The following is a 108,716-nucleotide window of genomic DNA, read 5'->3' as shown; positions in this document are numbered from 1 at the left end:
AAAGCTCTGGACTACTTTAGGCTGCCACCTACTTCGCAGGAGCGGAAGGCTCTGCCGCCTGCTGTAGTTTCCTTTTCCCCTGCCCTTGCCCCTGACCTCGCGGTCCCTGGCCGGGCTTCCGGCCGCCGTAGAACCACGGCTCCTCTTTCTCCGGCACCTTCAGTTCCGTGCGCAGGCGGGTCAGCTCCACTTTCAAGTCCTCCGTGATCTTCGTGTAGTCCGGGTTCCCGTAGAAGCTCTTCAACTCCTGGGGATCCGCCTTGCGGTCAAAGAGCTCCCAGTAGTCCACATCCGGGGCGTAGAAATGCACGAGTTTGTACTGGTCCGTCACGACACCGTAGTGCGGTCGCACCCGGTGCGGCACAGGAAACTCGTAGTAGTGGTAGTAGAAGCTCTTCCGCCAATCGCTGGGTGTCTCCCCCTTGAGCAGCGGCACCAGGCTCTTGCCTTGCATGTCTGCGGGAACGGGCACCCCGGCGGCTTCCAGGAAAGTCTCGGCGAAGTCCAGGTTGGACACGATGTTCTGATTCTCCACACCGGACTTGGCCACTCCTGGCCAGCGCACCATGAGAGGTGCCCGGAGGGATTCTTCAAAGATCCAGCGCTTGTCAAACCAGCCATGCTCACCCAGGTAGAAGCCCTGGTCGGCGGAATAGACGACGATCGTGTTCTCCGCGAGCCCTTCGTCATCCAGATACTTCAGCAGCTTGGCCACGCCTTCGTCCACGGCTTTTACACAGCCCAGATAGTCGTGCATGTAGCGCTGGTAACGCCAGCGGACGAGATCTTTGCCCGTGGGTTTTGACTTCTCGAACTCCGCATTCCGGGGGCCGTAGTAGGCGTCCCACTGGGCCTTCTGTTCCGGGTTGAGGGTCGCGGGGGTGGCGAACTTCGCGTCGCGCTGGGTGAAGGTTTTCTCCAGGGTCATGTCCTGGTCGCGCTCCGCCACACCGCGATTTTCATAGTCATCGAACAAGGTCTCAGGCTCTGGATACTTGCGGTCTCCATCATGGCCCAGATGGCGCAGTGCCGGCTCCCACTCGCGATGCGGTGCCTTGTGCTGGCACATCATGAGGAAGGGCTTGTTCTTGTCCCGATTCTTCAGCCAGTCGAGCGTGAGGTCCGTGATGATGTCCGTCACATAGCCTTCGTGCTTCACGGGCTTGCCGTTGTCATTCATGGGCGGGTTGTAGTAGATGCCCTGGCCTGGCAGGATCTGCCAGTAGTCGAATCCCGTGGGGTCCGACATGAGGTGCCACTTGCCCACAATGGCCGTCTGATACCCGGCCCCCTGAAGCAGCTTTGGGAAGGTCTGCTGACTGCCGTCAAAGACGGAGTTGCTGTTGTTGAGGAACCCGTTGAGGTGATTGTACTTGCCGGTCAGCACCACCGCCCGGCTCGGGCCACAGATGGAGTTGGGCACCACACAGCGCTGGAAGAGCATGCCTTCCTTGGCGATGCGATCCAAGCCCGGGGTCTCGATCAGCTTGCGGCTGTCCTTGTAGGCGCTGATGGCCTGATAGGCATGGTCGTCTGAGAAGATGAAAAGGATGTTGGGCTGCTTGGTGGCGGCAGCGGCCGGAGAGGCCGTCACCAGCGCACCGAGCACCAGCAACCCCAAGATCGGGAGGAACTTTCGTGCGGTCATGAGGGCATGGTAACGAACTTGACCGCCAAAGCTATCTACGAAAACTCGTACTCAGACTCCTTCTGGGCCTGCCGCGAGCTTCCCCGTAGCCGGTTCCGCAGGGTTAGCCTGGCCTTTCAGCAGGTCCCTGATTTCCATGAGCAGTTTGATGTCCTCCGGCATCGGTGGTGGCACCGCGCTGGTCTCCGCCTTTTTCATGGTGGCATCCCGGAGCTTGTTCATGGGTTTCACGAAGATGAAAAAGAGAATCGCCGCCGTGATGAGGAATCCCATCAGGGCGGAGAGAACCAGCCCGACATTGAGCACCCAGATCTGCAATCCGATCTGAGGCGTGCCGCCAAAGGCACCCAGCAACGGATTGATGATGCCTTCAGTGAACTTCTTTACCACCTCACCAAAGGCGGTGCCGATCAACACGCCCACGGCGAGATCGATCACGTTGCCCTTCATGACGAAGGCCTTGAATTCTTCCAGTAGAGCTTTCATGGCAGGAACGGGATGATGTGGGGACCTTGTGCCCCCATTTCATTTTCCTGCGGGTTCGGGCTCAGCGGTTAAGCTGGCCGTACAATTCTCAGCTCCACGCCGCCATCCATGGTGAGAAGTGCGGGATTTGTCTCCAGCCGGCGGGCCCTCATTTTCTCGAGCAATCGTTTGTCGAGATGAACCCGGAGATGCTCAAAGCCCTCATGAAACACCGGGGTGCAGTGTTCCCGGTCCAGATTGGCAAACGGCAGTTGGGCAGGCGCGAACCAGCCCAGGCGGCCCACATTGTCGTCCACCAGTTCAGAGACTGTCTTGCCCACCAGGTGAGCGATGCCGACATAGCAGCCTAACTCGATCGCTCGTGCCGAGGCACAACGCCCGATCCGGTCCACGCCCATGAGGCTTTCCGTAGCACTGGGCACGAGGATCGCATCCACCCCCTTCCCACGGAGGGCGGCGGAGAGTTCCGGGATCTCAATATCCAAACAGATGACGACGGCGAACGTGATGCCCTGCAGCGTGAAAAGCCGGACCTCCCTGCCGCCGGTGAACCCCGTCTCCCAAGGCGTGAGGAAGATCTTGTCCTGATAGGTCGGCGTCCCTTCACAGAGGATGGGAGCCCGGTTGCGCATGGACCCGTCTTCGGCAATCCACGGCGCGGTGCCAAACACGACCGCCTTTCCGGGAGCGGACAGGAGCAACTGAAGCTCAGGCCAAAGCGTCTCCCAAAAGAGCGCCGCCACCCCGGCTAGCTTGTCCTGATCCGGCACAAACCTCTCCAGGGACATCAAGGAGTATTCTGGGAACAGCACGACGTCCGCCCCGTTGGCCCAACTAGCTTGGACCATCTCCACCATGTGCTGCACACAGCCCTTCGGCGAGCTGACGACTGCTCCCACATCCCAAGTCCGGAGGTCGATGTTCATGAGAGATCTTTGAGCCAAAAAGTGAGCGTCTTGGGAGACTCGGATTCTTCGCCGATCTCCTTCCACACAAAGGTGGCCTGCAGTTCAGGGTGCTTCTGATAGCCCTGCGACACCCAGAAGTCGTCCAAAACACGGTAGCCAGGAGGGCGCAAAGGATGATCAGCCATGCGATCCACTGCGCAGAAGGCGGACCATCTGCACCCCAGTTTTCTGGCGTGGGCTTCGCGTCGCTTGAAGAACTCCTTCCCGAGACCCTGACCGCGTAGTTGCGGGAGCAGAATGCTCTCGCCGAAATAGCAGACGGAATTCACCTCATAGCCCGCCGAGAGAAACGGAGCCTGAAACTCAGGTCCCTCGTCTCTAAGCGGAAGACAAGTCGTCGCTCCCACGACCTGCTTTGCATCGTCCAGCACCAGCACCACCAAGCTGTCCGGGGTGTTGACATAGGTCATCAAGTACTCCCGCTCGTACTCCAGCGTGCCATCGTACAAGTAAGGATACTCGTGAAACACGCTGATGCGGAGTTCCCCCAAGCCATCCAGCCAGGGTTCCACCTCAGTGCCGTGAAGATCGAGAAGAGTGAAAGCGCCATCCATGTGTCTCCCGTTTGAAACGACAATCGTGCCAGACGTCAAGCAAGGATGGCTCGGATTCAGATGAAGCGATGATCAGGGCTTGCTCGGATCCCACCAGGCATCGAGCTTCTTGGAAAGCGCCTCTACCACCGCCGCTTTCGCCGACGCCAAGTTGTTCTGTTCGCCAGGGTCAGCCTCGATCAAGTACAGTTCCGGCTTCTCTGTGGGCTCGTTGCGGGAATCCGGCATGATCAGCTTGTAGCCCCCATCAATGATCCAACGCCATCGGAGGCTTGCTGACGGCTTCTCAAGATTCGCAGAGTTGTGAGTGAAGATCTCCCCTGTGATCGATTTCCTCGCCGCGAGGGCATCGTGGTCGAGCAGGTTCAAGCCGCTCATCTCTGCCGGCGGCGTCATGCCCACCGCCTTGAGCACCGTCGGAGCGATGTCCACCGAGCTCGCCAGTGCCGTCTCTTTGCCCGGCTGCACCTTGCGCGGCCACCGCACCATGATCGGCGTGCGCAACCCACCGTCATACTGGCTCTGTTTGGAGCGCGGGGCATACTTGGGTGCATCTGGATTCTGGATCCAGCCATTGTCTGCCACATAGATGACGATGGTGTTTTCTGCGAGCCCCTTGTCCTTCAGGAAGCCCATGAGCTCACCACAAGTTTCATCAAACCACTCTACCATGGCCCAGTAGCGGGCCACATGAATAGAAGGCGTCTTGTCCTTGTACTTGGCCAGCAGACGATCCGGTGGTGTATGGGGATCGTGAGGCAGGAGCGGGGCGTACCATGCCAGGAAGGGTTTCTTGTCCGCCACGGCTTGGTTAACGAAGTCGTAGATGGGCTGGAGGCCCTCGCGTCCGATCTTGAGCCCGTCATCACCATGGCGATCCCCGCGGGTCATGCCGTGGGTGAATCCTCCACGGGCAAAGCTCCCCTGCCACCATTTGCCGGTTTGAAAACTCACATACCCCTTTTGTTGCAGCAGGCGCGGCAGTGTGGCGAGCTGGTCCATGTGCTGGTTGAAGCGCTCCCTGCCAGCCACAAAGGCGGGATCCTTGATTCCCGCCCGCTTCTTGCCATCCACTAGGGGCGGATCGTTGCTGGTAATGAAATTCTGATGCGGGTACTGGCCAGAGATGATGGTGGCCAGGCTCGGGCAGCACAAGCTGGAGGGCACATACCCCCGCGTGAAGACCCGGCTCTCTGCTGCCAACTGGTCCAGATGCGGAGTCTGGATCACTTGATGCCCCATGAACCCGTAGTCGCCCCAGTGATGGTCGTCGGACACTATCAAGACCACATTCGGCGGGACCGGGGCAGCACTGGCAGAGGACTGGCCGTGAGCCATGCCTGCCCCCATGGGCAGACAGACTGACAAGAGTGTGAGAAAACGTGCAACGGTCATGGGCGAACTAAACGCCCACAACCGATGAAAATGTCAAAAAACGCCAGGCCTTTGTATCGGCACCGGGCGTCCGCCATCAACCTTGCTTCTTGGCCTTCTCCTTGGTTTTCTGGCTGGTCTGGCGACGCTTGTCCACGAGGGCGGTCTTGCGTTTGCGGAGCTGCCGGGCCAGCACGCTGGAAGCCTTGTCCAGTGCGGCGTAGAGATCAGCGTCAGCCACGTCGGCATGGATGTCCGGACCTGCCACGGCGAGGTGGGCTTTTACGCGGAAGCGCTCTTTGGGCTTCGTCGTTTCATCATGAATGAGCACCACATGGGTGCCGATGATGTCGCCGAGATTCTCAATGGCCTCGATCTTCTCCGCTGTGTACTGGTGAATGGCGGCCGTGAGCTTCAGATTGCGCGGGCTGATGTGGATTTGCATGGTAGATGAGGAAGTGGGGTTGCTGAATCGTGATCCGTCAGGATCTGACGAAAAGGCGCAGTTGCGCATTTTGCGTCACGGCCATCGTAGCAGGATGTCGCAGCTTCCGCTCACCAGTAATTGCGAAAAACTCGCTCTGGATGGCGTCGAGCTCGGCAATGACCTGAAAGCCGTAACGCTTCACCGCCGAATCCACGGCCACCGAGGGCAGTGGGAAGAACCCCTGAGCCTCCAGCGCGAACACTTGCATGAAAGCCGGGTCGTCGAACTCAGCGATGATCTTGGGCTGCAGGACGCGTTCCTCGAACCATTTGTCCACTTGTCGCCGCATGGCGGAGTGCTCTGTAGGCAGCAGGGCCGGTGCCCCATGGAGCGATTTGGGAAACCCCTGCCGGAGCTTGGAGGCGATCTTGGCCGGGGCACACAAAGTAATTCCGCAGGAGCCAAGAGAGTGATTGTGCGCCTTGATCTTTGCGCTACTGGGCGCGGGCTCATCTGCGAGGATGATATCCAGCTTGTGCGCTGCGAGACGCTGAAGCAGGTCCCCCAGATTCCCCTCATGGCAGACGATGCGTGACGGCTCCGGCAGGAAGAAGACTGGTTTCAGAATCTCGCTGGCGGCCGATTTGGGCACCGTATCGGTCAGCCCCACATGAAACGGGGCCAGCTTGGCGTCGCGATGCTGCACGGCCCCCAGCAGGTCCCGCCCCAGGGAGAAGATCTCCTCCGCGTAGTCAAACACCACCTTGCCCGTGTCCGTCAGCACCTGTCCCCTGCCGCTTTTGCGGAAGAGAGCAGCCCCCAGAGACTCTTCAAGCTGATGGATTTGCGCGCTGATCGACGGTTGGGAGACGCCCAACTCTTCGGCAGCCTTGCGCAGGCTGCCCTCGCGGGCCGTATACCAGAAGTAACGCAAGTGGTGATAGTTGAGCCAGTCCATGAAGTCTGCGGGATGGGACGATCGTTAGCTTTAAGCTAACTATCATATAGAAACTAAGTATCAAACAAAGTTTCATCTTCGTGCTCTAATCCTGCATGCCCACCTTCCCCCAAGGTGAAGCATGCAACCCCCAAAACCAAAACCCCACCTAAAAAAAGACCCCACTCTTTCCCCCAATTCAACCCGATACCCCATAGAAACTCCTGATTATGTTACCTGCCATTCTACTCTTTGTCGGCACTCTGCTGCTGTCCCTGTGGGCGCAGTGGCGGGTGAAAAGCGTCTACAACCGCTACCTTCAGGTGCCCGCCCGTTCCGGTGTCACCGGAGCTCAGGCGGCTGCTCAGATCTTGCGTGAGTCCGGCATCCACGATGTGGAAATCGTGCCCCACGACGAGATGCTAGGCGACCACTATGATCCCACCAACAAGCGTCTGGTGCTTTCCAACGCGAACTACTACGGCAACTCGTTGTCTTCACTGGGCGTCGCCGCCCATGAAGCGGGTCACGCCATCCAGCACAAGGTGGCCTACGCTCCCCTGCACTGGCGCATGGCCGCGGTGGGCGTGACGAACTTTGCCAGCCAGATCGTGATGTGGCTGCCGCTGATCGGTATCTTCACTGGTATCATGAGCGCCTACACGGGTGCCATGATCATGGGCCTCGCCTGGGGTGTGATCATGCTCTTCAACCTGGTCACTCTACCCGTGGAATTTGACGCCTCCCGTCGTGCCAAGCTGGTGCTCGCAGACATGGGCATGGTGGAAGGTTCTGACGAAGGCAAGGGCGTGAGCCGCGTGCTCAGAGCCGCTGCCTGGACCTATGTGGCCGCCTTCATCACCTCTCTGGCCTACTTGCTCTGGCACATCGCTCCGCTGCTCTTTGGCCGGAACAACGACGAATAACTTCATTCACATCCAACCTAACAAACCCGCTCTAGCGTCTCCTCCCTAATACTCATGACTCCCATTTGGTGGTTCATCTTTTCAGCATTCGTTCTGGGCATGCTTGCCCTGGATCTCGGCGTCTTCCACCGGAAGGCGCACGTGGTCAAGGTCAAGGAAGCCTTAACCTGGACCGCCATCTGGGTGGCCCTTGCATTGCTCTTTAGTCTGGGCATTGCGACGGGCTTCGTAGGGGCCTACCCGGAGGGGCTGCAACAGCAGGCCTCGCTGGAGTTCCTCTCCGGCTATGTGCTTGAGAAGTCGCTAAGCGTGGACAACGTCTTCGTCTTTGCCCTTCTCTTCGCGTACTTCAAGGTTCCCCAGCTCTACCAGCACCGCGTGCTGTTCTGGGGCATCCTGGGTGCCTTGGTCATGCGGGCCGTGTTCATCTTTGCAGGCGTGGCTTTGATCGAACGCTTCCATTGGATCCTCTACATCTTCGGCGTGATCCTGATCGTGAGCGGCGTGAAAATGTGGATGTCCAAGGACGTGGAGATCGATCCCGCGACCAACCCCGTACTGCGCCTGACCCGACGTCTGTTGCCGGTGAGTGAAACCACCCATGGCCAGGACTTCTTTGTCCGCCAGGGCGGCAAACTCCTGGTGACCCCCCTCTTCGTCGTGTTGATCTTCGTGGAATGGAGTGACCTGGTCTTTGCCGTGGATTCCATCCCAGCGGTTCTAGCGGTCTCTCGTGATCCGTTCATTGTCTTTACCTCGAACGTGTTCGCCATTCTCGGCTTGCGCTCCCTGTACTTCGCACTCTCTGGTGTGATGGACCGGTTCCACATGCTGCACTACGGCCTCTCAGCCATCCTCGCCTTCGTGGGTGTGAAGATGCTTATCGTGGACTTCTACAAGGTGCCGATCGGCATCTCCCTGGCAGTCATCACCGTCATCCTCGCGGTCTCGGTAGTCACCTCCTTCTACATTCCTGCCAAGAAGTCCGAAACAGAGCCGGTCGCGGATGGCGAAGGCCCCGCATAAGGCCAGACGAAAATCAGTTCCCCCCAGAACACAACACAACACACACCACAGAAAAGGCCGCCCGGTTCCGGGCGGCCTTTTCCTTTTGGTTGACATGCCAATGCCCGAATTACGGTAGCGGCTCGTCGTCAGGACCGGTGACCGAAAGCTTGATAAACTTCCGGTCGGAGGCACTGATGGGTTCCGCATCCTGCACCACGACCGTCTGCATACCGTCTGTTCCCGGCGGGAAGATATCGATGATCAAACCGTCCATGCTCCAGCTGGACAGGTTTTCACTGATCAATGGCTGGTAGAGCAGGCTTCCCACCAGATAGCGTTGCTTGAACACCAGGGTGAGATGTTCATCGACCACTTCCGCATGTGGGACATTGGCGGCATCATTGGCGCCATGGGTCAGGCCCAAGGCATACTCGATGAGATTCGGCACGCCATCGCCATCGGCATCAGCAGACTGCCCTTTCAGCCCCGAAGGGACCTCCGGCCCGAACGTGGCCAGCATCCATTCATCATAGCTGATTCCTGGTGCGAACTCCGTCACGGTGAGGACGCTGTTGAGAGAGGGGCCGGACTCGCCCCCGGTCCGCACAGAACGCACTCGATAGAGGTACTGCTTGTTTCCTTGCAGCCCGGTGATCGGAAGCGAGATCGCATACGGATCTTCCACATAGATGCCACTGCTTCTGTTGGGCAGACCGTCTGCTGAATAGAAGGTTCCAGGAAGGAATTTGTCTTCAGGATCGCAAATTTCGACAATGAAGCCCGCCAGATCCTGGTGCCCCGTTACCGCTGCCGACCAGTTGGCGGTGAAGCTCTCGTGGGTGATGTCCGTTGCCACCTGGGTGGCAGGAGCATCGGGTGCCGTCGTATTCACGATGGCCTCGAAACGGTCAGCCCGCAGGCTCCCAGTCCCGGCTTTCTCGCCACCGAGAACGAACGCAGAGAACACGGTGCTGTCAGTCGCGAAGGCGGGATTGACGAATGCGGTCGGAGGGATCTCGGCGGTTGAACCAACGAACTCGGTGCCGTCTGCCCCGTAGTCGTCGACCATGGCAGTGAGGTAGTAGGCCCCAGTGCCGGATCGCACCGCGTAAAGGCGGACATTGAACCAGTTGCCGGCCGAGGCCACGCCGTGCAGTTCTATCTTGCCGCCCTTGAGTTCAGAACCCCCATCGTAGGCGAACAACTCGATCTCCAGCTTGCGATCCTTGTCCGACTCCGAGGTGTCGTGCTCCACCTTGAACTTCACGCCCAGTGAAGGATTGGCCTTGTGCATGGTCTCCTTGGGCTTGGCGCTGTACACCGTCGAGCTGTTCATGAACCCGAGCCGCAACTCGCCCTTGTCCTTGCTGCCAGCCGGAGCATTCAGCACCTCGGCAAAGTTCACCATCATGCTGGTGTAGAAGTACGAAGCCTGCTGGGCGTTGTAAGCCGTAGGTCGGACCACCACGACATCGCGATCCGTTCCCGTCGTCCCACCTGAGAACAACAGACCGCCTGTACCTGGTGTCCCCACCCCACCCGTGGCCTCGTAGGTCAGATTCAGGTTGGCCTGGGTTACGATCAACTCCTCAAGCTCCGTTGCTGAAGGGAACTCCAGCATCGCGGGCGGATTCACCACCTTGACCACCAAGTTGCGGGTGACGGAGGAATTCGTCGCCTGACCGTCGCTCACGGTGACGGCAATGTTGACCGTACCGATTTGCCCGGGCGCTGGTGTGAAGCTCAGCACACCACTCGTCGTGCTGCCCTCCAGATAGGCAAACGACACGCTCTCCTGAGGGATGACGGTTGTGTTTCCGGATACCGCCGTCACCGTCACAGGCTGACCGTCTTCGCCACCATCGGTGATGCCAGTCAAGGTGACAAACTGCTGCCCGGCATTCATCGCCAGGGGTGGAGGCGTGACTATCTCATCCAGAGTAGGCACCGCATTCTGACCAGCCGCCAGTGTCGTGACACTCACTACGGGTGATGAGGCGGGGCTGCTTCCGTTGATGTTCGTGCCAATGATCTGATAGCGGTAGGTGGTGCCGGGAAGCAGGCCTGTCAGGGCCTGTTTGAGCGTCGTACCGCTGCCGATGACGATGCCCGTTGCCTGCCCTGTGGCCCCATTCGCACCGATGAAATTACCAGCGGTGAAGGGCGTGGCGACGCCTTGCACCACTTCCAGCAGATACCCAGTGGGAAACACTGCCACACCAGGCTGCCAGCGGGCGGTGAACTTGTTGGATGTGACCAGACTTGCCGCAAGAGCTGTCGGAGCATCAGGAGCAAGGTTGCTCAAAACCACCCGATGGTCATCCAGATACAGGTGAGTCAGTTGCTTTTCAATTTTGCCAGCATAGGCCGCGTAGACGATGGGTGACGCCGCCAGGGTGGGAGCGGAGAAGGTGAACATCTCAGACTGAAGGAGAGGAGCTGCCGGCACATCCGTGCCGAACTCACCGAGATCCTCGATCTTGTAGGAGGCACCAAACATCCCTCCGCCCATCGGGATGACCTTGAAGGTCACCTTCAGCCAGTTGTTGATGGCATCAGTGTTGGCCAGCCCTTGTTTGCCAGCCTTCATCTCATCTCCATTCAAGAACATCTCGGTCTCGATCACCCGCAGCTTGCCCGAATCACTGGGCTTGTGCTCCGCCTTGATGTTGACGCTGATCGCCTTGTTGGTCTTGTGCAGGAACTCATGGAGCTTCGAGCTGTTATAGGCGAGCGTGGGCGTGAATCCAACGCGAAACTCCGATTTGCCTTCCCCCGTGGTGAAGTCATCCAGCTCGCGCATGTTGACGAGCATCGAAGTCTCCAGCGAGGTGATGCCCGCCAGAGGGTAGGACTGGGCGCGCCAGCCCACAAAACCGGCGTCACTAGCACTCGTGGAAGAGGAGGTCACCACGAGACCGCCGCCAGGGGGATCACCCGCACCAGCCGCCGGGCCACGTGAGAAGGAAAGCGTGGGTGCGGTCAACGTGTTGAGCAGAGGAATGTCCGTCTCACTTTCAAAGGACAGATTCTCGGGCGGGTTGCTCACGGTCACGGAGAAGGCGCGTGTCACCGTGTTGTCCTGGGACTGGCCGTCATTCACTGTGACAGAGATGGTGGCGGTGCCCTCTTGCCCGCCTGGGGACAGGGTGATCGTCCCGGTGGCGGCCGGATTGGTGTAGGAAACTACTGGATGGGCAATCACCGCGGGATTGCTGGATGATGCGGTGACCGTGACCGATTGTCCGGACTCCGCCCCTGGAGAGATGCCGGACAGAGCAATGACCTGCGCGGGGGTGACGCTGGAAATAGGACCAAAGTCGGCCAGTTCATTGAGTGTCGGCGGGCTGTTGGCCCCCATGGCGAGGGTAGTCACCGTGATCAAGTTCGACGGTGCACTACTCCCGGCGGTGTTCGTACCCCTTACCCGGTAAACATAGCTCGTCCCCGGCTGCAGGCCGCTGATCACTTGAGTGGACTGAGTCGGCCCCACGCTGATCCCAGCCGATTGCCCTGTGGCACCATTGGCGGCAATAAACTTGTTGGCTGCAAAGTTGTCCACTTGGGTGGAAATCTCCAAGACGTAGGCAGTGGGAGGCAAACCGGCTCCATTGGCCCAAGAAGCCGTGAAGCTCGTGGGAGCAATCACTGTGGGTTCCACCGCCACCGGAATGGCGGGAGGATTGGGCGTGGAGAGCTCAGTGGCCAAACTGTCCGCATAGATGGTGGAAATGGCCTTGTCTGTTGAAATCACGAGAGCGGCATACGCATTCTGAGCGCTGTCGAAGTTGGGGTTGGCCGCGCTTGTGATGCCAGACGTGTGCAGAGTCACGGGTGTATCCAGACCCGTCGTGCCCAGTCCTTCCAGCGTGTACCACGTGTTGAACGTGTCCACCCCGCTGCGGCTCGCGTAGATGGTGACACGGAGCCATTGATTCAGCGCAAAGGATGGCGCGTTCCAGCTTTGCTTGCCGAGATCCACCTTGGATCCGCTGGCATTGTTGTACATGCCGATTTCCACCTTGGTGTTCTTCTTCTCGACCTTGAGCATGGCACCGATGGAGTAGTTGACGCTCTCCGTCAGGTACTTCTCCCAGCTGCTCACTGCCGTGTTGGAGACCGCGTAGCCGAAGCTCACCTCCACCTTGTTCTCAGTTCCAGACGCCGCCAGAACATCCCCTGCATTCACCAACACTGACATCTGCCACTGGCCAGTGGTCGAGGCCGAGGTGGAGACTTGTTTGGAGGCCACTGAGGTGGTCTTGGAAGCAGAGGCCGGGACGAATCGCAATCCCCCGCCCGCGGGAGAACCCACACCGAAGCCCCCCCATTGCAGCGGATTGCCGGAACTGCCTGCCAGTGAAAATGCGGCCAGATCCGTGGAAGCATCGAAGTTCACCGTCTCCGCATGAACCAGCGGGGCTAGACAGGTCATCACAGCCAGGGCGGCCGTCAGAAGTGGCTTGCAATAGCGACGCAGTCGCAGTGATTGAAGGAGTCGGGAGTGCATGGTCGGGAGTCGAAAGAGCAGGTGTCGGATGAGTGGCTGCTAGCGATCAGCCACGTCAGCCGCGAGGATGCGGAAGGTTGGTGCAGAAGCGGTGTTGGCAGGTGCCTGTTTGGCGATGACCACCCTGGCCCACCGTTGGGCCAGCACCACGTCATCGGGATCATTGAATCCCGGTCCGGAGCGGGCCACACCGGTGCGAGCCTGGCCATTGTCACGGATGGTCTGCACGACAATGTAGGCCGTGAAAGCATTGGCCGTCACGCCAGCTTGATTCGTCATCAGGGCCATCGGGGCATTGTAGTAAATGCCACTGCGGTTCCAACCTCCGGGGAAACCGGCGCCGTCCAGCTTGGCGGCTTCCTTCTTGAGATCTTCATTTTCACTGCCCTGGTCGGTTGGATCCGGGAGCGGTGCCGCGCTGATGGCGGGATTCAGTCCGGTCTTGAACCGGGACCACTCGCTCTCCTGATTCTCCTGATGGAAGTCGATCGCCAGGTCGCTGATGAAGTGCCGTACCGGGAACAAGCTGAACCGCGTAACAAAGTGGGACGGTACATAGTGAGAGATGCCCGCCTTGAAGGCGTCGAGGTTCTGGTCTGCGGCGAAGCGACCCTTCAGATAGCCTGCGTTGTCGTTCTTGTCGTCCTTGCGGCCATCCGCACCAAAGGCCAACAACCGCCCCTGCGCAGGGAAGTCAGAATTAAAGTCCAGCCACACATTGCCAGAATCCGCCCCACTCCCCTTGCCCGGCTCCCAGGTCATGTACCCGGGCCCGAAGTAAAAGGCGGCGCTGTTCCCCACCCCCCAGAGCAGGGATTCTCCAGAACGTGCCGGAGAGATGTCTCCACCTATGACCCCCATCCACATGTCCCAGGGGCGTGAGAAGGAGGGATACGGCCGGAGGTGTCGATCTAGGACATAACCTGGATTCTTCTCCACGATGTGCTTGGCCTCCTTGCCGCGGAAGGCTTCGGATCCAGTCACCCGTCGTGCGAAGCCCGTAGCGTTGGGCAACCACACGGCCCGCACCGCGAGGTTCGAGGGGTCCACCTCCTTCTTGAGCTCCGTGAGTGTCAGCCCCCCCTCACGCAGCCCCATGTACTCGTCATGGGCGATGCTCGTGTTGACATTCCAGGCATGCCGGGCGGACTGGGCCTGACCAGATCCGGCCATCCACTGGTTCTGCGTAAGCGCACTTCCGGAAGCATCCGTAAAGCGCACTGCGCCAAACAGATCCATGAGCATCCGCATGGGCGGCCCATTTTGCGGGCTGTTGAGCTGGTACGGAGTGCGCCCCTCGTCGGGTCCCACCATGATGGGGGTCTGGACAAATCCAGAGTGACAGAAGCCGATCTCCCCAACGGACACAAACGGGCGTCCAGCAGGAGCCGAGCACACAAAACTGCGAGCTCCCTTCGTGCCATCGGGTAGCTTGACGAAGTCCCCTACATCCGGCGGAGCCGGTGCTGTCTCCAGATCCCGGTTTTCCAGCCCGGCCGTCTTCAACTTGAAGGCATCCTTGAATTCATCATCAAACTTCATCACCCCCTGAGGCGCCGGCCCCTCCACCGTAGGTGCTTGGTAGATGGCCGTCAGTGAGTCGGGAGCCACGGTCGTGGCTGGCGAGGGAATGCCAGATCCGGCTACTTTGGCGTGGGTGAGGAATTCACCACCGACAGGTCCCGTCAGCAAGGCTGCCTTCCATTGCGGCACCTCCCAGGTGCTGGAGCGAACCGTCAACCGGTCACCCGAGGCGCGACGGACTTTCCCACTCAGGGTCTGTGTCGCATCCGGGGCAAAGGTCCAGGAGGATGCGGAAATGCTCTTCACTTCCTCGTTCAAACTCGGATTATCCGTGGTAGTCACCCCGACACTGCCAGCTTGCTGATGAACGCGGAATCGCCGCCAGGTGTGCCCCAGCGCCCCATAGAAGTGCCCCAGCCCATAGGCACCTGACATAGTTTCATCCCCCGTCCGATGTCCGATCACCGGATCTAGGCTCACCACTCTCTCCAGCGCCGCGGTACGGGGAGACAGACGCATCCATTCAGACACGCGATTGTGCAGGGTGGGATTTGCAGATTCAGTGACCCCATAGGATGCCTCCGGCCAGTCGGTGACATACAGGCTGTCAGAGATCAGACCTGCCACCGTGTCCTTGCAAAACCAGCCCACCGGGCGGTTGCCATCCAAGAAGCCCGCCAGGGACCAGTTGTCGGCCGGTTTGCCGGCATTTTGTCCGGGCTGTGCCATCCGCCACCATTCCCGGGCCCGCTTGCCACCGGGATGCCTGACAGGCACCTGATGCCACACGCTGCCGTCTTTGTTCTTGATCTTCCACCCTTTGATCTGCAGTGGGGCCGCGTACGCACCCGTGAGGTTGTTGAACACCTCAGCTGGCAAAACCCCGAGCCTGACAAACAGGGTGTTTCCCTGGACATGCGCGGACTTGGTGTCCTTGTTCGGTTCAGGAGTCAACGTGTACTGCCCGTTGATCGGGATCACGATCGGGCTGGCGGCCGTTCCCTGCAGAGCCACCGGTGCCACGCCGGAAGCAGGCAGCTTGGCCGTGTACTTGGTCACGCTCCAGTGCAGAGTCCCCCAGCCAACCTCCAACTCGAGGGTTCCCTCGAACGGCTTGGTCTCAAAGGGGTTGGGATTCACGAGGCCGATGGCCAGATCCACGATGACATGGGTCGCAAAGTACTGGAGTCGCTTTCCACCATAGTTGTAGGTGAAGGCTCCATTGGTCTTTTTCAGAATCTTGGCCGGGTCATTCCGGTCGGCTTCTGGCAGCAGGTACAGAGCGCTGCGTGCCCGGGTGGTCACCTCCGCGACATAGGGCATGGATTTGGCGCCGACGATGCCATTCACCGTGTCGATCAACGGAGGCACGGTGTCCGGTTGGGCAAACTCTGCCATGTTGACCAGCATCTGCTGGACGGCAGCGCTTCCGTTGGCAGCGGTGTTGGCATTGCCATCCCCGGCGAAGCGGTTAAAGGAATCTACAAACGTCCGAGACACCCCCTGGTTCGGCCAAGCTGCCGGGTAGTAAGCTTTGTAGTAGGCGGCATCATTCAGCCTCGACCAGAGGGCGTGGCTGCGAATCGCTGCCGTGGACACCATGGCAGACCGGTTCGAAGTGGCCGCCATCTGGAAATCCGTAAGGTTCAGTTTCGGCAGGCCCAAGGGGTCCACCTCCTCCTCATGGCCGAACAAGGTCAGGGAAGATGCCGCAGTCTGGTGAAGCAACTGCTCTTTTGCCTTGGTCTCAGAACTGCCTTTCCCGAAGCGTGTCCAACTGCCCAGGGTCCAGGAGAACATCGGCTTGCTGGTACGATCATTCGCCCAGGCGTTACGGTAGTCTTTCATTGCCGAGGCGACGGTCAGACCCTGTTGGTCTTTGGGCCATGGAGCCTCGAAGTAGTCCCAGTCCACCATACGGGCATCTGCCATGGGGGGCGGGTTGCCATCGCGCCAGCCCAGCCAGGCTTCTCTCTCTTCACTGGCGGCACCTGCCGCGTAACCGCCTACTTAGGCATTTCCGCGGGATGCCTGTTCTTGCACATCCTTTTTCTCATCGTCTCCGGCCGAAGCAGGAAGGTTCTTTTCGAGTTCCTCACGCAGCAGGCGCGCCGAGTTGGACTGCCCTTGGCTGAACCAGGACTCGCCGCCTTCACCACCATCCGTTTCCCCCGCGAGCCGCAGATACTGGGGTTGCTCCCTCCAGTTGCGCAATGGCTGGTCGGCGCGGAGCTTCGTATTCTCCACATCCACCCAATAAGCGTAGCGCCCGATCATGGGATTGGCGCTGGAGGGCGGCTGCGAAGGATCCTTCAGGACAGGAATCCACTGGACCCAGACGGGGCGTTCCCCTGCGGATTGACCTGTGCTAAGGCGGAAGTCCGCATCTGAACCGCTGCCAGCATACGCACCATCACGACGCTCGCGCACCAGCACCTCTGCCCCCTGGGGCACGCCAGACAACAATGTCACTCCCGGCGTGAAGGGATTGTTTGGCGTATTGATGTTGAATGAGACGGCGGGATTGTACGCCGAATTCTCCTTGTCCGCGCTCCCATTGGTGAGGCGAAGATGCTTGAGCCTGGGAGCGAACTCGGCCCAGGAGAACAGTGGAATCCAACGCGGATTGGCAGGTGCTCCGTCAAACGTGGCCGAGAACGGCTGGGAAAAGAAAGCTGGCTGAGCCTTCGATCCCTCAAACACTGCGGCTCCCGTGAGGCTGCCGCGGTTCAGTTTTTCATCGTACCGGCGGACTTCGATCAATCCTGGTGTGGCCGCGACATGCCCTTTTCGAGCGCTCCCTACTCCAGCCTCCACATTGAAAGCCTCGTGGAGCTTGGCGAGGATTTCCTGCTGGGCGGAATCCATCAGTTCTTCGGAAACCAAGTCGTGCTGCCCCCGAGTCGCCGACTTTGAGGCATTCCTGCTGACCGAAAGGAACGTGACGCACAACATCGCGAGGCACCCGCACAAGAGCAGGCTCCACAACAGTGCAGCACCCCGGGACTGACGGATGCGGCGACGGACTATCGACTTGTCGTTCATGATCTTCAGCGGGGACCAACTGGCAGGTTGAGCGAATAGAGGCGCCCTTGCTCATGCGCCGCCTGCACTTCATCGCGGTTGCCTTCCTCCCAGACCCCGGTCAGCCGGGCCTGCAAACTCAGCAGTGTGGGCAGGTTGACTGCGGTCCATCCCGGTTGGCCTTTCTGTGAGACGTCGCTCGATGCCCGAAACTCCGGCTCCCAGGCCATTACTCCTGTGACAACCGGAACCCCAGGGATCGGAGTGGATCCCTCAAGATACTCCTGACGGCTCAACACCGCCTGGCCACGGTCCCACTCGTAGCTGACCACTCGCCAGGCCGACTGGGTAACAGGGGCACCCGCTTCCCGCCGCTTTACGGGAAGGCGCAAACTCATCTTCCACCCATTGGCCGTGGACGAAGCGGAGAGCACAGCCAGATCATCCAGCACCGGGAGTGCGGCAAAGTCCCCCGCCATCAACTGGTGCAACCGGGCCAGCTTCTCAGTGGCAGTCATCTTGCCCGAAGCGGTCCCCACCGTCTCGACCGAGCGGGAGGCGATATCAGCCACCAGGACGCAGATGATAGTGGTGAGTACCACGGACACCATCATCTCCACCAGGGTGAACCCAAGATTGGCACGAGATCCCACCTTCATGGAGTCGGGGCCTTCCTGGTTCGTTGAATCACACATTCCCCCAGCCGGGTGTTGCTCCCAGGCACGGTGAAGACGAGGCGGACCGTTTCAAGGAAATCACTTTGGAACCCGGGGGATTCGCCCCCCTGCATGGCCACCGTGACAAAGGCTGGCCCTCTAGCCGCAGCACCGACGATGGGATTGCCATTCTGATCAAAGTCGCAGGAGGCAGTCCAAGCTCCGCCTTTCAGTCCTTCCGCCGGCCAATCGCCGCCCTTCAACATCTGGCGGATGGTGGTTCTCATGGCCCCCAACTCGCGTTTGCCGGCAGCCAACCGGGCGTCATCCATGCCCACAGCCAGCACTCCCAGCAAAGGCAGCATGGCGATGGCGAGCAATCCCAAGGCACAGGTCACCTCAGAGAGACTGAAGCCACCAGAGCCACGACGGCGGAGTACCGTTTTCATTCGATCCAGACCTCCCCGTTCGCCTCGTTGATCTTGACGACATATACCGGTGGCTTGCCCTCCGGGGCAGAAAATCGAAACTCAAGGATCCCGGTGCTCTCGCCTGCCAGCCTCCCCTCGGGGGTAAAATCCAGCGCCGGGAGTTCCTGCCCTCCATCCTGCACATCAGGATCACTCCACTGGGAAATCTTCCCCGTACCCCAGAGGTCTCTGGATGACACCTGCCCCAAGCCAGCGACGAGCACGGTCTCATTCGCACGGGCTGCCTCGTTCACGAGCCGGGCCCTTTTTACACTTGGCGTGCGGGCGAATGACCGGGGGTACTCCACATACACGCTGTCTCCTGCTGCATCGGCACTGTAGCCATCAGTCCAGAAGCTGGAAGGCTGCCACAGGTGCGCCTCCTGGGCTTTGGCGAAGCCGAGCCCCGCGTAGGAATCCACCACATTTCCAGAGACACTTATTTCCTAAGACCAGTGCGACCACTGCTCATACCCGTCCAGCCCCTGCCACGCCCCCAGCAAGCTGCGCGTGATTGGCACTCTCGAGGTGGGGACAAACTCCCGCAGACCACTGTCAGATTCAATCTCCAGCGTCGGCTGAAGGAGCACGCTGCCGGACAGATCATGTGCTGGCACCTTAAAGATGAACAGCCCGTAGCCCGCAGTGACACTCGTTGACCCGCCCCGCGACGCTTCTTCCGGGGTGACAAACGCGAGTCTCACCAGGGCGTTCTCCCGCAATGCCGCAGAACGCGCCTCGCGAACCGACGCAACAAACTCGATGGCCGCAGGATGAACCCGGTTGCGCACCGCCAATCCGTTCAGTGCCTGCGCCAGCCCTCCTGCCAGGATAGACAGAATCGCCACCACGACCAACAGCTCCACCAAGGTGAACGCGCGCACCCGTCGGAAACGGGTGGGGTCACAGACCTGGGATTGTGGAGTTGGTGCGAGCAGGTCCATGCCAGTCAGACGCCTTCCGCCACTTTGTGAGCAGCCACCCCCGCACTCCCTACGGACGGCGCTTCTGCCGTGGAGGAGCCTTTGGCTGCTGGGGAGGCGGTACGTGAGCAAAGCTTGACCAGCAACTGAGCGGCCCATGCCGCGGCGTTGCTGGCTGAAGTCGTTATTTCCTTGGCACCAGCTTTGACCAAGGCCGTCTGGAGTTCCTTGCAGACATGAGTATCTGCCGGAGGCTGAAGGGAGAACTCCAGCCGCTTGAGCGACGCGGGCCGCAATGACTCAAGGTTCTTGGAAAGCAGCCCTGCTTGCTCATCGGACAGCGGTGTCTCCGTGCCCGCCACCACCAGCCACTTCTCCTGACTGAGGTTCAAATCGGCAAACTTGGAGACAGGGCAGAGAAACGCTCTGAGGCCTTTCGCTTGCGCTTTGGTGACAAACCCCTGCGCGGCCCCTTTCTCGTCCAAGTCCAGCACGGTCACCGACGAACCGGCGGCGGACGGATCTTCCGCCGCACTGCGGGATGCCTGTTTGACGGTCTTCTTGTGCATCAGCCATCCGGAGACCACCAGGAAGGCAAGGAAGAACCCTTGGGAGTCGATCCAAATCCACTTCAGATTGGCTGGCAGAAACTCACCATAGTGAATCCGCTTGAGAGTCTTGCCGACATCACCATCCCACTTGTGGGCAATGAAGGGGCACGACAGCGCAATCAATCCAAGCGTCACCGCCGCCATCATGCCCAGATTGGCATGCCATCTCCGGTTCTTGACCTTCCAGGACTCAGCCATCGGCGCGCCCTTCCTCCTCGACTTTTCCGGCCTGGCCCTCGCCGCGAACCTTTTCCTTGTCCCGACCGTGTTCTCGTTCTTTGCCCTTTTCGTTCTTCTTTTCCTCAGCCGCCCGCTGCAAGACTTCTGCGGGGAGTGCATTGGCTGGCAACTCTGCAAGCACCGTGGTCCATTTGCCTTCAGAACCACGCTTGAAGACGCCAGCCTTGCTTGTGACAAAGACTTCCCCGCTGGCGTTGACCGTCACACTGTGAGCCTCCTGTCCATAGGAAGCTTCCCATTTGCCATCGGAGGCATTTCTCTTGTACACGCCCTTCTTGCTGGCCGCCCACACGGATCCATCCACCCCAAGCGCCAGATCCTTGACATCGCCACCACCGAATCCTTCATCAAGACTCCAAGTACCGTTTTTTCCCAAGAAGATGCCCCCTTTGGTCCCCACGATCGCGGTGCCATCCGCCGTCTCCACAAAGGCTTTCAGTTCGCGGTACTTTTCAGGCTCCATTTTCTCGTACCGCTCTTTTTCTTCCTTTGCCCCCTGAACAACCTTGTTCACGGTCACCTGCTCACCGGCTGCGGCCAGCTTGGTCGCCGACGAGATGAACGGCCAAGCGGCGACAATCCCAAAACCTGCCGCCAGCAGCAGGCCGCTTTTGGGTGACCACCACGAGGGCTTTTTCTGACCAGAAGTTGGAATGGTATTGCGATTCATGAGCAACAATTAAGCAGTTGCGACTCAATCTCGCTTTGATTAGCTTTCAACAGCTAATATGCAAAAGTTTAACTTGCCAACTCCGTGCCATTTTCCACTGGCACATCCAAAATTGCATTAATCCCGGATACTCATTTGGCGTAGAAAAAAATGAGGCGCGGGCTGGAACAGCCCGCGCCTCTTGATGGATCAACGAATAGAGGGACTTACCCCGTTCAGCATCAGTCTTTTGCAGGCACCACCTGCCATTTCGAATCAAAGAACCCTGCATCCACCACTTGGCCTGGTTTTTCCGCATCGGGTGGAGTCGTGACGTCGATCACCGCCCAGTCTGGAAGCTTCGGGTTCTGCAGGGAATTTGTACGATCGTGGGCCTCACGGAAGGTCAGGCCAGAATTGATTACCACCATGCCATGACCAGGCGCTGCGGGCACCTCAGGATGAATCAACGCAGGCACGTGAGTGGCGAAGCTGAAGCGCTTACCGCCGACGGAGACGTCACCCCCCTTCCATTTCACGGGCAGACTGTCGAGACGCTGGGCGATGCATGCGTTGGAGACATCGTCACCCCAAAGGATCAGATTCTCATGAGTCGCGAGGCTGTTTCCCACATCAGAAGCTTTGGCAACAAGTGGATCACCGCGCATGAGTTCCTTCCAACGGCGGATGAAGTGCTCACTCTCCGCCTTCACCCAGGCGTCCACCTGGGGGCTTCGCCCGGGTTTGTCAGGCAACACGATGACGAAACGATTCAGAAAGGCATCCTCAATGGAAGTGCCCCCACTCTTCAACATGGCACGATTGGCCGGGCTCTTTCCAGACAGGTTCCATGAACCATCGGGCTGCTTGGCCAGGAGATAGTACTGGGTCGCGCCACTACCCGGCTGAAAGCGCCGGGGCTCCTGAAAGGTGCTGGTCACGCCATCGATCACGACCGTCCTTGAGGGGCCCGCAGTCTTCCAGGGCACAAGCAACTCCAAGGACTCCACATTCTTGGTCGTTACCGTGACGGTGCTACCCGCCTCATCCAGCTGAGCCTCCACCCGGGTATCCAACATGGGCTCCTTCACCTGCACTACCTGGAGCCAGTGCATCCGGGCGTAACGAGCTGAACGGAACTGGAGGGTCACCTTGTCCGGCTGAAGATTGCGACCTGCCGAAACAGCTTTTTCCACGATCCCGGCCACCTGGTCTCGCACGGCGGGATCGTACTTGTGCCCCATTCCAGGGCCAATCAGATGCTGCAACTGGAAGCCCTGCCCTGCCAGGACTTCGGCCATGTACTCGGCCGTATCCCGCTGCGGGTCATTCTCTCCGCTGTACGCCACCAGCGGCACGTTGAAGAAGTTGCGAGCGTAGTCCGGCACATCGTACACGCCCCACAAGGTCTGCTCATACCACGGCGCGGAGAAGCCAGCCGGCTTCTTTCCCGGCACCCGGTTCAGATAACGCTGCACATCCGCAAAACCGGCCCCGGCATGCACGATGGCCCACTGGTCTGCATAGTGTGCCCCCAGATGCCAGGCACCTGCTCCACCCATGCTGAAGCCCATCAAGGCCACTCTCTGCGGATCGCCATTGAATCGCTTCACGGCATCACTGCGACACTCAAACACATCGGTCTCCCCGGCCGACTTGTAGCCATTGCAGAAGCGGCCGAAGGGATGCACGACAATCGCGTCCTTCGGACGAAACTCGCCGCCCTTGGAGCGCATGCGGCTGGAGATAAAGTGCAGGTCAGTGGCGGTATCACCACGGCCATGCAGCCAGATCCAGAGCGGGACGGCCTTTTTGACCCGTCCCCATTCCAGCCCCTCGGGGATCTCGACACCGTAGGGTTGAGGGGAGTCATCAATGTTGGAGTAGAATCCCAGAACCTTTGAACCAGATCCCTCCAGCCAGGGAGTCGTGTCGTTTTTCATCCCCTCGATGCGGCGGCGCGCCTCAGCGAGCTGGTCCTGCGCCTTTTTCACCCCGTCCTCCGGCTTTTTGTCATACCATTCTCCAAATTCAAGGGCATAGCGCACCGCCTTGAGGAAGATGTCCGCGTCGGCGGCACGGTTGTGTCCACGAACCGCTTCAAATTCCTTGCTCACGGCCGCCAGCTCCTGCTCCAAGGAGGCCTTGAGCTCCGTCGGGATCTCCTTGGCCGGAGGAGGCAGGACGCGGTCAAACGCCGCGGCAGGCAGGGCGAGACTTCCGGTCAACGCCAGTAGATAAAGGGCTAACTGTTTCATGATGGGATGAGATCTGGGAAAGAAAGAGGCGGACGTTTATCATAACGTCCGCCCCGGAAGGCACACAAGACTAGAGAAGGAAATGCACTGTGCCAATGACGCCTTATTTGCCTACGCAGTAGAGGCGGTCCTGGGCCCGGATGTAGAGGTTGCCGTTTGCCACGACGACACAGGCCCGGCAAATCTTGTCATTGTTGGTGGCCGTGGTGCCCTCCTGCCCGAAGACAGCCTGGTGCACGATTTCGAACCCGCCCGTGCCCGCCTTGACCACGAAGACGTTGCCCATGAAGTCGATGGCGTAGATCTTCCCGTCAGCACCGGTTGGCGAGGCCTCAATTTTCACCCGCGTGGGGAATTCTCCACGCCAGATCACTTTGCCCGTCTTGGGCTCCACGCAAGACAGGGACTTGCGGTCGCTGTCGAGCACATAGAAGTTCCCTTGGTAGAAAAGAGGAGTGCTCACGTCGCTGCTGGCCTCCTTGGAGTCTGAGGTCCACACGGGTTCCACGGTCCCGGAGGCATCCAGCTTCAAGCCGTACACCGGTTCTTTCTTCGGGGCGCACACCAGCGCGATACCATCGCCTGCCACCGGCGACGGCACGTGCCGCCAGTGACCGATGCGGGTAGGATTGTAGGAGATCATGCGCCAGAGCTCCTGGCCGGACCCGCCGTCGTGGCAGGTTATGGTGTCACCACCAGAGATCAGCATCAGGCGACGCCCGTTGTGCGTGTGGAAAACCGGGCTGCTGAAGGCCTCAAGTGACTCGGCCTGGGCATCACTGGGGCGCACCTGCCGCCAGATTTCCTTCCCTGTCTTGGGATCAAGCGCGAGGATGTAGCTCTCATTCTTCCCGTTGGGATCGCCCTTCTGTAGCCCGTGGAACTCGAAGGCCTGGTTGCGCTGCAGCACCTGGATGTAGAGTCGGCCATTGTCCAGAACCGGGCTGCTGGAGTAGGTCCACTGGGTGCCAAAATTCCCGTAGTCCTTCCCAAGATCGCGCTTCCACACTTCCTTGCCGGCAAAGTCATAGGCCACCAGCACGCTGGTCCCGTAGAAGAAATAGACATGCTGACCGTCGGTGCACGGCGAAGGGGAGGCCAGATTGCTGCGGTCGTCGTGCTTGTACCCGTCGGTCACCTCATGGCTCCAGCGTTCTTTGCCCGTCTTGGCATCCAGGCAGATCGCCATGAGCTTTTGAGTAGTCGGGTTTGAGGAGCTCACGAAGACGTAGTATCCCCAAACTGCAGGAACCGACGCTGCCGGGCCGGGCATGTCTGCCGCCCATTTGATACCATCCGTCTTGCTGAACTTCTCCGGCAGCCCTGTCTCAGGGCTCGAACCGTCCTGATTGGGGCCACGGAAACCGGGCCAGTTGGCGGCAGAGAGAGATGACCAGGTGGCCAACAAACAGATGGGAAGAAGTCGCGAGTATTTCATAGGCAGAAAAAGGCTGAGATCGAGGCGGGTTTAAGGGATCAACCGCCGTCCAGACGGAGGCAGAGGTTTAACGGTGCGGAAGCCCTGAATTTAACACTGGGCTGGAAGGAATTGGGAAGCACGAAAGGCAACAAGAAAGGAGTTTGTCTAAGAACCTCTGATACTTAGGATATGTTAGGCATATTCCTTATGTCTCTACTTGCCCCAGAATTTTCCAAATCTATAGTCCCAATGAACTGTCGGATCCCCATAATAATTATTTTTAGAAAGCGAATCGATCAATCCGCTTGTAATTATGGTAATTATAGTCAATAATCTGGTGAAACCGACCTCGATATATAATTTCCAACCGCCAACAAAATGAGAGTGTGCTCTATCGAACTCCCTACAGAGAACTACTCGTCCTTCCTGACCAAGGGCTTTGGCACGGTTCGAGTCGGTCGCCGGACGAACACTTTTGGATTCCAGATCGCCACCACCAACCCTGCCCCGCACCCCACCCTGCTGTTCGCGCTGCGGAGTGACGGAGGCGAGTTCCCCGTGGAGTTTGGCATCCGTATCAATCTGGCCACCGGGGAAATCACGGACACGGCCAACAATTCCGGCCTGATCGGCTGGCTGGACCCTACACTCTGGCCGTCGAGCATTGCTCCCTACCCCTTGGTGCTTCGCTGGGAGGTGGAGAACACCGGTCTGGCGCTCATTCCCCGGCTGATCATCGGGGATGAAGAATGGCTCTACCCATCGGTCCACTCCCCGGGTGAGGCTTGGTTCACTGCCACCGCTGGCCACGACCTGGAAGGTGCAGAAATCGGTGCTGTCTATTCGCCTGCCTACGTCTGGTGCGAAGACCGCCTGAACTGACCGTTTTCAGCAGAGCTTTGTGTGCACGGAGTCAGGGCAACTCCTGCACTTCCTGCTTGAGATGCCCCCCCTGCCGCGTTAGGTCGGGACATGGCATTCATCCATGACGACTTCCTCCTGACGACCAAGGCGGCCCGCCGACTTTATCACGAGTTTGCGGAGAACGAGCCGATCTACGACTACCACACGCACCTGCCGGTGGACGAGATCGCGCGTGACCAGCGCTTCGAGAGCCTGGCACACATCTGGCTGGGCGGTGACCACTATAAATGGCGGGCGATGCGCGCCAACGGCATCCCTGAAAGCCACGTCACAGGTCAGGCCCCTTGGAAGGAGAAGTTCCTCGCCTTTGCCAGGACGGTTCCCAACACCCTCCGCAATCCTCTCTATCACTGGACCGCCTTGGAGCTGAAGCGCTTCTTCGGTGTGGACGAACTGCTGAGCGAGTCCACCGCAGAGTCCATCTGGAACCGCTGCAATGAGCAACTGGCCACCCCCGAGTTCTCCTGCCGCAACCTCCTCACTCGCTCGAATGTGCGGGTGGTGTGCTCCACCGATGATCCGACCGACTCCCTGGAACATCATCTGGAAGTGGCCAAACTGTCCGGGTTCCCGGTGAAGGCCTACCCAACCTTCCGCCCCGACGCGGGTATGCGCCTGGAAGATCTGAACGCCTGGAACACCTGGACCAACAAGCTCGCCGAAGTCAGCGGTGAGGCCTGTGACACGCTGGATTCGTTCCTGAGCGGTCTGCGCAAGCGTCACGACTTCTTCCACTCGGTGGGAGGTCGGCTCAGCGACCACGGTCTGACCGCCATGGACACGGAGACGGCAACCGACGCCGAAGCCCAGTCCATCTTCGACAAGGCCCGGACCAACCAATCTCTGACGGCAGGTGATATCGTGCGCTTCCGCTCCTATTTGATGCTGTACTTCGGCCAACTCGATGCGGAAAAGGGCTGGACCAAGCAACTGCACCTCGGGGCGCTGCGCAACACGAATACCCGGCTCTTCAATCAACTTGGGCGCGACATCGGTTGTGACTCCATCGACGACCCAGTTCACGCTGCGGGCCTCAAGTTTTACCTCGATACCCTGGAGCAGCGCGGCCACCTGCCCAAGGTCGTGCTCTACAACCTGAACCCGAAAGACAACTACGTCTTCGCCACCATCGTTGGCAACTATCAGGGCAATGACCAAGGGATCGCCGGACGGATGCAGTTCGGCTCCGGCTGGTGGTTCCTGGACACGATGGAAGGCATGGAGTGGCAGATCAATTCCCTCAGTTCCACCGGCCTCCTCAGCCGCTTCGTGGGCATGCTCACGGATTCCCGCAGCTTCCTCTCCCCTCCCCGCCACGAGTACTTCCGCCGCATTCTCTGCAACCTCGTCGGCCGCGACGTGGAAAACGGCCTCGTCCCCGACGACTACGAACTCGTCGGCACCATGATCAAGCGCATCTGCTATGCGAATGCGCATGAGTATTTTGGGATGGACGTTTAGGCGCCCGCAAGCGGGCTGGTTTAGGCACGATGTTGGTTGAGGCGCTTTGCTAGTTTAGGAGCCTCGCTGGATTCTGGCGGGGCGTTTCAACTCAATTGATCCATCATGAGCGAGGTTCGCGAGCCGCGGCTGTTTGCCTATGAAAAACTGGGCGTCTGGAATGACGCCCGGTCACTCGTGGTGGAGGTGTACAACCTGACCCGATCGTTCCCTAAATCAGAGCTCTTCGGTCTGGTTGCCCAACTCAACCGGGCGGCCGTCTCAGTCGCCTGCAATCTGGCTGAGGGCAGCGCGCGCACAAGCGCCAAGGACCAAGCTCACTTCTCCCAGCTCTCTTACAGCTCGTTGATGGAAGTCAGTTGCCTGCTCACCATCTGCGCCGACCTCAGCTTCATCTCCCCAGACCAGCTCCCTTCCTTGCGGAGCAGCATTGCAAATCTCTCGGCCCGAATCTACAAGCTTCGACAAACCCAACTGTCCCGCAGCGAATCTTCCTCAACCCGGGCGAAGCCCGCCTAAACCAGCGAAGCGCCTCAACCAACGCAGTGCCTCAACTTTCCTCCTCCCCTTCCATGCCTTCCTCCCGTATCCTCGTCACCGGCGGTGCCGGCTTCATTGGTTCCGCACTAGTCTGGGCCCTCAACCAGAGGGGGGAGGAGAACATTGTGGTCACAGACAGTCTGGGCACAGATGAAAAATGGAAGAACCTCGTCGCGCTGAAGTATGCTGACTATCTAGATGCAGCGGACCTGCTCGACGCTGTGACGAACCGGCCGGAGTCGCTGGGCAAGTTCGACGTGATCTATCACCTGGGGGCGAACTCGGCCACGACGGAGCGGGATGCCAATCACCTGATGAAGAACAACTTCGAGTACACGAAGGTGCTGGCTCACTGGGCCATCGCGATAGGGGCGAAGTTTGTGTACGCCTCCTCAGCAGCCACCTACGGCGACGGCGCCCATGGCATGGATGACAAGATGCAGGACATCTCCGTGCTGCGCCCGCTTAACATGTACGGGTATTCGAAACACCTCTTCGATCTCTACGCTCAGCGGGCAGGCATCGCCAAGCGCGTGGTGGGTCTGAAGTACTTCAACGTGTACGGCCCCAATGAGAACCACAAGGGCGACATGCGCTCGGTGGTGAACAAGGCCTTCGACCAGATCCTCACCAACGGCAAGGTCCAGCTCTTCAAGAGCCACCGGCCGGACTTCAAGGATGGCGAGCAGATGCGCGACTTCCTCTACGTGAAGGATGCCGTGGCCATGACCCTTTTCCTCGGCAATCACCCCCTCTCTGGCGGCTTGTACAACCTCGGCTCTGGCCTGGCTCACACCTGGCTCCAGCTGGTCACCGGCATCTTCCGTGCCCTTGAGCTTCCGCCGCACATCGAGTTCATCGACCTCCCGGCGCATCTGCGGGAGAAGTATCAGTACTACACCTGTGCAGACATCAGCAAGCTGCGCCAGCTCGGCTACAAAGACGCCATCACGCCGCTGAATGATGCCGTGGCCGACTACGTCCGGGCCTACATGGTCCCCGGCAAGCTGCTGGGCGACGGCGAAGCCCGAATCGGGTGATTGTTTGTTGTCCGTAGGGATTCTATATCCCAAAAAAGGGCCTGGGAGCAACCGTCGTTGCCCTAGGCCTTTTTTCTGTTCTGCAAAATGTCGTTGAGCAACGATTGCGGATTTCAAGGGCGGTTGTCCCATGGATTTCGTGAAGTTGCTCCAGCAACTATAAATCTATGGTTAGCAATTTTTTTGGATCGACGCTGCGGGTTGTATGCACTTAGGATGCACAACACGTGCACCCAATGTCCCCTAGGCACCCGTCGGTCATGCGTTTAATCCCCCTCTCCCGTCTCTCGTGGGTCCGGCTTCTGCTGGGCTCTTTTTTGTTGGGTTCCACGGCAAACGCACAGCTCTATTGGGATTCCAATGGCAGCACTGCGGGCGCAGGCTCAACTCCTACCGGAACCTGGGGGTCAGACAGCTTTTGGAGCACAGACAGCACGGGCAGCGTCGTTCCCGGCGGATGGCTGGCAAACAGCATCGCAGTGTTCAGCGCCGGTACGGACGCTACCAACGCCTATTCAGTCAGCGTAACCGGAACCCAAGACATTGCAGGGATCACTTTTGAAGAAGGCACAGTCACGTTAGGGGGGGCAGGCATTCTCAACGTCGGATCGGGTGCCGGAACCTTCAACGTCGCGAATGGGTTGGTGGCGACCATTAACAACGTCATCTCCTCAAGCACGGCTTCTGCAACCGTTCTGACCAAGACAGGCACCGGCACGTTGGTATTGGGTAACACCAATACCTTCGCAGCTGGAAAAAGGCTGGCGATTCAAGCTGGCACCTTGCGATTCGCCAGCAATGGCGCATTGGGCGCGTCTGGCACCATCATTGAGCTTGGAACGAGCTCTAGCGTGGCAACAATGTCTTACACAGGCAACACGGCCACCATTGCCCAGGCCATTGCATTGGGAACATTGGCGGGAAGCTCAACTGGCAACACCATAGAGCTTACCAACACCAGTGCCACCACGCTCACCTTCAGTGGCATCATTAGCGGAGGACCGGCCAATAGTGTGCTTGCCAACAATGTGCTGACCCTTCGGGGCCAGGGTGCCTCCGTAAGTGAATTCGTCTTCTCAAATACGGGAAATACCTTCAAGGGTGGCATCATCGTGGACAACGCACGATTCACCGTAAACGATTTTCGCGATTTCGGGCAAACCGCGAGTGGTGAAAACATGACCACGACGTTGATCAATGGTGGAAACCTCAATGTGATTACCACCCTTGATCCAACTGCCGCAGGGGCCAACGACAAGCGTTTGGCCATTGGTACAGGCGGCGGTATCGTGACGGTAGCGTCGGGAATTACCTACACGTTGAATGATGCTGGGCAATTTAGTGGCACCGGCATCCTCACGAAGAATGGGGATGGCATCTTGGCGCTCGGTTCTCAAACCGTAGGCTATGGAGCCAACTACTCCGGAGCAAAGGTGACCCTGAATGCAGGGACGCTCAGCCTGCGGAATGCCACCGCGGTCGGCACTGGTGCCACACAAGCGTCTCTTGAGCTTGCAGGGGGCATCCTGGATCTCCGATTCGACACTGCCACAGCCTTCGGCAACCATGTGCAAATCACGGGGAGCACAACCATCAACGTGGGTCGCAACAGTGGCACGGCCGCAGCTGGTGTGACGCACACACTGGGCGTCCTTTCGATGGGAGGGCAAACTCTCAATGTGAGACCCGGATCTGGCACCAGCAACAACACCACGTACGGGCTCACGTTCAGTGCGCTGGTGCTGACAGGGAGCCCTACTTTTGATGTTGGCCAGAACGGTACTGGAACAGGTACTCTGACGTTTTCCTCCCTGATCAACAACGGGGGGGCTGTCACCCTTACCAAGAACAATTTGGGGACGCTCGCTCTGGCAGCGCCGGCCGCTGGACTGCTTAGCAACTCGGTCGTTCGCGTCAACTCGGGCACGATCCTGGCTCTGGCGTCCGGCGCCATCGGTCAGGCCCATCTCCAGCTGGGAGACACCACCGGGAGTGCCAGTGCCAGCTTCTTGCTCGGTGCCTCAGGCATTGTTTTCGACAATTCCATCACGATCAACAACAACAGTGGTGTCACCCGCATAGGCGGCGGCACCTTTGCTGGGACGAGCTACATCGCGTCAGATCTGAACCTGACCAAGGACATCACTCTGACCGCGGGATCAGGAGCGACTGTTGTGTTTAGCGGTCTCATTACTGACGGTGCTTCCACTTACAATCTCTCCAAAGACGGTGCAGGTCTCGTGGTCGTGGACTCCGTTCCCGATATCGGCGGCTCGATCACGGTTCTTGACGGAGCGTTAGGGGGCGATCAGCTTCTACAAAACTTCGGGGTGATCCTCAATGGAGGTACAGTAGCCCGTTCAGGAATCTACAATGTCCAGATCGGCGGCCTTGGCAATCAAGTCAGTTGGGCACTCAACGGCTCTGGCGGCTTTTCGGCTACTAACGAAGACCTGACCGTAACGGTAACGGGTTCGGGTTCACCTCTCATTTGGAGTGCCGCCGACTTCATCAATGGAACGGGCAGCTTGATCTTGGGACACTCCTCCTCAACGGCTGTCACAACATTTACCAACGATATCGATCTCAACAATAGCGTTGGCGGACTCTCCCGCACGGTCGCGGTTAACGACAACGCCTCCAGCACGGCCGATCGCTCGGTGCTCACTGGGGTGTTGAGCAATTCCGGTGCGGACGCCACCTTGACCAAGACCGGTAACGGAATACTGGAACTGTCGGGTGCCTCAGGCAACACCCACACCGGAGGCACCACCATTGTTCAAGGCACCTTGTTGCTCAACAAGTCGGCAGGAAATGCAACGGGGTTGGGCAATCTGGCACTGTCTCCAAATGGGGCCGCCGCTACCGTCCGGCTTCTCAACAATGAACAGATTGCTGACACGGCCACCGTCACAGTGACTAGCACCACCACGACCGCTTTTAGCGTCCTTGACCTCAACGGTTTCCAGGAAACGATTGGTAGTTTGGTAGTCACCTCCGCCACGGGATCAGGCGCATTGGTGCGCCTGGGGGAAAACGGAGTCCTCACCGTGAACGGCAACATCGTGCTCAACAGCAACCGCGATGCGAATGACGGTTCAACCCACGCACGCAACGTGGTGATCAGCGGCACTGGGACCGTCTCTGCCACCGGTGCAGTCGCCAGCTCAGGCATTCTGGATCTGGGTGGTGCAATCCGCACCATCACGGTGCAAACCACTTCCCTGCTTGGAGGAAACAACGACGCTTCAATAGACAGTGTCATTCGAAATGGAGGCATCATCAAAAATGGAGCCCGCGTTTTGGTGCTCAACGGAGAGAACACCTACGCCGGATCTACCACGATCAATGCAGGCGCAATCCGTATCTCCTCCGACGGAAATCTGGGTGCGGCACCAGTATCAAGCACCTCCAGTCATCTGGTTCTGAACGGCGGGCGACTAGAAACCACCGCCTCATTCACCCTGGCGCAAACGCGAGGTCTCGAGTTGGGCTCCGGCGGTGGCACGATTGATGTCGCCACTGGTACCACGCTTACTTACAATGGTGCCAGCATTGGGACTGGAGGCCTGACTAAACTGGGAGCTGGCACCTTGATTCTCGGCGGAGAACACGCCTACAGCGGCAGCACCACTCTCACTGCAGGCACCATGGTGTTGAATCACGTGTCAGCACTTCCTGGTGGGATCACGAGCGCAGCAACCGGGGGTAACCTAAACATCAATGGCGGTGTCCTTGGGCTCGGAGCTGGTAATTTCACAAGAAACCTTGGAACCGGCACCGGACAAGTCCAGTTCACGGGTTCCGGCGGATTTGCGGCCTATGGGGCGAATCGGCAGGTCAATTTTGGCGGCAGTGGAACAACCGTGACTTGGGGTGTGGGAGGATTCCTCTCAGCTGGCTCCACACTCATTTTGGGAGCTGCGGATGCCACCCACACCATCGAGATTGTTAATCAAATCCAACTTGCAACCACTTCGGCAGCCCGAACCATCCAGGTCAACGACGGCTCTGCGGCCATTGATGCCTTCTTGAGTGGCGGATTGGTTGACAGCGGGACCTTTGGTTTCACCAAGACTGGCAGCGGCACATTGCGTGTTGGCGGCACCTATGCCGGCACCTGGACTTTGAGCGGTGGAGCGATCATTTTTGACACCGCACAAACTGCAAACATCCGCTTGGACGGAGGTGTGTACGAGAGTAACAACACCTTTGAAAGTGGCGGTTTCACACGTGCTGTTGGAACTGGTTCTGGGCAAGTGCAATGGACGGCCAATGGTGGGGGCTTCGCTGCCAACGGAGGGGCTCTGACCGTCAATTTAGGCACTCCGTCTCTTGTATGGGGAGGGACAGCAAACTTCCTGACCGCCAGCGGCCCTCTCATTTTTGGCTCAACCAGCGCAGACAACGTCGTGACTTGGCAGAATGCGATTGATCTTAACAACACGGCTACTGCCAGCGTTGTGCGGACCATTACTGTGGTCAACAACGCCAACTCAACCGCCGACTACGCCATCATGAGCGGGGTGCTCTCGACCTCAGGAACAGGGTCGGTGAATCTTACCAAGAACGGCTCTGGGCTGCTGGAGCTACAAGCGGCCAACACTTATTCAGGGACCACAATCGTAAATGAGGGCACCCTTCGCTTGGGAGTCGCCAATGCGCTCCCTGCCACTGCGGGACTTACCATCAATGCCCTGGGTGCCGGTGTCACAGCCACGCTCGATCTCAAAGGGTTCACCCAGAATGTAGGTGCGATCACACTTGGGGGCTCAACCACATCAAGCACCGCCCAAATCATCGATTCCGCTGGAGGCGGATTACTCACTCTTGGAGGAAACGTCACCTACTCTGCGACAGGCAATCCACTTGGTGCGCTGATCAGTGCGAACGTCAATCTGGGATCCGTGAGCAGAACTTTTGACGTCGGCGATTCCACCACGGTGGTGGCTCCGGCCGCTGAACTCACTCTGTCCGGCATTGTTTCAGGTTCCACCGGGTTCATAAAGTCAGGTGCAGGACGGCTTTTGCTCAGCAACAACAACAACACCTTTTCCGGCCCCATCACCATCACAGCAGGCGTGCTCTCGTTTACATCCATCGGCAACGTAAATGGAGGAGCATCCGCCTTGGGAAGCCCGGCTACCGCAGTCGACGGCACCATCATTCAGAACGGTGGGTCGTTGGAGTTTGTCGGGAATTCAAGCTATGCCACAGACAGAAACATCGACGCCAACAGTGCTTCAGCAGATCTCACAATCGCAGCAAGTGGCACCAACGGAGCGGTGTTGACCTGGAATGGTTCATTCAGCACCGACAATCGCATCCTTATCCTTGACGGCACCGGGATCGGTATCTTCAACGGATTGATCACTGCCAACGACGGTGCCACAAGCACCGCAACCCCCGATCTCTATAAGCGGGGCACCGGCACCTGGACCATCAATACGGCCACTACCATCGAAGATGACCTGGTGGTAGAAGGCGGCACCCTGATACTAAACGTGGCCAACGCGTTTACAGCAGATGATGTTTTCGTTCGGGGAAATTCGACCTTGAGAGTTGCGGCCAACAGCGGATTCACCAGTGTAGACGACCTGAATGTGGCTGCCGACGGCAGCGCAGGCACCACCGTGCTTGATCTACAAGCCGATGCCAGCGCAACCGACTTGTTCATGGGTACCAGTACGCTGAGCGGCGTCATCACTGGCACCGGAACGCTGACCTTGACGACGGCGGATGTTCGCCAGGGGAGCATTGATTCTGGAGTCACCATCGCAGGAGGCAGCTTCACCAAAACCACTTCGTCGACCTTTACCTTCTCTGGCACCAACACCCAGACAGGAACTCTCTCGCTCACGGATGGCACCCTCATTCTGGACTACTCCACTGCGAACACCAGCAAGATTGGGGCCTCCTTGACCTTGGGCTCAACCAATCCCAATCGGAGCTCCAGCATCAATCTTGTTCTGAACGGTAGCACTGTGGCCCACACCATTCAAAATGTCACCGGCACTACAACCATCACGCCTGGACGCACTACTGTCTCAGTCAATGCAGGGGGCACGTTCACCACAACCCTCGCCCTCACCACCTTCACCCGCACCTCTTATGGTGGGACGGTGAACTTCAACTATTCCTCCGCAAACGCCAAGGCCACAACCACCGCCCCTGCCGGAGTACTGGGATGGGCCACGGTTACCAGCGGGGGCACCCAGCGCATCGCAGCTGTAGATGGTTCTGGCAACATTGTGCAGGCCGCAACAGTAGCGAAAAGCAACGTCAGAACCTGGCTGGCTTCGGACAACATCATCAGCAGCGGCGCATTCGCCAACTCGTGGGACGGCGGTATCGGCACCATCTCCAGTCTCACCTTTGATGGCGCAGTCGCCTCCACACTTGATATCTCTGCCGGCTCACGCTTGAAAATCAGCTCTGGCGGCATCCTCGTCACCAGCAATGTTGGCAGCAACAATCTGCTCATCAGTGGCGGAGAAATCGAGAGTCTCGCAACCACTCCTGCAGGCGACCTCATCATCCACCAGGAAAACGTCAACGGCACGCTGACAATTGCTTCGAACATTGTGAATGCAGGCGGGGTTACCAAAAGCGGCAATGGCACCCTAATTTTGAGCGGCAAGAACAGCTTCTTGAGTTCGAGTCAGCTCACCATTTCCCAGGGCACAGTTCAGGTGTCTGGCGGCAATGCGATTGGAGACTCGACCATTGTATTTATGCGTCAAGGCACGGTGTTGGATCTCAACAACTCCAATGAGACTATTGGCAGACTTGGCGGGGCTGATACCAACAACCTCGGCGGGGGTACCATTCGCCTGGGTTCTGGCACGCTCACGGTCAACCAAAACACCTCCACAGGACATGCTGGCGTCCTGACTGGCAGTGGCACATTGATCAAGACCAACACTGCAGGAAACCTGCTCTTCACCGGTAACAACACAGGATTTACTGGCAAAGTCATCATCAACGGAGGCACACTGATCCTCTCAGGTTCCGCAGGTCGCATGAACGCTGCCACATCCTTTACAATCAACAACACCGGCAGCTTCCTTCTCGATAACAACGACGATAGCGCACCCAATGATCGCTTGTCTGACACGGCTGTGATCACCCTCCATTCGGCCAACGGCGCATTCGCGGGTGAAAGCCGTCCTCGCGGCCTGGCCATCCGCACAGACAACAACACGGGCGAACCAGAGACCTTCGGACTACTTGATATTGCCAGTGGGGCCAGCTATGCATCGCTTGAGGCGGGTGGTGATGCCAACTCGACTGTATCCCTGATAGCCGTTGGCTGGAATCGCAGTGCGGGAGCAACCTTGAACGTCCGTGGTCGGGGACTCGGGGCTACCGCCAACCAACGCTCGTTCTTCAAAATTGCGGACGCCAATGATACGGCATTTTTGAGCCAGGGATTGGTCGGTGGAGGTGCAGCTTCTGGCGGGACAAACAAGAATGTCAGCATCGTGCCTTGGGCCATTGGAGAGAACATCTCTGCCGGCCTTGCCGACACAAACATGGGGAACACCTTCCTCACCTACGTTGACAACATAGGTTTTCGCCCGCTAGACCTCACCAACGAATACAACACCTACTCTGCAGCAGCATCTACGGACAATGTGCGCGAGTCTCAGACCGGAGCGACGACCAATCTGAGCGGCAAGACAATTAACTCGCTCATCCTCCACAACGCCAACGCTGCTGCGGCTACAACCAGTTATTCCGGCACGGGTGCGGGTCAAACTCTTGCGATCACCAGTGGGGCCATGCTCTTCACTCTCAACTCAGCTGCCGCAGCTGGCAGCTACAACACCACCTTGGGAGGCTTCGATGGGGGGATCACTGTTGGCTCCACCAACGAATACATCATTCACGTGGTGAACCCATCCAGCGCTTCTACGACTCCCACATTGACGGCAACCATCGATTCGTCGCTCAATTCCACTAACGCTTCCTTGGTGAAATCCGGGCGTGGCGCGCTCATCCTGACGGCCGCCAATACCTACGGAGGCGGCACCTATATCAACGAAGGGGTGCTGCAGGTAGGCAATCTGTCTAACCTTGGCACCGGCAACGTCAACTTCGCGGGCGGCACGCTTACCTTGGCTGCTGGCTTCTCTGAGGATTTCTCTGTGCGTTCAGGAACCATCAACAGCGCAGGCGGCACGATCAACGCCGCGCAAGCCAACAATCTCACCCTCGCCAACGGATTGGACTTCACCCTCACCGGCACGTCCAACGCCACCCTCACCTTGATCACGCGGTCCAGCTCGAGTCTCGGTCAGGTGACCATACAGGGTTCATCAACCTTCACAGGCACATTGGTGGTCAATCACACGAGCGTCAACAGTGGCAACACCAATTCAGTGGTGCTGAACGGCGACACGAATGCAGCAGTCAACGGCAATTTGCAGATCGGCAATCTTGGCTCGATCCCAGACACCTCCAATGATGCCGTGGTCGCACTCGGAGCCAGCGAGCAGATTGTTGACACAGCGGTCATCAGCTTCCGCGGCAGCAATGGAGAGAGCGCCTACTTCAAGCTGCTCGGATTCAATGAAACTGTGGCTGGCATCAGTGACACGTCCACATGGGGCGTTATTGAAAACCGGGAAACAGACACCGTCTCGGCTTCCGGCACTCTCACAATCGGGAGCAGTTCCGACTACAGTTACAATGGATTCATGCGGGATGTTAATTCCGGTGCCGCAGATGCAGCCAAACTGCTGCTGGTGAAACAGGGCTCCGGTACCCAAACCCTGATTGGAGCCAACATCCGCCATAGTGGCCTCACCACGATAACTGGCGGCACTCTTGTATTGCAGGACGTGACGAACTGGCAAAGCGCCATCGTCAACAATTCCCAGTTGGTATTGAACCAGACAACCGGCACCCGTACCCATGCTCAGTCCATTTCTGGTTCTGGAGCGGTGCGAAAATCTGGGGCAGGAATACTGGTACTGACGGCCAACAATGCTTATGCAGGAAAAACAGTCATTGCTGAGGGGGTGTTGGAGTTCAACAACAGTCTTGCACTAGGCAACAACGCGGTGGGAAATACCATCGAGATTCAGAATGATGCCACCCTGCGAGCCAATGGCGCCGAACTGGCGTTGGGCTCCAATCAAGGAATCAAGGTCAGCGGCACCGTGGCCAACATCGAAGTATCATCGTCACTCCTGGTTCAGGGAGGCTTGACGGGTGGTGTAGAAACCCGTCTGGACAAGGAAGGTGCGGGAGCCCTGACCGTCGAGGGAACTGTGGGATTCACCGGTGACCTTGCCGTCAATGCCGGTTCAGTTACGTTTCGCTCTCCAGTGGCTTCTCTCGGCAGGGTGAGCCTGGTCGATGGCACGTCACTTGTGCTCAATGGTGCAGCGACTGCCTCACCTTCACCCCTCACCTTCTCCGGAAGTGGAAACGTGTTGACCCTAGGTACAGCAAACACGGTGCGACTTGGGTTTGGCCTCAGTTCGGCAGGGAACGACAGCATCATCCTCGCAGCAGGACAAACCTTCTCCACGGGCACGACGGTTTTCACGGACATCTTTGTAAACGGAACGCTCACAGGGCCGAGCCATTCCTACAATCTGATCCAAAGCACTGCCAGCACAAGCTACGCTGCCTTCACTGCTGGCGTAATCTACAATCCGGGCAACTACATCTACACCCTGAACAACGCTGGCGCGAACAACTTGGTATTGACAGCGACGCAGCAGGCGGCAGCGACTGCCGCCTACTGGAAAGGAGATCTCACGGGGGGGGCAGCAGGAGTCTGGAATGCGGCTCAGATTGGAGGAAACACCAACTGGTCCACCGATGCGACGGGCAGCACTGACACAGGTGTGGCACCGGGGGCCACGACCAATGTGTTCTTCTCTGCAGCGGGATCTGCCAACTACGCCACAACACTCGGCGCTGATATGACGGTCAATAGCGTCACGTTCCTGTCTGGATCAGGAGGACCAAGTGGCAACAACACGACCGTGGGCGGTAACCATGTGCTCACGCTCGCGGGCCAAAACGGGCTATCCCTGGCCGCCGCTTCTGGTGACATCACCATGAGCACCAAAATTGCCATGGGCCTCAATCAAATCTGGACCGTTGCCGACGCTGGAGCCACCCTGACCGCTTCCGGAAATGTCTCCGGTTCGTTTAGCCTGACCAAACAAGGTCTCGGCACGCTGTCATTGACCGGAGTCAATGGCTACACCGGCAAGACAATCGTTCAGCAAGGGACGCTCAAGATCAACAGCGAGTCCAGCTTAGGGGCCGCCCCTGTCGCTGCCGCGGCCGATCATCTCACCATCGAATCGGGCGCCACGCTCCAGACAACTGGCAATCTTACCATTGATGATGCGGGCAGAGGCGTCACTCTTGCCGGAGTCGACACGGCAACGATCTCCACCGATACCGGCACCACCGCCATCATCTCCAACCAGATCACAGGAACCGCCGGGCTCACCAAGGCCGGGGACGGCACGCTGGTAATCACTGCGGCGAACACCTACGCTGGAAGGACCGTCATTGCCGCCGGAACTCTGCAGATTGGTAGTGAGGACAACCTCGGATCCGCACCGGGCACATTTGGGGCAGACCACCTCACCATCCAGGCGGGAGGTCAGTTGCAAACGCTTTCGACGCTGATTATTGATGACATCAACCGAGGTGTCCGGCTCGCCGGCACCGGGGTAGCATCCATCTTCACGAATACGGGAACGTCGGCCACCATCGACAATGTTATCAGCGGCGCTGGGACTGTGTCGTTGCAAAAACTTGGCGCAGGAAACCTGGTACTCAAAGGCTCGAACACTTACACTGGCAACACCATCATCCGTGGCGGCACCCTTACCATTGGAGCCACCAACACTTTGGTGACGACAAGCACGGTGACCCTCGGCAACAATACCGCAGATGCAGGGACACTCGATGTATCCAGCTTTGACCAGACCCTTGGAGGTCTTGTGGTTTCATCAACGACCAACTCCACGGCCAACAATATCGTGATTGGTGCCGGGCGGACGCTCCGGGTAAATGGCAATGTCACCTTCGGCAGCACCACCTCTGGCGCCACGACGAACACCGTCTTCTCGGGAGGCGGCTCGTTTGTGGTTGCGGGAACCCCTGCAAACGCCAGTATCCTCATCGGTGCATCAACTGGCGCATCGAACAACACCAACGGGTCTACCGTGGACATGTCCGGATTGAGCAATTTCACCGCCACACTTGGCACCGGGGAGCTGAGGATTGGCGATACCGCAGGCAGCACTGGAGGCTCCGTTTCCTCTCTCCGACTGGCCACCAACAACTCCATCACTGCCACAAATATCCACATCGGCAACTCCGTGGGTCTGGGCTCCAATGCCTTCACGATGACTTTGGGTTCGGGGACAAACACCCTGAACGCCACCACCATCAACGTCGGTTCTGCCGGGGGCGGCATCCGTTCCGGCGGCAACATGATCTTTCACAACACAGACAGCACCGGCTCAATCACCATCCGAGGTTTGAACGGCGGCATCAACCGGGTCGCCAACTTCAACATCATCAACAGTACCGGAAATACTGGTAGCAACATGGTCTCGGTCGTAGATTTCACGAACCATACCGCGGATTTGCGCATCGCCACCATGACGATGGCCGTGCGGAGCCAGAATACAGGCTCGGCAACAGCCACGCTTTCCTTCAACCAAGGCAGCTTGGACATCACCACGCTGATCATGGCGGGCCGCACGGTTGGGAGCGGCAATGCTACAGCCACCTTAAACCTCGGCGACAGCGTAGCTGAGGGTACTCCGACAACCAGCATCGGCACCATCACCATGGCGAGCAACACAACTGCCACTGGCACCAGCACTTCTGAAGCCACTATCAATGTTACCGGTGGTGATGTGACTATTGGCAGTGGCGTTGGCACAGCGATCAACATGGCGAATGCCAGTGCGGGCCGCACAGTCACCTCCACCATCAACCTGACCGGAGGCAACATCACCATGCAAGGCGGCATCGTCCGCACAAATGGCGGCGGCACTGAGAATACCACCATCACTCTGGACGGTGCGACCCTGGACATGAACTTCAATGAGATCGGCAACGCCTCTGCAGCCATCGCCGCTCTTAATTTCCGCTCGGGCGTTCTGAAGAATGTCATGGCAATCAACGGCGCAGGCGGCTTGACCAAGACTTCAAGCGGCAATCTCATCATGGAAGGGACCAATGTGTACTCTGGACCCACCACGGTAGCAGCAGGCACCCTACAGGTGGGACGGAACAATTCCGGATCGATTGCCAGCGCCACAACAGTTCAGAATGCCGCGAAGGTGGCTGGAACAGGAACCATCTCGAATAGCGTCAATCTAAATGCGGGAGGCATCTTGGCACCAGGGGATAGCGCCGGTGCCGGCATGGGCACACTCGTTATTGCAGGTGAGTTTTCCAACCTCACCATGGATGCTGCCGGGGCTCGTTTTGAATTCGGCGCCCAAAGCAGCGGCATAAGCTTTGCCAATCAACAGCTGGGCTTCTACGACGAAAATAGCAATCTTGTGGCCGACTACATCGATCCATTAAATCGTGTCTCTGGAGCCAATGACCGGGTGGAAGTGGGGGGCTCCATCAACCTCGTTGCCGGAGGAGTCATCTCCATCGATTTCAGTGGGTACACCCCCAAGACGGGAGATGCCTGGGACCTCATGGACTGGGGGGTCATCAACGCTGAAGGTATTCTTGCGCTCAACGGGTTCACTATCGGAGACCGCTTCCGGACAGGGGCTGACAACGGCCTCTATGACCTCGACCTTCCCGACCTTTCAGTCTACGGAAGCGATCTCAAATGGGATACCTCCCTGTTTGCCAGCCATGGCATCCTCGTTGTCGTCCCTGAGCCCGGTCGAGTCTGTTTGCTTCTCATTGGGTTGACGTCCTTCCTCATCCGCCGTCGCCGTCATGTTTGAGCTCCATGGACATGCTCATTGCGTGTGATTGATCATTCTCGAGGAGGAATCTGCAATAATGCGGCGATAAATCTTCAGCACCACACCATCATCCAGTGCATGCTGACCCCGGCCTGCACGCACTGGAGCGCTCTAGGAAGCTGTCTATATCGTTCCCCTACTCCTGCCCACCCTTGGCGTGTCCCGCAAAGCGGACGAGCACCATGCGCTCACCGCGTTTGCCCTGATCGCCCCAGGTGCGCTCAAACTCCGCAACGGTCTCGGCCGGGCCGAAGCGGCGCTCGAACCAAGGGCGGAAGCCTTCGTCAGTTTTGGTACCTGTGAGCATCCAGCGAAACGCCTGATCCTGCGGAACCTGCTCCAGGGTATCCAGCTCAAGGGAGGTTTCCGGCAGGTAGAATGGGTAGGGCATCTGGCCCAGGTGGAAGATCAGAAGCCGCCCTTCAGAGGTGTCCCCCATCGCCTTCCGGATGGCGAGCGCGGTAGATCGCACATCCTCGCGTTGCGACATGATATGGTGCCCAATCCGGACGAAACCACCCATGAGCATGGCGGTGGCCAGCGCCGTCACCAACGTCAGGGAGACCACAGCGAGGGTCCCCTCCTGCCTCACCTGTCGCAGCACCATCTGAGTGAGCAAAGTGATCCCGGCAGCCCAGGCGGCCACTGCAATCATTGAGGAAGGCCAATACAAGATCGCGGCCACGCTGATCGCAACCATCGCCAGCACGAAGAACCCTCGATTGATCCAATGCCAGACCTTGCGCTGGCGCTGGGTGGCTTCAGCGCCTCCCTCCACGAACACCCAAGCGATCATCAAGAGCACCGGTGCTAGGAGCGGAGCCACATAGCGGGCGCTGGAACTCGGGATCAAAATCATGAAGGCAAATCCGGCGACGACGCCCCACTTCAGGCCGTCGAAAGTCTTGCGAGACTCAGGATCGCCGAAGGCACGATCTAGAGCAGCCTTCCGCCACCAGAACGGCACCAGCAGGACCCAGGGCAGGAACATCACGAGTGCCTTGGGGCCTCGAACCAGCCAGTCGGAGGCGCTCGTCTTCTCCTCCCCCGTGACGCGGCTGGAGACCTCATTCCCCCAGAAGCCGAGGACCTCGATCTTCTGAATGCCCATGAGCTGGGCGTAAGAGGAGATGAAAGGAATTGCCCATGCGAGAGTGATCGCGAAGAACAGCAGCAACCCCGCGAGATGTGGCAGGCTGAACAGGTGCCTCCAACGACGGGTGGCCCAGCACGCGCCGACCACCGGCAGGTAGAAGAAGAGCAGATGCATAGGCCCCTTGGCCAGCATCGCCAGCCCCAGGAAGAGCCCCACCCAAAGCCATGCGCCCCACGGGTTGAGTTTGCCCTTGAACCCCGCCATCCACGCGGTGAAGGCCAGTCCGGTAAAGGCGATGTAGTACACCTCGATCTCTGCGATGCGACCTTTCTCAATCACCCCCACACTGGCGAGAAAGAACAAACCTCCGACGAGCGCGGCCTTGTTGCCCATCCAACGGCGAGAGAACCCCAACATACCCAGGCTGGCAGCCAAGATGGTCAGCACGCTCGGGAGCCGGGCGGTCCATTCATTCACCACCCCGGTGGTCTTGAAGCTCACTGCGCTGATCCAATTGATGAGTGGAGGCTTTCGGACATACGGAAGCCCTCCGGAGCGAGGCACGAGCCAGTCGCCGTTCTGCAGCATGTTTCTTCCCGGGATGGTCCGGCGCCACTCCTCGCCTTTGATCTCCAGATCTCCCAGTCCAGGCAGATAGATGAGAGCCCAGAATACGAGCAGGATGAGACGTGCGGTCCAGGGGGAAGTCATGCAGCAGAAAATAATCGAGGTGACAGTGGAGGCGAGAATGCTCTGCATTTCAAGCAGTTGCGACATTCACCAGGAACAGGCCAAGCCTGTGGCACAAGGCACGCCATGCCTTGAAAATCAAAAGCCCCAAGCCCTCACCGGGAGGACTTGGGGCTTAAATGTCCGTCAAAAGCGGATCTTAGCCTTCGGCCGGAGCCTTGGCTGCGGAGTCTTTGTCCTTCAGCACTGCCTTGCGGCTCAGCTTCACGCGACCCTTGTCATCCACGCCAATGCACTTGGCGGTGACGACATCGCCCACCTTGACCACGTCTTCCACGACGTTGACGCGGAAGTCGGCCAGCTCGGAGATGTGAATCAGGCCGTCCTTCTTGCCGCCGAGCGACATAAAGGCACCGAAGTTGGTCGTGCTGACCACGCGGCCCGTGTAGTTCTTGCCGACTTCGACTTCACCCACGGTGTTGTTGACGAGTTCCAGAGCGCGCTCAAGGGCTTCCCTGGAGCTGGCATAGATGAGGACGGTGCCATCGTCATTGATGCTGATATCCGCGCCGGACTCGGCCTGAATGGCCTTGATGTTCTTGCCGCCAGGCCCGATGAGCTCACCGATCTTGTCCGGGTTGATCTTGGTCTTCTCGATGCGCGGAGCGAACTCGCTGAGGGACTTGGGCGCAGCGATGGCGCTCTTCATCACTTCAAGGATGTTCGTGCGGCCGACCACGGCCTTGGCGATGGCTTCGTTGAGAATGCTCAGCGGGATGCCGGGCAGCTTGAGGTCAAGCTGGAAGCCGGTGACACCGAGTTCGGTGCCGCAAAGCTTGAAGTCCATGTCGCCGAAGTGGTCTTCGCTGCCGATGATGTCGAGCATCGTCAGGTAGCGGCTCATTTGGTCGTTGGAGTCATACTCACTCACCAGACCCACCGAGATGCCAGCCACTGGGCGCTTGAGAGGCACACCTGCGTCGAGGAGAGCCATCACACCGGAGCAAACGCTCGCCATGGAGGTGGAACCGTTGGATTCCATCACTTCGCTGGAGACGCGCATGGCGTACGGGAAGTCTTCGGAGGAAGGCACCACCGGCTCCACGGAGCGCTCGGCAAGGGCCCCGTGACCGATTTCGCGACGGTTCTGACCGCCGAAACGGCCGGTTTCACCCACGCTGAAGGGAGGGAAGTTGTAGTGCAGGATGAAACGCTTGGTGGTTTCGCCACCGGCGTAGTTGTCCATTTCCTGGGCTTCGTCGAGCGGGGCCAGAGTGGCCAGCGCGAGTGCCTGAGTTTCGCCACGGGCGAAGAGGGCGGAACCGTGGGAACGGGGGATCAAGCCGGTCTCGCCGCTGAGAGGGCGAAGCTGGTCGATGCCACGACCATCAGCACGGGTCTGCTTGTCCAGGATGGCCACGCGGAAAGCCTTCTTCTGAAGGTAGTCGAACGCCTGGCTGATTTCGAAATTGCCGGACTCAGGATAGCGGGCCTTGATGGCGGTCTCCACTTCATCACGCAGGGCGCCCACGGCCTTGCTCCGCTCCACTTTGCTGGGGCGGTAGATGGCGGACTCGATGCGGCTGCCAGCCACTTCGTAAGCGATTTCAAGAAGCTCGTCCTTCACCAGCATGAGAGGCACTTCGCGCTTCACCTTGCCGGCCTTGGCGCGGAGCTCTTCCTGCACAGCCACGAGGACCTGCACGTGTTCCTGAGCGAAAGCGAGAGCCTTGATGAACTCTGCTTCGGGGAGCTCGTCGGCAGCGCCCTCAATCATGATGACTTCGCTCTTGTTACCCACGTACACGAGGTCCAGATCGCTCTTGGCGCGCTGGCTGTGAGTGGGGTTCAGTACGAACTGGCCGTTCACACGACCCACACGCACCGCGCCCACCGGGCCAGCGAAGGGAATGTCGGAGACGCAAAGGGCGGCGGAAGCACCGTTGATGCTGATGATGTCGGCATCATTCTCACCGTCTGCGCTCAGCAGGAGGGCGACGATCTGGGTGTCGTAGTAGTAGCCTTTGGGGAAGAGCGGACGCAGAGGGCGGTCCGTCATACGGCAGGTGAGAATTTCCTTCTCGGTCGGTCGGCCTTCACGCTTGAAGTAGCCACCAGGGAACTTGCCAGCTGCTGCGGCCTTTTCCTTGTACTCGACGGAAAGCGGGAAGAAGTCCTGCCCTTCCTTCACTTTCGTGGCGGAGACGGCGGTCACGATGACGATGGTGTCACCCTGACGGACGGTCACGGCACCGTCAGCGAGTTTCGCCAGCTTGCCGGTTTCAAAGGTGATGTCGCCGTTGGGAAGCGCGGCTGCGATAGTATGAATAGACATAGTCTAAAATCTTGAAGATTAACGTTTTAGGTCGGAATGCGCCCGGACGTTTATTCACTCTGCTCCGGTTGACGGAGGCATGAGTGTCGCTTGCCCGAATGAATTGATGGGCAAGTGTCCGGTAACGCGGGCGGGTTGGCATCCGGCCAACCCGTCTGGATGCGAATGCTGAAGCTAAAAACAGGAAAAGGGCCGCTCGGGAATTAGCGCCCGGTGCCCGTACAGGCCTAAAGAGCCTGTGATCCTGAAAGCAGAAAGGCGAGACCTTTGGAGCCCCGCCTTTCGGCAAAAAATTTAGCGGCGCAATTTGAGCGCCTTCAGCAGACTGCTATAGCGCGCCTCTTCAGTAACCTTGAGGTAATCAAGGAGCTTGCGGCGGCGGGCAACCATCTGGAGCAGGCCACGACGGGACGAATGGTCCTTGGAGTTCGTGGAAAGGTGCTGCGTCAGGTGGTTGATGCGGTCAGTCAGGCGGGCGATCTGCACGTCTGCGCTGCCGGTGTCCTTCTCGTGAAGCTGGAAGGACTTGATTTCGTTGGTTGCGGTTTGGCTCATGGTTGAAACTGTCTCCGCCAACTTGGCGGCGGTGGTTCACGGCAATGTGTGGAGCCTGAAAACAAGCACGGAATCCGAAGTGTGCAAGAGGAATTTTGTTTGAAGGAGTTAAGTTTTTGGGTGTTGGACGGGGCATCTCGAGGTTGAGGCCGTACCGGGTGCCTGAGCTCGTTTGCAGAAATTTTATCAGAAGATGTCCTGAACCGGATCCTTCGTTCGTCGTGGCCTTGAAAGTGAGGACCCCGACCGCGATGAACCCCCAGAACTTCAAAACACCAGAGATCGTCTCGCCAGCCGAATGGCGGGAGCGGCGCAAAGCGCTTCTCGCCGATGAAAAGGCGCTGACCCGCCAGCGAGACCGCCTCAACGAAACGCGCCGCGCCCTGCCCATGGTGGAAATCACCAAGGACTACGTGTTCGACACCTCTGAGGGCACGAAACACCTCACGGATCTCTTCGAAGGCCGCCACCAGTTGGTGATCTACCACTTCATGTTTGAGCCCGGGGATCCTCCCGCCGACAAGTCAGGCGAGCCTTGGGATGAAGGATGTTCGGGGTGCTCCTTCATGGCGGACAATGTGGGACATCTCTCCCACTTTCACGCCAGAGACACCACCTTGGCGTTCATCTCCCGGGCAACTCTTCAAAAGATCGCTCCCTTCAAGGCGCGCATGGGCTGGGATTTCCCGTGGCACTCGTCATACGGCAGTGACTTCAACTACGATTTTCACGTCACCACCGATGAGTCAGTAATCCCAGTGGAATACAACTACCAGGACAAGGCCACCCTTGAGAAGAAGGGTGAGACCTACCACATCCACGGTGAGCAGCCTGGGATCAGCGTCTTCCTGAGCCTGGATGGGAAGATTTACCACACCTATTCCACCTATGGCCGGGGCATGGAAATGGCCCTCGGGACCCTCCACTTCCTCGATCTCACCCCCTTCGGACGCGGCGAGGGCTGGGGCGGCATGCCTGACCTCGACGGCAACGGGATCTTCTGGACCCGACACCACGACAAATACCAGGCGGACGCCCCTGAATCATCCTGCTGCCACGCGGATTGACGCCCTGAAGAATCTCTCACCCCAGAACCGACAAACCAACCTGCAATCCACCCACCCCATACTACCATGAGCCAAAACGCCACCCTCGAAGCCGAAGCCCCCAGCCAAGCCTGTGGAGACATGAACCCTCCCTCCAAGCAACACCAGTGGCTGGACCGCCTGGTAGGCACCTGGTCCTCCAAAGGAGAGGCCAACTGCATGCCTGGCCAGCCCCCCATGCAACTCAGCGGCATTGAAACCGTCCGCTCCATCGGCGGTTTCTGGGCCCACACCGTGATCGAAAGCGACAACCCCGAGATGCCCTACACGCAGCTCGTGACCGTCGGCTACGACCCGGAAAAGGCCAGGTACATCGCTACCGTAGTGGATTCCATGAGCGGCTATCGCTGGCTTGCCGAAGGCACCGTGGACGCCACCGGCAACAAGCTGACCATGGAGACAGAAGGCCCCTTCCCCTTCCGGGAAGCCCCCCTCTCCCGCTTTCAGGATGTGACCGAGTTCAAGTCCGCCGACCACAAGATCTTCACCTCGTCGATCCAGGAGGAGGACGGCTCCTGGACGGTTCTCATGAAGTTCGAGGCAAAACGTCTTCAGTAGGATGAAAGATTCAACCGTTGCCAAAGTGACAGAAAAACATTTTGGCAACGGTTGCTTCCTCCCAAAAACATTCCCTCCTTCCACACACCCAAAAAGCGGGTGACAGCCGATCACTTCAAGTCCTGTAATCCTCCCGGCAACATCAGCCCATCAGTCGCACTCTCGCTCGCAACGCCCTACTCAATCAACTAACTATGTTCTCAAAGATCATCCTCGCCCTCGTTCTCATCGTTGGCATCTTCTTCGTCGTGGCCGCATTCCAGCCCAAGGACTTCAGCGTCACCCGTGCGACGACCATTGAGGCGCCTTCCACCACTGTGTTTGACCAGGTGAATGACTTCCATAAATGGGAAGCCTGGTCCCCGTGGGCCAAACGGGATCCCCAGATGAAGCAGACGTTCGAAGGACCTGCCTCTGGTGCCGGGGCCAGCTACGCCTGGGTGGGCAATAATCAGGTGGGCGAAGGCCGCATGACCATCCTCGAGAGCCGCCCAGGAGAGCTGGTGAAGATCAAACTGGAATTCATCAAACCCTTCGCCGCGACCAACACTGCCGAGTTCACCTTCAAGACCGAGGGAACCAAGACCGCCGTCAACTGGACCATGTCTGGCGAGAAGAACCTCATGTCCAAGGCCTTTGGCCTCGTCATGAACATGGACAAAATGATCGGCGGCGACTTTGAAAAGGGCTTGGCCGACCTGAAGCGTGTGTCTGAAAGCACTGCGAGAACGCCGCAGCCCTGACTCTCATTCTTCTCCACGGCAGGGCTGGATATCTAAGCTCCTAGAACCTGAGGGCCTCTTATGAACAGCGGCGCATTCTATCGGCACAAGCTGGACCATCTCTCCGCCGTCATGCGGCGGCATGTGGATGGCGGCCATGTGCCGGGCCTGGTCTATCTGGTCTCCCGTGTTGGCGAAACCCACGTCGAAGCCATGGGCACCTTAGAGGCTCATGGTGAGGTCACCATGGTGGGTGATACGCTCTTTCGCATCGCCTCCCTGACCAAGCCCATTGCGGCGGTGGCTGCCATGATCCTGGTTGAGGAATGTGTTCTCCGGCTGGATGCACCACTGGACAACTGGCTCCCGGAATTGGCGGATCGGCGGGTGCTGCGCAAGAAGGATGGCCCGCTCGATGACACCGTCCCCGCTCAGCGTGCCATCACGCTCCGGGATTTGCTCACCCTGCGCCTGGGACTGGGGCACATCATGGAGCCGTGTGAGGACTGGCCCATTCGTCAGTTGCTGACCGAGCGCGGTCTGCTGCTCGGCCCACCCCAACCACAGAGCCTCCCTTCGGTCGATGAATGGATGCAGCGGGTCGGCTCCGTGCCCCTCGTGTACCAGCCGGGAGAGCGCTGGCTCTACGATCTGGGCATGGACATTCTGGGCGTGCTCATTGCCCGCGCGACGGGAGAACCGTTGGGCCGTTTCCTGACCCAGAGGGTGTTCGGCCCTCTGGGCATGAAGGACACCGGCTTCCATGTCCCCTCTCAGGACCTTCATCGCCTCGCCGGATGTTACGCTGGCGGCGCGGGTGGCGCACTCATGAAGTATGACGTGCCCTCTGCCAGCCAGTGGGCCACACCACCGCTCTTCCCCTCTGCGGCAGGTGGCCTCGTCTCCACGGTGGAGGACTACCACCGGTTCTGCCGCATGCTCCTCGCTCACGGGAAACTCCCCGATGGCAGCAGGCTCCTCTCTCGTGCCGCGGTGGAAACCATGACGACGGATCAACTGACCCCTGCCCAGCGAACCGCCCCGGATGTCTTCTTTGGTGACAGCCGGAGTTGGGGCCTGGGCATGGGCGTCTGCATTCATCGGGATGACCTCTGTGCCACTCCTGGCCGTTTCGGTTGGGACGGAGGTCTGGGCACCTCGGCCTACACGGATCCCAAAGAAAACCTCATCGGCATCCTCATGACACAGCGATTGATGGATTCACCCGAGCCGCCGGCCCTCTTCTCCGACTTCTGGACCGGCACCTACCAGGCACTCAGCGACTGATCAAAACCTTTCCCACAGCCAGAAACAAAACTCAGAACCACCCACCCAACCATGAGCCAATACACAGACGGATTCCTGCTACCTCTCGCCAAGGACAAAGTAGAAGAGTACCGCGCCATTTCCTCAAAAGCAGGCCAGATCTGGAAAGACTGCGGTGCCCTGGAATATCGCGAATGGATCGGCGACGACCTGCACGTCGAAGGGCAGGCGCCATTCCCTAAAGCCGTGACTGCCGCCGAAAACGAAACCGTGATCTTCGCCTGGATCACCTATGAATCCCGCGAGCATCGGGATGCCGTGAATGCCAAGGTCATGGCGGATCCCCGTATGGCTGAGATGATGAATCCCTCCTCATGTCCCTTCGATGTCACCCGCATGTACTACGGCGGATTTACCAATCTGGTCACCGCATGATCCAGTGCGGATCATTCCCCTCCACCCTACCACCAACTTACCTACCATGAAAAGCGCCCTTCGCTACACTCTGGCGGCCATCGTTCTCGCAGGCCTCTGTCTCCACCTTCCGGCCCAGGAGGCACCTCAAATGCCCAAGCCGACCAAGGAGCACGAGTGGCTTCAAAAATTCGTCGGGAACTGGAGCTCAGAAACCTCCATTCAGATGGAACCTGGCAAACCTCCGCTGAAGGCGCAGGGCACGGAAACGGTGAAATCGCTCGGAGGCTTCTGGATCGTCAGCGAGGGCAAAAGCGAAATGATGGGGCAACCCTTTCTCTTCAATCTCACGCTGGGTTATGACGCGGATGCCAAGGCCTACACTGGAACCTGGGTGGACTCCATGAACGGCTATCTCTGGAGATACAGCGGTTCCGTGGACGCCTCCGGCACCAAGCTCACCCTCGAATCAGAAGGCCCCTGCCCCATGGAGCCCGGCAAGATGTTCAAGTTCAAGGAAGTGACGGAGTTCAAGAGCGACACTGAGCGTACTTTTACTTCCAGCATGCAGGGCACAGACGGCAAGTGGGTCACCATGGCCACGGGAGTGTCCAAGAAGAAATAGGACCACTCTACTACTGCTCCTCTGCAAAAAGTCGGCAGACACTCTCTGCCGGCTTTTTCATTTCAACGCGTGATAGTGCGAATCAATCCGGCATGGCTTGAGACTTGCCCGACTGACCTGCCTTCAAAACGAGCTCTTGCGTCTCCGGATCCAGCGACGCCACTTTGAAATAACGTCCATCCAGATACGCCCTCCGGCCGTGATAGTGCTCCGCGTTGGCAGAGATGAGCTCCAGGTAAAGGTCCTTGTAAATGAAGGCCAGGTTGGACTCATCCTTCTTTTCAGGATCCCGTCCCCTGTCACTGAACCAGCCCAGCGGTGCATTCCAAGAGGCGGTGCCCGCGATCATCCCCAGGTCATATCCTGGACCCCGCACGGTGTTTAGGTCAAAGTAGAGGTGGCCGTTCTTTTCCACCACTTCAAGGGTACCGCCCTGCCCGTCGATCCAGACCCCGGTCACTGACTCTCCTTCGTTCTTGATGGCCCGTTGCAACCAAGCGGCGCGATCCGAGCTGAGGGCCGCCGCCTTCTCAAACCAGGCGGCCGACTTGACCTTGCCACCCGCCTTGGCCTGAGCCGCATCCGCCTGGATGTCCCGATATCCCACCCACTCTCTCTGGACCGCCGCGAGCTCTTTCATACGGTCGGCGCTGAACCGGCCTTTCGCCGACGCCCAGGCCGCATTCAGTTCTGCATCGGCTTTGTCGAAACGCTCCTTGGCTGCCGCATCGTCCGGAGGAGCAGCCTGAAGTCCTGTAGAAATCTGCAGGCCTAAAGTGACAAACAACAAGGTGGCGATCGCCATCGCTCCGTAGCGCAGCTGGGTTTTTCTTTGAAGGTTGGGGGTCATGGGGAAACCGTGCGTTCATCCGGTGGAACTGGCAACGGGATTTTGCCATCACGATGTCTCCCACCGTCATCAGCCGACCCGCCGCAGATTCTGTTCTACTTCGGGAACTGGAAAAATCGCAAAAAGGCAGCAGAGGCGTCGAAAGGCGACTGTTACAATCGACCAAAGGGGGAATCCAATCCACAACCACCATGCAATACACCTGCCTGATCTACCTCGACGAAAAGAAGTTCTACTCCCTGTCTAAGGACGAACAGAATCAAATCCACAAAGAATGTGGCGAGTGGCACGAAGAACTTGTGAAAACTGGTAAAAGTCCCCGAGGCTCAGCGCTCCAGCCCGGCGCCACTGCCAGGACCTTTCGCCTGCAAGATGGGAAGGTCGTCATGACGGACGGGCCCTTTGCCGAGACCAAAGAAGTGCTCGGAGGTTTCGACACCCTGGAGTGCGACAGCTTCGATGAAGTCTTGCAGATTGCCGCGAAATTCCCCGGCCTCAAAGCGGGAGGTGCCATGGAGGTGCGTCCCCACATTGAGGGCAGTTGCGAGGCGGTCTGATGACAGACCAACAAGAAATGATGCGAGCACCGCGAGCATGAGCCCATGCTCGCGGATCCGCTCCACATCCCGTCGGATCACGTGGAAGCGACCTCTTTCTCTGCCTCTTGGGCTGACCTTGAACCGGGAGGCGGCGGCAGCGGCTGGTCTTCAGGAAGATCATTCACCACTTCTTCTGCGAGACCAAAATCCTCCACCAACACTTGATTGCGATGCTGCACATCCCGAATGGGTTGCTCTGAAACACGGCCATCGGCGTGCAGGGTGAGCTTGCTCCCGAAAGCGAGACCGATCGACTCCTCCCCACGATTGGTCCGGATATAAAGGCTGTAGTTGAAGGGGCTCCACCTCAGCGTTCCCTCGTAGCGCGCACGATAGTCGTCTCCTGTGGCACCCCAAGACTCCAGTCGGCAAACCAGCCCCTGAGGCTGATGCACAGGCCGCCAGTGGATGTGCCAGCGCCCGTCCTCCCAAACCGATCGGCAACCCCATGCGCCGTGCTCAACCTGCGTCGTCTCTTCTACTTTCAGCTCCAAAGGTTGCACATGCAGCAGGGCAGAATCCACCAGGAAGCGAGCGCCCTCCAAGGTGACAATCACGGTGCCGTGGTTGGGGGGCAGATCCGGTGCCGCCATCATGGTCGCCACCCCGCGAATGGCGTCGAAGCCCAACGCTTGGAGAAGCGATTGCAGAGCGCCCGCACTCGACCAGCAGGTACCGCCGGTCCCGTATCGCAGCCACCCGTCAAAAAACGCTCCTGCCTCCCCTCCCGGCAGCGGCCCCGGTTTCCCAGCCCGCACATGGGTGAGTTTTAATGCATTGTCAAAAGGGACACTCCGACACCAGGCAGCGTATACCTCCCGCAGCGCTTCTGGCGTAGGGGATGAGGGACAATCAATCTCAAGCCGGTCAAGGACACGACCTAGCAATGCAGTGGAAAGAGAATCAGCAGTCATTTGAAGACGCAAAGAGACATCGTGTCGAAACAAAATGTTCAACACGGGATCTCACAATTGTCGTCTGCCGCTACACCAGGAGCCGTTCGATTGCCTGCTGCAGCATCTCGATTCGCACAGGTTTCGTCAGATGAGCCGTAAACCCGGCGTTGAGGCTGTCAGCCACATCTGATTCCATCCCGTAGCCGCTGAGAGCAATCGCGGGGATGGTGGATGTCTTGCGTATCTCCTGAATCAACTCCATTCCCGAACGGTCTGGCAGGCCAAGATCGCTGACCATGATGTCGAAAGAGTGCGTCGAGGCCAGAGTCAGAGCCGCCTCACACGTCGAGGCCGTTTTCACGTCGTAGCCTCGCTTGCGGAGCAGTCTCGCCAGAGTCGTCAGCGTATCTTCATGGTCATCCACCAGAAGGAGAGATGCCGCGCGAGAGGCGAGTTTAGCCACTTGTCGCCCCCCGGATTCAATGGTGGATTCCGCTGTCTCGACAGTCACCCAGGGAAGTTCGATGGTGATAGTGGCTCCTTGATCCTGACCACCACTGGTGGCCTCCACAGACCCACCGTGTTTCTCCACGAAGGTCCTAGTTATGGCGAGCCCCAATCCCAGCCCTCCAAATTCAGCATTCACATTGCGCCCCCCTGTTCAAAGGCATCGAAAATGCCTGGGAGCGCCTCAGCGGCAATGCCGCGCCCGCTGTCGGAGATCACTATGGCAAGACGATTCCGTTCCCTGTTGCTGGTGGAGACAGAGATGGACCCGCCTGGAGGGGTGAATTTGATCGCGTTCTTGAAGATGTTCCAGAGCGCCTGTTGAAGGCGGGCGGAATCTCCGGACACGGTGACCTGCGTTGCATCCAGTTGCAGGCTAACCTGATGCTTGTTCTGGAGGATATCCATCTGGCAGATCTCCAGAACATTCTGAATCATGTGGTGAAGATTCACCGGTTCTATCCTGAGGTCGAGCTTGCCGTTGATCAGCCGCTGGAAGTCCAGGAGATCGTCAATGATCCTGGCTTCGAGCTGCACATTGCGCAGCACCGTGGCGATATCTTCCCGGTAGGCTGCTGGCAACGTCGAATCGTCATGCAGGCTGGAAACGATGGCCAGCACGGGATTGAGCGGGGTGCGCAACTCATGGCTCAACATCGCAAGGAAGCGGTCTTTCGCCTCGCTCGCCGCTTTGACGCTGTCGAAGAGCCTGGCCTTCTCAATGGCCACAACGGCCTGGACGGCGATGCTGGAGACGATGCGCTCGCTGCGTTCAGTGAAAATGGCAGCCCGTTCGCTGCCAAAGGCCAAAGTTCCCAGAAACTGCCCCTTCCCGTCGATGACGGGTACGGCCAAAAATGCCCTGAAGGGCAACAAGCCCGTCAGCGCCAAAACCAGGGGATTGCTTTCTACAAAAGTTGAAGGCATCGCCTGCACGTCTTCCACCTTGAGAAGTTCACCCTCCCCAAACTGCCCGGTGAAATGATCGTCGTCGAACTTTGATGGCAACTGGTGGAGCGCGGCGCTTTGCTTCCCTGCCTTCGCGATGAGGGTCCAGGCGGAGGCATCCTGCTCTTTTAGGATAAACAGGCCGAAATCCGCCATGGTCAGATCCGTGGTGGCATCCACTACGGCCTGGATGAGGTCTTTGAGCTCCACTTTGGTTGCCAAGAGGAGGCCCACGCGATGAAGCGTCTCGAGTTCGTCATACAGGGCCAGCACACCTGTGTTTGTTTCCTCGAGCTCCTTGTTCGCCCGGCTAATGGCGTTCTGCTGGTCTTCCAGGTTGGCCATGATGCGCATGAGCTCCTGATTCTGCCATTGGATCTCCTCCAGGGTGCTGGAAGCCCGCTGTGAGCCGATGTTGTCAACGATGGCCTGAAGCTGGACACCTGTGTGACGGGCCAACGAAGGCGGGAGGTTCTTCCGCATCGTCACCTTGGTGCCCACAGCGGAGGTGTCGAACTCCACCTCGTCCATCAGGCGCCGCGATCCAGGGATGCCGAGTCCGAGACCAGTGGTGGAGGCAACTTCTCCAGTCAGAACTTTTTGCAGATTCGGGATGCCCTTGCCTTTGTCTTTCACGACCACAACCAAGCTCTGAAGCGCGCGTTCTGGATTGCGAGAGACATGACTATCCGTCTGCACTTTGAACTCGATCCGCCCACCCCCGGCGTAGTCGTAAGCATTCCGCGCAATCTCGGAGATGGCAGTTGCAATGGCCGTCTGCGCCTGACGGTCAAAACCCAACGCCGATCCCAGCTGTCGGGCCCGCTGGCGACAGAGCACAAGATCGTGCTCTGTCCGCAATTCGACAGACATGAGCTGCAAGACCTCTGGAACGGAACTCATCTTAAGATCGGAGAGTAGCCACCGTGCTGTCATCGGTGCCTCGATTGAAGTCGCGGAAGAGAATTCCAGCGGCGAGCGCAGGATGCTTTTCCTGGAGCCCTGCGTATCGCTCCAGATGCCAGTGGCCTTTCACCCCATCGGAATTCATGATAAGCATCGATTCGGGCGACCAATCATAAACGAACTCCCGAGGTTTGTGAAAAGAACCACCCACCGTTCCATTGTGCGAGACGAGGTGCGCGCATTTGTCTCGGGTGGCGATGGCGCCTGATATGTTTCCAACCCCCGCATACCGAACTTTTTCCTGGCCAAAACTCACCTCGGCGATCGCCACGGCAGCACCGCGAGTCGCTTTCAGGGCCAGATTCATACGCTCCAACAGGGGCACCAAGTCCATGTTGTGGCCATCTTCAAAAACTCTGATCGCCAGATTGGAGGCTTCTGCGGCCAAAGGTCCGTGGCCCAAACCGTCGGCCACAATCATGCGTGCTCTCCCACCGGGGAGCTCATGAAAGCCGTACGCATCTCCTGACACCGTCTCGCCCTTTTTAGCGACATTGACCAGCCCCGTTCTGCTGCCCGCTGGTTTCTGAGGATTCTCCAGGAAGAGATCGCACATGAACGCGGTGCCAACCGACGGTTGCGAATGAACGTCAAACTTTTCTGAGGCGCGCACCACCGCCCCCAATCCCTTGCCGCTTGTGCCGGCCGACGAGTACCCGTCTCGCAGGCACATGGCAAAATTGGCCATCCCCGGCCCGCGATCCAGGCAGAGGATCTCCACCCCTTTATACGGGATCTCAAACTGACGGAGCAGAAGAAATCCGCCCGAGGTCGTGTGCAGTGCGAGGTTTCTGGCAAGTTCCGCGACCACCAGAGAAAGCTTGGATCGCTGATCCTCATTGAACCCTCTGTCCATGGCCCAAGAGGCGGCCATGCGCCTGGCTTCCCCTTCCTGATGTTGCTCCTCGACCGGGATGTAGATGGATTGTGCCATAGGTTCCCGAAGGACTCATTTCCACTTGGTAATCGTGATCCGGGTTCCTTTGCCCACTTCAGATTCAATGCTGAAATCGTTGACCAATCTTTTGGCCCCACCCAACCCCAGTCCCATGCCACTACCTGAAGTGTAGCCATCCGAAAGCGCCAGTTGTATGTCGGGGATGCCGGGACCTTGGTCTTCGAACGTCACCCTCACGCCGCCACGCAGGCCTTCCTGTAGTTTCTCCAGCTTCACCTCGCCTCCTCCTCCATAGATGAGGAGGTTGCGCGCGAGTTCACTCGCGGCGGTCACGACTTTCGTCTGATCCACCAGAGAGCATTTAATCTCGACGGCCCACTTTCGCACGGCCTGACGCACGCTCACGATGTCCCCTTCCCGCCGGACAGGTAGTACTTCGCTATTTATTACGGGCATGGTGGCTTATTCCCTCTCAAGGAGCTTCATCCCCTTCATGACGTTGAGGGCTGTCATCACGCCATTGAGCGAGAGGCCCAGCTCCACGAGGGTGATCGCCACTGCAGGCTGCATCCCCACCACGACGGTCTTGGCGTCCAACACACTGGCCATGGACGAGATGTTCGCCAGCACCCGACCGATAAAGGAGTCCACCATTTCCAAACTGGAGATGTCGATCAACACCCCCTTGGCCCCGCTTTCACTGATCTTGTTGGTGAGATCATCCTGCAGTTGAAGTGCCAACCGGTCGTGCATGTCCACCTGAATCGTGACCAGCAATACCATGCCCATCTGCAATATTGGGATCCGTTCCTGCATGTCTGTAGTGGGCGGGTGTTATACTGCGGAACTGGACACCACTTTCATGCCATTGCGTTGGAGAGCGGTTTTCAACGCCTCGGCCAGGGTGGCCTTGGTGGTGACGGCACTCAGGTCGATGGCAAGGTGCACCATCGTCTGCGCAATCTGCGGACGGATGCCGCTGATGATGCAGTCCGCTCCCATGAGCCTGGCGGCGGCGACGGTTTTGAGAAGGTGCTGGGCCACCAGGGTGTCAACAGTAGGAACCCCAGTGATGTCGATGATCGCGATTTCGGATCCTGTCTCAACGATGCGCTGAAGCAGGGACTCCATCACGACGCTGGTGCGAGCGCTGTCCAGCGTGCCGATGATGGGAAGCGCCACAATGCCATCCCAGAGCTTTACCACAGGCGTAGAGAGTTCCAGCATGTCTTCCTGCTGACGGATGATCACTTCCTCCCTCGACTGGAGAAAGACCTCCATCGTGTAAAGCCCCAGCTTGTCGAGCAACTCGCCCACCACGGTGATTTCGTCAATGAACTTGATCGGGTCATCCTTGTGAGCTTCCCTCAGCAAACGGGTCAGAGGCGCCTTGAGAGACAGCACAAACAAAGCCGTCTCCGTTGGAGTGAAGCCCATGCGTCCACGTTGCCGGGAAAGGTCGCTGATGGACTCAAGCACTGGTGACCATGCGATCGATCGGATATTGATCAAATCACCCGACCCCACCGCGCCTTGAAACCGCTGGAGAAACTCCCGGGATTGAGCCGTTAACTCCTCGACCTTGATCAGGTCCCTCCGCATTCCCTCCGCTTGTATTTGCTGTTGGACCCATTCTTTCAAAAGGTCTTCCTGACCGTTGCTGATCACTGTAGCCAGTACGCTGCTGCTCATAAAGTGGAGGAAATGCCTGGAAGGCAATATTTCAGGCTCGAACCAATATGGGGTTTTGCAAAGGGTTGTTGAACAAAAGGCTACACCCTAATTGCGCGATCCACGTCGGGGCATTCCAGTCTGAACTCATCGCATCTGCCCGGGGATGCTGGTTGTATCGACCGCAAATTTTTCCTTTCACCCCCTCTAATCCCCAATATCGAGGCACAAAAAAGCCCCGTCTGCTGGGACGGGGCAATGGAGCGGGTGACGCGATTCGAACGCGCGACATCTTCCTTGGCAAGGAAGTGCTCTACCACTGAGCTACACCCGCAATTGCGTTGCGGACTGTTAGTGTGGCGAGAACCAGAATCGTTTCAAGCTGAAAGTGCTAAAAATGTTTTAACTGTGCAAATCATTGCCTGAGTTGCCTTTGCTTCATCCCCACGACTCTCCTGCTTGCAAGACCGGCTCAGGCAGGGCAGGTTGACGGTCCCCCTCTTCATACAGAGGTCCCCTTTTCATGAACAAGCTCGACGAGATCATTGCCACCAAGCACAAGGAAGTGGAACGCCTGCTGCCCCGGGCCGAAAAGCTGCGCCACGCCGCCGCAGGTCGCGATGATTTCCGGTCCCTCTACGATGCTCTCCGAGCCGATCCGACACGCCTGGGGTTGATTGCCGAAGTCAAGAAGGCCAGTCCCTCTGCCGGAGTCATTCAGCCCAACTTCGACTACCTGACGATTGCCCGTACGTATGAAAAGGGCGGAGCCAACGCCCTCTCCGTCCTGACCGACGAAAAGTACTTCCAAGGTCGGCTGGAGTACATGACCACGATCCGCCAGGAAGTGAGCATCCCCGTGCTGCGGAAGGACTTCATCATTCACGAGGTGCAGATCCATGAGGCCGTCGTCGCGGGGGCGGATGCCATCCTGCTCATCGTCGCCGCGCTGGATCAGCCCACACTGGAACATCTCCTGGAAGTGGCCCACGGCTGTCAGCTGGACGTGTTGATGGAAGTGCATGATCTCCCGGAGTTGGAACGGGCTCTGGCCACCGACGTGCGCATCCTTGGGATCAACAACCGGAATTTGAAGAGCTTCACGGTGGACCTCACCACGACGGAAGCCCTTGCTGAAGAAGTGCCGGACGATGTCATCCTGGTGAGCGAAAGCGGTATCAAGAGTGTGGAGGACGCAGCCCGTCTGGCCATCGCCGGTGCCAATGCGCTCCTGGTGGGTGAGACGCTCATGAGAGCGGAGAATCCGTTGCAGATGGCACGTGCCCTGCGCGTGGAGATGGCCTTGGAAGACGAGTAGCCCAGGAGCATGTCGCGGTCTCCCAGACGCAGCATCCCCAGTCGCCGTCCTCAGGGCACCCGGCGGGCCTCTCTGGGCACCATGAAGTGGCTGCTGCTTATCACCATCGTCGTTGTGTTGGCGAAGGTGGTGGTCCCCCCCGTCTCCCGGACGATGCTGGCGAAGCAGCTGGAGGCCCCGATCGATCGGTCCTCCATGAAGGCCCTGGACTTGGCGATCAACGCCTATCGACTGGAGCAGTTCCAGCTGCCGGTGGAACCCACCTGGAAGGACGAGACCCAGGCGCACCCTACGCAGGGAATGTGGCTGGGGGCACTGACGGGGCAGACCGGTGAACTGAACCTCCGTGGCACCGTGTACCTGACCCTTCCTTCGGCGCCGACGCAGCGAGGAGGCCTCTACACTGACTCCAGAGGGCAGGTCCGACTGACAGACCAGTATGGACGCCCGTTTCAGGTGCTGTTTGATCTGGATGGCGATGGTAAAATCCCCAATCCTGACCCTGCTGCCCCCTCTGACAAGAAGTTTCTCTCCGCCACGCTGCTCATCTACAGCCTGGGGGCAGATGGGAATGCCAAGTCTTGGAAGGACAACCTGACCAGCTGGTGAGGTGACGCTCTGGAACGCATTGACGCCGACAACATTCCGTGGTGCAATTTTTGACATGGATCTTCCTGATACGCTAGCGGACGAGACGCTGAAGCCAGACCGTCCGTCCAAGATTAGCAGGCTTCGCATTGTGCGGCCGGTTCTGTGGATGGCGGCGGGCAGCGTCCTGACCATTCTCGTCCTCGCCATCGTCGCCGCCACCTTCTTGGCAAGTGGGTCCGCCATTCAGGAGCAGGCCGCGATGAAATCACTCGGCCATGCGCTAGAGAGCTATTTTAAGGAATACGGCCATTTCCCCATCTCCAATCCCGACACATTGATCGAGGCCGTATCCATACCGGCCGAGGGAGAAATGGTGACCGCCATCATTGGGGGAGACAGTCCCCTTAACCCTCGCAAGATCCAGTTTTATGCCCCGCCCCAAGCCAAGACCGGCAAGGCCGGCCTGGACCAGAGCAACGCTGCGACAATAAGGACGGTGGACTCCAACGGGACCACCTTCTTCCTGATCATGGACCTCGACGGAGACGGTATGACCCCCAATCCCGACCCTCGCGATCAACGACAAAAGCTGATTCGCGCCCGAGTCCTGGTTTACTCCGCAGGCCCCGATCAAAATCCGACCACTTGGGCTGACAACCTGGTGAGCTGGTGATGGACAATCCAAAGGTTCACGATTTGGACAAAGGGCACCGGCCAACACCTGGAGGATCACCAAGTCCGCTCCAAGTGAAAAAATCCCATGCCTTGGAGTGGTCAATCGTCGGCGCGGTCTTGGCTGTGGGCCTAGCTTTTGCGATTCAGAAACAGTCTTCCTTCGTCTGGCGTTCGAATCGAACCCCGCCTGACAAAGCGACCATGAAAGGCCTTGAGATTGCCATCAAGGGCTACCAGATCGAGTACAATCGATATCCGTTGGCGACTACGGAGGAAAAAGAGTCAGTCATGCTCAGTGAAGGAAAGCTCCTTAAGGTACTCATGGCGGACGACGACGAGCACAATCCGAGGAAAGTGCTCTTCTACGATCCTATCGCCGCAAGAGATGGAAAGGGCGGTTATCTCCTGGACAGTGCTGGCGCGCCAAGCCTGGTAGACTTTTACGGACAGCCCTACCGCATTTGCATCGACTATGATGGCGATGGCGAGATCATCGATCCGCACTCAAAAGACGAGAAACAGCCAAACACGCTCAGCAGTGGCGTCATCATTTGGTCTGGCGGAAAAGACGGGGACCCGACCACTTGGAAGGACAATCTCCTCAGCTGGCAATGACCACCCCTGTTCAGGTGACACCGCCGTTTCGCTCTGCCATTTGAAGTGTCTGGTGGAGGGGTTATCTTGTGGTTTTTCACCGAATCCCCCTTCAACCAGCCGATGTCACCCCGACGCGTTCTACTCTTCCTCCTGGCCACCACCGCGCTCGCTGCGCTCGGGATCTACGCCTGGGGACTGCTGCCAAAATCGGCGAATAACCGCATCGTCATCGTGGTCGGGCTCGATGGGTTTCGTTCCGACTATCTGCTGAAGTTTCAGCCCCCTGCTCTCTCCAAGCTGGCTGCTGAGGGCGTGACCACCTCCCGGATGATTCCCAGCTTCCCTTCACTCACCTTCCCCAACCTCTACACGTTGGTCACGGGGCTGCGGCCCGCCCGCCATGGCATCGTGGGGAATAGCATGTACGATCCCGAGTTCGATGCCAAGTTTTCCCTGGGCAGCCCGGCGGTCAAGGAGGGGCGCTGGTGGGGAGGCGAGCCGGTCTGGATCACGGCAGAGAGACAAGGCATCCGATCCGCCTGCATGTTTTGGCCAGGCTCTGAGGCCGAGATTCAGGGGCGTCGTCCTCATGATTGGCGGGACTACGACGGAAGCGTCTCCGCGGAAAAGCGAGTGGCAACCGTGCTGGAATGGCTGGGGCGTCCGGAAGCCGAGCGGCCTCGTCTGGTCACACTTTATTTCCATGAAGCCGACTCGGCAGGTCACAAGTACGGTCCGGATGCCCTGGAAACAGCGGAAGCCGTGAAGGTGGTGGATCAGTCCCTGGGCCAGCTGATGGCTGGCATCAAGCAACTTGGGCTTGAAGACCGGGTGCATCTCATCTGCGCGGCCGATCATGGGATGACCGAGGTCAGTCCTGACCGGATCATCAATCTCGCGGACTTGATCGACCTCAAGACCACCGAAGTGGATTCCACAGGTGCGGTGTCGGGACTGCGCCCCAAGGGTGAGACCCCGGAAGCTCTGGTGGCAAAGCTCACCCAACCTGGTGCCCGGTATAAGGCCTATCTGGCCAGTGAAGTCCCAGAGCAGTGGCACTTCAAGGACCACCGCCGGATCGCTCCCGTCATTCTGGTCGCGGACGAGGGCTGGAGCATCGTGCGAAAGCCCGTCCGGACCGATGAGGAACGCCGCACCTTTCTCAAAGCTACGCATGGCTTTCCGCCAGAGCTACCCTCTATGGGGGCTACGTTCATCGCTTGGGGCCCAGCCTACCGGCGCATTGCCTCGGTCCCGGAATTTGCCAACACCGAGGTTTACTCCCTCATCTGCGCCACCCTCGGGATTGAACCGGCGGAAAACGACGGCACGGGGGTGCTCCTTCCCGGAGTGCTGGCTCGATGAAGTGAAGGATAGCTGATAGACGCAATCATTTGCCTCAGCTGAAGAAAAATCATCTAGAGCCATTTCCTGAATGGTTCGACTAAATTGCTGCTTGCTACCTCAGGGCAAGTCCGGGTATGCATGTGACAGCGTCAGCCTTCCTTGAAGGACCTCTGCGCTGATCAACTCCTCGTCCCCCTCCTCCTCCCATGATCATCTTTAAAGGTCACGGTATTCTCATCCCCATCATCGCAGTTATTGGCCTGTTTCTGGGCACGTTCGTCTCGGCCATACCTGTGGGCCTCCTGAAACTCTCACCGTCCTGGGCCATGGCCGGGGGGGCGTGGGTATCAGCCTTGTGTGTGCTGCTCTACGCCAAGACGATCGGCAAGCCGGTGGACAACACCTATCTCGACCCCGCCACCGGACGCCCTACCATCTATCGCAAACGACACACGTTCTTTTTCATCCCAGGTTTTGGCTGGTCCGTCCTCGGCATGATCGGCGCGGCTTTCCTGTCAGCGATCGCGCTCATCTCGCCGAAGGATGGATTCCAACTAGGAGGCCCCAAGAGCGCTGAAGAGACGCTTTTTGACGCGGCCAACCGCAAGATTGCGACAAACAACAATGGCGTAGCCCATGGCAACTCACCCGAGGCAGAGAAGCTGGCTGCCGAGTTCTCCTCCAAACTCAAGACCCTGCGTGATGTGGGCATCGAGCCTTCCAAAAAACGCTCGATCTCACTGTCTGGCTGAGAGTTCATCACCTTCTGCCACCTTGCAGAGGACACCTGTGCGTTTCTCGTGCATGTGCCAGAACTGCGCAAGTACACGGACGAAGCCAAAGAGTTCATGGGTGAAGCCGCGTGGGGTGTAGCGCAGCATTGTGTGGCAGCACTGCCTGACAAACCTGCAAAGGTAGCTGTGGGGCTCCGAGGCATCGCCCTTTATGATCGAGTGCTCACGGGGCCTGCGACAGCCGATGAAAACGCAACGCCGCAGGTTCACACAGGTACCAATTCCAAGGATGCCCTGTTCACTTATTTTGAAGCCAAAGAGCCCAAGGTGGACGAAACCCTGACCAAGCGCCCTGAATCTTCGCCCCCCGCCGACAAGACTCCAGCTTCCGTCACACCCGCCAGCACCCCACCTGTGGCTTCGACAGAGATGGCTCCTGTCGAAGCACCTTCACCGGCACCGGCCCCCGCAGTTGCCGCTGCCGCGCCAACTCCAACTCCAACTCCTTCCCCTGCTCCCGCACCAGCAGCAGCCCTCCCCACCCCAGTCAAGGACTGGAAAAGCGCGGATGGCCGTCTATTGAGCGCCAGCCTGGAAGGCTTTGCCAACGCCACGACAGCCCGCTTCAAACGCGCTGCTGACGGGGTCGTGTTCGAGGTTCCCATCGACAAGTTTGACCCCGCTGTTCAGGCCGAAATCAACGCCCTGTATCAGCAAGCCCAGTAGCCTTACCCCTTGGCCAGGTGCGGGAATCGGCGGTAGATGCGGCTGCGATTCACGTCCAGCAATCGGGCCGCTTCGGCAACATTGCCACCCGTCTGCTCCAGCGCCCTTTGAATCAAGACCTGTTCAGCCTCCTCGAGGTTGAACGGGATCCCCTCCGAAGCTGAGATGGAGGCTGTTGAGGTTGGTCGGGAAGTTGAAGGGCGATCACCAGCCGGCTCAAGCAATTGCAGGTGGTCCTTCTTGATCGTCTCGCCACCACTCAGGATGAGCGCGCGCTCGATGACGTTCTTCAACTCGCGCACATTTCCTGGAAAGGCGTAATTTCCCAAAACCGCAAGAGCCTCCCGGCTGAGCGTGGGTGCGGTCATGCCCATTTCCCCGGCAAACAGGCTTAGGAAGTGCGACGACAGCAATGACAGGTCCTCGGATCGCTCGCGGAGCGGCGGCGTGTGTACTGAATAGCGGGCGAGACGGAAATACAAATCCTGACGGAAGTCACCAGAGGCAATCTTGTCCTGGAGGTTCGCATTGGTGGCGCTCACCACGCGCACGTCCACCTTGCGCGGCTTGGTCCCACCCACCGGCGTCACCTCACCGTCCTCCAGCACCCTCAGAAGCTTGGCCTGGAGAGCGGCGGGCATATCGCCGATTTCATCCAGGAATAAGGTCCCTCCGTCAGCGAGCTCGAAGTACCCTTTCCTATCATTCGTGGCTCCCGTGAAGCTGCCTTTCAAGTGGCCGAAGAAAAGCGACTCCGCCAGTTCGCCCGGTACTGCCACGCAGTTCACCGCGACGAAGGGCCCCTCGGCACGAGGGCTATGATGATGCACGGCGCGGGCTACAAGTTCCTTCCCTGTGCCGCTCTCGCCGGTGATCAGCACACTGGTTTTGCCGAACTGCTGGAGGCGGTTGATGTCATCCAAGATGCGCCGCAGATGCGGGCTTTCCCCGACGAAACCGCCCAGCCCCCAGCGCTGGGCTTCCCGGGTTGCCAGACTGGAGAGGCGCTGTGCGGCCTTGTCCCGCGCCTGCTCCGCCTCCCGGCGTTTCAGGATCTCCTGCTCCAGCTCGTCATTGCGCTGCTGCAGTTCCCGCGTGAGCAGGCTGAGCTTCAGATGGGTGGCCACACGGGTGACCACCTCCTGCGCCTGGAAGGGCTTGTAAATGTAATCCACCGCCCCCACTTGAAACCCGCGCACCACGCTCTCGATCTCATTGCGGCTGGTGACAAAGATGACAGGAATGTTGCGGGTCTCGTCGGCCGCCTTCAGCTCGCGACAGACCATGAATCCGTCCTGACCCGGCATCATCACATCCAGCAAGATGAGATCCGGCTTGGCCTTGGGCGCGAGTTGCAGGGCGTCCCTGCCGTTCGAGACGGCCAGGATCTCATACCCCCGCGGTTCGAGGACATTGCTGATGAGACTGAGGCTGGCCGGGGTGTCGTCGGCGATGAGGATGCGTTGACGGATCATGCAGGTGAGGTCGGTCAGGTGACGGGGATCTGCGCCACGATGCGTTGGATGGTCTTCATGTCATAGCTGGCCAAGAATTCGCGGAGGTGCTGCGCCAGACGTTCCCCGGCCGGACCTAGTTGCTCCATTTCCACGAGACATCCCTTTAACACCGTAGCGCTGTGCAGCTCTGCGGCCATCGTGAGACGGGTCGCCAGTTCTTCCGGCAGACTCACTTGGCGAAGATCAACAGACTCCTCCCCGCTGGCATGGCCATCGGGCAGAGGTTCGTATTCGAACTTCACCTCCAGCAGAGTCTCCATGCATCCGTAGATGCGCTCCGCACGGAATGGCTTGGCCACGAAGTCATCGCACCCGGTCTTGAGATAGGCCTCCCGCTCATGAGCCAGGGCGGAGGCGGAGGTCGCCACAATCTTGAGCCCCATACTGCCGAACTCCTCGACCAGTCGACGGGTGGCTTCGATGCCATCGAGCTCGGGCATGCGCATGTCCATGAACACGATCTGCGGCCTGGATACCCGCACGACTTCGATAGCTTGACGTCCGTTTTCAGCCAAGACCACCTCGCAGCCCACCAGTGTCAGGAGCGTGGCCAAGACTTCGCGATTCTCGGCAATGTCATCCACCACCAGGGCCCGCACCTTGTAGCCTGCGGCCAGATGCAGCACTCTCGGTGTCGTGTGCCGACCATTGCCAGACCTTGCCGCCGCCGTCTGGGGCAAGGCCAGCGTGGCACTGAAACAGGATCCCCTCCCCACTTCTGAACGAACGGTAAGGCTGCCGCCCATGATCTCCATCTGCTTTCTGGCAATGGCGAGTCCCAATCCCGTGCCGCCGGGAACGGTGGTCACGCCTCCCTGCTGGAACGGCTCAAAGATCCGTTCCAGCAGCTCCTCGCTGATGCCCGTCCCGGTATCCTCCACCTCAAACCTCCACACATCCGCATCGCCCGGCAGGGCACGCAGGGTCACGCGTCCACGACTGGTGAACTTGACCGCATTGGCCAGCAGATTGATCAGGACCTGGCGCAGCTTGCCCTCATCCCCTCTCACCATGAAGGAGTGATCCACACCGGGAAGCTCCAGGCGCAATCCCAGTTGTTTCTCCTCGCACCGCTGCTGGAACATGCCCTCCAGATCCCGGAGCGTGGCGGTGAGATCAAACTCGGAGAGCGAGAGTTCCATCCTTCCCGCGTCGATCTTGGAGAGATCCAGAATCTCGTTGATCAGGTGCAGCAGGTGGTCGCCGCTGTGCTGGATGGTGGCCACTGCGTCGCGATGGAAGGGGTGCAAGGTCGGCTCACGTGCGAGGATCTGGGAGTAGCCCAGAATCGCGTTCATAGGCGTGCGAATCTCGTGGCTCATGTTGGCCAGGAACTCGGATTTAGCCTGATTGGCCGCGTCCGCCGCCGCCTCGGCCGCCTTCCGGATTGCCACCTCGTTGAGCAGGATCGCGTTCGACTCGCGAATCTCTGCGGCCCGCCGGGCCAGTGACCACAGATGCCCGGCCAGCAAGACGGAGATCAGACTGCCCGCCCCGAATGCCACCCAGGGCATGCCATCGGTGCGAAATCGGGAGAAGCCCGGAGCAGGCTCGAAGAGGAGCGCCCAACGACGCCCGGCCACATCGAGGGTAGTTTCCCAAACCGGAGCCCCTTTCAGCCGTGTCCCTTCCTGCCGGTGGATCAACTGGCCGTCAGTGAGGTCCCTCACCGTCAGGAGGATCTCCCGCTTGCTGGCATGTCGCAGGGACATCTCCACCATGTCGCCAATCCGGAACACGGCGGTGGCAAAGCCCTGGAGCTTCAAGCGGCGCTCTTCCTCTGTAGCCGCCTGCCCGCGATAGAGGGGCTCAAAAACCAGGAACCCCCGCTGCGACCCCGTCTCCTGCGCGAGGCGGATGGGAGCTGTCGCAGTCGCCCGCCCCGTGTCCCTTGCCTGTTCCAAAGCGGACCGGCGGGTGGGCTCGGATCCCACATCAAAGCCCAGTGCCTGGGCGTTGCGCTGCAAGCTCTCCAGATAGAATACAGGAAAGTACTCCTCGCGAACCCGGGCGGGAGCCATGTGCCCCTCGGACTTCTCCTCCGTGAAGTGAAAGTTCGGGAATCCCTCCTGGCGGGCCCGGGCCTCCCACGCATCGCGCTCACTGCCGGCTACCCGGGGATCCCACGCCAGGGCCTGTAGTTCTGGCTGCCGGGCCAGCGCTTCATTCACAAAGTCCCGGAACTCGGTGCGGGTCACCTCTCCACCGCGCGCCACATACAGCGCCACCATGGCGTGCAGCACCTCCATGGACCGTAGTACCTGGCCCCGGAGCAGCTCGGCCCGATCCTGGCCCAGACGACGTACTTCCTCTTCCCAGGAACGCTGTTTTCCTTTCCAGAGCAATCCACTGACCCAGACGGTCAGCGCCAGCCCCAGACTGAGCACGGCCAGCGCAGAGGCCTTGGCAGTCAGTTGAGGTTGAGACGGTTTGGGCATCTTGTCCGGAGGTCTAGCCTTCCCTAAAGAAGCACCACCCGTGCCATTTTTAGGTTCATCCCCATGGGAGCCTCTCACGCCCCCTACCGCCGCAGCCCAGCCGAGGGGCGATCTCCCTTCAACCACCTCTACTGCCATGAAAATCACCCCACCCTCCTCACAGGGCTTCGTGAACAGCGATGCCGAAGGCAAGCACAAGAAACTCAAAAAGAGCGAAGTAGCACAGGAGAACGACCAGCTTGCCAAAGTGGACAACTCCGATCCCACCCCACTCCATCGGAAGGAGGACTTGTCGCAGGGGGATGAAGGGGTGGACTAAGCCGGATTCGACACATTGATGTCAGCACAAGAACTGACGCTCCAATTTCAAGCATATTTGGAGACACCCGGCAGATTTGGGCTATAAATCGCGTCTGATGTGGACTGCCGTAACCTTGGAAAATTATCGATCTTTTGTCGCCCCCACCACGATTGAGCTCAAGCCGCTGACGCTTTTCTTTGGTCTCAACAACGCGGGGAAAAGCGCCTTGTTGAGAGCGCTACCGCTTCTGGCGTCTTCTATTCGACACCCCGACGCTCCTTTAGATCTAGCATCCCCAGCGGCAAGGGGAGCCAGTTTCAGCGACATCTTAACTAGGCCGCCGCTTAGGACTTCAAATCGCCTAAAATTTTCCATGGCTTTTGGTGGCTATGTTAACAGTGTTCAGAGAAGCTTTAGGGCTAACTGGACCTTGTTGGAGCTTGCAGAGGACAACCGCCATATCGTTGAGCAATTTCAAATTAATGACGACGACGCCCAAATCTTAGATGCCGTCATTGATCTTGGATCTGATAATATCGAAGCGTGGAAGCTGCACCAAGTTACGCTGAGAGGTAAACCTTGTGGAGCGCTTGATCTAGAATTCGAGGGCCTTCTTCCCGCGGCAAACTCGACCTCCTTCAATGAAGTCGACGATCTGTTAAGCAACCTGCGATCCGAATTGCTTAGCACCCAGACGCTGGTTCAGTGGATCTCATCCGTCCGAGTTCGTCCTGAAAGGTTAACTACCTTTTCTGGTTCGCGCCCGAGATTTCTAGGTCCAGAGGGACAGGCTGCTGCAGAAGTGCTAGCCTATGACAAAGAAGTGTTATCAAATGTGTCGCAGTGGTTCGAGGCACACACCAATCGACGTCTGCTAACAGTTCCGGTGGGTGAACACTTTCAGCTTGTCCTCGAAACTCTAAACTCAAACCCCGTTCGAGTCCCCCTAATCGATGCTGGTGAAGGTTTAGCGCAGGTTCTACCAGTACTGGTAGCGGCCGAGATGGCCAAAATCGCCCACCGCAATTCTCCACGCATTCTATCGATCGAGGAGCCAGAATCGCATCTTCACCCGCGATTTCATGCGGCATTGGCTGAGCGTTTTTGCTCAATTGCAACCTCCCCCAGCCCTCCTCAAATCGTCCTCGAAACTCACTCGGAAATCGTCCTACTGGAACTACAATATCAAATCGCCGCGGAGCTACTAGATCCAAAAAATGTCATAGTATATTGGGTCTACAGCAATCCATCAGGACAAAGTCTCATCGAACGCATAGAATTTGATGCATTTGGCAGACCGAAAGATGGCCAGAGCTTTCCGCATGGGGTTTTTTCGGAGGACACAGCACAAGCAAAAAAACTACTAGCCAAACAAAAGGAGCGCATCAATGCTGGTAACCGTTGATCAGTCAGCCCTCACATCCCCATCAACTCAGCTCGACCTCGTCGCTTTGTTTGGATACGCCTTTCGAGGACGTTGCCGAGTCTTGACGTCACCGCTTTACGACACAGAGGACGAATCAGATAAGGACCATCCGGTTACCAAATGGCTAACTACATTGAATCCAATATTGAAGGAAGAGTGTCAACTTACTCTTGCCTCAAGCCTAGAGGATGAGGCTCTCCGGCCTTCTAGTGTACAAATTTCAGCGGTATTTGGCCAAGTCTCGCTTTGGAGCCTCAGCACGCCTCTTGTCAAGGTTAGTGACGTACTAACCTTCCTCGCCCGCCCATTTCGTATTTTGGTCGAAAATCGACGCAATGACCGCGCATTTTTACTATCCTTTGCAAAACCCTGGATGCGTGAGAAGATTGTTAATTTCGAAAGTCAGGGATGGCTCATATTCGATCACTGCGGAGGATTGGGGGAAATGCTCAACAGTCTTCGCGACATGCGCGAACGTGCAATCGAACAACTTCGCACATACGTTGTATTCGACCATGATGGCCTTCGACGTGCGCGACCCAGCCAGTCATCAACATTGGTATCCGAAGCGTGCCAACCCCACATACTTTTTCATCGACTAGAGAGGAGAATGATTGAGAATTACATGCCTCGGGAGCTACTGGGAATATGGGCAAATAAGGAAAAAAAGGCGGAACTCGTTGCTGCATTCTTGAGTCTGAACGAAGAACAACGGCATTTTTACAACTTCAAGGGCGGACTTCACTCTGATGCACGTCGCACCGATGACCCAGAAGCAAACACGTTTTCGGGATTGGATAGCACGCGTACAAATCAACTACGGAATGGATTCGGGCGAGGCATAGTCGACCTCTTTCGGCAAGAATCATATTGGGACGAGACTTGGTTCGCCGACGAAGACTGTGCGTCAGAAATATCTTCGATGATGAACATTTTGACTTCAATGCTATGACGCTCCCTACATTCTACTCTGACCCGCAAGTTCAGAGTCTTCAGCAATTAATTGATGAACTCCAGCGTGGAACTATTCTAATCCCTAGATTCCAACGCCCATTTGTTTGGACAACACAGCAACGCCTCACCTTACTTCAAAGCGTCCGGGAAGGTCTTCCAATCGGCAGTGTATTAGTATGGAGAACTACTGAGCACATGCTTGAAACTATGCCCAGTGTTGCGGGAGTCGCTGTGCCAACCACTAAAATAGAAGGACCCCCGTGGCAGTATCTCCTTGATGGACACCAAAGACTCACCACGCTATTCGGAGCACTGTGTTCTCGAAGGACTCTCACCGTAGAATCAGATTCGGAGAGTAGCGATTTGTCATGGGATATTCATTTCGACCTGCGGGATCAATCATTTGTAGTAAACACCAAAGGGAGTCGCGCAATTCACCTTGTTCCAACCAACATTCTCTTAGATAGCGTCGCACTCCTAAAGCATCAGCGAATGCTCATTTCAAACGGTGCCACCGATGATGATATCGACGCAATTGACAAACTAGCACTGGCAATGAGGAGCTACAAAATACCCGTGGTTCCTATTGTTACGAACGACCTAAGAAGTGCCACAGTCGCATTCCAACGTGTCAACAGTGGTGGCACACGGATGAGCGATGCAGACATGGTAGTTGCGCTGAGCTACAATACAGACTTCGATCTCCGAAAAACCCTCGCAGAAGCTATCGACACCTTAGGCGACATTGGCTGGTCAACCCTTGACATCAAGTACATTTTAGCGACAGTTAGGGCAAGCCAGGATCTTGACATCGCGAAGCCGGATGCCCAGCAAACCAGCGACAGAATATCAAGTGATCCAGTTCTTATCAGCGAAGCCGCTCAGAATCTCGTCAGAGCTGGCAATTTTTTGAAGAGACACTGCAACATAGCGGGACCAGGCGTAGTTCCTTATAGCTATCAGGGCGTTTTGCTGGCAGAAGCAATGCGACTCAACCCCAATCCTAGTGAGTCAGTCATCAGCCAACTCGTCAAATGGTTTTGGATCACTACTTACACCTCCTATTTTCTTGGCGCATCTGACCGCGCTGTCCACAGTGCACTTCAAGATGTTCGGCAAATTGCGAAGAATCGCACCCCCGATTTTCTTCTGCAACAACATTATGCTGACTTCACTCTTCGAAGATACGACTTCAGAGCTGCCAGAAGCAAGGCCCTCGCAGTTCGGCTTACTGAACTCCACCCGCTTGATCTACTCGGCGCCGAACACGACGGCATTGCCGCACTTGCAGGAGCCGGACCTCAGGCACTTGTGCAACTTGTACATCGTCGCCAAGTTGAGTCCGACCAGTTTTCAGGGCCAGAAAATCGTTTTCTCATGCCTCAGACGGACGCTAACTTGATAAGGCTAGATCTCATTGGATTGGGCATTCGCGGAGCCAGCGCAGAATGGTTGAGGAGCCATGCAATCTCCGAAGAAGCCCAATTGGCATATGGAGCTGGAGACTATCGCGGATTCCTGCGAGTACGTCGTGAAGTCCTCCAGAAAATCGAAATCGACTTCTGTAAAAATCTCGGGATAGCTCAAAAGTTGTTCAGCGATACTGGTGATTCTTACGATGAAAACTAGCCCAATAGGCCTTTTATCAAGTGGCCATGAACATCGGTCAGACGGTAGCGACGGCCTTGGAACTTGTAGGTCAGCTTCTCGTGATCGATGCCGAGCAGATGCAGGAGTGAGGCGTGGAAGTCGTGGATGTGCACGCCGTCCTTGACTACGTTGTATCCGAACTCGCAAGTCTCGCCGTAGGTGGTGCCAGCATTGATGCCGGCACCTGCCATCCAGACGCTGAAACAGCGGGGATGGTGATCGCGACCAAAGTTGGGCTGGATCTTTCCCTGGCAGTAGTTGGTGCGGCCAAACTCGCCGCCCCAGACCACGAGGGTGTCATCCAGCAGACCGCGTTGCTTGAGATCCTTCACGAGCGCAGCTGCCGGTTGATCGGTCTCCTTGCACAGCTTGGGCAGGGCTCCGGGAAGACCGCCGTGGTGATCCCAGTCCTGGTGGTACAGTTGGATGAACCGCACCCCTTTCTCGGCCAGACGACGTGCCTGCAGGCAATTGGCCGCAAAGGTGCCCGGTGTCTTCACATCTGGGCCATAGGAGTCCAGCACATGCTGGGGTTCATCGGATGTGTCGGTGACCTCAGGAATGCTGGACTGCATCCGGTACGCCATCTCATAGTGCGAGATGCGGTTCTGAATCTCCACGTCAGGCGTCAGTTCCAGCTGATGCTCGTGAAGCTCCATCAACCGGTCCAGCATGCGTCTGCGGCCTGCATCCGTGATCCCTGCCGGGTTGCCCAGATAGAGCACCGGATCCTCGGCCGCTCGGAACAGCACTCCTTGATGTTTGGTCGGCAGGAACCCACTGCCCCAAAGGTGCGCCCCCAGAGGCTGCCCGCCTTTCCCCTTGGTGATCAGCACGACAAACGAGGGCAGATTCGCATTGTCCTGCCCCAGGCCGTAGCTCAGCCAGGCTCCCATGCTGGGCCGGCCTGCGATTTGAGACCCAGTCTGAAGAAAAGTCACCCCGGGTCCGTGGTTGATCGCCTCCGTGTAAAGGGATCGAACCACGCAGATGTCACCCGCGATGCTAGCCGTGTGCGGGAGGAGCTCGCTCATCCAGGTGCCGGCGGGGCCAGACTGCTGGAACTTGAACGGCGACCCCACCAGGGGAATGGAAGACTGATTCCCTGACATGCCGGTCAACCGCTGTCCCCCGCGTACCGAGTCCGGCAGCTGTTCACCGTGCCTTTGATTGAGCAGCGGCTTGTAGTCGAGAAGATCGAGCTGCGACGGCCCACCGGACATGAAGAGGTAGATGATCCTCTTGGCCTTCGGGGCCAGATGAGGCGCCCCCAGCACACCGCCGGTCTCTGTCGATGCCGCCGCCGCACCTTGTTGGGTCGCCAACATCTCTGCCAGGGCGATGCCACCCAATCCCATGCCGAAGCGGTTGAGGAACTGCCGTCGCGTGGGCAATCCGGATGGGGGCAAATCGAGGGTTGGGATCATCGGAGTGAAAAGGGGCTATCGCTTCACCACACACACGTCATGGTTCAACAGGACTTGCGCGAGCACCGTGGCGGCAGCCGCCTCGGGATCGGGAATGGAAGTGTCTTTTTCCGCAGCGCCTGCATTCAGAAGCAGGGCTGCCAGATCAGGTTGTTTCCGATAAGCCTCCAGCTCTTCCTGGTAGAGCTGACCACAGACTTCCCGCTCGCGGGCGTCTGGCTTCCTTCCCAGACAGGCCAAGAAGCCAGCCTCCACCATCCCCTCGACGCTCCCGCCCTGCTCTCTGTGCAACTTTGCACCCAACATCCGCGCGGCTTCCACATACTGGGTGCCGTTCAGCAGAATGAGGGCCTGGAGCGGTGAATCGGTACGCTCACGCTTGGCGGAACACACGGCCCGACGTGGCGCATCGAAGGCGATCATGGCGGGAGGCGGACTGGTGCGACGCCAGGTGGTGTAAAGACTGCGACGGTACACTCCCTGCCCTGCTGAAGGTTTGGCGGGCTTGAAGGCTTCTTCCATTTCATAGGGATTCACTGGAGGACCACCCACCTGGGGAGCAAGCAGGCCGCTTGCAAACAGGGCGTTGTCACGAATCATCTCCGCCGGAAGCCGGAAGCGCGGTCCACGTGCCAGCCATTGGTTGTCGGGATCGTCGGTCATCACCTCTGGGCTGGCCATGCTTTGCTGCCGGTAGGTGCGGGACATGACCATCGTCTTCATGAGGCCCTTCACGTCCCAGCCCGACTCCATGAAATGCCAGGAGAGCCAGTCCAGCAGTTCAGGATACAAGGGGCGTTCCCCCTGACTCCCGAAGTCCTCGGACGTCTTGACGAGTCCCCTGCCGAACAGCCCCTGCCACATCCGGTTCACGGTAACTCTCGCCAGCAGCGGATTCTCCCGACTGGTCAGCCAATGGGCCAACCCCAATCGGTTCTTCGGCTGCCCTGCGGGAATCGGCGGCAACGCTTCGGGTGTGTTGGCAGTGACTTCATCCCGACGTTGGGTGTATTCTCCGCGGAACAGCACATACGCCTTCTTCGGCTCAGGAAGCTCCTTCATGACCATGATCTCTCTGGTCCCATCTTGGAGATCATAGAACTCGGCCCGTGCCGCCTGCAAGGCAACCTGATGCTGGCTCCAGGTATCATCCGCAGTTGCAAGGAAATGCTCCCGCCAGATCTTCTCATTCTGAAGCTCCTTTTTCGGAGCCTCCGGATCGAAGATCGACAGTGCTTCCAAGGCCGTCACTTCGTGATTGAAGATCCGGACTTCATCCACCGCGCCGCCCTTGAAGCCCCGGTCACGGAAGCGTTCCCCGAGCGAGATGTTGTCGTGACCGCCGCCCGTGATGCCCTTGGTCAACGCGTCGCGAATCACCTCCACCTCTGCAGGTTTTCCGTTGATGTACAGCTCGAGCCCCGCAGCAGCGCTGGAGCCGTCATTGCTGACAGTCACATGGGTCCACTGGTTCAGAGGCACTTCTGCCTTCGACCGCACCGAAGCCGCATTCCCCGGCCAGAAATGAATGAGGGACCACTTGAGTCGGCCGTCTTCGATCAGCAGTTCATACCCGCGACTTGCCGCATCAGTGGAAGCCTGGGAACGATGCAACACCACCGCGCGCTCTTTACGATCGGGTGTCTTCAGCCACAGGGAAATGCTAAACGGTTCGTGTCGGTTGTAGTTCCCCAGAGCCAGATCCATAGGATCATCTCCGGTGAACTTGAGCGCTTTCCCGTGACGTCCTTCCGTAAAATCATTGGCTCCTTTAACCACTGCGCCCCCCTTCTCATCCAGGGCATTGGGAGACTTGCCTCCCTCCAGATGATCCAGGTCAAAACGGGCCACTTCCCCTTTCACCGTCACTGCGCCCTCCTGGAACTGCCACCAGTTCTTGAACCCGTTTTCCAGGCTCAACGCCAGATAGGTGCCATCTTCCTTCAGCCCATCCACTTTGCGCCGGGCAGCACTCAAGCGCTCCTTGGTCGCGCCATCCACCAGCGCCAGCGTGGGCGTGGGTTGCGACGGGGTGAAGTAGGAGTAGAGTCCTGCTTCATCGATGTTCTGGAAGAAGGCGAACAGCGAGTAGTAGTCTTTGTGCGTGATGGGATCGTACTTGTGATCGTGACAGCGGGCGCACTCCATGGTCAGCCCAAGGAACGCAGTGGAGAACGTCTGAATGCGATCGGCGACATACTCCACCCGGTACTCCTCCTCCACACTGCCTCCCTCTGACTCCTGCTGATGCAACCGGTTAAAGGCGGTAGCCAGGATCTGCTCGTCAGTCGCCTTGGGGAGCAGGTCCCCTGCGATCTGCCAGGTGACAAACTGATCAAAGGGCAAGTTGTCATTGTAGGATTTGATCACCCAGTCCCGCCACGGCCAGACCTCCCGCTCACGATCCACCTGGAAGCCATAGCTGTCGGAGTAGCGCGATACATCCAGCCAGTCCACCGCCATGCGTTCGCCATAGTGAGGAGACTGCAGCAGTCGATCCACCAGCCGTTCATAGGCATCTGGACTCGGGTCCTTCACGAAAGCCTCCACATCCGCCGCACTGGGTGGCAATCCTGTGATGTCAAAACTCACTCTACGGATCAGAGTTTCACGGGAGGCTTCTGGCTGCAGTTGCAGATTCTTGCCCGCAAGACCAGCTGTCACCACCGCATCAATGGCGGTGGCACCACTTTGGCCAAGCTTGGACAACTGTTCACCCTTGATCGGCACGAAGGACCAGTGCGCTTCATACTCCGCCCCCTCCTCAATCCACCGCTTCAAGAGCGCACGATCCGCATCGCTCAGATGCCGATTGCTTTTCGGCGGAGGCATGGCGTCATCGACATCATGCGTGAAGATGCGCTCCATGAGCGTACCCTTCGAAGCATCGCCAGGGATGATGGCTCCCTCTTTGATGGCATCCTCCCGCTTGTCCAGTCGCAGCCCCGCCTCCCGCGTGGCCGAATCCGGGCCGTGACAGTAGAAGCAGTTCTCGCTCAGCAGCGGACGGATATCTCTGTTGAACTGCACCTTCGCCGGAGCGGCCGCCGTCACACCGCCAACTCCAACCAGCAAAGGCAGGATCTGAAGCAGCAACGATTGCAAGCATGTGACGGTCGTTGGCATGGTCTCAGGTCTCAATGGCACTGCCCGGCCCGGTTAGGACACGTGGTCTGATTTTTCTTGTCTCCCGGAGCTAGGCGATGATGCCCTTCACCACGTTCCCGGCGACTCCGGTGAGCCGCATGTCGAGCCCCTGGAACTTCACGGTCATGCGTTTGTGATCAATGCCCAGCAGGTGCAGCATGGTGGCGTGCAGATCGTGCACAGGCACGACATTCTCCACCGCGCGGTAGCCCAGTTCATCCGTCGTCCCATAAGTACCCGGCTTCACTCCGCCGCCCGCCATGGCCACGCTGAAAGCGAGAATGTGGTGATCGCGACCTGAACCCTGGCCCATGGGGGTGCGGCCGAATTCCCCGCCCCAGAGAACGAGCGTATCATCCAGCAGACCCCGTTGTTTGAGGTCTTTGATCAGCGCAGCGCTAGCTTGGTCCACATCTTGGGCGGCGCTTTTCATCCCATCCACAATGCCGCCGTGATGATCCCAGGCACGATGATAGAGCTGGATCATCCGCACACCCCGCTCGGCCATCCGTCGGGCGAGCAGGCAGTTGCTGGCAAAGGAACCATCACCCGGTTCCTTGACCCCGTACATTTCCAGCACCTCCTTCGGCTCACTCTTCATGTCCGTGAGTTCAGGCACAGAGGACTGCATTCGAAACGCCATCTCGTACTGGGCAATGCGGGTCTGGATCTCCGGATCCACCCGCTGTTCACCCAGCAGACCATTCATGCGCTGGATCTCCTCCACCACCTGCCGCTGGGTGCTCTGGCAGACACCTTCCGGACTTCCCAGATAGTGCACCGCGTCCCCTTTGGAATTGAACAGAATGCCCTGAAACTTGCTGGCCAGAAATCCACTGGACCACTGTCTGGCGGAGATGGGTTGCTGCCCGGACTTTCCAGCAGATGTTAGCACCACAAACCCCGGCAACTCCTCCGTCTCGCACCCCAATCCGTAGAGCAGCCAGGAGCCCATACTCGGACGCCCCTTGATAATGGAGCCGCTGTTCATGAAGGCATGCGCCGTGTCATGATTGATCTGCTCCGTCTGCATGGAGCGGATGATGCAAAGTTCATCCGCCACTCCGGCCATGTGAGGGAAGAGATCTGAGATCTCATTGCCCGTCTGTCCGTGTTTGGTGAAGTTGCAGAATGCTCCCCTTGCCTTCAACTCGGCTCCTTGAAGCTGGGCCAACTGCTGGCCTTTGGTGAAGGAATCGGGAAAGGCCTTGCCATCGAGGTCCTTCAGCACCGGTTTCCAGTCAAACGTCTCCAGATGCGAGGGGCCGCCCGCCATACAGAGATGGATGACCCGCCGGGCCTTGATGGGGGCGTGGGGCTTGAGCACCGCTCCGCGCCAGCGTTCTGCGGAGGAACCCGCATACGATTGCTCAAGCAAGCCAGCCAGCGCCATACCGCCGAGTCCGTAAGCGGATTGCTGCAGGAAGGCGCGACGTTGCAGGCGGGACGCGGAGTGTAGGAATAACGAGGACATGGGGGAAGGGGAAAAACTTCAAAATTCAAATGCCAAACTTCAACTCAGATACTGCCCGTGGCGACGCGTCGAATCTTGGCGAGGATCAAAAGCAACTCGCTGGCTTCCTTGTAGAGGGCTCTAGCTTCAGAAGCCAGACCGGGCTCTGAAACTGCAATCATTCTAAGGAAAAAACGGGCCTCCTTAGCCTCTTTCACACAACGACTGATGATGAAGACGAAATCCTTCTTGGAGACCCTTTCACTGGCCTCCATATAGTTGGCACCCACACTTGTGGCCGAACCAACCAGTTGATCAATCAACCGATTGTTGGTCGGACAAACGGGCACCTTTTTGCAGAATCGAACCGACGCGGCTCCGAATAGAGTGGTTCGCTCTTCGAGATCAAACGGTCGCTTGGCGACAGCATACTGTTCCCCCTCTTCCCTCAACGAGAAGGATTCATCATCCAGAGAGTTTGCAAGCTCAGCAGGCTCCAAGACTGACCAATCGTCTTCATCTGCATGAATTGGAAGTTCCATGAAGTTTGGTATTTGAAGTTTGAAGTTTTGCCGCTCAGTACCTCGTAATCGTTTCCTGTAGATTCAGCACCACACGTGCGACAGAACTCCACGCGGCCAACTCAACGGTGTCCAGGCCTGCCACCGCAGGCGAAATCCCTGCCTTCACTACTTTCGCGGCATCTTCCGGCGCAGCCTTGAACTGCTCCCGTTGTGAATTGAGGAAATAAGTCAACGAAGACCGTTCCTCACCATTCAACGCCCGCCCTGCGGCCAGTTCCATCGCGGCATTGAGCCGGGCATCGTCGCCCGCAACGTCCAGCTTCAACAAGCGTTCCGCAAAGACCCGGGCGGCTTCCACGAAGGTGGGATCGTTCAACAAGGTCAGAGCCTGTTGCGGAGTATTCGACAGAGTACGGTTGGCGGTGCACTCGTCGCGCATGGGCGCATCGAAGTTGGCCAGCATCGGGTGCAGGAAGGTGCGCTGCCAGTGCATGTACACCCCACGTCGCCACTGGCGGTCATCCGACTCCGCGAGATAGTTCCGGTCCGGAAACTGGAGGTTTTCATAGTACCCGTCCGGCTGGTAGGGCTTCACGCTGGGGCCGCCCAGATCCAGATTCAGGCGACCGGCGATGAAGAGCGCGTTGTCACGCACGAACTCGGCATCGAGCCGGCGGGGATTCTGGGAAGCCAGCAGCCGGTTATTCGGATCGACGTCCCTCAACTCCGGCCGGAGACTGGACCTCTGGCGGTAGGTGTGGGAAAGCACCATCAGACGAATGACGTGTTTCACATCCCATCCACTGTCCCGGAACTCGGACGCGAGCCAGTCAAGCAGCTCCGGATGGCTGGGGGGTTCGCCTTGAGCTCCCAGGTCATCCACCACGATGGAAAGACCGTTCCCAAAGAACTGCTTCCAGAGACGGTTCACAAAGGCCCGAGGGGTGAGCGGATTGTCCGGGGAACAGAGCCACTTGGCCAGATCCATTCGGGACGCACGAGGCGAGTTGGCACCCGCTCGAAAGGAGGCGGGGAGAAACTCCGGCACTGCTGGCGGAGTGACCTCGCCGGTCTCATCCATCCAATTCCCACGAGGCAGGACTTTCACCGTCAGCGGTGGCATGGCTTGCGTGACCATCGTCCACGTCTTGCCTTCCCGGCAATCCAGCCACTGGCTGAACAACTGGCGATACTCTGCCATCGCGGCTCCCGGCTCAATCGGGGCGGAACGTAGAAACGTCTCAGCCAGGCGCGCTGGGACATCTGGCGAAGCCAGGTCATCTTTCACGGATGCAACACCCTCTGGAGCACTGGGTTTCACCGGGGCCAGGGGCGAGACTTGCACCGGATAGCTGGCCGCGCTGTTGGCATCCAGCTTCACCACCAGCCGATCACCTTCCTTGAGCGACACAGGGCGATCAAGCTGCCACACAGATTGCTGCGGAGAGTTCCAGCGGGAAGAGGCCGTCTTCCAACCCTCCTTGAGGTTCAAGACCTGCACGGTACTGCTATACCGGGGATCCTGGAAATCTGCGTCTGCATAGGCAATCGCCAGCCCCTGCTCCTTCTCCACGCCCTGCCGCTCGACCGCGACAGTCACCTTGAACATGGCGCTCCCCTCACCCCCGCTCCGCAGGATGGAAGCTACCGCACCGTGAGGACGCAACTGGAGTCGTACTGCGGCCACGGTCACGATACCTGGGCTCAACTCCAGACGGGAGTTGTCTGCCGCTTTCGAACTCGCGCTGATCCAGCCCTCTGCGTCCACGAGCGGCGATGGGATCTCCTTCTTTGATTCGGCAGGCACTGCCACCCCCTTCTTGCCGGCAGGTGCGGCAGACACGCTCACGGTTGGCGGAACGGTAAGCCAGCCATCCTCATGCTCGTTCAAGAACTTCTCCGCCTCGCTCCGCCATGTCTGAAATGCCTGCTGAATTGCTGGTTGCTTCAGTTCCCCAGCCGCAAGCGTCAGCATGCGCTTTCTCAGGGATTCGCTGCGCTGCTTCAGATAGGGGCTGGTCACCTCGATCTCAGGCGGAAAGGGATACTCGTTGTTCCAGCCTTTGAGTTCGGGATTGGGGGAATAACCATAGTCCGAATAGACGCCCCACTGCTTCACGTCCGCAAAGAAAGCCTGCATGGCGTAGAAGTCCTTTGCAGTAAAGGGATCGAACTTGTGGTCATGGCACTCGCTGCAGCCGAGGGTGGCCCCCATCCAGGCTCCACCCACCGTCCGCACGCGTTCCGCCCCGTACTTGCTCAGGTACTCCTTGGGCTGGGCCCCGCCCTCCCGCGTCATCATGTTCAGCCGGTTGAAACCTGTCGCCACGAGCTGTTCCTTGGTCGGATTCGGCAAGAGATCCCCTGCCAGTTGCTCAATGGTAAACTGGTCAAAACGCTTGTTCTGGTTGAACGCGTCGATGACATAATCGCGGTACGGGAAGATCCGCTGATTCTGATCGCCGTGGTAGCCGACGGTATCGGTGAACCTGGCCACATCCAGCCACCAGACCGCCATGCGCTCGCCATAGTGGGGAGACTTGAGCAGGCGCTCCACCTGTCGGGCGTAGGCATCAGGTGCCGCATCTTTGACGAAGGCCTCAAGCTCCTCTGGTGTCGGCGGCAGGCCAGTGAGGTCCAGGCTCAATCTCCGCAGCAGCGTGCGGCGATCCGACTCGGCCGAGGGTTGAATGTTCTTTGAGGTCAGTTCGGCCTGAATGAAGGCATCGATGGCCTTCGCCCCTTTGGCCTGGGCGTCAGTACCGGGAACGGCGGGCCGCACCAACGGAGTGTAGGCCCAGTGTGCCTCGTACACTGCCCCCTCCGCCACCCATTGCTTGAAGGTCGCTTTTTGCTCCGGGGTCAGCTCCTTGTGAGCCTCTTCTGGCGGCATGAGATCGTCATGATCACTGGTGAAGATCCGCTTGATGATTTCGCTCTTGTCCGCATCCCCAGGGACAATGGGGATGGCTCCACTCTTGCCTGGCTTGAGCGCCTCCTCCCGAATGTCGAGCCGCAGGCCCCCTTTGCGCGAGCTTTTGTCTGGACCATGACAGTGAAAACACGTGTCCGACATGATGGGACGGATGTCCCGGTTGAACTTGACCTTTCCCTCGCCTCGCGCGGCGGCAGTGACCAGCAGGAGCAGGAGTATGGGTGGGAGGAACTTCATGGGCACGGAGGCAGACGGTGCGTGACAGGAATCAGAAACTTCGCGCCATCCGGCACTCTGTCCTGCACCTTTGCATGTCCTATTTGACTCACCGTGCGGGCGGATCGTTGCAATCCCCTGTTCTCCTCCGACTACTCGCCAGTACCACGGGGAACCACCCGGGCCCGCTGCAAGTTCCGGCGGCAGCGGATGTGGAGTTCCCCAAAACTCTTGGGCACGATCTCCAGCCCCTCCTGCAACAGCTCCTGACGCGCGGCCGATCCACGCGGAGGCTCCACGGAAGCCACCCACTTCACCGGCTCAAACAAGGGCCATCCCTCGTCTGCTTCATCGGGCTTGAATGCGGCGTTCACACTGGCAATACGCGTCTCACTCCGTGGGTGGTCGGCCCCCATTTCCCAAACCCGCCCTTGCAATCTTTCCGTGGCGACCGTCCGTAGCGGGATCACCACGGCCGCGTCATGAAACTCCTCTGCCACGCACCGCGCCCACCCCTCTGCCAGTGGGTGGAGATGATCTGGCACTATGAAAGTGCTCCTGTGCCATTCGCGCTGGAGAAGCTCATGCCAACGGGCCGGGTGGATCTCATCATCAATCTGAATGATGAAGCCCTGCGCATCCACGATCCGAAAGACGTCCTTCAAATTGAGCACTACCGTGGCCCCCTCTTCTCTGGAGTGCAGGGCTCCTTCTCGGTGATCGATGCGAGCCAGCAGACCTTGATCATGGGTGTGGCCTTCAAGCCGGGAGGTGCGCACGTGTTACCGGGGTTTGGCGTCGCGGAGATCAGCGATGCTCATCTCAGCGCTGCCGATGTTTGGGGACCTCAGGCGCAGTTTCTCTGGGAGGAGTTGGCTGGCTTGCCCGATGCACGCAGCCGCGTGCAGGTACTGGAGCGCGCTCTGATCAAGGTGATCGCCCGGGGCAGGCAGAGGGAGATCCACCCTGCGGTACAAACGGCGCTGGAGGAGGTTCATCATCGCCCCGCGACCGTCCGTGTGCGGGATCTGGCAGACGACAGCGGCCTGAGTCAGCGACGGTTCATTGAACTCTTTACCCGACAGGTGGGCATCACACCCAAGCTCTACAGTCGCATCCAGCGATTTCAACACACCCTGCAACGAGTGCATGTCCGTCGTGAAGTGGACTGGTGTGAGCTTGCCTTCGACGCTGGCTACTATGACCAGTCCCACCTCATTCGGGACTTTCAGCAGTTCAGCGGTCTATCTCCCACGCAGTATCGAGCACTGCGAACGGAAAACCATAACCACGTCGCGATCACAGACAGCCCCGAAGGGTAAATTTTCTCCAATACGCCAGCGGCGCTTCCGGGTACGATCGGAACATGAGCACTCCCTACCGCCCTGAAGGCTTCTCCGCCATCACTCCGTATTTGATCGCCCCAGACGCTGCCCGTCTCATCCAGTTCATCATTGAGGCCTTTGACGCCAAGGAAAAGATTCTGGTTCATGACGATGCTGGAAAGGTGCGCCACGCAGGATTCCTGATCGGCGACTCCAATATCGAACTTGCCGACGGCAATCCTCAATGGAAGCCGATGACTGCAGGACTGCACCTCTACGTACCGGACACCGACGCCGCCTACCAGAAGGCAATCGCCGCAGGCGGCACCTCTCTCTACGAACCGACCGACATGCCTTATGGCGAGAGAAGCGGGGGCGTGATGGATCCCGCTGGCAATCACTGGTACCTGGCCACCCTGCTTCCGTCCTGATCGACAGAGCATCTGTAAAGGACTGACGCCCCCGACATGAGGCCCCACCTTACTCACAGGCGGGGCTCTTCTCGTATTCGCATTGTGCATTCACCGGATTATCACCAATCCTATCTACTTAACTCACAATGAAGACCTTCTGACGCATTTCATGTGCTGACAATCGGAGCTGGGGACAAGTACAATTAACGCCCCCTTTGCTCCCCCATGTCCCATTACAGCCCCCCGACTGCAGCCCCCTCGCCATCCCGGCCGCTCCGCCCGCTTTGCAAGCGGACCCGGCACCTCCAGTTGCTCGCCTGGATCGGATTCAGCATCCTCACCGCCACAGTCGCCTCCTCTGGGGCGAGCTACACCTACGATGACGACGGCGACAGTGCCAACGGCATCACCGACGGCACGAGTGCAGGATGGAACACCAACGCAGGCAACGCGGTGTGGTTCGATGGCAGCGGCAATCTGGTCTGGCCGAACACGAATACCAGCATTGCCATCTTCGGCGGCGGCACCAGCGGCGTAGCAGGTTCCGTAGCCGTCGGTACGGTGATCGCCAACGGCATCGTCTTCAACGCAACCACCTCCGGCACCTATACCCTCACAGGCGGGAGCATCGCCCTGAGCGGCACCGATCCAACGATCACCACCAATGTCGACGCGGTTATTTCCTCAGTCATTTCGGGCACCAGCATTACGAAGGCGGGCATTGGGAAACTCACTCTGCCCGGATTGAACACCTTCACGAGCCTGACCGTCACGGGAGGCTTGGTCGAATTCACAGCGGAAGGCACTGCGACGAGCGGTCAGTTGGGCAAGGTACCCGCCTCCGCTGCGGCTGGCGTGGGCAACATCACCCTGAATGGCGGCGGGATCTCCTTCGCTTCGGCAGGGCAGATCCAGCTGAGTGCGAACCGGGGCATCGCCATTGGCAGCAATGGCGGCACCATCATGAACAACACCGGGGCGACAAACTTCGTCAACAGCGCCATCACGAACGTGACGGGCCAGGTGGGCACGCTCACGCTCAATGGCAGTGGAACGCTCGCCTTCAGCAACAACGGCAGCACCTACAGCGGCGGCACGGTGATCTCCGGCAACGTGGTCGTGGTGCCCACTGTCAGTTCCGTCTTCTCGGGCGGGGTCATCACGAGCGGTCCGTTCGGCACCGGCACTATCACTTTCAACGGAGGCCAGATGCGCCCCACCAGCGGCGGCAGCATCACCCTGCACAATGCCATCGTCTTCAATGCCAACACCATCTTTGCCGGTGGTGGAGGCAGCAACAACCTCACGTTTGCCGGCACAGTGCTGCTCACGGGCACCCGCACCATCACCAACTCCGGAGCGGGATCGGTCATCTTCACCAATGCGATCAGCGATGGCGGCCTGGGCTACGGTTTCACGAAGGCTGGGACAGGCAGCATCACCTTCAGTGGGGCCAATACCTACTCCGGCGCTACCCGCATTGAAGCAGGCATCCTAACCGCCGGAGCTGTGAATACCTTTTCCGCCAAGTCAGCAGTCACCTTGCTCGATGTAGCCAGCGCCGGGCTCAATCTCGCCGGGTTCAACCAGACCATCGCGTCCCTCTCCGGTGGCGGTGCTACCGGCGGCAATGTCGTCCTGGGCGGCGCCACCCTCACCACCGGAGGAAACAACTCCTCCACCACCTATGGCGGCATCATCTCCGGCACCGGCGGTTTGACCAAGGTGGGCAACGGGACCCTGACGCTCGCGGGAGCGAACACCTATACCGGTGCCACCGTGGTTCAAGGCGGTGGGTTGACTTTGAACTTCTCCTCGAGCATGGCCCCGGCCAGCAACATCATTGCGGGCACCAGCGCACTGACGCTGAATGCCGCGACGCTCACGCTCACGGGCAAGACCTCCACGGTAAACACCCAGACCTTCAATGGCCTCTCGCTCACCGGCGGATCTTCCACCATCGCGCTCAATGCCAACGCCACGGCCAATCCCTTTCTGCTGAGCTTGGGCAACATCACCCGGAGTGCTACCGCCACCGTGAACTTCATGCTGCCCTCTGGCACGCAGGACGCCACCAACGGGATTCGCACGACGAGCACCAACACCAACGGCATTCTGGGCGGCTGGGCCACCGTGAATGGCACCGACTACGCCTCGGTCGATGCTTCGGGCAACATCGTGGCTTACACACCTGACGCCACCGTGAACCGCCTGGGAGGTGTGATCACCAGCCTGGCGGGCAGCAATGTCAAGATCGTGGACGGCGGCACCAGCGGCAACATCACCCTCACCGGCGGAGTCAGCGGCGTCTTTGATATCAACACCCTCGCCCAAAGCGCCACGGGCGGCACGGTCACAATTGATCCAGGCACCACCGACATCCTTCGCTTTGGGGCCTCAGGCGGCATCCTGCTTGCCAATGGGGCCAGCTCACTGGTCATCGGCACCACGGCTGGAGATGGCCGGCTCACTGCGGGCGGTGCAACCAACGCCGCCGGGGAGCTTATCATCAATAATTTCAACGCCGCTACCGGCAATTCCATCACGATCAACTCTTCGATCATCGACAACGATGCCGGGTCCGTCAGCCTCATCAAGACAGGGACCGGCACGCTCATCCTCAACAGCACGGCCAACACCTACACGGGCAAAACTTACATTCAGGGCGGCATCCTCACCGCTGCGGCGGATGGCAGTTTGGGAGTCTTGCCTGGAATCACGCAGGCCGACAACATCACGCTCAATGGCGGCACTCTCCGCTGGGGAGCTGCCTTCACGCTGAATAGCGCACGAGGTGTGACTTTGGGAGCTGCGGGCGGCACCCTCGATACGCAAACATTTAACACCACGTATTCCGGAGTGATCGCTGGCACCGGATCTCTCACCAAAAACGGTACCGGCGCCTTGACGCTGACAGGAAATAACACCTACACGGGCATCACCACCGTTTCGGCCAATGCCCTCCTCGTGGTGGGGTCCAATACGGCGCTGGGTTCAAACAGCGCGGGCACGGTCGTCGCAGCCTCCGGGGTGAACTCCGGCATCCTGCGCCTGCAAAATGGTGTGACGGTGACGGGAGAATCCCTCAGCATCGGTGGCACCTCCCAAATGGCGGGTGGCGCCCAGTCCAATCGTGGATCGCTTCAGGTCGAGGCTGGTGCAACGGGCACCTGGACCGGGAACATCCTACTCACAGATCACGCCCGCGTGGGCACGCAGGACAACGGCATCCTCATCATCACCGGCGTCATCGATGACGGCACCAGTACCTACAAGCTGCAAATCAGCGGGGACGCCGACTTTGCGCACCGGCTAACCTCTTACACCATGCTGTCCGGAGCCAACACCTACAATGGAACGACCGAGCTGATCCGCGGCACCCTCAAGCTGGGGGCCAGCAATACGCTCACGACCACCACGGTTCTGGACGTGCACCAGGCCAACAGCAACACCACCGACTACGCCGGACTGGATATGAACGGCTTCGACCAGACGATTGGGACGCTGCAGAGCACCGGTGTGACCTCCATTGCGACCGCTTCTGACAAGGCGCGCATTTTCAACAGCTCCAGCACGCAAAGCACCCTGACGGTCAATCAATCGTCCATGACAGACTATCTGGGCATGATTGAAGGCAACATCGCTCTCGTTAAAACGGGCACTGGGATTCTCACCCTCAGTTCCACCGGCAGCAGCAGCGCCTATCAAAACAGCTACACTGGCACGACCACCGTGAGCGGCGGCACCCTCCAGGTTGGCAAGGCAGGCATTGGCACCACGGGCACTGGTGCCGTCACCGTTAACGGAGCAGGCAGCGTCCTCGCAGGCACTGGCACCATCCGCGGCGTGGCCACGGTCATCCTCGGTACGATTCGCCCAGGAGACAACGGCGGCACCTCCGCCGGCACTTTGAACTTTGCCCAAGGGCTGACCTTTGCCCCCACCTCGTCTTCCACCGTGGCCGTCCTCAATGTGGATTCGACCGGAGTGGCGGACAAGATCCAGGTCACCGGCTCCCTGACCCTCAGCAGCAACAGCAAGATTGAACTGACCTTTGACGGCGGTTACGCCCCCACCGTGGGCTCCACCTGGTCACTGATTGATTGGAGTGGGTTGCTGACGCTGAACGGCTTCAGCACCGGATCCAATCTGATCCTGCCTGACCTGACGGCGTACAACTCAGACTGGTACTATGAAATCTCAACCCTGGTGAACGGCGCCACCGGCGGCAGTCTGGTGGTGACCATCGCCCCTGAACCCACCTCCACGGCCTTGCTGGCGCTAGGGCTGTCGGCACTGGTGTTGCGGCGGAGGCGGAAGAAAGTGAACCTGGTGTGACTGGGAAGCTTGGGGAGCGCACGCATCTTGCGTGCTGTTCCCGGCATCTTGCCGGGAACCTCAGTCAGCGGGCGGCCTCGCGAGGCGTTACCAAACATTCGCGCAACATCGCATTCAAGCGACATGGAGGCGTTGCAGATGGAGAGAGTAAAAGCGGATGATGTCGGCCTTCCCACCTGAGTATCATCGTTGAACGCCTCCCAACGTAGACTCGCTGGAAGCTCGCCAACGTTGGGCTTGTAGCCCCATCCTCTTCGAGGAAGAACTTCGACTGAGGCGCGTGGAAGGAGTCATCAAATGCCCTCCGCAACCGCCCCCCCCGATGGCTCACGCCTCCAATCTCACTCACTGGTGTTTGGTCACCATCCACCCAGCGCCCCTGTAGTTGTCGACGTGAGGAGAACCGACCAACCGCGCGCGTTTGGGATAGGCGCCAAGGAACGCACTCTGGCTCAGCCCTCAGTGAGGCACCTCAGAGGATTTGGGCCTGAAAGGCCCACAGAGCCCAGCCCAGGGGCATAGGCCACGAAGTGGACGGAGACCCTGGGTACCCCCGCAGAGGATGATCAGGTGGGAAGGCCGACAGCATCCGCTATCGGCCTATCGCTATCAACACCTCCACGTCGGTTGGACCTGATGTCATGCGCTGACTGACGTTCGCGGCAAGATGCCGGAAACAGCACGCAAGATGCGTGCGCTCCCGGGCTTCACCGGCTCTTGCTCACGCCACCAAGTTTCATTGGACACGCCTCAATCACACTCGCCCAAACAAAAAGCCGGGCATCGTCTCACGACGCCCGGCTTTCACATGTGCACGCACTCCACGTGCTCACCACTACATCACGCCACGCTCGGCGCTGGAAGCAGCGCGGGAGTCGTCTCCCCTGCCACTTCTTCCTCATCGCCCTCTGTCTCTGGCTTGTGCTGCTCGGCGATCAACGAATAGAACACCGGCACGACGAAGAGCGTGAACAGGGTGCCCACGATCATCCCCGTCACCAGCACAATGCCAATGCTGTTGCGAGCTTCAGCACCCGGGCCTGTCACCAGCACCAGGGGGAAGTGGCCGAACACGGTGGCGGCGGAGGTCATCAACACGGGACGCAGACGGGTCATTGACGCCTCACGCAACGCGGCCGCCTTCGCCAGTCCTTGCAGTTGCAGTTCATTGGCGAACTGCACAATCAGAATCCCGTTCTTGGCAATCAATCCCACCAGGGTGATCAACCCCACCTGTGAGTAGATGTTGATGGTGGTAAAGCCCACGAACGTGAAGATCAACGCCCCGGAGATGGCCAGCGGCACGGACCCCAGCAGCACGATCAAGGGATCGCGGAAACTGCGGAACTGCGCGGCCAGCACGAGGTAGATGAGCACGACCGCAAAACCCAAGGTGACGGTCAAAGCGGAACCCTCCTTGCGGATCTGGCGAGATTCCCCGGCATAGTCCAGGGTCACGCCAGGTCCTGCGGCAGCTTTCGCGGCATCCTCCAGTACTCGCAAGGCTTTCTCCTTGGTCACCCCCGGTTGCACCCCGGCGAAGATCTTCACCGCGTTGCGTTGCTGGAAGCGGTTCAGCGTACGCGGCGCGGTATGAGCCTCGATGCTGGTGAAGGTGGACACGGGAACGAGGTCGCCTTCCGGCGTCTTCACCTTCAGGTCCAGCAACGGCCCCACCGTGGCGCGGTCACTATCGCCGATCTGCGGGATGACCTTGTAGCTACGGTCGAAGTAATTGAACCGGTTCACATAGGCTCCGCCCAGCAACGTGCCGAGCTCCTGCCCAACCCCGGCCAGATCCAGACCGAGGTCCGCCAGCTTCTCACGGTCAATCATGACCCGGGCTTCGGGCCGGTCGATCTTGAGGTCCGTGTCCACATAGAGGAAATTACCGCTCTGGTACCCGGCCGCGATGACCGCGGAGGCTGTCTCCAGCATCTGCTCCACGGGCGCATGCGTCTGGAGCACGAGCTCCACATCATACTGCCCAGGAGTCGGCAAGGGCGGATCCAAGCGCGGGAACACCCTCAGCCCAGGCACCTGGGAAACGGCTCCATATACCTCGCCGTACATCTCCGCCGTGGAACGGCCGCGACTCTTCCAATCCTTGGCGACCATGCCACCAAAGCCGCCCCAGCCAGCCGTGAGCGACCACATGTACTCCGACTCGTTGAAGGCTGCGATGGCCTCCACCAAACGAAGCGATTCACGGTTTGCAGACTCGATCGTGGAGTCAGGAGGCGTGTCCAGGAAGAGGCTGATGTGGCTCTGGTCTTCCACCGGGGCCAGTTCTTTCTCCGAGAACATGTAGAACGGCCAGGCGGCAAACATCACGATCAGCGCCACCAGCACAATGGCCCAGCGGATCTGCAGAGCCCCGTCGAGCAACACGCCATAGGCACTGCGTACTCGCTCGAAGGTGCGATTAACCAAACGCGTCAGCCAGCCTTCCTTGCCCTGCGGATGCACGAACTTGGAGCTCATCATGGGGGACAACGTGATCGCCACAAACCCTGAGACCACGACCGCAGCCGCGAGGGTGATGGCAAACTCAAGGAAAAGCGAACCCGTCAGACCACCCTGGAAACCAATCGGGGCATACACCACGGCCAGGGTGATGGTCATGGCGATGATGGGGCCCACCAGCTCTCGCGCGCCGATGAGCGCCGCCTGCGTTCGAGACTTCCCGGCATGCACGTGACGCTCGACGTTCTCCACCACCACGATGGCGTCATCCACCACCAGACCCACTGCCAGCACGATGGCCAGAATGGTCAGCAGGTTAAGGCTGAAACCGCAGGCCAGCATGATGGCTGCCGCGCCAATGAGCGAGATGGGCATGGCAATGAGCGGCACCAGAGCCGTACGCAGCGAGCCCATGAAGAGGAACACAGCGAAACCCACGATGAGCACGGTCTCCACCAGGGTCTTGCTGATCTCCTTGAGCGCGGAACGCATGAACATCGTCCCGTCCCACACCAGACTCATCTCAATGTCCTTGGGTAGCGTGGGCCGGATGCGGGCCATCTCCTCCTCCAGGTTCTTTGCCACATCGATTTCGTTGGAGCCAATCAGCGGCCACACCCCGAGGTACACACCCTCTTTCTTGTCGTGCTTCGCAATCAGGTCTGGATCCTCCGCTCCGAGCTCCACATTGGCGACATCGCTGAGACGAACAATCGCCCCTTCACGATCCGCCACGATGAGGTTGGCGAACTCGTCTTTGGAACGCAGGTCCGTATTGGCCAGCAGGTTGATTTCCACCAAGTTGCCCTTGGTGCGTCCCACCGCCGCCAGGTAGTTGTTGCGACGCAGAGCCGCGTGCACATCCCCTGGTGAGAGGTTCAGCGCCGCAAGACGGTCGGGGTCAATCCAGATGCGCATGGCGATCTGGCGGCCACCTTCGATCGTCACGCGTTGCACCCCTGGGAGGGTGGCCAGCTGCGGCTGCAGTGTCCGCGTCAGCCAGTCCGTCACCGCTGGCACCGAGCGTTCACTGGAGCTGAAGCTCAAGTAGAACGTCGCATACGGCCGGTCCGCACGCTGCACTTCCACCACGGGCGGTTCAGCCTCGGGTGGCAGCTCGGTACGCACCTGTTGAAGCCGCGCCGTCACTTCAGCAAGCGCTGCGGTGATGTTGTGGTTCAACTTCAGGTGCACCGTCACCGTACTGATACCGGCACGACTGGTGGAGTCCACGTAATCCACGCCCCCAATCTGGGAGACCACCCGCTCGATGGGGGTGGTGAGGAAGCCTCTGGCCGTCTCCGCACTCGCTCCATAATAGAGCGTGGTGATGATGATGGAGGAGCTTTCAATCTTGGGATACTGCTGGACCGGCAGGGAGCTGATCGACTTCCAGCCGACCAGCACGATCGCCAGGTTGACCACGATGGCCAGCACTGGGTGTTTGATAAAGATGTCTGTGAATGATGAGCGCATGTAAACGGGGCATTTCTGCGGTTGGGAGTGGAAGGCGTTCAGTCAGCCTTGTCGGTAGCCATGGTGGTGACGGGAGCCGGGGCCGGGGCCTTGGCTTCAGCCACGAGCACCGCCTCACGTAGTTTGAAGGAACCTGAGGCGGCGACTTCTTCGCCTGACTTCAGGCCGCTCTCAATGAGCACCTCGTCGGACTGCACGGCACCACTTTGCACGATCCTTTGATGAGCCCGGCGGGCACCGTTGGCATCCGTGGCGATCACGAAAACATGATCCCCTTCCGGTCCGCGACGCAGCGCGCTCACGGGCACACTCACCACCTTCCGTGCAGGGCCCACGGGCACCCGCACCCGCACGGAGGCGCCAGGAGCAGGTGCTTGGGTGGCATCTTCAATCCGGGCCCGCACACCAGCGTTGCGCGTTTTGGGATCCACTCTGGAATCAAGCGCCACGATCTTGGCCAGAACCGGCGTAGAATCGAGAGAAGCAAGCACCTCAACGGTTTCTCCTTCTTTCAAGTTGCCCGCCACCGTCTGAGTGACGGTGAAGTCCACGTGCACCGCATCGTCCACGCCCTGCAGGGTGGTCAGCACCGTGCCTTCCTCCAAGTACTGGCCGGGGTGCACATCCGCGAGCCCCACCCGGGCTCGGAAGGGAGCCAGGATGGTCTTCCGCGCCATCACCGCCTTGGTGCGGGCGGTCTGAGCCAGAGCCACATCCCGTTCCGCCTTGGCACGATCCAGTTCCATCTCTGGGGTAGCGCGATTCTCCGCCAGTTTCACCATGCGCTTCAGCGTGGTTTCTGCGAGCGCGGCCTGGGCTTCTTGAGCCTTGAGTTCCGCCTCCTCTACAGAGACGTCCAGAGCCACCAGCACGGTTCCAGCCTCAACAATCTGCCCCGGCTTGAGGGCGGCGCGCTCCACGGTGCCAGCGATTTCGTTGCGCAACGTGATGGAGCGCATCGCCAGGACGGTGCCAATGGAAGTTGTTACCCTCCGATGCTCCCGCTCCTTCGCGGCAGCGACGATCACCGTTTCCATGGGCTCCGGTTGATTGGCCGCCTCAGCCGCCGACTTCTCCAGTTCCGAACGTTTCCAGGCAGCAAGGGCGAGCCCTCCTGAAGCCACGGCGGCAATCAAGACAAAGGCTCCGATCCAACGAATAATTTTCATGGTGTGAATGTGTGTATAAGAGATTCTTCAGGCGGCGGCTTGAGCCACAGATTTGAGGGCGTCGTTGAGCGTCAGCTCTAGTGCGCCGCGCATGCGATCCAGGTCGCCTTGATTCACCGGGCGAAGCCGGAGGACCCAGTAAAACCACAAGCCGTCCATGGCGGTGGTGACGGACTCCGCGACTCCTGGAGGCAGGCCATCCTGTTCCACGTACTGGTAGAACTCGGTGTAGGCCTCCCGCATCGGCTCGATGAGAGCTGGATTGTGAGCCAGCGCGGCGAAGACGGACCCAAACGCGCGACGCAGTGCCTCCGTCCAAGTCTGGGCATCCGTGAAACAACTCTTGAGCAGACCCCGGGTCATGCGACCAGGCCCTTCCGGCTCATTGTCGTAGGCGGCTTTGAAATAATCCCGCCAGCGATTGGCGGTACGTTTGACCATCCCTTCGATGAGCTGGTCTTTGGTCGTGAAGTAGTGAAGCACCCCACCCTTGCTGACGCCGGCTTCTGCCGCCACGGCGTCAAAGGTGAGTCGAGCCACCCCATCGCGGGCGGCAATGGTTTCGGCGGCGTCGAGGAGCGTGTCTTTGATTACGGGATTCGGTCGAGACATATGAAATTTGATTCATTCAGACCGTCCAGACGGTTTACGCACACCGTCTGGACGGTCTGGCTCAGTTGATGGGAAAGTACAAGCCTTAAACTCCGGGGGTGTCGTTGCTTAAATGACGAACGAGCTAGGCCAGATGTGACATTTCCGGCCGAAATCTTCCGCTCTTGGCGGCAACGGCCTCATCTGGTGCAGTCGCAAGGAGCACGGGCCGAATTGTGGTATTCATGGTCGAGAGGGGGTTTTGGGGGTGCTGAATTGCCCGCCTGTGGACTCCACTGGATATGGAGTTTGCGCTACCGCTTGGGAGAACGGCAGATCGAAGCTGGCTAATTCTGTAGAGCGAATACGGCAATCCCTACTCACCAGATGCGTGGGACCTTAAAATTTTTCTGACGAAGTGCGCAGGACTGTGGATACTGGGATACCCGCTGGAGAGAACCTGAAACATGGCCTCATCTGTCCCTAACGCGAAAAGTGCTCGATCATCCACCGAGCGGAGCAGGCTGGCCCGTCTCGCCGTCGCCCGCAGGTTATGTGGCCTGGCGAATACGATGCCACCCAAGCCATCCACCCTGAAAACCTGAGCACTATGAACGAGGCACCGACAAAACGAAACATCCTCCTTCTCAATCTGGCATTCTGGGCGGTGGCGATCGCTTTCCCCTACTTCATCAGGCTGCTGCCAACAGCATCTGGGAGCCCGCCCAAAATCTATGATGTCCTCGTGCCACTCATCCAAATCATGCTCGCAGTGGGAGCCACCTATCATGTCGCAACCGCCCTTGGCACGAGCAAGCAAGGCTAGAGCGTCATCGAATGGGCATCGTTGAATGCCTCCTGCAAGATAGCATCGTTGTTCTCGGTCATGAGACCTTGCTTGTTGAGCCAGAGCTCAACAAGGTCGATCTCCTCACTTACCGTTTCACTATTCCCCACCCTGACATGGACGAAGACTGCGCAGAAGCACTAGAGCGAATCCGATACTATGTTCGGACTGGTTTTTACGAACCAGATGAGATCGCCGACACCCTTTGTAATGATGTCTTTGAACCGGGCACTCTGGATGAAACATGGGTTCACGAGCAGATCGGATTGGATCTGAAACGGAAGCTGGCAGAAGAGGCGTCATGGACCACAGTGACGGACTGCGATCGCCTGGATCAGGCATTCGCGGAACTTGAGCAAAGCCACGTCATCGCGCTGCAAAATGCGGGCTACACCCAATCAGACGGTATTGAGGACATCACTGAGGTCTGGCACGACGCTGGACAGGGAAACTCTCCAATCATTGGGTACTGCTTCTACCATGGTCAAGACCTCGAACGCGCCGTTGATGGTGAAGGTCTGATGCTCACCTATGGTGATATCCTGGGCACTGATGACCGCGGCCTCGAGGTTGGCAGAATTATCCAACAAGTGCTGGAGAGACGTGGCCTCAGGACTGAATGGGACGGCACCGTTCAGCAACGCATCAATATTCCCAACATTCGTTGGCAGAAGCGATCCGCTACTGAGCGGACATCCAAAGTCTGAGTATTTCCCGCCCTCAAACCAGCTTCAAGCAAACTCATGAAACTCCTTCTGCTCCTCTGTTCGCTCATTGCTTTCACCTCGCTGGCAAAGGCACAGCTTCCTCCAAAGGAGCCTAGCCGCATCAGCACGACCGCGAACCTGCGAGATTTCCTGCTCACCAACAAGTGGTCATGGCGCAATGTGAGCGCTGGGGTGCCGGATCGGGAGTGCGTGTTCATGCCTGACGGCACATTCCGCCATCCGCATTTCACAGCGAAATTCGTCATCAAAGACATCAAGACCGTGGAGCTCAATCGCAAAGGCGGAGAGCACGCCGTGATGACTTTCAGTGACGACTACGCAACCTTCGAAGTGCTCGACTTCGACAAGGCCCGGAGAATCACCGGCAAGCGACAGCCGAAGTAGACCCCTGGCAAGTACGCGAAACTAACCTAATCACCAACTTCTATGCGTGCATGTCTAAAGCTTCTTGTGGCCAGCCTGATGTTTCCAGCCTGGTGCATGGCGACTCCTGCAACAGAGGCGGAGACCACTGAGATAAAAGCGCATATCGAGGAATTGGTTTTCAACCACGAGCGGGCCAAGGAGACGCCATTGTTTAGCCCGGGTACCGGTGGCAAAGACGATGCTGAATACGTAAGGCAGTTTAAAAAGTGTCAGTTGGCATTTCTCAAACTGAAAGAGTTCAAGGACAAAGCGTTCCCGCATCTCCAGAAGCATCTCGTGGATGAGCGTCAGTCAATCCCATTTCGGAACCATTACTTGAATCACTCAGTGGGTGCCGCCTGCTACGCAATTATTAGTTTCCAGCTTGAGGATCGCCCGAATGACTACTCTTCCTACGGTTACATGAGGAAAGGCAGGGATGGCAAAGACCATCCCAAGCCCTACCACGATGGCACTGCGTTTGATGAAGCGGGAGGATTGGCCGAGTGGCTACAGGTCAACAAACATCTCTCGTACCAGGAAATGCAGGTAAAATGCCTTCAATGGCTGTTGGAAAGGGAAAAGGCGATCGGCGCATTCGACCCAGAGAGCTACTTTGAGAACATCCTGCCCCTTGAAATTCGAATACTGGAGCGCAAACAAGAAACGGGTGCAAATGTCGCCACTGACTTGGAAGATCTCCGCACTAGACTCAAAAACAAAGACACTTCCACCATCCCTAAGAGCCTTCTGCCTGCGCCCCTCGAGAAATAGTCGAGCATTCCTCTCATTCAATCAGTTTCAAAGGGCGTGCTGCCTCACGCTGGCAAAGAACTCAACCAAGCTCTGAGGAGCATTGTCGTCCAGGCACATCTTGAGCATGTGCTCTGCTTCGACGGTCGCATTCGAGCAACGGGAAAACATCTCCTCTTCGTAGGCTACCAATGCCGCCTCGATGTTGCTTGGATGAGCGCCGATGGCTTTCCCAAGATTGGCACCATCGTACATGGCAAGGTTGGCCCCTTCACCCGCCGGCGCCATCAAGTGGGCGGCATCGCCGAGCAAGGTCAACCCGGGAACACGATCCCACCGATGATCAAACGGGAGCGTGTGAAGCAGCCGCGGCACCGGGGCGGATTCACCGTCGGTGATGAGCGCGGTCAACTCTGGAGCCCACCCGCGAAATTCCTCGGCGACGCGGGGCGTCGCAACCTCTGGCACCGAGAAGTCGATGCTGTTGAACCAGTCCAGCGGCTTGTGCAACGCGACGTACGCGTGGAGCACGCCATCAGGTTCACGATGCGCCATGATTCCCCTGCCCGGCGCCAGTGCGAACATTGAGCCGCTGCCAACCGCCTTAGCACTCGCTGGATGCCGGACATCGCCATCCAGCAAGTATGCCTCGATGAACGAGATGCCGAGATAGACAGGCTTTGCAGGCGAAAGGAGTGGGCGGACCTTGGACCAGGCGCCATCGGCACCCACCAGAAAGTTGGTCGAGACTGCGGAGCCATTGGTGAAATTCACCGTGTGCAGCCCGCCGCCCATCGGAGAAACCGATGCGACTTTGTGTCCCCACTGGATGGTGCCTTCTGGGAGGGAGTTGATCAGGATCCGACGAAGCTCTCCCCGCGGCACCTCGGGACGCCCGCCGTCGCCGGTGTCGGGTTCATCAAGCAGAACTTGCCCGTGCTGATCGAGCACCCGCGTGGCCTGACCACCAGGATGCACGATTGCGAGAAACTCGTCGAAGAGTCCTGCCTCCTTTAGCGCGAGTTGTCCATCGCACTCATGAATGTCCAGCATGCCTCCTTGGCCACGAGACGTGGGCGATGCCTCGGCTTCATAGACTATCGATGGGATGCCGTGAACATGGAGGACGCGTGCGAGCATGAGCCCGCCCAGGCCAGCCCCGATGATGATGACGTCAGTGGTCCTGGATGGCTGGCTATCATTCATAGTTTCGAAACTCCATAAGCGGGATAATGGAACACTGTTCCATTCTTAAAACTGGAACATCATTCCATTTGTGTCAAGATCGGCAATGCCGAGAAAGTCACGGACCTCCCCAAGGCGTGAGGAGTCACTCACGCGGGATCGCATCATTGATGCCGCTGTAGAACTCCTGGACTGCAGCGGAGAAGGCGGCCTGACTTTTCGAGCACTGTCGGAACGTCTCGCCACCGGTGCAGGTGCCATCTACTGGCACATTGATAACAAGGAGGATCTGGTTACCGCCGCCTGCGAAGCCATTGTCGCCCGCACGCTGGAGACGACCGTCGAAGGTGCGAACCCCAAGGCCGCCATTCGAGCTCTCGCGCTCGGGGTGTTCGATGCCATCGATGCCCATCCCTGGGTGGGCTCCGCACTCACGCGCGCCATGGGGCAACAGCCCATCCTCCGCATTGTGGAACGGATCGGTCAGCAGGTTCGCCAACTGGGTGGGTCAGGCGACCAGCAGTGGGCCGCGGCCTCCGCACTGCTGCACTACATCCTCGGCGTCAGCGGGCAGAACGCAGCCAATACCCAGTATGCCCGGACCCACGGCTTGGATCGATCCGAGTTCCTGGAGGCGATGTCCAACACCTGGTCTCAACTCGATCCGGTTGAGTACCCCTTTGCCCGCAGTGTCACCCACCAACTGCGCACTCATGATGATCGGGCAGATTACCTGGCAGGCATTGATCTTATCCTCGCCGGGATCGATGCCCACAGGGCATAAAAAACCGCGGCCGTCGTTGGCATATTGACACAAAAAAACCGCAGAACTCGAAAGGGAGTCTCTCTGCGGGTGAACTGTTACTTGAAGGATGGTGCGCGATACAGGGTTCGAACCTGTGACATCTTGCGTGTGAAGCAAGCGCTCTACCACTGAGCTAACCGCGCGTCGCCGAAGCGGAGGTTTATGTACCTCAGACCAAAAACTTTGCCACTAAAATCTTCACTTTCTTGAACTTTTTTTCGGGGTCCGAGAAGCTCTCACCCGTTGCTGCCGAGCAACTTCCCTCCCCCCTTCGATCATCTCCTCGGGGCCAGGTCCATTGAGGTCAGTTTAACCTGGCTTGGTCGCGGGTTCCCAAGACTCCGCGGCTTTCCCTGTGCCCACGAGTTCGTATTCTTCCGCCTCTTCCACTTCCTCCTCCAGCGGGGCAAATCGTTCTGAGCGGAAGCCAAGCTCCTGCTTCACGCTAGAATGCGGATCATCCGGATTGCGCAGTTCTTCCAACAAGAGAAGGAGGTCAAATTCAGCCCCGCTCAGCTTGATCTCAGCATCATCGTTCACCACGAAGGTGGGATTGGACCGTCCCACCCCTACTGCCCGGACAGTGTAGATCCGGTTCTTCTTTGGCAGAGCCCGGTACAGGTCATAAACCCACGGGTCGAATTCGTCGTTGATGCACACCACCTGCTGGCCGGTCTTGAACATGATCGTCGGGTCGGAATGGAGATTGGTCGCCTCGGGTGAGGGGGAAACCGATAGCACAAGGTCTGGAGCACCGCCACGAATATGCACAACTACAAGAAGAGGCGCAGGTTTCCCTGCGCCTCTCTTCGGGGGCCGATGGTGATCTTCAATCCGTTATCTCACCAGAGCGGCAAAACGATTCCGTTCGCTCCACAAGAGGAACAAGGAAAGCACAGCTGCCAGCAACGCTGGCGGGTTGAACCCCTTGGAAAGGAACAGGTCATAGAGGTTGATGTTGATGATGATCGGCCCGAGCACGAGGAGCCCCAGCGGCAAGGAGCGCTTGCTCAGCACCAACAGGCCGCCGACGACCTCAAGCGCCTTGATGACTGCCAGATAGCCACTGACGAACATGGCACCGAGGAAGGCCCCGGCCTGACCGCTGGCGGGTGGCACCGGGATGAACTTCAGCCAGAAATTCAGGCCAAAAACAATGAAGATCAAGGCGAGGAGGAGTCGTGCGACAAGGGAAGCAGTTTTCATAAAGGAGGAGCGCGAAGGGGTGAAGGATCGACAAGGTGGATGCCCAAAAATCAGGCCTGAGCGGAAGCCGAGTTGAAGCGCAGAGTCACCTCCGCCAGATGGCGGCCATAGGTCTCCGCCGTGAGCAGGTCACCTGTATCCACCTTGGCGGGAGCACCGGGATTCATCGGCGTGGCACCGGCTGCACCGGTGTAGAACCCAAAGCGATTCAGGCCATCGTCCTTGCCAAAGTTGAAGGAAGGGATCTCCGGGAAGTTCACCCAGATCATGGCCTGCTGAGCCGCCAGCGCGCTGAGGTAGTTGAGCGTCACGACCTTGTCCCCGCTGGGAGAGCCGCTGTGCGTGAAGCCCCCGGCAATCTTGTTGCGCCAGCCGCGCTGGAACCAGATCATGCCCGTGGCATCGGCGAAGGCTTTGAACTGCGCGGAAGGTCCGGCCATGTAAGTCGGGGTGCCGAAGATGATGGCATCTGCAGCCGTGAGTTGGGTCAGGACCTCATTGTTCGTGTAGCGGCCTTCCACGATGTCTTTGCCCTCGATCGGAATGAGAGTGACATCCACTCCGGCTACAGAGCTTGCTCCGCTTTTGACGGCCTCAGCCATAAGAGCGGTGTGACCTGAGCCGGAGAAGTAAACGATGGCGATGTTTTTCATGATGATGATGCTTGGAAAGGGGGTCGTGGTTGACACCCCGAGCGAACCACCGGTCATCGCATTGTTCTAAGATGATCTAACTTGCCTTGGCATACTCCAAAGGTATGCTGGAGCTGCATGGAACTCCGCCACCTCCGCTACTTCGTTGCTGTCGCTGAAGAGCAGAACATCACGCGAGCCGCGGAAAGGCTGCATGTCTCCCAGCCTCCACTGAGTCGGCAGATTCGCGATCTGGAGGACGAGCTGGGCGTGGATCTGCTGGAGCGGACGGCCAAGTCCGTGAAGCTGACGCAGGCTGGCCGGGTTTTCCTCAATGAGGCGCGGGCGGTGCTGCAACGGGCCGAGGAGGCCATACAAGCGGCCCGCGATGCAGCGCTCTCCCAGCTCAGCGAGCTGCACGTGGGGTATGCCCCCTCGCCTACGGTCGAGATCCTGCCCCCTGCCCTACGGGCCTTCCGCGAGTCTTCGCCCGGCGTTCGTGTCACCCTGCACGATATGACCTCTGCGGAGATGCTTGCGGGCCTGAGGAAGGAGGAGCTGCATCTCGCCATGCTGGTGGCTCAACCCAACAACATCGTCCAGGGCATTGTGTACCAGCACCTGCGCAAGTATCGCGTAGGCGTGGCGGTGCCTCCCGGGCACCCGTTCACTCGCAAGGAGGCGGTGACCGCAGAGGAGATCGTCGCCGAGCCCCTGGTGGCCTATACTCGGAAGGACTACGCCGACTACCACGGCTGGATCTCCCGCATTCTGGGCGTCCCCGCCAAAAAGCTGCACATTGAAGAGGAATGCGATGGCGCCCTCAGCCTCATCGCGGCGGTGGAAGGCGGCCGTGGCATCGCCATCAGTGCCGAGAGCCTGCTTTGCATCTCCGGACCCCGTATCGAGTTCGTTCCGATAACCCCTGCACCTCCCGAGATGGAAGTGGTGCTGGCCTGCCGTGATGACCTGCAGGATGCCACGGTCGAGCGGTTCATGAAACACGCCAAAGCCGTGGCCAAGGCCGGCAAGTAGGCTGGATGGTCGGGGCCGACCATCCGATCACACAAACACGATATCGTGCTCGGCGCTGATGGCCAGGATGCCCGCCATATCTGGGCCGTCGGGTTTGGCGAATTCCTCGCCACAGCGGGCAAAGTAGTTCTCGATTCCTGCCGGGACCACGGTGATGAGCTGCTTGAGCGGCCCATCGCCAACGTTCTTGAAGGTGTGCACACTGCCCTTGGGCATGAACACCGTACTGCCCGCCGGCACTTCCTCCCAAACTCCGTCCTTGAGGAAGGCCGCCCGACCTTCCAAAACGTGGAACCACTCATCCTCCGCATGATGAAGATGAGGCGGAGGGCCACCACCGGGCGGGGTGACATCGGTGAACAAGGTGTACTGACCTCCTGTTTCACGGGCTCCCAGATGGATGTGCATCTCATCGCCAAAGGCGTGAATGATCTGGCTCTCCCCAGCCCTGGTGATCCAGGGGGCAGCTGTTGCGGTGGTACTCATGGATGGTGTGTGTAAGAAAAACTCAAACCGACGGCCCTTTCTCAGGCGACTGGGACGCGTGGTTTTCGGGCGTCATCAGGACTGTCTCCATGTCCCCCAGGATGCGCCTCAACTCGCGCATGGCCTTGGCTCCCAACTCCGCGGAGAGAAGCTCCTCCACCCGCTGACTGGCACTCAAGGCCGCCTGAACGAAGCGTTCACCCCGGCTGGTCAGCCGAACCCGTCGGGCCCGGCCATCATCCGGATCAGGGCCAATCGTCACATGACCGTGTTCCACCAGATGCTCCACCAGGTATGCCATGCTCTGCTTGGTCATTCCTGCTTGCTCAGCCAGCACTGTGAGGCGCGAGCCCTCTGGCAGAATGTGCCGAAACACCGCGCTGTGGGCTGGTCGGATCTCCGGGAAACCTGATGCCGCCAGCTCCGCATAGACCCGCTCCTGAAGGAGGCGGTACGGGCGACGAAGCGAGGCTCCGAGGCTGTCGGCATGATCGGTGGGATTGAGCGCACTCATAGCAGGCAACGGCACATAGTCAGATAACCTGACCACATTAGTCAGTCAAACTGACTTTTCACCTATTTTGCCCCGGCCCGTATTTTGTTCCCAGCTTTTTTACCGCATTGCCCAATCAGGCAGTGGCATCTCGAACGACATCCGCTCGCCAGTGAGCGGGTGGTTGAAACCCAGTCTCCAGGCATGCAGGCACATGGGCGGACTCCCCAGTTCCAGCGTCTGGGTATCCCCCAAGCCACCCCCTTGGAGGTAGGTGGGATCTCCCACGATATTGTGGCCCAAGTGAGCCAGATGCAGGCGGATCTGATTCGTCCGCCCCGTCACCGGGCGGGCTTCCAACAGACTGGTGCCATCCTCGTCCCGACTCAGGACGACGAAGTCCGTGCGGGCAGACTGTCCCGCTTCTTCATCCACAGCATAGGAGCCCAGATGGCCGGGCTCGGAACTGATGGGAGCATCCACCACAAACTGGTCCGGCACCGGATGTCCCTGCACCCGCACGACGTACACTTTTTCGACGCTGAAGTCTTTGAACTGCTTTTGCAGCAGATTGGCGAAATGCCGGGTCCGGGCACAGACCACCAGGCCCGTCGTATTGGCATCCAGACGGTGCACCAGCCTCGGCCGCTGCGGAGCATAGACCTGGCTCAGGATGTACTGCGCAGTATTGCGGTTGAACCGGCCAGCCGGGTGCATGGGCAGCGGGGCCGGCTTGTCGAGCACGACGATCGCCTCGTCCTCATGCAGCACCTTCAAATCAGCGTTCACCGGGGGCTCTGCCGCAGCCGGGAAATGCTGGACGCAACGATCCCCTGCTGCCAAGACGCTCGCAGCCGTAAGGGCCTCTCCGGACTCCCGGGTGAATCGCCCCGCCTCGCAACGGCGCTGCCACTCCTCCGCATCGATCTGCGGGAAAAGAGCGATCACCACCTCCAGCAGCGGCTTGCCATCGTACTCGGAGGGCACATTGAGCGGGCGCTCATTCTCGTAGGGCACGCTGCCCGGCAGCGGATTCACCAGCTTCTGAATGGCCTCATTTCTGGCCTGCACAGCGTCTCCGCGCTGTTCATCAGTGGTCTTGTAGCAATAGGGACAGGACGTGCTGGGCACGAAGCGAGGATCCTTCTGGTCCTCCAGATCCAGCGGCGTCTGACAGGCAAAGCAGAGAGCAGAGTCCGACTCCTGCAGGCTGGGATCCACCCCCACCCGCTGGTCAAACACGAAACATTCCCCTTCGTAGTGATCCGCGCCGCAGTCTTCGAAGTACTTCAGGATGCCGCCGTCGAGTTGGTAGATTTGCTCGAACCCTTCCCGCTCCATGAAGGGGCCCGCCTTCTCACAGCGGATGCCGCCCGTACAGAACATGACGATAGGCTCTTTCTTCAGCGTCTCGGGGAGTCGGCGCACCGCTTCTGGGAACTCCCGGAAATGATCGATCCCGGGGATGAGCGCCCCTTTGAAGGTGCCCAGCTTCACCTCGTAGTCATTCCGAGTATCCAGCAGGGTCACGGGCCGCCCCTCATCCAGCCATTGCTTGAGGGTCGCGGGAGCGAGCTTGGGAGACGTGCGCTCTCCGGGGGAAATCCCCTCCACCCCGAAGGCGATGATCTCCTTCTTCAGACGCACCAGCATCCTGCGAAAGGGCTGGTGGTCACTGTCGCTGTACTTGGGTGTGAGCGTTTCCAGCCCGGGAATCGCCCGCAACAGGTCCAGAAGGGACTCAATTTCTGCGGCACCGCCTGCCAGGAAGAGGTTGATGCCCTCCGGGCTCAGGAGAATGGTCCCCTTCAGATTCCAGGCCTTGCACTGGGCAATCAGACGCTCTCTCAACGGTTTGAGATCGGCAAGCGTGGCAAACTTGTAGGCGGCGATGTTCGTGAAGACTGGCATGGGGCGGACGGGCAATATGGATCAGCCCGGGGCGCTGCCAAGCACGTTCTGCTCCCCACACACACCTCCACCGCGCAACTGTTTTGCAAACTGCACCACTCTGCGCATACTACTCAACCCATGTCTGAATCCGCCAACCGTCTGCAACTCCACGACACGCTGACCCGCACTGCGCGTGAGGTCTGGCCCTCTGAGGCCGGCACCCTGCGCTTTTACGGTTGTGGACCCACAGTGTACGGCCCGGCACACATCGGCAACTTCCGCACCTTCATCGCCCAGGACGTCTTCCGTCGTGTGGTGGAACTGAGTGGCACGCCTACCCTGCACGTGCGGAACATCACCGATGTCGATGACAAAACCATCCGCGATTCCCAGAAGGCGGGCCAGACGCTGATTGAATTCACCCAGTACTGGACGGAGCGTTTTCACGCGGATTGCGCCGCGCTGAACCTTCTGCCTCCGCACGTGGAGCCCAAGGCGACCGATCACATCGCACACCAGATCAAGATGATCGAGGACCTGATCTCCCACGGCAATGCCTATGCCGCGCCGGATGGATCGGTGTACTTCCGCGTCTCCTCCTATGCCGACTACGGCAAGCTTTCCCATCTGGAGGACCGCGAGCTCAGGGTCGGAGCTGCCCAGACCGCGAACGACAGCGACGAGTACACCAAGGACTCGCTGGCGGACTTTGCCCTGTGGAAGGCCCACAAGCCGGATGACGGTGAGAACTTCTGGGAAAGCCCCTGGGGCAAGGGCCGCCCCGGCTGGCACCTTGAGTGCAGCGCCATGGCCCTGGAATACCTCGGGGTCGAGTTTGATCTGCACAGCGGCGGGATTGACCTCGTCTTCCCCCACCACGAGAACGAGATCGCCCAGAGCTGCTGCGCGACCGGGGGCCGGTTTGCCCGGCATTGGATGCACATCGCCCACCTCATGGTGGACAGCGGGAAAATGAGCAAGAGCCTCGGCAACCTGTACACGCTCGCGGATCTGGGCCATCGGGGCTACTCACCCGCCGTGGTTCGCTACACGCTGCTCAGCGGGCACTACCGCCAGCCGCTCAACTTCACGCTGCACTCGCTGGATGCCTCCCATCAGGCGCTGCTGAAGCTGGCGAAGTTCGAGAAGCAACTGCGTGCCCTCGCGGGAGCCACCGCCGCGCCTTCGCTTGATGAGCTCAAGGCCACCGGCAAGGCGGATCTCTTTGCCGAGGCCTGGGCGGACCTGCTCAATGATCTGAACGTTCCCGGTGCCATCGGGGCTGTCTTCGCCACGATCAACAAGACCAAGCCCGCCACCCTCTCGCCTGAGGCGGCCAGATCCGCCTGGGTAGGCCTGCACTTTGTGCTGGCCGCGCTGGGACTGGAGTTGCCTGTCATCAAAGACGAAGGCGAAGTCGAAGCTCCTGAAGAAGTGAAAGCCCTGGCCGACCAGCGCTGGAACGCCAAACAGGCCCGCGACTGGACCACCTCCGACGACCTGCGCAAGCAGATCGAGCTACTTGGTTGGATCGTGAAAGACTCAAAAGAGGGCTACACCCTCACGCCCCAGGCGTAAGCAGTCATTGGCACCCGCATTCTTCGTACACCCCTCAGAGTTCCTTCCCTCAGTGCGCCCGTTTTCCTCGTCCTCACCCGTCATGGACCTCCCCATCCGTCCCCGTCGCAATCGTCGCACCGAAGCCATCCGCGGTCTGGTGCGGGAAACGGAACTCACGGCAGCACATCTCATCTACCCCCTCTTCCTCCATGCTGGCACCGCCGACCAGCCGATTGAGTCCATGCCGGGCTGTACCCGCTGGAGTCTCGCCGGTCTGGTGCAGGAAGCCGGTGAAGCCCACGCGCTCGGGGTCCCGGCCGTCGTGTTGTTTCCCGCAATCTCCGACAAGTTGAAGACCAAGGATGCCCGTGAGGCCTGGAATGCCAAGGGCCTCGTCCCCAAGGCCATTGCGGCTCTCAAGAAGGCCCATCCCACGCTCACCGTCATCACGGACGTGGCGCTGGACCCGTACAACACGGATGGCCACGACGGACTGGTCGCTGACGACGGACGCATCCTCAATGATGAGACCGTTGCGGCCCTGGTGAAGCAGGCCCTCTGCCATGCGACTGCAGGTGCCGACATGGTGTCTCCGAGTGATATGATGGACGGCCGCGTGGCCGCCCTCCGCTCCGCCCTCGACAAAGGCGGCTTCCAGGACGTGGCCATCATGTCCTACACGGCCAAGTACGCCTCCGCCTACTACGGCCCCTTCCGCGGAGCTCTGGACTCCGCCCCCAAGTTTGGCGACAAGAAAACCTATCAGATGGACTACGCCAATGCCCGCGAAGCTTTGCGCGAAGCCTCCCTGGACGAAGCCGAGGGCGCGGACATCATGATGGTGAAGCCCGCCGTCCCCTATCTTGACGTGATCTACCGCCTCCGTCAGCACAGCCCCCTGCCCGTGGCCGCCTATCACGTGAGCGGCGAATACCTCATGATCAAAGCCGCCGCCGCCAGCGGCTGGCTGGATGAAAAGAAGATCGTCCTGGAAACCCTCACCAGCATCCGGCGCGCCGGCGCGGACATGATCCTGACCTACTTCGCCAAGGATGTGGCGACCTGGCAGAGTGAGGGGAAATAGGAAATAGCGGGAGGGACAGGGCTTCTAAATTAACCACAGAGGCGCAGAGAACACAGAGGATTGAAGGAAAACAGCAAGGAAAGCTTTGCTGGATGGGTCCCTTTTGAAATCTGTTACCAATGACATTGGGAACATTCATTGGAGAGGTCCTCGTGCGTGGCATCCTCGAGAGCCTCCTTTATCCCCTCTCCTATTGGACCGGATCAACGGCATTGAAGGTCGTCACCTCTGGCAGAATCCGGATAGCGGCACTTCGGCGATTCGGAGAACGCAATCGAGACAAGAAGAAGTGGCACCAGATCGACTGGAGTCTCTGGCTCAATCCTGGGTCCACTAAAAGAATCCTCAAGGCAGAATCGGCGTGCCTGTTTGGCACCGTGATTTGGGTGGCAGCAGGGCTCACCTTTTACCTGCTCTCGTGAATGAGCAGTATTTGTGTCTATGAAATCTCGAATCGTCTTACCGCTCATCATGACTGGCGCGATGTTGACGTTGTTCACAGGGTGCCAGACACCGCCAGTCAAAGTCAATCAACCCAACCAGCCCGCCCCAGCCATTCAGTCGTTGGCAGGTCGCTACACTTCTGCAATCTCAGGTCAATCAGACGACAAGTTCGCTGAGGTGCGCATCACCCAGGCGGGCAACCAATACGCTCTCGACTTTGGTTTTGGCTACCTTTATGGTCATGGAGCCGCCCCGGATGCCACGGGTACCGGCTCACTGGACGCCAACGGCGTGCTTGATTTCCAGTTCGAAGACAGCTTTTCCAATCGCGGTCGCGGAGTTTTTCGCGTGGACCGCGGTGGGCACACCCTCTTCATTGAGATAGAACGCGTGGCAGATTCGCGATGCCTGCCCTTCTATGGAGAGATCGCGATGAAGCGCGAAACTGACAATTCCAATTAACCACAGAGCCTCAGAGAACACAGGGAGATTCCCAGGATCAACAAACGAAGGCGACAACGGTTCGCGGTAACATCAACCTCGCAACCTAAACCCAATTCTGTAAATTCCGTTAATTCCGTCTGAAAACCCCCCTGCATTCCATCCTGTTAATCTCTCACAAATCTTGTTAATCCTGTCCCAAAAAGACGCCCCCCTCATCCCGCTAAGGGTCCTTCGAGTCAATACTGCCCGACTTCCGGATGGCCCGATACAGCCGCCAGCCTAGATAGAGGGAGATCACATACCCAGCGGCGCCGAAGATGGAGATATCCCACACCACGGGCGGAGCTTTCATGCTCCAGAGCAGAGATGACCCCAGGAACATGGAGGCCATGATGATGCCCATGACCAGGCGGTTGATGACGTGGTCCAGGTGACGGTGGTCGAGATGCACCTGAAAGTTCCCGGTGCGAATGCGCTGCAAAGCATCCCCCAAGTCCCTTGGGAGAGCTTGAAACAGCAGGTCCCAATCGCGGAAGGTGCGCTGGAGCCTCAGCAGCATGCGTTTGGGCGCGAACCGTCGTTTGATGGCCCGACGATAGAAGGGCTGGATCACCTCACCCAGGCTGAACTTGGGGCTGAGCAACTGCGACGTGCCTTCCAGGAGGACCAAGGTGCGCAGCAGGAGCGACA

General features: G+C 58.9%; 84 protein-coding genes, 2 tRNA genes and 1 pseudogene. 37 read left to right on the top strand and 50 right to left on the bottom strand.

What is annotated here, in order from left to right; translation table 11 throughout:
* Nucleotides 1-28: 28 nt before the first annotated feature.
* The 7 genes from BV106_RS23450 to BV106_RS23420 all read right to left on the bottom strand — a co-directional run bounded on the left by BV106_RS23450 (nt 29) and on the right by BV106_RS23420 (nt 6,415).
* Nucleotides 29-1,648 (bottom strand): sulfatase, encoded by a 1,620-nt coding sequence (locus BV106_RS23450; RefSeq protein WP_038168833.1) that lies wholly within the window; start codon nt 1,646-1,648, stop codon nt 29-31.
* Nucleotides 1,649-1,699: 51 nt separating this feature from the next.
* On the bottom strand, nt 1,700-2,134 hold the full coding sequence (gene mscL, locus BV106_RS23445; protein ID WP_038168831.1) for a large conductance mechanosensitive channel protein MscL: 435 nt from the start codon (nt 2,132-2,134) through the stop codon (nt 1,700-1,702).
* Between the two features lie 68 nt (nt 2,135-2,202).
* A complete protein-coding gene (locus tag BV106_RS36140) occupies nt 2,203-3,060 on the bottom strand; it encodes a nitrilase-related carbon-nitrogen hydrolase (RefSeq protein WP_051946235.1) in 858 nt (285 codons plus the stop codon).
* Complete coding sequence (locus tag BV106_RS23435) at nt 3,057-3,656, bottom strand: GNAT family N-acetyltransferase (RefSeq protein ID WP_038168829.1); 600 nt, start codon at nt 3,654-3,656, stop codon at nt 3,057-3,059. The genes BV106_RS36140 and BV106_RS23435 overlap by 4 nt, the downstream gene beginning before the upstream one ends.
* A 72-nt stretch (nt 3,657-3,728) precedes the next feature.
* On the bottom strand, nt 3,729-5,024 hold the full coding sequence (locus BV106_RS23430) for a sulfatase (protein WP_265596008.1): 1,296 nt from the start codon (nt 5,022-5,024) through the stop codon (nt 3,729-3,731).
* A gap of 103 nt (nt 5,025-5,127) precedes the next feature.
* Entirely contained in the window at nt 5,128-5,475 is a 348-nt protein-coding gene (gene raiA, locus BV106_RS23425) for a ribosome-associated translation inhibitor RaiA (protein WP_038168824.1), read from the bottom strand.
* A 37-nt stretch (nt 5,476-5,512) separates the two neighbouring features.
* A complete protein-coding gene (locus BV106_RS23420) occupies nt 5,513-6,415 on the bottom strand; it encodes a LysR family transcriptional regulator (RefSeq protein WP_038168823.1) in 903 nt (300 codons plus the stop codon).
* A gap of 209 nt (nt 6,416-6,624) precedes the next feature.
* On the opposite strand from BV106_RS23420, the gene BV106_RS23415 reads away from it, so the two are divergent.
* Together BV106_RS23415 and BV106_RS23410 are read left to right on the top strand one after the other, a co-directional pair.
* On the top strand, nt 6,625-7,320 hold the full coding sequence (locus BV106_RS23415) for a zinc metallopeptidase (RefSeq protein ID WP_038168821.1): 696 nt from the start codon (nt 6,625-6,627) through the stop codon (nt 7,318-7,320).
* Between the two features lie 54 nt (nt 7,321-7,374).
* The gene (locus BV106_RS23410) at nt 7,375-8,346 is read left to right on the top strand and encodes a TerC family protein (protein ID WP_038168818.1); all 972 of its coding nucleotides are present in this window, start codon (nt 7,375-7,377) and stop codon (nt 8,344-8,346) included.
* Nucleotides 8,347-8,455: 109 nt separating this feature from the next.
* Here BV106_RS23410 and BV106_RS23405 read toward each other — a convergent pair whose 3' ends face one another.
* The 11 genes from BV106_RS23405 to BV106_RS23355 all read right to left on the bottom strand — a co-directional run bounded on the left by BV106_RS23405 (nt 8,456) and on the right by BV106_RS23355 (nt 24,631).
* Nucleotides 8,456-12,838: a fibronectin type III domain-containing protein gene (locus BV106_RS23405; protein WP_265596007.1), complete on the bottom strand. Its 4,383-nt coding sequence runs from the start codon at nt 12,836-12,838 to the stop codon at nt 8,456-8,458.
* Nucleotides 12,839-12,877: 39 nt separating this feature from the next.
* Nucleotides 12,878-16,294 carry a hypothetical protein gene (locus tag BV106_RS23400; RefSeq protein WP_265596006.1) on the bottom strand — a complete coding sequence of 1,139 codons (3,417 nt, stop codon included), beginning with the start codon at nt 16,292-16,294 and terminating at the stop codon, nt 12,878-12,880.
* 78 nt (nt 16,295-16,372) lie between these two features.
* On the bottom strand, nt 16,373-17,407 hold the full coding sequence (locus tag BV106_RS23395; protein WP_265596005.1) for a hypothetical protein: 1,035 nt from the start codon (nt 17,405-17,407) through the stop codon (nt 16,373-16,375).
* 5 nt (nt 17,408-17,412) lie between these two features.
* Entirely contained in the window at nt 17,413-18,045 is a 633-nt protein-coding gene (locus BV106_RS23390; RefSeq protein ID WP_038168809.1) for a prepilin-type N-terminal cleavage/methylation domain-containing protein, read from the bottom strand.
* Nucleotides 18,042-18,491 (bottom strand): hypothetical protein, encoded by a 450-nt coding sequence (locus BV106_RS23385; RefSeq protein WP_038168806.1) that lies wholly within the window; start codon nt 18,489-18,491, stop codon nt 18,042-18,044. The genes BV106_RS23390 and BV106_RS23385 overlap by 4 nt, the downstream gene beginning before the upstream one ends.
* Nucleotides 18,488-18,937, bottom strand: a complete 450-nt coding sequence (locus BV106_RS23380) for a hypothetical protein (protein WP_038168804.1) — start codon at nt 18,935-18,937, stop codon at nt 18,488-18,490. Before BV106_RS23380 ends, BV106_RS23385 begins: the two co-directional genes overlap by 4 nt.
* Before the next feature lie 21 nt (nt 18,938-18,958).
* Nucleotides 18,959-19,456: a prepilin-type N-terminal cleavage/methylation domain-containing protein gene (locus tag BV106_RS23375; RefSeq protein ID WP_265596004.1), complete on the bottom strand. Its 498-nt coding sequence runs from the start codon at nt 19,454-19,456 to the stop codon at nt 18,959-18,961.
* Between the two features lie 5 nt (nt 19,457-19,461).
* Nucleotides 19,462-20,244 carry a hypothetical protein gene (locus tag BV106_RS38830; protein ID WP_038168802.1) on the bottom strand — a complete coding sequence of 261 codons (783 nt, stop codon included), beginning with the start codon at nt 20,242-20,244 and terminating at the stop codon, nt 19,462-19,464.
* Nucleotides 20,237-20,956: a hypothetical protein gene (locus BV106_RS23365; protein ID WP_038168801.1), complete on the bottom strand. Its 720-nt coding sequence runs from the start codon at nt 20,954-20,956 to the stop codon at nt 20,237-20,239. The genes BV106_RS38830 and BV106_RS23365 overlap by 8 nt, the downstream gene beginning before the upstream one ends.
* A 221-nt stretch (nt 20,957-21,177) precedes the next feature.
* Nucleotides 21,178-23,193, bottom strand: coding sequence for a prolyl oligopeptidase family serine peptidase (locus BV106_RS23360; protein WP_038168800.1), 2,016 nt, complete (start codon nt 23,191-23,193; stop codon nt 21,178-21,180).
* A gap of 103 nt (nt 23,194-23,296) precedes the next feature.
* Nucleotides 23,297-24,631, bottom strand: coding sequence for a PQQ-binding-like beta-propeller repeat protein (locus tag BV106_RS23355; protein ID WP_038168799.1), 1,335 nt, complete (start codon nt 24,629-24,631; stop codon nt 23,297-23,299).
* 360 nt (nt 24,632-24,991) lie between these two features.
* On the opposite strand from BV106_RS23355, the gene BV106_RS23350 reads away from it, so the two are divergent.
* From BV106_RS23350 to BV106_RS23330, 5 genes are all read left to right on the top strand, one after another.
* Nucleotides 24,992-25,495, top strand: a complete 504-nt coding sequence (locus BV106_RS23350; RefSeq protein ID WP_038168797.1) for a hypothetical protein — start codon at nt 24,992-24,994, stop codon at nt 25,493-25,495.
* 90 nt (nt 25,496-25,585) lie between these two features.
* A complete protein-coding gene (uxaC, locus tag BV106_RS23345; protein ID WP_038168796.1) occupies nt 25,586-26,998 on the top strand; it encodes a glucuronate isomerase in 1,413 nt (470 codons plus the stop codon).
* Nucleotides 26,999-27,103: 105 nt separating this feature from the next.
* Nucleotides 27,104-27,517: a four helix bundle protein gene (locus BV106_RS23340; protein WP_038168795.1), complete on the top strand. Its 414-nt coding sequence runs from the start codon at nt 27,104-27,106 to the stop codon at nt 27,515-27,517.
* 53 nt (nt 27,518-27,570) lie between these two features.
* The gene (gene rfaD / locus BV106_RS23335; protein WP_038168792.1) at nt 27,571-28,578 is read left to right on the top strand and encodes an ADP-glyceromanno-heptose 6-epimerase; all 1,008 of its coding nucleotides are present in this window, start codon (nt 27,571-27,573) and stop codon (nt 28,576-28,578) included.
* 260 nt (nt 28,579-28,838) lie between these two features.
* A complete protein-coding gene (locus tag BV106_RS23330; protein ID WP_265596003.1) occupies nt 28,839-41,549 on the top strand; it encodes an autotransporter-associated beta strand repeat-containing protein in 12,711 nt (4,236 codons plus the stop codon).
* Between the two features lie 157 nt (nt 41,550-41,706).
* Here the strand turns inward: BV106_RS23330 and BV106_RS23325 are convergent, their stop codons facing one another.
* From BV106_RS23325 to rpsO, 3 genes are all read right to left on the bottom strand, one after another.
* A complete protein-coding gene (locus tag BV106_RS23325; protein ID WP_265596002.1) occupies nt 41,707-43,377 on the bottom strand; it encodes a glycosyltransferase family 39 protein in 1,671 nt (556 codons plus the stop codon).
* A 178-nt stretch (nt 43,378-43,555) separates the two neighbouring features.
* Nucleotides 43,556-45,691, bottom strand: coding sequence for a polyribonucleotide nucleotidyltransferase (locus tag BV106_RS23320; RefSeq protein WP_038168789.1), 2,136 nt, complete (start codon nt 45,689-45,691; stop codon nt 43,556-43,558).
* A 294-nt stretch (nt 45,692-45,985) separates the two neighbouring features.
* Nucleotides 45,986-46,246, bottom strand: a complete 261-nt coding sequence (rpsO, locus tag BV106_RS23315; protein ID WP_038168788.1) for a 30S ribosomal protein S15 — start codon at nt 46,244-46,246, stop codon at nt 45,986-45,988.
* Nucleotides 46,247-46,497: 251 nt separating this feature from the next.
* On the opposite strand from rpsO, the gene BV106_RS23310 reads away from it, so the two are divergent.
* From BV106_RS23310 to BV106_RS23285, 6 genes are all read left to right on the top strand, one after another.
* Nucleotides 46,498-47,313, top strand: coding sequence for a DUF899 domain-containing protein (locus tag BV106_RS23310; protein WP_038168787.1), 816 nt, complete (start codon nt 46,498-46,500; stop codon nt 47,311-47,313).
* A gap of 66 nt (nt 47,314-47,379) precedes the next feature.
* Complete coding sequence (locus BV106_RS23305; RefSeq protein WP_051946234.1) at nt 47,380-47,910, top strand: DUF1579 domain-containing protein; 531 nt, start codon at nt 47,380-47,382, stop codon at nt 47,908-47,910.
* A gap of 194 nt (nt 47,911-48,104) precedes the next feature.
* Nucleotides 48,105-48,653, top strand: coding sequence for an SRPBCC family protein (locus BV106_RS23300; RefSeq protein WP_038168785.1), 549 nt, complete (start codon nt 48,105-48,107; stop codon nt 48,651-48,653).
* Nucleotides 48,654-48,713: 60 nt separating this feature from the next.
* Nucleotides 48,714-49,919, top strand: a complete 1,206-nt coding sequence (locus tag BV106_RS23295; protein ID WP_038168783.1) for a serine hydrolase domain-containing protein — start codon at nt 48,714-48,716, stop codon at nt 49,917-49,919.
* 51 nt (nt 49,920-49,970) lie between these two features.
* Entirely contained in the window at nt 49,971-50,333 is a 363-nt protein-coding gene (locus BV106_RS23290; protein WP_038168782.1) for a DUF1428 domain-containing protein, read from the top strand.
* A 46-nt stretch (nt 50,334-50,379) separates the two neighbouring features.
* On the top strand, nt 50,380-50,937 hold the full coding sequence (locus BV106_RS23285) for a DUF1579 domain-containing protein (protein WP_051946233.1): 558 nt from the start codon (nt 50,380-50,382) through the stop codon (nt 50,935-50,937).
* Nucleotides 50,938-51,019: 82 nt separating this feature from the next.
* Here BV106_RS23285 and BV106_RS23280 read toward each other — a convergent pair whose 3' ends face one another.
* Nucleotides 51,020-51,787 (bottom strand): lysozyme inhibitor LprI family protein, encoded by a 768-nt coding sequence (locus BV106_RS23280; RefSeq protein WP_038168781.1) that lies wholly within the window; start codon nt 51,785-51,787, stop codon nt 51,020-51,022.
* A gap of 53 nt (nt 51,788-51,840) precedes the next feature.
* On the opposite strand from BV106_RS23280, the gene BV106_RS23275 reads away from it, so the two are divergent.
* Nucleotides 51,841-52,344 (top strand): YciI family protein, encoded by a 504-nt coding sequence (locus BV106_RS23275; protein WP_081892158.1) that lies wholly within the window; start codon nt 51,841-51,843, stop codon nt 52,342-52,344.
* Nucleotides 52,345-52,421: 77 nt separating this feature from the next.
* On the opposite strand, the gene BV106_RS23270 is transcribed toward BV106_RS23275, so the two are convergent.
* The 8 genes from BV106_RS23270 to BV106_RS23240 all read right to left on the bottom strand — a co-directional run bounded on the left by BV106_RS23270 (nt 52,422) and on the right by BV106_RS23240 (nt 58,606).
* Entirely contained in the window at nt 52,422-53,300 is an 879-nt protein-coding gene (locus BV106_RS23270) for an arylamine N-acetyltransferase (protein WP_081892156.1), read from the bottom strand.
* 70 nt (nt 53,301-53,370) lie between these two features.
* Entirely contained in the window at nt 53,371-53,928 is a 558-nt protein-coding gene (locus tag BV106_RS36135) for a response regulator (RefSeq protein ID WP_051946232.1), read from the bottom strand.
* Nucleotides 53,925-55,640: an ATP-binding protein gene (locus tag BV106_RS36130; RefSeq protein WP_051946231.1), complete on the bottom strand. Its 1,716-nt coding sequence runs from the start codon at nt 55,638-55,640 to the stop codon at nt 53,925-53,927. The genes BV106_RS36135 and BV106_RS36130 overlap by 4 nt, the downstream gene beginning before the upstream one ends.
* Before the next feature lies 1 nt (nt 55,641).
* Complete coding sequence (locus tag BV106_RS23260; protein WP_038168778.1) at nt 55,642-56,637, bottom strand: SpoIIE family protein phosphatase; 996 nt, start codon at nt 56,635-56,637, stop codon at nt 55,642-55,644.
* Nucleotides 56,638-56,652: 15 nt separating this feature from the next.
* Nucleotides 56,653-57,057, bottom strand: coding sequence for an anti-sigma regulatory factor (locus tag BV106_RS23255; protein WP_038168777.1), 405 nt, complete (start codon nt 57,055-57,057; stop codon nt 56,653-56,655).
* 6 nt (nt 57,058-57,063) lie between these two features.
* Nucleotides 57,064-57,417, bottom strand: coding sequence for an STAS domain-containing protein (locus BV106_RS23250; RefSeq protein WP_038168775.1), 354 nt, complete (start codon nt 57,415-57,417; stop codon nt 57,064-57,066).
* Nucleotides 57,418-57,435: 18 nt separating this feature from the next.
* Nucleotides 57,436-58,293, bottom strand: coding sequence for an STAS domain-containing protein (locus BV106_RS23245; RefSeq protein WP_038168774.1), 858 nt, complete (start codon nt 58,291-58,293; stop codon nt 57,436-57,438).
* 238 nt (nt 58,294-58,531) lie between these two features.
* A tRNA-Gly gene (locus tag BV106_RS23240) sits at nt 58,532-58,606 on the bottom strand.
* Nucleotides 58,607-58,795: 189 nt separating this feature from the next.
* Between BV106_RS23240 and trpC the strand changes: the two genes are divergently transcribed.
* From trpC to BV106_RS36125, 7 genes are all read left to right on the top strand, one after another.
* Entirely contained in the window at nt 58,796-59,590 is a 795-nt protein-coding gene (gene trpC, locus BV106_RS23235) for an indole-3-glycerol phosphate synthase TrpC (protein WP_038168773.1), read from the top strand.
* Nucleotides 59,591-59,599: 9 nt separating this feature from the next.
* Entirely contained in the window at nt 59,600-60,199 is a 600-nt protein-coding gene (locus BV106_RS23230; RefSeq protein ID WP_265596000.1) for a hypothetical protein, read from the top strand.
* A gap of 55 nt (nt 60,200-60,254) precedes the next feature.
* Complete coding sequence (locus tag BV106_RS23225; protein WP_038168770.1) at nt 60,255-60,854, top strand: hypothetical protein; 600 nt, start codon at nt 60,255-60,257, stop codon at nt 60,852-60,854.
* A gap of 74 nt (nt 60,855-60,928) precedes the next feature.
* On the top strand, nt 60,929-61,471 hold the full coding sequence (locus BV106_RS23220; protein WP_265595999.1) for a hypothetical protein: 543 nt from the start codon (nt 60,929-60,931) through the stop codon (nt 61,469-61,471).
* A 102-nt stretch (nt 61,472-61,573) separates the two neighbouring features.
* Entirely contained in the window at nt 61,574-62,818 is a 1,245-nt protein-coding gene (locus BV106_RS23215; protein WP_265595998.1) for a nucleotide pyrophosphatase/phosphodiesterase family protein, read from the top strand.
* 188 nt (nt 62,819-63,006) lie between these two features.
* On the top strand, nt 63,007-63,552 hold the full coding sequence (locus BV106_RS23210; RefSeq protein ID WP_038168766.1) for a hypothetical protein: 546 nt from the start codon (nt 63,007-63,009) through the stop codon (nt 63,550-63,552).
* A gap of 48 nt (nt 63,553-63,600) precedes the next feature.
* Nucleotides 63,601-64,260 (top strand): hypothetical protein, encoded by a 660-nt coding sequence (locus BV106_RS36125; protein ID WP_051946229.1) that lies wholly within the window; start codon nt 63,601-63,603, stop codon nt 64,258-64,260.
* A 2-nt stretch (nt 64,261-64,262) separates the two neighbouring features.
* Here the strand turns inward: BV106_RS36125 and BV106_RS23200 are convergent, their stop codons facing one another.
* Nucleotides 64,263-65,735 (bottom strand): sigma-54 dependent transcriptional regulator, encoded by a 1,473-nt coding sequence (locus BV106_RS23200; RefSeq protein ID WP_051946228.1) that lies wholly within the window; start codon nt 65,733-65,735, stop codon nt 64,263-64,265.
* Between the two features lie 14 nt (nt 65,736-65,749).
* On the bottom strand, nt 65,750-68,215 hold the full coding sequence (locus tag BV106_RS36120; RefSeq protein WP_051946227.1) for a CHASE domain-containing protein: 2,466 nt from the start codon (nt 68,213-68,215) through the stop codon (nt 65,750-65,752).
* 136 nt (nt 68,216-68,351) lie between these two features.
* On the opposite strand from BV106_RS36120, the gene BV106_RS23190 reads away from it, so the two are divergent.
* The 4 genes from BV106_RS23190 (at nt 68,352) to BV106_RS23175 (ending at nt 72,525) form a co-directional block, all read left to right on the top strand.
* Nucleotides 68,352-68,534, top strand: coding sequence for a hypothetical protein (locus tag BV106_RS23190; protein WP_038168764.1), 183 nt, complete (start codon nt 68,352-68,354; stop codon nt 68,532-68,534).
* Nucleotides 68,535-68,631: 97 nt separating this feature from the next.
* Nucleotides 68,632-69,921, top strand: coding sequence for an AAA family ATPase (locus BV106_RS23185; RefSeq protein ID WP_265595997.1), 1,290 nt, complete (start codon nt 68,632-68,634; stop codon nt 69,919-69,921).
* 82 nt (nt 69,922-70,003) lie between these two features.
* Complete coding sequence (locus BV106_RS38825) at nt 70,004-70,894, top strand: hypothetical protein (protein ID WP_265595996.1); 891 nt, start codon at nt 70,004-70,006, stop codon at nt 70,892-70,894.
* Complete coding sequence (locus tag BV106_RS23175; protein ID WP_081892148.1) at nt 70,891-72,525, top strand: DUF262 domain-containing protein; 1,635 nt, start codon at nt 70,891-70,893, stop codon at nt 72,523-72,525. Before BV106_RS38825 ends, BV106_RS23175 begins: the two co-directional genes overlap by 4 nt.
* Here the strand turns inward: BV106_RS23175 and BV106_RS23170 are convergent.
* The 6 genes from BV106_RS23170 to BV106_RS23145 all read right to left on the bottom strand — a co-directional run bounded on the left by BV106_RS23170 (nt 72,522) and on the right by BV106_RS23145 (nt 82,622).
* Nucleotides 72,522-73,973: a DUF1501 domain-containing protein gene (locus tag BV106_RS23170; protein ID WP_038168755.1), complete on the bottom strand. Its 1,452-nt coding sequence runs from the start codon at nt 73,971-73,973 to the stop codon at nt 72,522-72,524. The genes BV106_RS23175 and BV106_RS23170 overlap by 4 nt on opposite strands.
* Nucleotides 73,974-73,988: 15 nt before the next feature.
* Nucleotides 73,989-77,099 (bottom strand): DUF1553 domain-containing protein, encoded by a 3,111-nt coding sequence (locus tag BV106_RS23165; RefSeq protein WP_038168753.1) that lies wholly within the window; start codon nt 77,097-77,099, stop codon nt 73,989-73,991.
* A 70-nt stretch (nt 77,100-77,169) separates the two neighbouring features.
* Nucleotides 77,170-78,594 (bottom strand): DUF1501 domain-containing protein, encoded by a 1,425-nt coding sequence (locus tag BV106_RS23160; RefSeq protein WP_038168750.1) that lies wholly within the window; start codon nt 78,592-78,594, stop codon nt 77,170-77,172.
* Between the two features lie 44 nt (nt 78,595-78,638).
* A complete protein-coding gene (locus BV106_RS23155; protein WP_081892146.1) occupies nt 78,639-79,115 on the bottom strand; it encodes a four helix bundle protein in 477 nt (158 codons plus the stop codon).
* Between the two features lie 34 nt (nt 79,116-79,149).
* Nucleotides 79,150-82,269: a PSD1 and planctomycete cytochrome C domain-containing protein gene (locus BV106_RS23150; protein ID WP_038168748.1), complete on the bottom strand. Its 3,120-nt coding sequence runs from the start codon at nt 82,267-82,269 to the stop codon at nt 79,150-79,152.
* 131 nt (nt 82,270-82,400) lie between these two features.
* A complete protein-coding gene (locus BV106_RS23145) occupies nt 82,401-82,622 on the bottom strand; it encodes a hypothetical protein (protein WP_265595995.1) in 222 nt (73 codons plus the stop codon).
* Nucleotides 82,623-82,730: 108 nt separating this feature from the next.
* Here BV106_RS23145 and BV106_RS23140 point away from each other — a divergent pair, with 108 nt between their 5' ends.
* The 3 genes from BV106_RS23140 (at nt 82,731) to BV106_RS23130 (ending at nt 88,324) form a co-directional block, all read left to right on the top strand.
* On the top strand, nt 82,731-83,570 hold the full coding sequence (locus BV106_RS23140; protein WP_081892144.1) for a helix-turn-helix domain-containing protein: 840 nt from the start codon (nt 82,731-82,733) through the stop codon (nt 83,568-83,570).
* 44 nt (nt 83,571-83,614) lie between these two features.
* Nucleotides 83,615-84,004 carry a VOC family protein gene (locus tag BV106_RS23135; RefSeq protein WP_038168744.1) on the top strand — a complete coding sequence of 130 codons (390 nt, stop codon included), beginning with the start codon at nt 83,615-83,617 and terminating at the stop codon, nt 84,002-84,004.
* 207 nt (nt 84,005-84,211) lie between these two features.
* Nucleotides 84,212-88,324, top strand: coding sequence for an autotransporter-associated beta strand repeat-containing protein (locus BV106_RS23130; protein ID WP_081892142.1), 4,113 nt, complete (start codon nt 84,212-84,214; stop codon nt 88,322-88,324).
* 840 nt (nt 88,325-89,164) lie between these two features.
* Here BV106_RS23130 and BV106_RS23125 read toward each other — a convergent pair.
* From BV106_RS23125 to BV106_RS23115, 3 genes are read right to left on the bottom strand one after another with little or no spacing between them, the layout of a single operon-like run.
* Nucleotides 89,165-92,266, bottom strand: coding sequence for an efflux RND transporter permease subunit (locus tag BV106_RS23125; protein ID WP_038168740.1), 3,102 nt, complete (start codon nt 92,264-92,266; stop codon nt 89,165-89,167).
* A 38-nt stretch (nt 92,267-92,304) separates the two neighbouring features.
* Entirely contained in the window at nt 92,305-93,435 is a 1,131-nt protein-coding gene (locus BV106_RS23120; RefSeq protein ID WP_038168738.1) for an efflux RND transporter periplasmic adaptor subunit, read from the bottom strand.
* A gap of 27 nt (nt 93,436-93,462) precedes the next feature.
* Entirely contained in the window at nt 93,463-94,047 is a 585-nt protein-coding gene (locus BV106_RS23115; protein WP_051946225.1) for a TetR/AcrR family transcriptional regulator, read from the bottom strand.
* A 589-nt stretch (nt 94,048-94,636) separates the two neighbouring features.
* Between BV106_RS23115 and BV106_RS23110 the strand changes: the two genes are divergently transcribed.
* Genes BV106_RS23110 through BV106_RS23095 form a run of 4 tightly spaced genes read left to right on the top strand, consistent with a single transcriptional unit; the run spans nt 94,637 to nt 96,780 of the window.
* Nucleotides 94,637-94,852: a hypothetical protein gene (locus BV106_RS23110; RefSeq protein ID WP_265595994.1), complete on the top strand. Its 216-nt coding sequence runs from the start codon at nt 94,637-94,639 to the stop codon at nt 94,850-94,852.
* An 11-nt stretch (nt 94,853-94,863) separates the two neighbouring features.
* Nucleotides 94,864-95,580 carry a hypothetical protein gene (locus BV106_RS23105; RefSeq protein WP_265595993.1) on the top strand — a complete coding sequence of 239 codons (717 nt, stop codon included), beginning with the start codon at nt 94,864-94,866 and terminating at the stop codon, nt 95,578-95,580.
* Between the two features lie 36 nt (nt 95,581-95,616).
* Nucleotides 95,617-95,985, top strand: coding sequence for a hypothetical protein (locus BV106_RS23100; protein ID WP_038168733.1), 369 nt, complete (start codon nt 95,617-95,619; stop codon nt 95,983-95,985).
* Nucleotides 95,986-96,027: 42 nt separating this feature from the next.
* Nucleotides 96,028-96,780 (top strand): hypothetical protein, encoded by a 753-nt coding sequence (locus tag BV106_RS23095; protein ID WP_265595992.1) that lies wholly within the window; start codon nt 96,028-96,030, stop codon nt 96,778-96,780.
* Between the two features lie 27 nt (nt 96,781-96,807).
* On the opposite strand, the gene BV106_RS23090 is transcribed toward BV106_RS23095, so the two are convergent.
* Nucleotides 96,808-97,965 carry an NAD(P)/FAD-dependent oxidoreductase gene (locus tag BV106_RS23090; protein WP_038168720.1) on the bottom strand — a complete coding sequence of 386 codons (1,158 nt, stop codon included), beginning with the start codon at nt 97,963-97,965 and terminating at the stop codon, nt 96,808-96,810.
* A gap of 85 nt (nt 97,966-98,050) precedes the next feature.
* Between BV106_RS23090 and BV106_RS23085 the strand changes: the two genes are divergently transcribed.
* Nucleotides 98,051-98,728: a TetR/AcrR family transcriptional regulator gene (locus BV106_RS23085; protein WP_038168718.1), complete on the top strand. Its 678-nt coding sequence runs from the start codon at nt 98,051-98,053 to the stop codon at nt 98,726-98,728.
* A gap of 89 nt (nt 98,729-98,817) precedes the next feature.
* Here the strand turns inward: BV106_RS23085 and BV106_RS23080 are convergent.
* From BV106_RS23080 to BV106_RS23065, 4 genes are all read right to left on the bottom strand, one after another.
* A tRNA-Val gene (locus tag BV106_RS23080) sits at nt 98,818-98,892 on the bottom strand.
* A gap of 166 nt (nt 98,893-99,058) precedes the next feature.
* Nucleotides 99,059-99,433, bottom strand: coding sequence for a hypothetical protein (locus tag BV106_RS23075; protein WP_038168715.1), 375 nt, complete (start codon nt 99,431-99,433; stop codon nt 99,059-99,061).
* A 153-nt stretch (nt 99,434-99,586) separates the two neighbouring features.
* Complete coding sequence (locus tag BV106_RS23070) at nt 99,587-99,955, bottom strand: hypothetical protein (RefSeq protein WP_038168713.1); 369 nt, start codon at nt 99,953-99,955, stop codon at nt 99,587-99,589.
* A gap of 50 nt (nt 99,956-100,005) precedes the next feature.
* On the bottom strand, nt 100,006-100,608 hold the full coding sequence (locus BV106_RS23065) for a flavodoxin family protein (protein ID WP_038168841.1): 603 nt from the start codon (nt 100,606-100,608) through the stop codon (nt 100,006-100,008).
* A gap of 117 nt (nt 100,609-100,725) precedes the next feature.
* Between BV106_RS23065 and BV106_RS23060 the strand changes: the two genes are divergently transcribed.
* Nucleotides 100,726-101,622 (top strand): LysR substrate-binding domain-containing protein, encoded by an 897-nt coding sequence (locus tag BV106_RS23060; RefSeq protein WP_051946224.1) that lies wholly within the window; start codon nt 100,726-100,728, stop codon nt 101,620-101,622.
* A 27-nt stretch (nt 101,623-101,649) separates the two neighbouring features.
* Here BV106_RS23060 and BV106_RS23055 read toward each other — a convergent pair whose 3' ends face one another.
* The 3 genes from BV106_RS23055 to BV106_RS23045 form a co-directional block, all read right to left on the bottom strand.
* On the bottom strand, nt 101,650-102,108 hold the full coding sequence (locus BV106_RS23055) for a cupin domain-containing protein (RefSeq protein WP_051946223.1): 459 nt from the start codon (nt 102,106-102,108) through the stop codon (nt 101,650-101,652).
* A 22-nt stretch (nt 102,109-102,130) separates the two neighbouring features.
* The gene (locus BV106_RS23050) at nt 102,131-102,622 is read right to left on the bottom strand and encodes a MarR family winged helix-turn-helix transcriptional regulator (RefSeq protein WP_038168710.1); all 492 of its coding nucleotides are present in this window, start codon (nt 102,620-102,622) and stop codon (nt 102,131-102,133) included.
* Between the two features lie 99 nt (nt 102,623-102,721).
* Entirely contained in the window at nt 102,722-104,512 is a 1,791-nt protein-coding gene (locus tag BV106_RS23045; protein WP_038168709.1) for a sulfurtransferase, read from the bottom strand.
* A 120-nt stretch (nt 104,513-104,632) separates the two neighbouring features.
* Here BV106_RS23045 and cysS point away from each other — a divergent pair, with 120 nt between their 5' ends.
* The 3 genes from cysS to BV106_RS23025 all read left to right on the top strand — a co-directional run bounded on the left by cysS (nt 104,633) and on the right by BV106_RS23025 (nt 108,044).
* Nucleotides 104,633-106,072 carry a cysteine--tRNA ligase gene (cysS, locus tag BV106_RS23040; protein WP_038168706.1) on the top strand — a complete coding sequence of 480 codons (1,440 nt, stop codon included), beginning with the start codon at nt 104,633-104,635 and terminating at the stop codon, nt 106,070-106,072.
* Nucleotides 106,073-106,154: 82 nt separating this feature from the next.
* Nucleotides 106,155-107,138 carry a porphobilinogen synthase gene (gene hemB, locus BV106_RS23035; protein ID WP_038168704.1) on the top strand — a complete coding sequence of 328 codons (984 nt, stop codon included), beginning with the start codon at nt 106,155-106,157 and terminating at the stop codon, nt 107,136-107,138.
* 441 nt (nt 107,139-107,579) lie between these two features.
* Nucleotides 107,580-108,044 carry a hypothetical protein gene (locus BV106_RS23025; RefSeq protein WP_265595991.1) on the top strand — a complete coding sequence of 155 codons (465 nt, stop codon included), beginning with the start codon at nt 107,580-107,582 and terminating at the stop codon, nt 108,042-108,044.
* Nucleotides 108,045-108,246: 202 nt separating this feature from the next.
* Here the strand turns inward: BV106_RS23025 and BV106_RS23020 are convergent.
* Nucleotides 108,247-108,716 (bottom strand): annotated as a pseudogene (locus tag BV106_RS23020) (AarF/ABC1/UbiB kinase family protein); the annotation flags it as partial.

This window comes from Verrucomicrobium sp. BvORR106 (assembly GCF_000739655.1).
Lineage (GTDB): Bacteria > Verrucomicrobiota > Verrucomicrobiia > Verrucomicrobiales > Verrucomicrobiaceae > Verrucomicrobium.
This window is presented reverse-complemented; position numbering and strand designations above follow the sequence as displayed.

Coding starts and splice junctions, on each gene's coding strand:
- BV106_RS23250 (WP_038168775.1), bottom strand. CDS start 57,417: ATGCAGGAACGGATCCCAATATTGCAGATGGGCATGGTATTGCTGGTC.
- BV106_RS23305 (WP_051946234.1), top strand. CDS start 47,380: ATGAGCCAAAACGCCACCCTCGAAGCCGAAGCCCCCAGCCAAGCCTGT.
- BV106_RS23190 (WP_038168764.1), top strand. CDS start 68,352: ATGAAAATCACCCCACCCTCCTCACAGGGCTTCGTGAACAGCGATGCC.
- BV106_RS23215 (WP_265595998.1), top strand. CDS start 61,574: ATGTCACCCCGACGCGTTCTACTCTTCCTCCTGGCCACCACCGCGCTC.
- BV106_RS23155 (WP_081892146.1), bottom strand. CDS start 79,115: ATGGAACTTCCAATTCATGCAGATGAAGACGATTGGTCAGTCTTGGAG.
- BV106_RS23290 (WP_038168782.1), top strand. CDS start 49,971: ATGAGCCAATACACAGACGGATTCCTGCTACCTCTCGCCAAGGACAAA.
- BV106_RS23365 (WP_038168801.1), bottom strand. CDS start 20,956: ATGAATCGCAATACCATTCCAACTTCTGGTCAGAAAAAGCCCTCGTGG.
- BV106_RS23320 (WP_038168789.1), bottom strand. CDS start 45,691: ATGTCTATTCATACTATCGCAGCCGCGCTTCCCAACGGCGACATCACC.
- BV106_RS23210 (WP_038168766.1), top strand. CDS start 63,007: ATGATCATCTTTAAAGGTCACGGTATTCTCATCCCCATCATCGCAGTT.
- BV106_RS23420 (WP_038168823.1), bottom strand. CDS start 6,415: ATGGACTGGCTCAACTATCACCACTTGCGTTACTTCTGGTATACGGCC.
- trpC (WP_038168773.1), top strand. CDS start 58,796: ATGAACAAGCTCGACGAGATCATTGCCACCAAGCACAAGGAAGTGGAA.
- BV106_RS23285 (WP_051946233.1), top strand. CDS start 50,380: ATGAAAAGCGCCCTTCGCTACACTCTGGCGGCCATCGTTCTCGCAGGC.
- raiA (WP_038168824.1), bottom strand. CDS start 5,475: ATGCAAATCCACATCAGCCCGCGCAATCTGAAGCTCACGGCCGCCATT.
- uxaC (WP_038168796.1), top strand. CDS start 25,586: ATGGCATTCATCCATGACGACTTCCTCCTGACGACCAAGGCGGCCCGC.
- BV106_RS23325 (WP_265596002.1), bottom strand. CDS start 43,377: ATGACTTCCCCCTGGACCGCACGTCTCATCCTGCTCGTATTCTGGGCT.
- BV106_RS23435 (WP_038168829.1), bottom strand. CDS start 3,656: ATGGATGGCGCTTTCACTCTTCTCGATCTTCACGGCACTGAGGTGGAA.
- BV106_RS23395 (WP_265596005.1), bottom strand. CDS start 17,407: ATGAACGACAAGTCGATAGTCCGTCGCCGCATCCGTCAGTCCCGGGGT.
- BV106_RS23245 (WP_038168774.1), bottom strand. CDS start 58,293: ATGAGCAGCAGCGTACTGGCTACAGTGATCAGCAACGGTCAGGAAGAC.
- BV106_RS23255 (WP_038168777.1), bottom strand. CDS start 57,057: ATGCCCGTAATAAATAGCGAAGTACTACCTGTCCGGCGGGAAGGGGAC.
- BV106_RS23330 (WP_265596003.1), top strand. CDS start 28,839: ATGCGTTTAATCCCCCTCTCCCGTCTCTCGTGGGTCCGGCTTCTGCTG.
- BV106_RS23140 (WP_081892144.1), top strand. CDS start 82,731: ATGAAACTCCTCTGCCACGCACCGCGCCCACCCCTCTGCCAGTGGGTG.
- BV106_RS23390 (WP_038168809.1), bottom strand. CDS start 18,045: ATGAAGGTGGGATCTCGTGCCAATCTTGGGTTCACCCTGGTGGAGATG.
- BV106_RS23045 (WP_038168709.1), bottom strand. CDS start 104,512: ATGCCAGTCTTCACGAACATCGCCGCCTACAAGTTTGCCACGCTTGCC.
- rfaD (WP_038168792.1), top strand. CDS start 27,571: ATGCCTTCCTCCCGTATCCTCGTCACCGGCGGTGCCGGCTTCATTGGT.
- BV106_RS36120 (WP_051946227.1), bottom strand. CDS start 68,215: ATGCCCAAACCGTCTCAACCTCAACTGACTGCCAAGGCCTCTGCGCTG.
- BV106_RS23025 (WP_265595991.1), top strand. CDS start 107,580: ATGAAATCTCGAATCGTCTTACCGCTCATCATGACTGGCGCGATGTTG.
- BV106_RS23230 (WP_265596000.1), top strand. CDS start 59,600: ATGTCGCGGTCTCCCAGACGCAGCATCCCCAGTCGCCGTCCTCAGGGC.
- BV106_RS23295 (WP_038168783.1), top strand. CDS start 48,714: ATGAACAGCGGCGCATTCTATCGGCACAAGCTGGACCATCTCTCCGCC.
- BV106_RS23355 (WP_038168799.1), bottom strand. CDS start 24,631: ATGAAATACTCGCGACTTCTTCCCATCTGTTTGTTGGCCACCTGGTCA.
- BV106_RS23090 (WP_038168720.1), bottom strand. CDS start 97,965: ATGAATGATAGCCAGCCATCCAGGACCACTGACGTCATCATCATCGGG.
- BV106_RS23350 (WP_038168797.1), top strand. CDS start 24,992: ATGAGAGTGTGCTCTATCGAACTCCCTACAGAGAACTACTCGTCCTTC.
- BV106_RS23150 (WP_038168748.1), bottom strand. CDS start 82,269: ATGAAGTTCCTCCCACCCATACTCCTGCTCCTGCTGGTCACTGCCGCC.
- BV106_RS23100 (WP_038168733.1), top strand. CDS start 95,617: ATGAAACTCCTTCTGCTCCTCTGTTCGCTCATTGCTTTCACCTCGCTG.
- BV106_RS23175 (WP_081892148.1), top strand. CDS start 70,891: ATGACGCTCCCTACATTCTACTCTGACCCGCAAGTTCAGAGTCTTCAG.
- BV106_RS23360 (WP_038168800.1), bottom strand. CDS start 23,193: ATGAAACAGTTAGCCCTTTATCTACTGGCGTTGACCGGAAGTCTCGCC.
- BV106_RS23065 (WP_038168841.1), bottom strand. CDS start 100,608: ATGAAAAACATCGCCATCGTTTACTTCTCCGGCTCAGGTCACACCGCT.
- BV106_RS23300 (WP_038168785.1), top strand. CDS start 48,105: ATGTTCTCAAAGATCATCCTCGCCCTCGTTCTCATCGTTGGCATCTTC.
- BV106_RS23275 (WP_081892158.1), top strand. CDS start 51,841: ATGTCTCCCACCGTCATCAGCCGACCCGCCGCAGATTCTGTTCTACTT.
- BV106_RS23405 (WP_265596007.1), bottom strand. CDS start 12,838: ATGCACTCCCGACTCCTTCAATCACTGCGACTGCGTCGCTATTGCAAG.
- BV106_RS23260 (WP_038168778.1), bottom strand. CDS start 56,637: ATGGCACAATCCATCTACATCCCGGTCGAGGAGCAACATCAGGAAGGG.
- BV106_RS23410 (WP_038168818.1), top strand. CDS start 7,375: ATGACTCCCATTTGGTGGTTCATCTTTTCAGCATTCGTTCTGGGCATG.
- BV106_RS23415 (WP_038168821.1), top strand. CDS start 6,625: ATGTTACCTGCCATTCTACTCTTTGTCGGCACTCTGCTGCTGTCCCTG.
- BV106_RS23095 (WP_265595992.1), top strand. CDS start 96,028: ATGCGTGCATGTCTAAAGCTTCTTGTGGCCAGCCTGATGTTTCCAGCC.
- BV106_RS23310 (WP_038168787.1), top strand. CDS start 46,498: ATGAACCCCCAGAACTTCAAAACACCAGAGATCGTCTCGCCAGCCGAA.
- BV106_RS23165 (WP_038168753.1), bottom strand. CDS start 77,099: ATGCCAACGACCGTCACATGCTTGCAATCGTTGCTGCTTCAGATCCTG.
- BV106_RS23055 (WP_051946223.1), bottom strand. CDS start 102,108: ATGAGTACCACCGCAACAGCTGCCCCCTGGATCACCAGGGCTGGGGAG.
- mscL (WP_038168831.1), bottom strand. CDS start 2,134: ATGAAAGCTCTACTGGAAGAATTCAAGGCCTTCGTCATGAAGGGCAAC.
- BV106_RS23280 (WP_038168781.1), bottom strand. CDS start 51,787: ATGACCCCCAACCTTCAAAGAAAAACCCAGCTGCGCTACGGAGCGATG.
- BV106_RS23105 (WP_265595993.1), top strand. CDS start 94,864: ATGGGCATCGTTGAATGCCTCCTGCAAGATAGCATCGTTGTTCTCGGT.
- BV106_RS23050 (WP_038168710.1), bottom strand. CDS start 102,622: ATGAGTGCGCTCAATCCCACCGATCATGCCGACAGCCTCGGAGCCTCG.
- BV106_RS23115 (WP_051946225.1), bottom strand. CDS start 94,047: ATGTCTCGACCGAATCCCGTAATCAAAGACACGCTCCTCGACGCCGCC.
- BV106_RS36130 (WP_051946231.1), bottom strand. CDS start 55,640: ATGAGTTCCGTTCCAGAGGTCTTGCAGCTCATGTCTGTCGAATTGCGG.
- BV106_RS36140 (WP_051946235.1), bottom strand. CDS start 3,060: ATGAACATCGACCTCCGGACTTGGGATGTGGGAGCAGTCGTCAGCTCG.
- BV106_RS23075 (WP_038168715.1), bottom strand. CDS start 99,433: ATGTTCAAGACCGGCCAGCAGGTGGTGTGCATCAACGACGAATTCGAC.
- BV106_RS23130 (WP_081892142.1), top strand. CDS start 84,212: ATGTCCCATTACAGCCCCCCGACTGCAGCCCCCTCGCCATCCCGGCCG.
- BV106_RS23400 (WP_265596006.1), bottom strand. CDS start 16,294: ATGGCAGATGCCCGTATGGTGGACTGGGACTACTTCGAGGCTCCATGG.
- BV106_RS23160 (WP_038168750.1), bottom strand. CDS start 78,594: ATGTCCTCGTTATTCCTACACTCCGCGTCCCGCCTGCAACGTCGCGCC.
- BV106_RS23060 (WP_051946224.1), top strand. CDS start 100,726: ATGGAACTCCGCCACCTCCGCTACTTCGTTGCTGTCGCTGAAGAGCAG.
- BV106_RS23270 (WP_081892156.1), bottom strand. CDS start 53,300: ATGACTGCTGATTCTCTTTCCACTGCATTGCTAGGTCGTGTCCTTGAC.
- BV106_RS23085 (WP_038168718.1), top strand. CDS start 98,051: ATGCCGAGAAAGTCACGGACCTCCCCAAGGCGTGAGGAGTCACTCACG.
- BV106_RS23385 (WP_038168806.1), bottom strand. CDS start 18,491: ATGAAAACGGTACTCCGCCGTCGTGGCTCTGGTGGCTTCAGTCTCTCT.
- BV106_RS23170 (WP_038168755.1), bottom strand. CDS start 73,973: ATGATCCCAACCCTCGATTTGCCCCCATCCGGATTGCCCACGCGACGG.
- BV106_RS23070 (WP_038168713.1), bottom strand. CDS start 99,955: ATGAAAACTGCTTCCCTTGTCGCACGACTCCTCCTCGCCTTGATCTTC.
- BV106_RS23340 (WP_038168795.1), top strand. CDS start 27,104: ATGAGCGAGGTTCGCGAGCCGCGGCTGTTTGCCTATGAAAAACTGGGC.
- BV106_RS23185 (WP_265595997.1), top strand. CDS start 68,632: ATGTGGACTGCCGTAACCTTGGAAAATTATCGATCTTTTGTCGCCCCC.
- cysS (WP_038168706.1), top strand. CDS start 104,633: ATGTCTGAATCCGCCAACCGTCTGCAACTCCACGACACGCTGACCCGC.
- BV106_RS38830 (WP_038168802.1), bottom strand. CDS start 20,244: ATGGCTGAGTCCTGGAAGGTCAAGAACCGGAGATGGCATGCCAATCTG.
- BV106_RS23135 (WP_038168744.1), top strand. CDS start 83,615: ATGAGCACTCCCTACCGCCCTGAAGGCTTCTCCGCCATCACTCCGTAT.
- rpsO (WP_038168788.1), bottom strand. CDS start 46,246: ATGAGCCAAACCGCAACCAACGAAATCAAGTCCTTCCAGCTTCACGAG.
- BV106_RS23450 (WP_038168833.1), bottom strand. CDS start 1,648: ATGACCGCACGAAAGTTCCTCCCGATCTTGGGGTTGCTGGTGCTCGGT.
- BV106_RS23110 (WP_265595994.1), top strand. CDS start 94,637: ATGAACGAGGCACCGACAAAACGAAACATCCTCCTTCTCAATCTGGCA.
- BV106_RS23120 (WP_038168738.1), bottom strand. CDS start 93,435: ATGAAAATTATTCGTTGGATCGGAGCCTTTGTCTTGATTGCCGCCGTG.
- BV106_RS23200 (WP_051946228.1), bottom strand. CDS start 65,735: ATGATCCGTCAACGCATCCTCATCGCCGACGACACCCCGGCCAGCCTC.
- BV106_RS23225 (WP_038168770.1), top strand. CDS start 60,255: ATGGATCTTCCTGATACGCTAGCGGACGAGACGCTGAAGCCAGACCGT.
- hemB (WP_038168704.1), top strand. CDS start 106,155: ATGGACCTCCCCATCCGTCCCCGTCGCAATCGTCGCACCGAAGCCATC.
- BV106_RS23375 (WP_265596004.1), bottom strand. CDS start 19,456: ATGGACCTGCTCGCACCAACTCCACAATCCCAGGTCTGTGACCCCACC.
- BV106_RS23125 (WP_038168740.1), bottom strand. CDS start 92,266: ATGCGCTCATCATTCACAGACATCTTTATCAAACACCCAGTGCTGGCC.